Annotated in this window: 93 protein-coding genes, 2 tRNA genes and 1 other RNA gene (2 of these 96 only partly in view); 47 read left to right on the forward strand and 49 right to left on the reverse strand. The window is 41.0% G+C overall.

Annotated features, from left to right (window positions below; translation table 11 throughout):
- Window positions 1-1,203 carry the 3' end of a polymorphic outer membrane protein middle domain-containing protein gene (locus tag KJA58_RS02865; RefSeq protein ID WP_213357954.1) on the forward strand. The gene continues 1,803 nt to the left of window position 1, outside the view, so only the last 1,203 of its 3,006 coding nucleotides appear in the window; its start codon lies beyond the left edge, outside the window; it ends in the stop codon at window positions 1,201-1,203.
- Window positions 1,204-1,706: 503 nt separating this feature from the next.
- Here the strand turns inward: KJA58_RS02865 and gatB are convergent.
- From gatB to KJA58_RS02880, 3 genes are read right to left on the reverse strand one after another with little or no spacing between them, the layout of a single operon-like run.
- Window positions 1,707-3,170: an Asp-tRNA(Asn)/Glu-tRNA(Gln) amidotransferase subunit GatB gene (gene gatB / locus KJA58_RS02870; RefSeq protein WP_213357955.1), complete on the reverse strand. Its 1,464-nt coding sequence runs from the start codon at window positions 3,168-3,170 to the stop codon at window positions 1,707-1,709.
- Between the two features lie 13 nt (window positions 3,171-3,183).
- Window positions 3,184-4,653: an Asp-tRNA(Asn)/Glu-tRNA(Gln) amidotransferase subunit GatA gene (gatA, locus tag KJA58_RS02875; protein WP_213357956.1), complete on the reverse strand. Its 1,470-nt coding sequence runs from the start codon at window positions 4,651-4,653 to the stop codon at window positions 3,184-3,186.
- Window positions 4,654-4,690: 37 nt separating this feature from the next.
- Window positions 4,691-4,990 carry an Asp-tRNA(Asn)/Glu-tRNA(Gln) amidotransferase subunit GatC gene (locus KJA58_RS02880; RefSeq protein ID WP_213357957.1) on the reverse strand — a complete coding sequence of 100 codons (300 nt, stop codon included), beginning with the start codon at window positions 4,988-4,990 and terminating at the stop codon, window positions 4,691-4,693.
- 287 nt (window positions 4,991-5,277) lie between these two features.
- On the opposite strand from KJA58_RS02880, the gene KJA58_RS02885 reads away from it, so the two are divergent.
- From KJA58_RS02885 to KJA58_RS02895, 3 genes are all read left to right on the forward strand, one after another.
- Window positions 5,278-5,529, forward strand: a complete 252-nt coding sequence (locus KJA58_RS02885; RefSeq protein ID WP_213357958.1) for a DUF378 domain-containing protein — start codon at window positions 5,278-5,280, stop codon at window positions 5,527-5,529.
- Between the two features lie 171 nt (window positions 5,530-5,700).
- The gene (locus tag KJA58_RS02890; RefSeq protein WP_213357959.1) at window positions 5,701-9,339 is read left to right on the forward strand and encodes a polymorphic outer membrane protein middle domain-containing protein; all 3,639 of its coding nucleotides are present in this window, start codon (window positions 5,701-5,703) and stop codon (window positions 9,337-9,339) included.
- Window positions 9,340-9,359: 20 nt separating this feature from the next.
- Window positions 9,360-12,686: an autotransporter outer membrane beta-barrel domain-containing protein gene (locus tag KJA58_RS02895; RefSeq protein ID WP_213357960.1), complete on the forward strand. Its 3,327-nt coding sequence runs from the start codon at window positions 9,360-9,362 to the stop codon at window positions 12,684-12,686.
- Window positions 12,687-12,754: 68 nt separating this feature from the next.
- On the opposite strand, the gene KJA58_RS02900 is transcribed toward KJA58_RS02895, so the two are convergent.
- The 11 genes from KJA58_RS02900 to KJA58_RS02950 all read right to left on the reverse strand — a co-directional run bounded on the left by KJA58_RS02900 (window position 12,755) and on the right by KJA58_RS02950 (window position 27,319).
- Window positions 12,755-14,212: a hypothetical protein gene (locus tag KJA58_RS02900; protein WP_213357961.1), complete on the reverse strand. Its 1,458-nt coding sequence runs from the start codon at window positions 14,210-14,212 to the stop codon at window positions 12,755-12,757.
- Window positions 14,213-14,296: 84 nt separating this feature from the next.
- Window positions 14,297-14,737, reverse strand: coding sequence for a hypothetical protein (locus tag KJA58_RS02905; RefSeq protein ID WP_213357962.1), 441 nt, complete (start codon window positions 14,735-14,737; stop codon window positions 14,297-14,299).
- 9 nt (window positions 14,738-14,746) lie between these two features.
- The gene (locus KJA58_RS02910) at window positions 14,747-16,639 is read right to left on the reverse strand and encodes a hypothetical protein (RefSeq protein ID WP_213357963.1); all 1,893 of its coding nucleotides are present in this window, start codon (window positions 16,637-16,639) and stop codon (window positions 14,747-14,749) included.
- A gap of 70 nt (window positions 16,640-16,709) precedes the next feature.
- Window positions 16,710-18,989 (reverse strand): 1,4-alpha-glucan branching protein GlgB, encoded by a 2,280-nt coding sequence (gene glgB / locus KJA58_RS02915; protein ID WP_213357964.1) that lies wholly within the window; start codon window positions 18,987-18,989, stop codon window positions 16,710-16,712.
- A 21-nt stretch (window positions 18,990-19,010) separates the two neighbouring features.
- Window positions 19,011-20,072: a hypothetical protein gene (locus KJA58_RS02920; protein ID WP_213357965.1), complete on the reverse strand. Its 1,062-nt coding sequence runs from the start codon at window positions 20,070-20,072 to the stop codon at window positions 19,011-19,013.
- On the reverse strand, window positions 20,073-21,353 hold the full coding sequence (mtaB, locus tag KJA58_RS02925; protein WP_213357966.1) for a tRNA (N(6)-L-threonylcarbamoyladenosine(37)-C(2))-methylthiotransferase MtaB: 1,281 nt from the start codon (window positions 21,351-21,353) through the stop codon (window positions 20,073-20,075).
- 213 nt (window positions 21,354-21,566) lie between these two features.
- Window positions 21,567-22,907, reverse strand: a complete 1,341-nt coding sequence (gene hflX, locus KJA58_RS02930) for a GTPase HflX (protein ID WP_213357967.1) — start codon at window positions 22,905-22,907, stop codon at window positions 21,567-21,569.
- A complete protein-coding gene (locus KJA58_RS02935) occupies window positions 22,900-23,805 on the reverse strand; it encodes an MBL fold metallo-hydrolase (protein ID WP_246485714.1) in 906 nt (301 codons plus the stop codon). The genes hflX and KJA58_RS02935 overlap by 8 nt, the downstream gene beginning before the upstream one ends.
- Window positions 23,783-24,526, reverse strand: coding sequence for a hypothetical protein (locus KJA58_RS02940; RefSeq protein ID WP_213357968.1), 744 nt, complete (start codon window positions 24,524-24,526; stop codon window positions 23,783-23,785). Before KJA58_RS02940 ends, KJA58_RS02935 begins: the two co-directional genes overlap by 23 nt.
- Before the next feature lie 309 nt (window positions 24,527-24,835).
- A complete protein-coding gene (locus tag KJA58_RS02945) occupies window positions 24,836-26,542 on the reverse strand; it encodes a hypothetical protein (RefSeq protein ID WP_213357969.1) in 1,707 nt (568 codons plus the stop codon).
- A 3-nt stretch (window positions 26,543-26,545) separates the two neighbouring features.
- Window positions 26,546-27,319 (reverse strand): transporter substrate-binding domain-containing protein, encoded by a 774-nt coding sequence (locus KJA58_RS02950; RefSeq protein ID WP_213357970.1) that lies wholly within the window; start codon window positions 27,317-27,319, stop codon window positions 26,546-26,548.
- 406 nt (window positions 27,320-27,725) lie between these two features.
- On the opposite strand from KJA58_RS02950, the gene KJA58_RS02955 reads away from it, so the two are divergent.
- From KJA58_RS02955 to KJA58_RS02970, 4 genes are all read left to right on the forward strand, one after another.
- Window positions 27,726-30,638 (forward strand): OTU domain-containing protein, encoded by a 2,913-nt coding sequence (locus tag KJA58_RS02955; RefSeq protein WP_213357971.1) that lies wholly within the window; start codon window positions 27,726-27,728, stop codon window positions 30,636-30,638.
- A 108-nt stretch (window positions 30,639-30,746) separates the two neighbouring features.
- On the forward strand, window positions 30,747-31,619 hold the full coding sequence (gene aroF / locus KJA58_RS02960; protein WP_213357972.1) for a 3-deoxy-7-phosphoheptulonate synthase: 873 nt from the start codon (window positions 30,747-30,749) through the stop codon (window positions 31,617-31,619).
- Between the two features lie 103 nt (window positions 31,620-31,722).
- Window positions 31,723-31,938, forward strand: a complete 216-nt coding sequence (locus KJA58_RS02965; protein ID WP_213357973.1) for a hypothetical protein — start codon at window positions 31,723-31,725, stop codon at window positions 31,936-31,938.
- Window positions 31,939-32,126: 188 nt separating this feature from the next.
- Entirely contained in the window at window positions 32,127-32,351 is a 225-nt protein-coding gene (locus KJA58_RS02970) for a hypothetical protein (protein ID WP_213357974.1), read from the forward strand.
- A 25-nt stretch (window positions 32,352-32,376) separates the two neighbouring features.
- Here KJA58_RS02970 and KJA58_RS02975 read toward each other — a convergent pair whose 3' ends face one another.
- From KJA58_RS02975 to KJA58_RS02985, 3 genes are all read right to left on the reverse strand, one after another.
- A complete protein-coding gene (locus KJA58_RS02975) occupies window positions 32,377-34,080 on the reverse strand; it encodes a HEAT repeat domain-containing protein (RefSeq protein ID WP_213357975.1) in 1,704 nt (567 codons plus the stop codon).
- 80 nt (window positions 34,081-34,160) lie between these two features.
- Entirely contained in the window at window positions 34,161-34,499 is a 339-nt protein-coding gene (locus KJA58_RS02980; protein WP_213357976.1) for an HIT domain-containing protein, read from the reverse strand.
- Window positions 34,496-35,386, reverse strand: coding sequence for an MYG1 family protein (locus KJA58_RS02985; RefSeq protein ID WP_213357977.1), 891 nt, complete (start codon window positions 35,384-35,386; stop codon window positions 34,496-34,498). The genes KJA58_RS02980 and KJA58_RS02985 overlap by 4 nt, the downstream gene beginning before the upstream one ends.
- A gap of 151 nt (window positions 35,387-35,537) precedes the next feature.
- On the opposite strand from KJA58_RS02985, the gene KJA58_RS02990 reads away from it, so the two are divergent.
- On the forward strand, window positions 35,538-37,649 hold the full coding sequence (locus KJA58_RS02990; RefSeq protein ID WP_213357978.1) for an LOG family protein: 2,112 nt from the start codon (window positions 35,538-35,540) through the stop codon (window positions 37,647-37,649).
- A 78-nt stretch (window positions 37,650-37,727) separates the two neighbouring features.
- Here the strand turns inward: KJA58_RS02990 and KJA58_RS02995 are convergent, their stop codons facing one another.
- Window positions 37,728-39,068, reverse strand: a complete 1,341-nt coding sequence (locus KJA58_RS02995) for a DUF1207 domain-containing protein (protein ID WP_213357979.1) — start codon at window positions 39,066-39,068, stop codon at window positions 37,728-37,730.
- A gap of 447 nt (window positions 39,069-39,515) precedes the next feature.
- Between KJA58_RS02995 and KJA58_RS03000 the strand changes: the two genes are divergently transcribed.
- Together KJA58_RS03000 and KJA58_RS03005 are read left to right on the forward strand one after the other, a co-directional pair.
- Window positions 39,516-40,718 carry an LL-diaminopimelate aminotransferase gene (locus KJA58_RS03000; protein WP_213357980.1) on the forward strand — a complete coding sequence of 401 codons (1,203 nt, stop codon included), beginning with the start codon at window positions 39,516-39,518 and terminating at the stop codon, window positions 40,716-40,718.
- On the forward strand, window positions 40,715-41,761 hold the full coding sequence (locus KJA58_RS03005; RefSeq protein ID WP_213357981.1) for an ABC transporter substrate-binding protein: 1,047 nt from the start codon (window positions 40,715-40,717) through the stop codon (window positions 41,759-41,761). Before KJA58_RS03000 ends, KJA58_RS03005 begins: the two co-directional genes overlap by 4 nt.
- A 38-nt stretch (window positions 41,762-41,799) precedes the next feature.
- Here KJA58_RS03005 and KJA58_RS03010 read toward each other — a convergent pair whose 3' ends face one another.
- The gene (locus KJA58_RS03010; protein WP_246485715.1) at window positions 41,800-42,072 is read right to left on the reverse strand and encodes a DUF167 family protein; all 273 of its coding nucleotides are present in this window, start codon (window positions 42,070-42,072) and stop codon (window positions 41,800-41,802) included.
- A gap of 8 nt (window positions 42,073-42,080) precedes the next feature.
- Window positions 42,081-43,028: a hypothetical protein gene (locus KJA58_RS03015; protein WP_213357983.1), complete on the reverse strand. Its 948-nt coding sequence runs from the start codon at window positions 43,026-43,028 to the stop codon at window positions 42,081-42,083.
- A gap of 339 nt (window positions 43,029-43,367) precedes the next feature.
- On the opposite strand from KJA58_RS03015, the gene KJA58_RS03020 reads away from it, so the two are divergent.
- The 15 genes from KJA58_RS03020 (at window position 43,368) to ubiE (ending at window position 59,595) form a co-directional block, all read left to right on the forward strand.
- Window positions 43,368-45,074 carry a proline--tRNA ligase gene (locus KJA58_RS03020; protein WP_213358374.1) on the forward strand — a complete coding sequence of 569 codons (1,707 nt, stop codon included), beginning with the start codon at window positions 43,368-43,370 and terminating at the stop codon, window positions 45,072-45,074.
- A gap of 106 nt (window positions 45,075-45,180) precedes the next feature.
- Window positions 45,181-46,341, forward strand: coding sequence for a heat-inducible transcriptional repressor HrcA (gene hrcA / locus KJA58_RS03025; RefSeq protein WP_213357984.1), 1,161 nt, complete (start codon window positions 45,181-45,183; stop codon window positions 46,339-46,341).
- On the forward strand, window positions 46,338-46,898 hold the full coding sequence (locus tag KJA58_RS03030) for a nucleotide exchange factor GrpE (protein WP_213357985.1): 561 nt from the start codon (window positions 46,338-46,340) through the stop codon (window positions 46,896-46,898). The genes hrcA and KJA58_RS03030 overlap by 4 nt, the downstream gene beginning before the upstream one ends.
- Before the next feature lie 27 nt (window positions 46,899-46,925).
- Window positions 46,926-48,905 carry a molecular chaperone DnaK gene (dnaK, locus tag KJA58_RS03035; protein ID WP_213357986.1) on the forward strand — a complete coding sequence of 660 codons (1,980 nt, stop codon included), beginning with the start codon at window positions 46,926-46,928 and terminating at the stop codon, window positions 48,903-48,905.
- Window positions 48,906-49,046: 141 nt separating this feature from the next.
- Window positions 49,047-51,173, forward strand: coding sequence for a ribonuclease R family protein (locus KJA58_RS03040; protein ID WP_425513805.1), 2,127 nt, complete (start codon window positions 49,047-49,049; stop codon window positions 51,171-51,173).
- Window positions 51,174-51,356: 183 nt separating this feature from the next.
- On the forward strand, window positions 51,357-52,031 hold the full coding sequence (locus KJA58_RS03045; protein ID WP_213357987.1) for a DUF502 domain-containing protein: 675 nt from the start codon (window positions 51,357-51,359) through the stop codon (window positions 52,029-52,031).
- A gap of 133 nt (window positions 52,032-52,164) precedes the next feature.
- Window positions 52,165-52,329, forward strand: coding sequence for a hypothetical protein (locus KJA58_RS05195; RefSeq protein WP_246485716.1), 165 nt, complete (start codon window positions 52,165-52,167; stop codon window positions 52,327-52,329).
- A gap of 16 nt (window positions 52,330-52,345) precedes the next feature.
- Window positions 52,346-52,504, forward strand: coding sequence for a small basic protein (locus tag KJA58_RS03050; protein WP_213357988.1), 159 nt, complete (start codon window positions 52,346-52,348; stop codon window positions 52,502-52,504).
- A 32-nt stretch (window positions 52,505-52,536) separates the two neighbouring features.
- Window positions 52,537-53,004: an rRNA maturation RNase YbeY gene (ybeY, locus tag KJA58_RS03055; RefSeq protein ID WP_213357989.1), complete on the forward strand. Its 468-nt coding sequence runs from the start codon at window positions 52,537-52,539 to the stop codon at window positions 53,002-53,004.
- Window positions 53,005-53,021: 17 nt separating this feature from the next.
- Entirely contained in the window at window positions 53,022-54,185 is a 1,164-nt protein-coding gene (locus KJA58_RS03060) for a transporter associated domain-containing protein (RefSeq protein WP_213357990.1), read from the forward strand.
- 232 nt (window positions 54,186-54,417) lie between these two features.
- Complete coding sequence (locus tag KJA58_RS03065) at window positions 54,418-54,768, forward strand: anti-sigma factor antagonist (RefSeq protein WP_213357991.1); 351 nt, start codon at window positions 54,418-54,420, stop codon at window positions 54,766-54,768.
- A 58-nt stretch (window positions 54,769-54,826) separates the two neighbouring features.
- Window positions 54,827-56,695 carry a DUF3604 domain-containing protein gene (locus tag KJA58_RS03070; protein WP_213357992.1) on the forward strand — a complete coding sequence of 623 codons (1,869 nt, stop codon included), beginning with the start codon at window positions 54,827-54,829 and terminating at the stop codon, window positions 56,693-56,695.
- Window positions 56,696-56,935: 240 nt separating this feature from the next.
- The gene (locus KJA58_RS03075) at window positions 56,936-58,045 is read left to right on the forward strand and encodes a CofH family radical SAM protein (RefSeq protein WP_425513813.1); all 1,110 of its coding nucleotides are present in this window, start codon (window positions 56,936-56,938) and stop codon (window positions 58,043-58,045) included.
- A complete protein-coding gene (locus KJA58_RS03080; RefSeq protein ID WP_213357994.1) occupies window positions 58,042-58,866 on the forward strand; it encodes an MqnA/MqnD/SBP family protein in 825 nt (274 codons plus the stop codon). Before KJA58_RS03075 ends, KJA58_RS03080 begins: the two co-directional genes overlap by 4 nt.
- A gap of 6 nt (window positions 58,867-58,872) precedes the next feature.
- Window positions 58,873-59,595, forward strand: coding sequence for a bifunctional demethylmenaquinone methyltransferase/2-methoxy-6-polyprenyl-1,4-benzoquinol methylase UbiE (gene ubiE, locus KJA58_RS03085; protein ID WP_213357995.1), 723 nt, complete (start codon window positions 58,873-58,875; stop codon window positions 59,593-59,595).
- Here the strand turns inward: ubiE and KJA58_RS03090 are convergent.
- The 4 genes from KJA58_RS03090 to KJA58_RS03105 form a co-directional block, all read right to left on the reverse strand.
- On the reverse strand, window positions 59,592-60,614 hold the full coding sequence (locus tag KJA58_RS03090) for a UPF0158 family protein (RefSeq protein WP_213357996.1): 1,023 nt from the start codon (window positions 60,612-60,614) through the stop codon (window positions 59,592-59,594). The two genes, ubiE and KJA58_RS03090, sit on opposite strands and share 4 nt — an antisense overlap.
- A 64-nt stretch (window positions 60,615-60,678) precedes the next feature.
- Window positions 60,679-61,461: a diaminopimelate epimerase gene (gene dapF, locus KJA58_RS03095; protein ID WP_213357997.1), complete on the reverse strand. Its 783-nt coding sequence runs from the start codon at window positions 61,459-61,461 to the stop codon at window positions 60,679-60,681.
- 57 nt (window positions 61,462-61,518) lie between these two features.
- Window positions 61,519-62,100: an ATP-dependent Clp protease proteolytic subunit gene (locus KJA58_RS03100; protein ID WP_213357998.1), complete on the reverse strand. Its 582-nt coding sequence runs from the start codon at window positions 62,098-62,100 to the stop codon at window positions 61,519-61,521.
- A gap of 14 nt (window positions 62,101-62,114) precedes the next feature.
- Entirely contained in the window at window positions 62,115-63,608 is a 1,494-nt protein-coding gene (locus KJA58_RS03105; protein ID WP_213357999.1) for a glycine hydroxymethyltransferase, read from the reverse strand.
- A gap of 323 nt (window positions 63,609-63,931) precedes the next feature.
- Between KJA58_RS03105 and KJA58_RS03110 the strand changes: the two genes are divergently transcribed.
- The 3 genes from KJA58_RS03110 (at window position 63,932) to rnpB (ending at window position 65,990) form a co-directional block, all read left to right on the forward strand.
- Window positions 63,932-64,612: a uroporphyrinogen-III synthase gene (locus KJA58_RS03110; RefSeq protein WP_213358000.1), complete on the forward strand. Its 681-nt coding sequence runs from the start codon at window positions 63,932-63,934 to the stop codon at window positions 64,610-64,612.
- A 207-nt stretch (window positions 64,613-64,819) separates the two neighbouring features.
- Window positions 64,820-65,581: a zinc ribbon domain regulatory protein CdsZ gene (cdsZ, locus tag KJA58_RS03115; RefSeq protein ID WP_213358001.1), complete on the forward strand. Its 762-nt coding sequence runs from the start codon at window positions 64,820-64,822 to the stop codon at window positions 65,579-65,581.
- A gap of 7 nt (window positions 65,582-65,588) precedes the next feature.
- Window positions 65,589-65,990: RNase P RNA component class A (gene rnpB / locus KJA58_RS03120), an RNA gene on the forward strand.
- A gap of 1 nt (window position 65,991) precedes the next feature.
- On the opposite strand, the gene KJA58_RS03125 is transcribed toward rnpB, so the two are convergent.
- From KJA58_RS03125 to KJA58_RS03150, 6 genes are all read right to left on the reverse strand, one after another.
- Window positions 65,992-66,993, reverse strand: a complete 1,002-nt coding sequence (locus KJA58_RS03125; RefSeq protein ID WP_213358002.1) for a KpsF/GutQ family sugar-phosphate isomerase — start codon at window positions 66,991-66,993, stop codon at window positions 65,992-65,994.
- A 27-nt stretch (window positions 66,994-67,020) separates the two neighbouring features.
- Entirely contained in the window at window positions 67,021-68,232 is a 1,212-nt protein-coding gene (locus tag KJA58_RS03130; RefSeq protein ID WP_213358003.1) for a dihydrolipoamide acetyltransferase family protein, read from the reverse strand.
- 3 nt (window positions 68,233-68,235) lie between these two features.
- Window positions 68,236-69,483 (reverse strand): dicarboxylate/amino acid:cation symporter, encoded by a 1,248-nt coding sequence (locus KJA58_RS03135; protein ID WP_213358004.1) that lies wholly within the window; start codon window positions 69,481-69,483, stop codon window positions 68,236-68,238.
- Window positions 69,480-70,601: a tetraacyldisaccharide 4'-kinase gene (gene lpxK / locus KJA58_RS03140; protein ID WP_213358005.1), complete on the reverse strand. Its 1,122-nt coding sequence runs from the start codon at window positions 70,599-70,601 to the stop codon at window positions 69,480-69,482. The genes KJA58_RS03135 and lpxK overlap by 4 nt, the downstream gene beginning before the upstream one ends.
- Window positions 70,602-70,794: 193 nt before the next feature.
- Complete coding sequence (locus tag KJA58_RS03145; RefSeq protein WP_213358006.1) at window positions 70,795-71,604, reverse strand: TrmH family RNA methyltransferase; 810 nt, start codon at window positions 71,602-71,604, stop codon at window positions 70,795-70,797.
- Entirely contained in the window at window positions 71,589-72,416 is an 828-nt protein-coding gene (locus KJA58_RS03150; RefSeq protein ID WP_213358007.1) for a class I SAM-dependent methyltransferase, read from the reverse strand. The genes KJA58_RS03145 and KJA58_RS03150 overlap by 16 nt, the downstream gene beginning before the upstream one ends.
- A gap of 266 nt (window positions 72,417-72,682) precedes the next feature.
- On the opposite strand from KJA58_RS03150, the gene nrdR reads away from it, so the two are divergent.
- The 10 genes from nrdR to KJA58_RS03200 all read left to right on the forward strand — a co-directional run bounded on the left by nrdR (window position 72,683) and on the right by KJA58_RS03200 (window position 86,625).
- Complete coding sequence (gene nrdR / locus KJA58_RS03155; protein ID WP_213358008.1) at window positions 72,683-73,147, forward strand: transcriptional regulator NrdR; 465 nt, start codon at window positions 72,683-72,685, stop codon at window positions 73,145-73,147.
- 13 nt (window positions 73,148-73,160) lie between these two features.
- Window positions 73,161-73,535 carry a TraR/DksA family transcriptional regulator gene (locus KJA58_RS03160; protein ID WP_213358009.1) on the forward strand — a complete coding sequence of 125 codons (375 nt, stop codon included), beginning with the start codon at window positions 73,161-73,163 and terminating at the stop codon, window positions 73,533-73,535.
- Between the two features lie 3 nt (window positions 73,536-73,538).
- Window positions 73,539-74,087: a signal peptidase II gene (lspA, locus tag KJA58_RS03165; RefSeq protein WP_213358010.1), complete on the forward strand. Its 549-nt coding sequence runs from the start codon at window positions 73,539-73,541 to the stop codon at window positions 74,085-74,087.
- 60 nt (window positions 74,088-74,147) lie between these two features.
- Window positions 74,148-75,497 (forward strand): amino acid carrier protein, encoded by a 1,350-nt coding sequence (locus tag KJA58_RS03170; RefSeq protein ID WP_213358011.1) that lies wholly within the window; start codon window positions 74,148-74,150, stop codon window positions 75,495-75,497.
- 172 nt (window positions 75,498-75,669) lie between these two features.
- Window positions 75,670-76,029, forward strand: a complete 360-nt coding sequence (locus KJA58_RS03175; protein WP_213358012.1) for a hypothetical protein — start codon at window positions 75,670-75,672, stop codon at window positions 76,027-76,029.
- 24 nt (window positions 76,030-76,053) lie between these two features.
- Window positions 76,054-76,359, forward strand: coding sequence for a YtxH domain-containing protein (locus tag KJA58_RS03180; RefSeq protein ID WP_213358013.1), 306 nt, complete (start codon window positions 76,054-76,056; stop codon window positions 76,357-76,359).
- 278 nt (window positions 76,360-76,637) lie between these two features.
- Complete coding sequence (locus tag KJA58_RS03185) at window positions 76,638-79,463, forward strand: polymorphic outer membrane protein middle domain-containing protein (RefSeq protein ID WP_213358014.1); 2,826 nt, start codon at window positions 76,638-76,640, stop codon at window positions 79,461-79,463.
- 206 nt (window positions 79,464-79,669) lie between these two features.
- Window positions 79,670-80,281: a hypothetical protein gene (locus KJA58_RS03190; protein WP_213358015.1), complete on the forward strand. Its 612-nt coding sequence runs from the start codon at window positions 79,670-79,672 to the stop codon at window positions 80,279-80,281.
- Between the two features lie 85 nt (window positions 80,282-80,366).
- Window positions 80,367-81,665 (forward strand): hypothetical protein, encoded by a 1,299-nt coding sequence (locus tag KJA58_RS03195; protein WP_213358016.1) that lies wholly within the window; start codon window positions 80,367-80,369, stop codon window positions 81,663-81,665.
- A 172-nt stretch (window positions 81,666-81,837) separates the two neighbouring features.
- The gene (locus KJA58_RS03200; protein WP_213358017.1) at window positions 81,838-86,625 is read left to right on the forward strand and encodes an autotransporter domain-containing protein; all 4,788 of its coding nucleotides are present in this window, start codon (window positions 81,838-81,840) and stop codon (window positions 86,623-86,625) included.
- An 11-nt stretch (window positions 86,626-86,636) separates the two neighbouring features.
- On the opposite strand, the gene KJA58_RS03205 is transcribed toward KJA58_RS03200, so the two are convergent.
- Window positions 86,637-86,723, reverse strand: a tRNA-Ser gene (locus KJA58_RS03205).
- Between the two features lie 303 nt (window positions 86,724-87,026).
- Here KJA58_RS03205 and KJA58_RS03210 point away from each other — a divergent pair.
- The 3 genes from KJA58_RS03210 to KJA58_RS03220 are packed head-to-tail and all read left to right on the forward strand — an operon-like array spanning window position 87,027 to window position 89,429.
- Complete coding sequence (locus tag KJA58_RS03210) at window positions 87,027-87,878, forward strand: metal ABC transporter solute-binding protein, Zn/Mn family (RefSeq protein WP_213358018.1); 852 nt, start codon at window positions 87,027-87,029, stop codon at window positions 87,876-87,878.
- The gene (locus tag KJA58_RS03215; protein WP_213358019.1) at window positions 87,875-88,582 is read left to right on the forward strand and encodes a metal ABC transporter ATP-binding protein; all 708 of its coding nucleotides are present in this window, start codon (window positions 87,875-87,877) and stop codon (window positions 88,580-88,582) included. The genes KJA58_RS03210 and KJA58_RS03215 overlap by 4 nt, the downstream gene beginning before the upstream one ends.
- Before the next feature lie 10 nt (window positions 88,583-88,592).
- Window positions 88,593-89,429 (forward strand): metal ABC transporter permease, encoded by an 837-nt coding sequence (locus KJA58_RS03220; RefSeq protein ID WP_213358020.1) that lies wholly within the window; start codon window positions 88,593-88,595, stop codon window positions 89,427-89,429.
- Here the strand turns inward: KJA58_RS03220 and obgE are convergent.
- From obgE to KJA58_RS03240, 4 genes are all read right to left on the reverse strand, one after another.
- On the reverse strand, window positions 89,387-90,391 hold the full coding sequence (gene obgE / locus KJA58_RS03225; protein WP_213358021.1) for a GTPase ObgE: 1,005 nt from the start codon (window positions 90,389-90,391) through the stop codon (window positions 89,387-89,389). The genes KJA58_RS03220 and obgE overlap by 43 nt on opposite strands.
- Window positions 90,392-90,494: 103 nt before the next feature.
- Window positions 90,495-90,752 (reverse strand): 50S ribosomal protein L27, encoded by a 258-nt coding sequence (rpmA, locus tag KJA58_RS03230; RefSeq protein WP_213358022.1) that lies wholly within the window; start codon window positions 90,750-90,752, stop codon window positions 90,495-90,497.
- Between the two features lie 17 nt (window positions 90,753-90,769).
- Window positions 90,770-91,093, reverse strand: a complete 324-nt coding sequence (gene rplU / locus KJA58_RS03235) for a 50S ribosomal protein L21 (RefSeq protein ID WP_213358023.1) — start codon at window positions 91,091-91,093, stop codon at window positions 90,770-90,772.
- A gap of 156 nt (window positions 91,094-91,249) precedes the next feature.
- A tRNA-Phe gene (locus KJA58_RS03240) sits at window positions 91,250-91,322 on the reverse strand.
- 250 nt (window positions 91,323-91,572) lie between these two features.
- On the opposite strand from KJA58_RS03240, the gene ispF reads away from it, so the two are divergent.
- Window positions 91,573-92,085, forward strand: a complete 513-nt coding sequence (ispF, locus tag KJA58_RS03245) for a 2-C-methyl-D-erythritol 2,4-cyclodiphosphate synthase (RefSeq protein WP_213358024.1) — start codon at window positions 91,573-91,575, stop codon at window positions 92,083-92,085.
- Here the strand turns inward: ispF and KJA58_RS03250 are convergent, their stop codons facing one another.
- The 6 genes from KJA58_RS03250 to KJA58_RS03275 form a co-directional block, all read right to left on the reverse strand.
- Window positions 92,086-93,150, reverse strand: a complete 1,065-nt coding sequence (locus tag KJA58_RS03250; RefSeq protein WP_213358025.1) for a ferredoxin reductase domain-containing protein — start codon at window positions 93,148-93,150, stop codon at window positions 92,086-92,088.
- Window positions 93,151-93,165: 15 nt separating this feature from the next.
- Entirely contained in the window at window positions 93,166-93,483 is a 318-nt protein-coding gene (rpsJ, locus tag KJA58_RS03255) for a 30S ribosomal protein S10 (protein WP_213358026.1), read from the reverse strand.
- Between the two features lie 10 nt (window positions 93,484-93,493).
- A complete protein-coding gene (fusA, locus tag KJA58_RS03260) occupies window positions 93,494-95,578 on the reverse strand; it encodes an elongation factor G (RefSeq protein WP_213358027.1) in 2,085 nt (694 codons plus the stop codon).
- Window positions 95,579-95,605: 27 nt separating this feature from the next.
- Window positions 95,606-96,079, reverse strand: a complete 474-nt coding sequence (rpsG, locus tag KJA58_RS03265) for a 30S ribosomal protein S7 (protein WP_213358028.1) — start codon at window positions 96,077-96,079, stop codon at window positions 95,606-95,608.
- A gap of 60 nt (window positions 96,080-96,139) precedes the next feature.
- A complete protein-coding gene (rpsL, locus tag KJA58_RS03270) occupies window positions 96,140-96,511 on the reverse strand; it encodes a 30S ribosomal protein S12 (protein WP_213318675.1) in 372 nt (123 codons plus the stop codon).
- 150 nt (window positions 96,512-96,661) lie between these two features.
- On the reverse strand, window positions 96,662-97,663 hold the full coding sequence (locus KJA58_RS03275) for a hypothetical protein (RefSeq protein ID WP_213358029.1): 1,002 nt from the start codon (window positions 97,661-97,663) through the stop codon (window positions 96,662-96,664).
- A 185-nt stretch (window positions 97,664-97,848) separates the two neighbouring features.
- Between KJA58_RS03275 and KJA58_RS03280 the strand changes: the two genes are divergently transcribed.
- Window positions 97,849-98,133 (forward strand): hypothetical protein, encoded by a 285-nt coding sequence (locus KJA58_RS03280; RefSeq protein ID WP_246485717.1) that lies wholly within the window; start codon window positions 97,849-97,851, stop codon window positions 98,131-98,133.
- Between the two features lie 133 nt (window positions 98,134-98,266).
- Window positions 98,267-100,216, forward strand: a complete 1,950-nt coding sequence (tsp, locus tag KJA58_RS03285) for a tail-specific protease Tsp (protein ID WP_213358377.1) — start codon at window positions 98,267-98,269, stop codon at window positions 100,214-100,216.
- A 330-nt stretch (window positions 100,217-100,546) separates the two neighbouring features.
- Here tsp and KJA58_RS03290 read toward each other — a convergent pair whose 3' ends face one another.
- Together KJA58_RS03290 and KJA58_RS05200 are read right to left on the reverse strand one after the other, a co-directional pair.
- Window positions 100,547-102,193 (reverse strand): OmcB family cysteine-rich outer membrane protein, encoded by a 1,647-nt coding sequence (locus KJA58_RS03290; RefSeq protein ID WP_213358030.1) that lies wholly within the window; start codon window positions 102,191-102,193, stop codon window positions 100,547-100,549.
- Between the two features lie 170 nt (window positions 102,194-102,363).
- Window positions 102,364-102,618 (reverse strand): small cysteine-rich outer membrane protein, encoded by a 255-nt coding sequence (locus KJA58_RS05200; protein ID WP_213358031.1) that lies wholly within the window; start codon window positions 102,616-102,618, stop codon window positions 102,364-102,366.
- Window positions 102,619-102,986: 368 nt separating this feature from the next.
- On the opposite strand from KJA58_RS05200, the gene KJA58_RS03300 reads away from it, so the two are divergent.
- The gene (locus KJA58_RS03300; RefSeq protein ID WP_213358032.1) at window positions 102,987-103,169 is read left to right on the forward strand and encodes a hypothetical protein; all 183 of its coding nucleotides are present in this window, start codon (window positions 102,987-102,989) and stop codon (window positions 103,167-103,169) included.
- Window positions 103,170-103,175: 6 nt separating this feature from the next.
- Here KJA58_RS03300 and gltX read toward each other — a convergent pair whose 3' ends face one another.
- From gltX to KJA58_RS03330, 6 genes are all read right to left on the reverse strand, one after another.
- Window positions 103,176-104,717, reverse strand: coding sequence for a glutamate--tRNA ligase (gltX, locus tag KJA58_RS03305; protein WP_213358033.1), 1,542 nt, complete (start codon window positions 104,715-104,717; stop codon window positions 103,176-103,178).
- Window positions 104,718-104,864: 147 nt separating this feature from the next.
- On the reverse strand, window positions 104,865-105,392 hold the full coding sequence (locus tag KJA58_RS03310) for a helix-turn-helix domain-containing protein (RefSeq protein WP_213358034.1): 528 nt from the start codon (window positions 105,390-105,392) through the stop codon (window positions 104,865-104,867).
- 416 nt (window positions 105,393-105,808) lie between these two features.
- Complete coding sequence (locus tag KJA58_RS03315) at window positions 105,809-107,089, reverse strand: CPn0927/CPn0928 family alpha/beta hydrolase fold protein (RefSeq protein ID WP_213358035.1); 1,281 nt, start codon at window positions 107,087-107,089, stop codon at window positions 105,809-105,811.
- Between the two features lie 7 nt (window positions 107,090-107,096).
- A complete protein-coding gene (recJ, locus tag KJA58_RS03320) occupies window positions 107,097-108,827 on the reverse strand; it encodes a single-stranded-DNA-specific exonuclease RecJ (protein ID WP_213358036.1) in 1,731 nt (576 codons plus the stop codon).
- A 97-nt stretch (window positions 108,828-108,924) separates the two neighbouring features.
- Complete coding sequence (secD, locus tag KJA58_RS03325; RefSeq protein ID WP_213358037.1) at window positions 108,925-113,151, reverse strand: protein translocase subunit SecD; 4,227 nt, start codon at window positions 113,149-113,151, stop codon at window positions 108,925-108,927.
- Between the two features lie 132 nt (window positions 113,152-113,283).
- Window positions 113,284-114,384 (reverse strand): hypothetical protein, encoded by a 1,101-nt coding sequence (locus KJA58_RS03330; RefSeq protein WP_213358038.1) that lies wholly within the window; start codon window positions 114,382-114,384, stop codon window positions 113,284-113,286.
- A 359-nt stretch (window positions 114,385-114,743) separates the two neighbouring features.
- Here KJA58_RS03330 and uppS point away from each other — a divergent pair, with 359 nt between their 5' ends.
- Window positions 114,744-115,343: the 5' portion of a polyprenyl diphosphate synthase gene (uppS, locus tag KJA58_RS03335; protein ID WP_213358039.1), read on the forward strand. The gene runs 198 nt beyond the window's last position; only the first 600 of its 798 coding nucleotides appear in the window; the start codon lies at window positions 114,744-114,746; the stop codon falls past the right edge of the window.

The following is a 115,343-nucleotide window of genomic DNA, read 5'->3' on the forward strand; positions in this document are numbered from 1 at the left end:
GAAGATGGTAAGCAATTTACAAATAATTCTCAACTAGAAACAAAAAAAATATCTATCAACCCCTCCACCGGATACGCAGGAACTCTCGAATTTGAATGGGATGGAGGAACTGACCCATCTAACAAAAAAAATCTCTACGCTACATGGACACCTACAGGATACAACGCCTCCCCAGAATTCAGATCCCCTACATTCCTCAATACTTCTTGGATGGGCGTTGCTGCTACTAAAGCTATCTCCTCCCCTTTACTCCCAGAAAAACAGCCTCACTTTAAACACGGTCTCTTTGGCCTCTCCGCTGAAGCTCTCATCTCCTCTTTAAACATTAGACCCTCTAGAGGAGATGAAAACCTTCACTTCTCTGGAAATGGATACGCTATAGGTTGTTTCTTAGGAAGCCAAACTTCCTCTGTAGAAATACGTTTAGGAAAATTAGACGGACAGGCTTTTAATCAGAAATTTAATGAGGAAGTAAATTCCTCATATTACTTAGGAAATCTTAGCTTCAAAGGATCTACAAATAAGACTCCCTTGGGCGAAATGTATTCTAGCTTCGCTCTCTCCTATGCTTATGCCGACAATAATATCTACGCTTCTTTCCCTGAAGATTTCTTTGGACGCAGGCTCTCCTTCCATTCCACAAACTTTTTAGCAGAATTAATGTTAGCTAAGCCTCTTACAGGACATGGCCTTTCACCACATTTCAGCTCCACAACACCTTTCTTAAAAGCTGCTTTCTGTGTAGCAAAAAATCCTGGATGCACAGAGACGGAGCTTACCAACGATGTCATAACCAGACAAATCCTTGTCCCTGTACATAGTTTCGTTCAGAAACTTATGATCCCTCCTCCTATAAGACTGCGAAAATACTCCCCCTCTACCCTTTATAATCTTTCCATTTCTCCAGGAGTTTCTACAGAATCCACAGCTAAATGGAATATCTTCCCTGTCTCCCTACGACTTGCTGCCGCTCTTTCTGTGGACCCTTATAAGGTAACGCCCAAAACTACTATGATTATCATTCAAAATGCCTTCCCTGTACCCGTCAGAGGAATGAGCCTCGCCCGTTGTTCCGCAGAAGTGGCTTCTTCCTTCCAGATCAAACTACTTCCTTCTCTAACCTCTTACGTCGATTACAAAGGAAACTTCTCTACTAGAAATATCTCTAATTCTTTAAAACTAGGTAGCAGTCTCATCTTTTAACTTTTTTTTCACTGAACCATCACTAATAATCAAAGACTTCGAATTATGAAGAGTTTTTTCTCTTACAAGGCTGCTGCAAAATTGTCTACAATGAATCTTAGAGATCGTAAGGAATAATTTTGTTCAAAGGCAGACTGTTGAATCCTAATTCCAAAGAAAAGAAAAAAGTTAAGAAACCTTTCCTTAAAAAACTAAAAAGAACCGATCGCTTCGTCTGGCTGCTGTTCTTCATTCACTCTACCGCCTTGGCCCTGTTTCTATGGTTGATAAGGAAGTAGATGTTTTCTGAAGCGCCCTCTGCTAGAGAACCCACGGCCCCTTATTGAGTTAGAAAAAGCGGGAGAAGTTCTTTGTAGCAGTACCTCTTAAACACGACAAACAGCTCGGGATTAAAATCTTCTGTTGCTCGTCTCCCTATATAGAGCCTCACCCATTAATCACTAGGTCCATAGAAAAACAAATGTCTCTTTTCTGCGGGGAAGACAGACCATTCCCAGGAAACCCTACTGACCTATCTCGGCTAGAAGTAACTCATTAACCTTAGCTGGAGGCGCCTTCCCTTGAGTTTCCTTCATAATTTTTCCCACAAGAAATCCTAAGGCTTTGGTTTTACCATTCTTATAATCTTGAACAGACTCTGGATTATCTCTAACCACCTTAACTACTATCTCTTTGATAGCAGATTCATCCGTCATAGGGAGAAGAGAAGGATTTTCTTTGACAAGATCTTCGGGACTCTTTTCCGGAGAAGCAACCATCATATCTGCTATTTCTTTGGCAATCTTACCTGTAAGAATACCTTCCTCTATCTTGTTGACAAGGTCCATGACCGATTGAGGGGTTATACCAGATTCTACTAGAGAACTACTCGTATTTTTGTACCTGCCAGCAAATTCTACCGTTATCCAATTGGATAAGGCTCGAGGGTTTTTACAACCGGAAACCGCCTGCTCAAAGAAGGCCGCTACCTTCTTATCATTTACAATAATTCCTGCAGTCTCTTCTGCTAAGCTGTAGTCAGATAAATACCTTAGATATTTATCGTAGGGCAGCTCTGGTAAAGTATTACGAATATTTTCAACAAAAGCTTCCGTTAGCTTTAAAATAGGTAAGTCTGGCTCTGGGAAATACTTGTAATCCGCAGCTGTTTCTTTGGAGCGCATCAAGACTGTCTCTTTTTTTTCCGGATCCCAGCGATACGTTGACTGTAAAACAACTTTTTTTGGATCTTCTCCCGGCTGCGAAAGATAGGCTGAAACTTGCCGACGCTTCTCAGCTTCTAAAGCCTGAGCCATAAAAGCAAAAGAGTTCATGTTTTTAATTTCTACTTTGTTTCGTAGCTCGCTACTTCCCCTCGGCCTAACGGAGATATTCACATCAAAACGTACGGAACCTTCTTCCATGTTACAATCAGAAACTCCCAAGTAATCTATCAGAGATACTAGGGCTGTTGCATAAGCAACAGCCTCCTCTCCTGAGAAAATACAGGGTTTAGAGACTATTTCTATAAGAGGCACTCCTGCCCGGTTATAGTCTACTCCAGCAAAGTTCCCAAAATGTTTGAGAGTCCCAGCATCGTCCTCCAAATGAGTTTCTGCCAACTCAAAAACCTTTTCTTCTCCACCCACTAAAGCACGAACAACACCACCTCTAACGATAGGGTAGTCAAACTGAGTGATTTGAAAATTTCTAGGAGAGTCTGGATAGAAATAGGATTTCCGATCAAACCGACTTTCCATCGATATCTGTCCTTGGACAGCGCAACCAAAAAGTACAGCTTTCTCTACAGCAGCTTTATTTAATACAGGTAGGGTGCCTGGAAGGCCTGTACACACAGGAGAAATATTTGTGTTCGGCTCATCTCCGAAACGGTTTCTTGCTGAACTAAAAAGCTTTGACGCCGTGTTCAACTCTACATGCACTTCCAATCCAATTACAGATTCCCAATTATCGTACTCTTTGTCCATCAATATACCTCTCCTAAGCGACAGCAAAAGGCTCAGGGCAACAGTTTTTTAATTTTGATAGCTCTTGAAAAGTATAAGCAGCCTGGCATAACTCTTTATCCGACCCCACAGCTCCTATTAACTGTAGCCCCAGTGGCAACTTTTCCTGAGAAGAAAAACCAGAAGGAACCGATATTGCTGGTAAATAGGCCAGATTGACGGCCACAGTATAGATATCTTGTAAGTATAAAGATACAGGATCTAAAACTGCTCCACTCTTGAAGGCTGGCCCCGTACATACAGGAGTAGCAATAAAATCACAGACTTCAAAAGCCTTACGAAAAGCTCTGCAAATCCCTTCCCTCAGGGCCTCTGCTTTACCGTAGTACTCTTTTCTCTTAGAGGAAGATAAAACATAATTCCCTAGAAGAATTCTCCGAGTAACTTCTTGACCAAAACCTTCTTCTCTAGAGCGTTCCAGCATATCTTTCAATGTCTTTGCTTCCTTACAACGATGGCCATAACGCACACCGTCAAAACGAGCTAGGTTAGTAGCAGCTTCGGCAGAAGCTACTACGTAATAGACAGAAACAGCATGCCGCAACATATCCAAATCCACTTCTACAACACGAGCGCCTTCTTTAGTAAAGACCTCTAGAGCTGCATAAAAGTTTTCTTTAGAATCTTCAGACAAATCCTTAAGGAAGGATGTTGGCACTCCTATCAAATTAGGAACTTCTATCCGCTTAATCGATTCTGAGAAAGACTTGCCATCAGCAAAAACATCCCTGGAAGTGGCGTCTTTTTCGTCCCTTCCCGCAATAACATCCATAGCCAAAGCAACATCTTCAACAGTGTTCCCCAAAGGCCCTATTCTGTCTAAAGAGGAGGCAAAAGCTACTAGTCCATACCGAGATACCGTTCCGTAAGAAGGATTAAAACCCACGACACCACAAAAAGAGGCCGGCTGTCGGATAGACCCTCCAGTATCTGATCCCAAAGCTATAGGGCAAAGCCTTGCAGAAACAGCAGCTGCGGATCCTCCAGAAGATCCTCCAGGAACTCGATCTAAGTCCCAAGGATTTTTAGTTGGATGAAACGCTGAATAAGCCGTGGAAGACCCCATAGCAAACTCATCCATATTCAATTTACCCAGAATGATAGCATCTTCTTTTTCCAAAGCCCCGATAACTGTAGCAGAGAATGGAGCTTGGTATCCTTCCAACATTTTTGAGGCACAAGTCGTAGGAAGTCCTTTGATATGAATATTATCCTTAACTCCTACCGGAATCCCCGCCATCTTCCCCAAAAGCGCTCCTTGAGCTCTCTTTTCATCAAGCTCTGCGGCTTTTTTCAAAGCCCTATCTTTGCACAAATGTAAAAAAGCCTGTACCTGATCATCAAATCGATAGACCCTATCAAAAAAGTATTCCACAATTTCAACAGCAGAAACTTCTTTTTGCAAAAAACTTTCTTTCAATTCGATAGCAGTCTTTTTGTACATGCTCTACTTCCTTGTTACCTACTTATCCATGGACTAGCTATTTGAGTATTGAAGGCACCTTCACTAAACTGCCCACATTTTCTGGAACATTTTCGAAAAACCCTTCACCAAAGTTCTCGTCTTTAACAATGTCTTCTCTCAAATCTTCGGGACCTACAGAAACGCCTCCAATAAAACCCGCTATATCACTAGTGTCCACTTGTAGAGCGTCCTCCATAAGAGCCACCACTTTATTAAGAGATTCTACAAAATTACCTATATCCTCATCTTTCAGATGTAAAGACGCGCCTTTTGCTATATCTCGAATATCTTGCTCGCTTAAAGTCTTATTGCTCATACCAAGATCCCCTAACTTCAGAGAGTTCAAAAATTCTTCCTTTCCGGCAAAAAAATTCAAAGAAAAGAACGAAAGGTCAAAAAAAATAAAAAAACAACTACCTTAAAGACTCTAACCCTAGAGAACGGAAAACCAAAGAATTAAAGACCGAGGTTAATTCATCACAAACAAAAAGTCAATGTGACAACAAACAAAAAAAGCTAGAAGTTTTTTGAAAAAAATTCTCCAATAAAATACATAAAAAGTAAAAGACAAATGCTTTTGCATAAAATTAAGGAGATACGCCAATGTTAGGCAAGCTATTCCGAGGGCTATCGTCTCTCATTGTGATCCTTTCGGCCTTAAATATGGGTTTGATCGGAATTACCAATAACAAATATGACCTTATGACAACATTGTTCGGAGCCTCAGGATCTTTGCGCCTCGCTTACACCATCGTCGGAGTTGCTGGAGCTATCTCTTTGTTCTACATGGGTCGTTCATGCTGCAAATCCCATCACAAAGGCTCTTGCAGTGCTCATCATGATAAAAAAGACTAATTCCTTTTTTTCGCCTTTTTGGGGAAAGTTCCGCAGGCTTTCCCTTTTTTTTTCTTTTTAAGTAAAGATCGACTTCCCTCTAAATCAAAAAAATTCTTGATACGATTGCTTTATTTTTGAACTTCCTCTATTTATACCCTTAATCAGACACTTAACCTTTCGATCAAGAACATGAGACTGCCTTTCAGTAGGATGTTGTTTTCGGCTACCCTAGCCGCATACTTAAGTGCTTTCGCTAGCGACTCTGTTACAAGCACTGATGAATCGACCGAAGATCCATCATTAAAAACAATATCTCCCGCAGAAAAAACTTCTATGCAAGCCGAAGTTTTAGAGGCTTCTCAAGAAGCAACTTCTCCAACCACTATTCCTCTTTCTCAAAGCAAATTTGGAGGAGAGAACCCCGAAAAATTCCCTTTCGAGACAACCAAAAATTCTGCAGGAACCATTTACTCCCTAACACAAGGCATACGTTTATCCGACTTCAACGGGAACCTTCTAGCAACACCTGTCCCCGTATTCACGAATGAGCAAGGAGATTTAACCTTTGAAGGAAACGGTTTTTCCTTCCTGTTCTCTAATAATATGGGCCCTACACCAGGGTTAGCGGTTAAAAACCCTTATACAAAACCAGCCAGTGAAAACGAAGCTGTTGCTGCAGTGCCAGCGGTTGAAGACGCTGCATCTCCCTCTTCTCCAAAAACTATTTTTTCTGGTTTCTCTTCCTTAGGATTTACCAACAACCAAATCAATCTAACAAGTGAACTGCCTGCAGGAGGAGGAGAAGAAGAAGAAGAAGGGGCAGCAGCGGCGGCAGCAGACTCCACGAAAAAAGAAGAGCCAGCCTCCATCATTTACGTTGATGATCTTTCCCTCCAAGGAAATGGAAACATTCTCTTTAAAGAAAATATTTCTCCAGGAAGCGGCGGAGCAGTCTCCGTTAAAACCAAGCTTAACGTTTCAGCAAATACTGGAACAGTTTCCTTTGAAGGCAATGTTTCTACGGGAATAACTCCAACACCTGCGCCTGCGCCTACATCTGCGCCTGCACCAGCACCGGCATCGGCATCTGCGCCTGCATCGGCATCGGCATCGGAACCCGCAGTCCTAGAGGCTGGTTCATCTCCTAATTCCATGCAAGAAGGGAATGGAGGAGCTTTGGCTTTCGGAATTACTACTCCGTCGACTGAGGAACAACAAAGTCTAGCTGAAGCAAAGAATAGTTCTTCAGCAGTGTTTAGTTCCAATCTCTCTACTATAAACTTTTCTCAGAACACAGCTCATGGCAAAGGTGGGGCCATCTACGTAGGAGCTGGAGCTCTTTCTTTTGAAAACAACTTAGGGCCCATTACATTCATTGGAAATAGAGCATCTAGTGGCGGGGCTATTTATACTCAAGACTCTCTAACATTTTCTGGAAATAAGGATGTTGTCTTTTCTGGAAATATCGCTTCCTCCTCAGAGTCAACAGAAGGAAACGGAGGAGCTATTTGTTTTAAGGAGGCTGATGAAGCCTCTGCCGCTGCTCAACAATTTAGCGAAACAGGAATTGCTGCTGCTAAATCCGTTTCCTTCACGAAAAATGGATCTATTGTTTTCCAAAGGAATATAGCATCTGGAAAGGGTGGTGCTATCTCTGCGAAAAATCTATTCTTTACCGAGAACGGCCCTATCTTCTTCCTTAACAATACTGCCAGCCAAGGTGGCGCTATCTCCATTGATCAAGGAACTCTGACTCTTTCAGCAGATAACGGAAATATTATCTTTTACGGAAACACGGCAAAAAACTCTACTGAAAGCTCTCCTGCTGCACAGCAAAATCTACAAGCGGAGCAGAATCCATCTCCAAAATATTGCAGAAATGCTCTACACCTTGGAAATGGCTCTACCTTTAACCTAAGAGCTTTAGCCGGAAATGCTGTTTATTTTTACGATCCTGTGATTGTCAAATCTACGGTAGCGACCGAACCCCTCATGGAATCAACCGGCAGCTCAATGACGACTTTAGTCATTAACGGGGACGATTTTTCCTCTCAAACATTCTCTTTAGAAACAAAAGCCTCTCCTGACATACAAGCATTTACCCCAAAAAGTTCTCTTAAAAAAACCACTCTCTACTACCAGGCAAACTCTCAAGAAAAAGGATCGGAAGAGCCTGCTGCTCTATCTGCTTCCCCAGAAATAGCGAATCTCTCTGAACAAGCTCCTCTAGCACCAGATTACTCTGGAACTATCATATTTTCTGGTAGAGGGCTATCTGAAGAAGAGAAAAAAAACGAACATAACCTAACCTCTACTATCGAACAAAACGTAATCTTAAAAAAGGGAACGCTAGTTCTGGAATCAGGAGCTATTCTTAAAGTAAACAAATTTACTCAAGAGAATGGCAGCAGTCTTGTTATGGATTTGACCAGCAAATTAATTGCTTCAGGAGAAGCTTCCTCAATAAATATACAACAACTTTCCATAAATCTTGATGGACTAACAGAGACTAGTTCAGGAGCAACAATAAAAATAGAAGCAGACACTCAAAGAACAAAAAATGGTGGCGGTGGCAGTTCTTCCATAACTCTCCCAGAAAAGATCACCATCCTAGACCCCAAGGGAATCCTCTACGAAAATCATGCCCTAAGTCAAAATAAAGACTTCACTATCTTGAACTTAGGAGAAGGCGTAACCCCTCAACCCTCTAATCCTGAAGGGTTTGAAGGAGCCACCTCCTCCCCCTACGGATACCAGGGGACTTGGTCCTTCTCTAATTCAAACAATCAAGCTCTTCTTCTAGATGAATCTCAAACAGGAGCTATTAAAGCCAAATGGACATACACAGGATACAAACCAAGTCCAGAAAGGAGTCCTTACCTAGCCGCATCCAGCTTATGGGATGCTCACCTAGATTCCAGGGCTGTTCGAAGAGCTATAACGGCAAGCTCCAGCGCTGGACGCTTTGACGTAGTAGACGATAGCTTCGGTCATCGCACGTGGGCATCAGGACTAGGAGTCTTCTTCCACCAAGATTCAAGAGGAGATCAAAGAAATTTCCGTCATTTAGCTGGTGGTTATGCTGCAGGATTAAGCGTAAAAGCGATGAACGGATCTATAGTAACCTTGGGGTGGGGGCAACTTTCGGGAAAATCTAAAGATTACTTAGTTTCTGACAATAAGGAACTGGCTTCCGTGGCTGCGATGAACATTCAAAATCGCATATACCTATCCAACCGCTCACAGCCTGTATTATCCATCACAGGAAGTTATGGAAGAACAGACAACCGTCTTTTAACTCAGCTTCCAAACCTAGGAGAGCTTAGAGGAAGCTGGAGAAATATGTCTTTGGGAGCTTCTGCAGAGATTAAAGACTTTGCTGTCCTCTCATCAAAATACCTAATGTTCTCTCCATTTTTGAAGACAGATGCAACCTATGTGAGAGGAGGATCTACAACGGAAAGCGGGACAGAAGGAAGAAAATATGTCCTTGATCCTCTATACAATGTTTCTGTCATTCCTGGAATTACAGCTTTAAGAAGAACCAAATACATGGAAGAGGACGAGGAGGTTTCTGAGTTAGACGTATCTCTAGCTTATGTTGCTGACATATATAGAGAAAATCCCTCCTGTATGACAACTTTATTGATTAACAAAGAGACATGGACAGTAGATGTTTCTAATCTATCGAAACATGCTTTCCTCGTCCAAGCTGATTCAAAAACACGCCTTTCCCCTAGATGGTGGGTTATGGCCAACTACGCCTTTGAACTCCGAAGTTCTTCTCGATCACATAATGTGTATGCAGGCAGTAAAATTAGCTTTTAACTAAGGACTGGTATTAAGTTATGCCCTTCTCCATAAAAAGATTCTCTTCCGTATATGCTTTGGGAATGTTTTGTAGTTTCCAAGCCTTTGGAGATCCTTTACCTCTCTCTGAGCAAAAATTCCCTCTTTATGTAACGGGAGATGGAAATTTCTTTTTATCCGAGAATACTACTATTTTAAATGTTGATGCATCCCTAAGCTCGACGGCTCTTTTAGGAGCCTCAGGGAACCTTTCCATTGACGGACGCGATCGCTCCCTGTTCATAAATGGATGTCAGGGAGCTCAAAGTGGTGTACCTTTAATTCTAGCGGGAAATCCCCCCTCCGCAGCACAACAACGACAACAACAACAACAACCAGCTTCTACATCCCTCTTAATTTCTCTAACAAACTTCCATACCTTCTCCTTTTTAAATAACTCCTCATTTTCGTCCGAAGGGACTATCAGCGCAGGAAGAATTCTTTGGAATAATAATAAGAACATCATCATATCCAAAAATACCTCTATAGCAACTCAATCTCCAGGAGGAGGAGCAGCAGCAGCAACTGCGGAAACCTCTAGCACCTCTCCTTCTGAAGGAACAGTCAAAGCTAAGGAAAGCATTGTAATCACTAATACTTCGGATACGGTATATTTCAGCGAAAACTCCTCAAATTACGGAGGAGCTATCCGTATGGAAGAAAAATCCTCAGAACAAACAGAAGAAAACCTCTCTACTAATGGCGTAACTCTAATTAGTAACAATCCTGGATCAGTTACTTTTGACGGAAATAAGGCATCCTCTTCAGGAGGAGCTATCTTTGGAGGATCTCTTTTCTTCACATCCAACAAGGGATCCATACAATTTCTTAAAAATTCTTGCATTGGATCTCCAAATACAGAAGCTCTTTTAGGATCAGGAGGAGCTGTTTCTCTACCCAAGGGGCTAGCTGCTTTTCAAGGTAATAGTGGAGCTATAGTCTTTAATAAAAATACAGCAACGGGAGATGGCGGAGCTATCTATGCGGAGACATTCCAAGCATCAGGAAACACTGGAACCATGTTGTTTGCAGACAACTCTGCATCAAAAAAAGGCGGCGCTATACGAGCAAAAATAGTTTCTATAGACGCTGATAGTAACGTAATATTTTCCAATAATAAGGCTACAGAAGATGGTGGGGCTATCTTCGTTGACTCTATTCCTTCTAGTGAAGCAGCTGCTCCTGCAACTACAACAACTAACGGAATAACGCTTCCTGATCCTTCTCTTTCTCTATTTGCCAAATCTGGAAATATTGTCTTTATAGGAAATACAGGGAAAAGTGGAACCAGAAATGCCATTGCTCTAGGAAACTCCGCCTCCCTTAAAAAACTTTCTGCCAATGCTGGCTATACCATTGCTTTCTATGATCCTATTACTGAGGCTATACAAGAGCCTCCAGCACCAGTCACTACTAATACAGGAACTACTCCAACTTTAACATTTAATGAAGGAACTTCTGGAAAAATCTTATTCTCAGGGAAATTTGCTCCCAGAACTCCTCCAACGGAATCTTTAACAAGAGAACTCTCTTTAGCAAATGAGAAAGATGTTCAATCCAAAATCAATGCAGCAGTGACGCTAGCTGGAGGAATTTTGGAAATTACAGACGGAGCCTCCCTAGAAGTCTCCTCCTTTACTCAATCTGGCGGACATTTAGTTTTGGGCTCTGGATCTACACTCAAAGCTTCTTCGCCATCCACTTTAACTAAAGTATTTATAGATTTATCCTCTTTCCCTAAAACAGATTCGTCTCCAGCACACATAGATTTCTCAACTCCCCAAAATGCAATAACAACCTTAGAAACCGATGCAAAATTGCTTTTTTCTGAAAAAAATCCAATCTCAACACAAGAGATCGCTCCCTCCCTACCATCAACATTGGAATCTACGGAACACCCTTCGGGTTCAGCAGCGACCCTAGATATGCCCTTAGAAGGCGATAGACCTTCCACTCTAGAATCTATGCATCCTGAACATCCCGAAGGAGGTATAGCAACTCTAGAAGCAACAGATTCTACTCACGAAAGTGCTGTCCTAACACAACCAACACCAAGGACATTCTCTGTCAGTGGAGTCAGCGTTGTCGATACAGAAGGATCTAATTATTACGACAAAGCTTGGGAAACTCCTCACACCGTAGAAGTATTGAAAGTATCCGGCACAACTACTCCAGAAATAAATGGAGAGTTCGGCGAGGCACAGACTCGATCAGGATCTGATTACGGCTACCATGGAACCTGGACCTTTTCTGACGGCTCTGAAACAGCTTTACAAAGAAATGGAAATGAAAAAACCATATCAGCCAAATGGGCCCCTAGCGGCACCTTCTTCCTCCCCTACAACCGAAGAGGAGAGATTGTTGCTAATACTTTATGGAGCACATTATCCACAGTAGATGCGTTTGCTACCACAGCCTACGAAAGCCCCTTCGAAGCTTACGAAGGAAAAAGGCTTGTTGCCGAAGGAATAGGATCCTTCCTTGTAGGTAAAACTGAGAAGGATAGTGAACGTGATGGATTCCGTTTTGAAGGAGGTGGATACGGAGTATGCTTTGGCTCCAGTCGCAATGGATTCTCTTCAGGAATTGCTTTAGGACAAATTTTTGGGAAAACAAGAAGTAAGCTGTATCATGCTAAGAGTACAGAAAATGCTTTCCTGGGTTCTTTTTACGCTGCCGCTCCTATACGCTTCTTGTTTAGAGAACTTGAAACTATTGCTTCTTTCGTTTTGGGTTATGGGTTTGTTGAGAACACATTAAAAACTGAGTACCCAGAGAATTCCGTTTTCACTGCAATGAAAACTTCCACGGGAAAGTGGGATAACCGAGGCGCCATCTTGCGTATCCGATTCACCAACCGTCTACCTGAAAAACATTTTAATTCCATTACTCCTTTTTCTGGTTTGAGACAACTGGCATTCTTCTTTGGACCAGAGCTTTCAGGCGTTCGTCAATCCTCCTTTACGGAGCGAGGAGCTCCTGCTAGAGCTTTTGAAAGAGGTAAAGGATTCATCATCTCCCTACCTGTAGGCTTTGCCTATCAAGCACACTTCCATGTAGGGAACAACGCTACTCACATTCGCACATCCTGCATGTACAAACCGGATATTTATCGAGATAACCCGCACATTCGTTTGGTGCTGATAGAAAACTCTAGGGAATACAGAGTGGATGGCGCTCAGCTTGCTCGCAATGCTTTCCGTCTGGATGCCCAGGGAGCAACAAAACTCAGTAATCATTACGAATTTACTGCAGGATACAGCTTCGAAGGCCGCTCGTCAGTTTTCATGCACCGGGCATCTGTAACGCTAGGTAAAATTTTCTAAAAGAAAAAGCACCAGAAGGATCTATCCTACTGGTGCTTTCTTGCAATATTGATTGGAGAATTTTTTAACTAAGATTTTTTCACATCCCTATCAAACTCTCTCCAGTTTCTTCCTTGGACTCGGTTTCGCATTTCTTGCATTTGCTTTTCAAGCTCACTCGTGGCTTTTTCTTGAGCTCGTACTTCTTTTTTTGCTTGACGATCGGTCCGAGGAGCCCCTCTGTGATCTATAGCCTCAAGAGTGTTTTCTGTTGCTTCTAAGACTCTTTTTTGAGTAGCAACAACTGTTTGTAGAGAGACTGTAGAAGCAAAGCTCCTAACAACGCCCCTAGCTTCTGGAGTGCTTTCCTCAACGGCCCTACGAGCATACAAAGAAGTGGCTACTCGAGCAGCTATTGGTGATCCTGTCAATTTGGAAGCAGCATCCTTATCCCCAAAGATAATTTCAGCATACTGTACTTCTTCTTGGGAATTAATTTTCTCTATAGTAACTTTGTCCGACTTAGCGTCATAACGGACGACATAATCATCTTTAGGCTCAGAAGCCTTTCCTTCCTTGCCTTTCACCAAGATTTTCGCTAAAGCTTTAGTTACTTTTGCCATTTTCTTTTCAAATTTATCGAGAGCCTTTCTAGCATCCTTGGCAGCTTTTTCTAACTTTTCTTTACTACCCTTCCACTCTTTTTCCGTCTTTGCAGATGTTTTGGAAGCTTTCTTGCTAGCATCAATGGCGAGTTGAGCATATACAACTTTCTCTCCTCTGGCGCCTTCAGAAACCTCTAGCCCTCTTCCGCCTCCAAGCTCCATTAACGCTTCGGCCTGCTCCATCAATCTGCTGCTCATATCTTCTGTGGATGAAGACCTAGATGACGCTGAAGAGGAACTGGAAGAGGATGAAGACCTACTAAGCCCTCCGGACTGGAAAAAGGCTCTTAAATCCTCTACAACTTTTTCCGGCAATTTGACAGGATCATATCCCCTGGAAGCCCCTTTAGGAGCTGCTGATCCCGCACCTAGATCTACGTACCACGTTGTTTGTGGACTTGCAGCTTTTTCTTTTTTTCCAGAGAATCCCAGATAAATAGTTTTCCCTGTAGCACTGACTTTTTCTTTTAATCTTTTCAGTTTTTCTGCTACCCGAGCCCTATGACTTTTGTTTTCAGAGGAAACATCCCCTTCGGAAAAAGATCTTGAAACTCCAGCTCCTTTTGAAGCTTCTGAAGAGCTAGGAATATCGCCTTCAGAATAGGATCTACCTAATCCTGATCTTATACGGCTTCCTAAGCCTTTAACACCCTTAGCTAAATTACCGCCTGCTCTTTTTGCTGCGCCGATAGCTTTACGAGCAGCACCGCCTACCGCTTCTTTGATGCGGCTGGATCCAGAACTCGATGAGGAGGTGGTACTTTCGGTATCAGAAATCTCATGCTCCCCAAAGCCACCTTTTCTTTCGCCTTTTTTAGATCCAGGAGATTGAAAAGGGGGGATGCCACCAGTTCCTCCACTACCTGATACTCCGCTAGTCATATTCCACCTACAAAAACTTTTTAAAAACAAAACTAATTTTTATAAAAAAAATTTTATAAGCAAATTAATTTTAAATTAAATAATTTAATCTTCTCCCAACATCTTTTTAACTTGTTTAGCAACTTCCGGGGACACATCCTCTTTATTAACAGTTTCCTGGCCATCAGGAACCAAAGTAACTCTACGCTTCAAAACAGGTTGCTGCTCCAACTCTTTCCTCTGCTTTGCTTGGCGCGAAAAAACTTTGTATATAGCCAACGAAACTCCCGTAACAAGCAACCCATAAGCTCCTAACTCAAAACACCTCTGCCCTATAATTGCTAAAGCAGCAAGCCCAGCAGGAGCTATCGTTAATGTACTCGATAATATCAAACAAACGATCCCTGTAATCAAAAGCGACAGAGCAATAATAACTACCGCTTTTTGCCAAGATTTAGTGTTTTTAACCAGGCTATGACTATTGTCCACAGAAAAAGTATGCTGGCTGGGGACTGGTGATTTAAACGACGCTCTATCTAACTCCATAACTCCCCTCTACCCACTTTTTTCATCCCCACTATCCTTCGTGGACGACAAGAAACCACTAAAACTTCCTATACCAAAGGGAGCAAAACCGAAGGAACCAAACCCTACGGGACCAAAATCAAACATTCTCAATGCGATATCTGGGAACCTACGTCTAGACCCGCCTCTTCGAAAATCTTCTGCCCATAGAGAAGCTTCGACATCTACATACACATCCATAGGCTCTACTCCAAGAGCCGCTGTTGCTATGCGTATTCTTTCTTTACGCTCTTTAGCTCTCTTCCTATACGCATATAGCTGGTGGTTAAGCCAATCGATTAGACGCTTAATAAGCAACAGTCCCCCAGTAATGAGAAAGGGTCCTGCTATAGATATTAAAGCCGCAGAAAAAGGCCCTACGCCGGGGATAAGCCCAAGAAGAGCAATACCCACTCCTAGGAGAAACGTTATTCCTCCAACAAGCATTGTATTAATAACCTTTTCTTTTTTAGTTTGGTTAATGTCACTGGCTACCATTTTGTCGACATCTAAGCTACTGACTTTATAGTACCCCGTCTTTTTCCCCGTGATAGCGTTTATTTTCTCTCTTGCCAGCTCTCTTAGAGAGCGTCCGGACCTATTTCTATTTTTCAACCTACCCGCAACGGTAAATAAGCCCGAGAAAACAGTACCGAAGGCGGTTCCTAGTAGGGAGGATCCCACTACGGACATAATAAGAATCTGACAAGCGGCAAGCCCTCCCACTCCACTCATCAAAAGCAGTGTCAGAGAAGCTATGAGCAACAGAGAACCTAGAGCTAAAGAGACTTTTTCTTTCCTTGATAATAGGGGTTCTGATGTGGGATCCAAACTGGCTGCGAGGGATACTTTGTCAGCTCTTTGATTAGAATGTGCTTCAGATTCGAAAGCTGTGCCCTCTTTTCTTTCTTTGGAACGGCTAGATACTTTATTTTGCTGCGGGATCTCTAAGAATACTTCTGCTTTATTAAAGACTTTCTCTTCTTCAGAATTATTCGCAAGTTCTTCAGCCTCTAATAAATCATAAGAAGACCGTTTTAAATATTCTTTCCATTTAGACAATTCTCCCCGCAGAAGAGCTCTAAGAGAGAGTCCCACACCTATAGAGAGCAAGGGTGGAGCAAATACCAGGGCTACGCTCGCGGGTACTCCTGCCAACGCTACAGAACCCACTACAGCCAAAGATATTCCTAAAACTATACAGCCCACTCCTATAGTAAGAACAGATATTGCCAGAATAGCGAACTTTCTGTTCTCTTGCATACGCTCTTCCTCTGTGAGAGGCTCAGCTTTAAGGACTTTCTCTGAGGCAGCCAACCGCATATAGAGGAGATAACAAAGACTATTGAAAGCAGAATTTGTCCCCATAGTGAACGCTGTCGAACCCATATTACCAACAACGTTTCCGTATCCCGGAACAAACGTCCCGCCAAATTTCATAGCAAAACCGATACTTGTAAGACCTGCTCCAAGAGAAAGTCCGTGGGCAGCAATGCGCCACTTTTCATCTTCCATACATTTCTCTTTCACTTTATTGTGAATCATCTCCAACCCGTTTTGGATGGTAGTAATACTTCCTGCAACTAAAGTAGATAGAGCTATACCTAGAAGAATACTCTGAGGAATTCCTGCTGTTAAAACTGTCAAGGCCACGACAGCAACAGTGATTGCTAAAACCATAACAGCTACGCCTGCTACAAGGGCGATAGAACGGTTGTGAGAACCTAATACCTGATGACTAGATACTTCTTCTTGACTGTCGATAACATTTTGCAGATCAGAAAGATCGACATCTGCAGGATCTACCTCGGTAGAACCTGTAATATCAAAATCTCCATTGTCAGCAAAAGGACCCTGTATTCCAGAAATTGTCATGAAAAACAAATTGTTATTATTACCTTATAAATAATAAAACAATTTGTATTTTTATTTTTCTAAAGCCAAACAAAAGATTTTAATTTTTAATCTTTATAATTAAAGTGGTTAGAGGTGGAACATCTACAAAAATCCCTTCATCGGTAAAATTTTTTGCTCCTAAATATTTGGAACTGTGCACACAATCCCCCCACCCATCACCACCAAAGCGTTCCGCATTCGAATTAAATAACAACTCTACAGAAGAAGAACTACAACAGAAAAAGTACTCCTCAAGTCTCTGACAGCCAAAATGATGAACACACAACAACCTATATTCATCATCTCCTAATCCACTCAAACAGGGATCCCGAGATTCCTTCTCTACAAAACCTTCGTGATACGAGCGCGATCTATACCCCGATCGCTTATATGCTATAACATTGTTAGTAATATCACTAAAATCCACCCATTCAAAACCTTCTGGCTCACAATCTTTTTGCCATAACGGTGGGTGATCAAGATAAAAAGCATTAAGCTCCGCGACAAATTTGTTAAATACTCGATGATCAACATCCTCCAGCAAATGCTCTTGCAACCCCCTGTTGGGACTCCACTCATCAAAAGAAGCCAGTTCTGTACCCATAAAAGATAATTTTTTTCCTATCTGGCACATTTGATAAGACAGCAACAACCTAAGATGAGCAAACTTTTGCTTATTATTTCCAGGCATCTTTCCTATTAAACTACCTTTTTCATGAACAACTTCATCGTGGGAAAAAGGTAGGATAAAGCTTTCATGAAAGGCGTACATTAGACCAAAAGTGAGACAACAATTATGAGCAGACCGTTGATCAGGAAGAGTCTGAAAGTAACGAAACGTGTCATTCATCCACCCCATATTCCATTTGTAATCAAACCCAAGCCCTCCATCCTTCACTGGAAAGGTTACTTTCGGAAAAGAAGTAGATTCTTCGGCAAAAGTAATTACACCAGGAAACCTTTCATGAATAATTGCGTTTACTCTCTGAATAAACTCTTGCGCCTCTAAATGTTCTCTTCCCCCTAATCTATTAGGCGTCCACTCCCCATGTTCTCTTCCATAATCCAAATATAACATAGAGGCTACAGCGTCAAAACGGATCCCATCGACATGCATTTCCTCCAACCAAAACAAGGCACTTCCTAAAAGAAAATTAACTACCTGCGGCTTGCTATAATCAAAAGTGTAGGTACCCCAATGAGGATGGATATTGTCTTTATGCCAAGTACTTTCGTAAAGAGGCGTGCCATCGAAATTGGAGAACAAAAAATCATCGACAGGGAAATGCGCAGGAACCCAGTCTAATATCACCCCTATTCCCTTCTCATGCAAATAGTTAACGAAAAATCGAAAATCATCAGGGTCGCCAAAACGTCGCGTAGGCGCATAATACCCTCCCACTTGATATCCCCACGACTCTACCAAGGGATGCTCAGTAACAGGAAGAAGTTCGACGTGTGTATAGTGAAATTGTTGGCAATGCTTAGCTAAACTCTCTGCTAACTTCCGGTAAGATAGTGGCTTCCCCTCCTCCCATCGCCAAGATCCTAAGTGCACCTCATAAATGTTAATAGGTAGGTGTCGACGATTTCCTGCGCGAGTTCGATTTTCTATCCATGGACCGTCAGACCAAGCAAAATCTTTCTTACTCACAATGATAGAGGAAAACTCCGGGGGGTAGTCAAAGCTCTTTCCATAAGGATCACTTTTGCGTGTACGAATTCCTGAGCAAGAAACTATTTCCCATTTATAGCGCATCCCGGGCTCTATCCCTGGAATAAATAATTCCCATACCCCCGAGGATTTCTCTACTCTTTTCATGGGATTGACTAAACCATTCCACTTATTAAAGTCTCCAACAACGGAAATGCTTGTTGCATTAGGAGCCCACACAGTGAACAGCACCCCTTTGACTCCCAAGACCTCTCTCGATATCGCGCCCATCCTACGATAAATTTCTTCATGCTTGCCTAGAGCAAATAATTCCTCATCAACAAGGCTCCAAAGAATTGGAAATGCGTAAGGATCATGCGCTAGCAATCCATTCTCATGATAGATCTTGTAATCGAAATTTCCTAAAGAAGATGACGCTTTCACAAGCTTCTCTGGAAGCTTGTAAAAGAAAAGACCAGGAACTTCTTGAACTTTTGTAGCTTCAACGACCTCTTCAAGAATTTGAAGAGAAACTTTTTGTGCTCCAGGACGAAAGAGGACTATGACAGCCTCTGCTCCTCCTTTAGTGGATAGTGGCTGCAAACCTAATATGCTGTGAGGGGAATCACTTTCTCCTCTACAAAGCTTCTCTACCTCTTGGGATCGTAAAATTCTTTCTACCATTCCCAACTCTGTTAAAAGTCCTTACTGATGGAAACAATCTAACAGATACGAATTTCCAGATTTTAATGCTAACGTTTCTCCAGCCTTTAGCACCTTCTTATTCCCTAGATTCTTTCTGACTGTCTGTGAAGATATTGGAGAGCCCCCTTGACGAGAAATTTCTCTGAGTCTGTAGTGTCGAATATCAGAAGAAAAAATTAACGTTATCTTTTTGTCTAAGGACTCTTCTTGACACTGGATCTCCATACGACGAACTCTTTTCTTCGTCCATTCCAAATGGCATACCCCTATCCCAGGCAAGGGAATTTCCAAGCAGCGTCCGCAAGGAAAATCTGGAAGCAATGTGGGTAGGATCCTAATAACATCCCCATCCATACGCACAAGCATAGAGGATACTAAAAGAAAAAGATCCCAGTACAAAAGAAAAGGTATTGGAGCAGCAAACTTTCTTGTATCCGAAGGACTGGGAATAATCCCTAGGAAACTATCGTCATATAACCTAGGCAACAATGTTTCTGAAAATCCTGCAAAACAAAAGTTTCTTAAAGATTGGCCCAAAACATCGTGCTTTTTCAGTGCTATCTGCTCATTAATTTCTCCAAGTAGCGCGTACACGCCCTCATTCGAAGAAGCCTCCCTTAAAAGCTTTGACTTCTCCTGTTCTCTACCAAGCAAGACCCCGAGCCGGAAAAGCACAGGAATGATCTCCTTAAGATCGCCACGCCTGCGTACTCTAGACAAATCCAGCTGTTTGTGCATTCCTAAAGATAACAACGTTCCTTGAGAATTCTTCGATTCCTTACAACTCTTCAGAGAATCAACTTTTTCTCCAGAAGGAAGCAAGTAGTATTTATATTGGTCAGTAACTACCTGTAAAACCCCCTTATGCAAGTCTTGGAAAACACCAAAACGCTTTAAAGGCTTATAAATGGAAATAGGTTCTTCAAAAATTTTTTCCCTATCAGCATTGAATATTTGAACGAGCGTTGGAAATACTTTCGCGTATAGCAAGGATCCAGGAATAGCGATAGGATCTCCAGGCACCAGAGAATAGGGACGCAAGCAGCGCTGTATAGAAATCATTTATCCCACCCTTTCTCCAAATAGACCATCGATACTATTTCCTGTAACCTGAACCTCTACCATGTCGTTGACAAAAGAACGACCCTCATGAGGAAACCAGACGCCCTCGAAAAACTCTGAATGTCCAAAAGCCTGATTGCCATGAATACTTTCCACCAAAACGGATACTTTGCTTCCAATCCGTTTCTTTCTTAAAGAGAATGCTACCGAATCAGAAAATTCCGATAACCGTCGTTTGCGTTCTCCGATAATTTCTGGAGATAATGTTCCAGAAAATTCGTATGCCTTAGTCCGTCTGCGTGCACTGAAAGGAAAAACATGTACCTTAACAAAACCCACCGTCTCAACAACTTTTATTGTATCCAGAAAATCACTTTCACTCTCCCCAGGAAAGCCTACAATGATATCCGTAGTAAACGAAAACTCTGGGTTACACGCCCTTAGGGATTCTACACACTCCAAATAATCTTGACGATTGTACTTGCGATTCATTCGTTTTAAAATAGCATTGGAACCCGACTGCAAAACCAGATGAAAGGACGGACACGTGGCTCTCCCTGAAAGGACGGCTTCTCGAAGATCTTCGTTAACATCTTCAGGGTCTATAGAAGAAATACGTATTCTTTCTATACCCTCAATAGCGTCAACAGCTCGAATTAAGTCGGCAAGAGATTTATCTTCATCTTTGTAATCTCCTACGTTGATACCAGCTATGACAACTTCTTTGTACCCTTGTTCAACAACTCCTTTAATTTCCTTTATCACTGCTGACAATGGTCTCGAAGTAGATCGCCCTCTTAGATAAGGGATAATGCAATAGGAACAAAAAGAGTTACAGCCATCTTGCACCTTAATAAACGCTCTCGACCGATCTTCAAAGCGTTTGATAGCAAACTCTGGCAATTCTTCTGCATAGGGTACAATTTTTTCTACGAGAAGGTGTTTCTCTTTGTTGGGAACAAGAACACAAGACTCTCCTAAGTTGCGAAAGAAGTCTTTGTCGGCGTCTGCGAAACATCCTGTAACAAATACTCTCGCTTTTGGATTCCTGCGAATAAGCTGTCTTATTGCACGCCTACTGGAACTTTCTGCAGACCCTGTGACTGCGCAGGTATTAACAATACAAACATCTGCAGACTCTTCGTTATCCTTTACTTCCCTGTAACCCAAAACCGTTAGCTGATCTCTATATGCCTGCACTTCATATTGGTTAACGCGGCATCCCAAATACACCAGTTTAAAAGTTTTATTTTCTGCAATATGTCTGTCTATGATTGTCATGAAAACGTACCTTTGCAAACGAAAATGTTTCCTTAGGGAAAGTCCCTACGACCTCTAAACAAAAAAGAACGCCCTTAGGAAAAATCTGAAGAAAGCTATTCTAAAGTATACGAGCTTTTCAGAGTAAGAAAGTTAAAAGAAAACTGTTTTTCTTTAGATGAAAAATTGTTTTTACAAAAAAAATCTAAAAACTATCACGGAAAACAAAGCCTCTCAAGCCTTTTTAGGAATATACTGTAAAAACTTTTTTTCTAAAAACGGAGGCAAAAATACTCGCAAAAATACTTTATCCTCCTCAAAACGCCTGGAGGTTACTAAACCAGCTTCCAAAAGCTCGGCAACCTTATCATACTCCCTACAAGGAATAATCAAAGCAGTCTCTTTGTAATCAGCAACGACTAAATCCTCCATCGTCTGCTGTAAGGCGGCAATGCCCGCTCCCGTAACACAAGACAACGGAAGAGGTAGAGGACAAAATAAACGAAGCTTGCTAAGCATTTTGTTATCTGTACATAGATCAGTCTTATTCAAAACAGTGATAATCTTCGGATCAGCAATCTTTAATTCCTTCAACAATGCCGTTGTAGTAGCTATATGCTCCTCCGCAGAAGGATGCGAAACGTCCACAACATGAATAAGAAACTTATCTCTGAGGGCAGATTCCAGGGTGCTACGGAAAGCTGCTACTAAAGTATGTGGCAGCTTACGCACAAAACCCACAGTGTCCGTAACAAGCACCGGAAGCTTATTGGGAAGCAAGCACCTCTTTGTTTTGGGATCAAGCGTGGCGAACAACTTATCCTCAGCATAAGTCCCGGCATCCGTTAATACATTGAACAACGAACTTTTGCCCGCATTTGTGTACCCTATCAAAGCAAAGGAAGGGATCCCGCTACGCTCTTTAGCCCTCCTCTGCGTCTCGCGATGCCTTACAGACTCTTTTAGACGTGACGACAATCTATGAATTTTCTCTTTGATCATACGCTTGTCTAACTCTATCTGCTTTTCTCCTTCTCCTTTAACGTATCCACCACCTCCGCCAGATTTTTGCCTGGAAAGGTGCCCCCACATACGCTTTAACCGCGGAAGCAAATACTTTGCCTTAGCAAGCTCTACTTGAATGCCTGCCTCAGCCGTTATCGCGCGCTGTGAGAAAATATCCAAAATGACTTCTGTACGATCCATAACAACCGTACCAAAACGTTTCTCTAAATTCCTTTGCTGAGAAGCGGTAATTTCATCATCAAAAATGATAACCCCAATACTAGGGAATAACTGTAAAACTTCTTCTACTTCTTTAGCCTTACCTTCGCTTAGATACGACGATGATGCCAGCGTGCGCAAATGGAACGTGCGAGACTCTATAGTAGTGATACCACAAGATCGCGCCAATTCTGCTAATTCTAACACATGATCTTTTGCAAGCTTTTCCTCTTTGCGATCTTCATAACAAGATATCAATAACGCTTGCGAAGGATCTTGCTCCGGACGAGGCAACGAGACCCCAGAAAAATCTATTCCCCTCTCAGGGGGTGAAAAAAAGTCCTCACTCATTAATAAAAAACCTTAACTCTTGCCCTTCATCAGCGAATTCCAGCCCAGCTACACCTTTATATTCATCGAGATTTCTTTGCAAGACGTGTCCTATATGACTTATTACCAACCTACTGGCCCCGCTTTTCGCAAAAAAATCCAAAGACTCTTCCACAGTAAGATGAGAACGCCTCTTAGTTCTCATAATATTAGGTAATTCTCGATATATCGCAGAAAGAACCAAAGTATCAACACCTTCCAAAAAAGAAAAAATAGAGTCCTCATAAACTTGCATATCGGTAAGATAAGCTAAATTACCCAAACGAAAGCCTGTTACTTGCATCTCATTTTGGAAATAGGAGCAGAACGAAAACGACAATCCCTCTAACTTACCTTGACCCATAGAGTCTTCCAAAGGAATGAATGAAAAAGATGCCGCTAATGAGGCGCTTTCTTGGAAAAAATGCTTCCGGCTTTCTCTTAAAGCCTTTATCGTCTCCGAAGAAGCCACAACAGGAACACTGTCCCCGAAGACAATCAACTTCGATCGCATTTCATCAATGCCTCCGATATGATCGTAATGCGTATGAGTTAAAAATATTCCATCAACATTTGAAACAGAATAACGCAACAGCTGCTGACGCAAATCTGGACCGGTATCTATTAAAAATTTCTTTCCCCCGTAGAGGATTAGAGCTGAAGAACGAAGGCGGGCAACTCCCGATTTACATGCTGAACAAGAACAGAAAGGAACGGGAACACCCTCTGGGTTTCCCGTTCCAAGAAAAATGAACTTCCCCTCGTTTATACGATCCGAAGATCCCATTCCACAAACCTGCAATCCAATAACAGCACGACTATAACAGACTCTACTAAAAACCCCAACAGCAGAGATTCTACGATAAGGCTTCCGAACCATCCTTCGACGACAGCGAGTCTTGCTCTTCCTCTGCTTGCCCCACAGGAGTTGGGGCAGTAATCTCCGTCTGTGACGGAGTAGAAATCTTCACCCGAGGCGGGGTTGCTACATGCAATGCTCGCTGGATTTCCGGAAGCATGAAAGATGGTATAGGAACAGTGAATCCTAAGGGAAGTCCTCCCGGCTTATCAACAAAAATTCTTCGTGTTCCCTGCGAATCAACAGTGGCTTTAGGAGAACATACCGGCGGATAGTGATTCACCATATGATACTTTGAGTCATCACATACCCTCCTCAAAGAACACAAAGATATGTACTCATCTGCCAACTGTCTCCAAGCTGTCACCTTACGACTCACTAAAGAACCTGTAATAAGACTTATAAGCAACAAGGACACTCCCACTCCACCTATGATTAAACCGACAAACCATGCCGGCAATCCCACGACAAGCGATGTAAACACACAGGACAACAGAAACCCTGCTGCAGCCATGAGGGCTCCTAAGACACTCAAACAAGTCGTAGAGAGGTCCAAAATACGCACCCCATAGTAACGATCTATAAGTTGACGATACAACGACTCTCCCTTGTCAGAATCATGCACTAAGGCATGTAAGGTCGTAATATCATCTCCAAATTGAAAGCCATCCAACTCATGTCTAAGACATCGCAGCACGGAAACTTTATACTTCGGCTCAGCCGAAAGCTGATCGCAAACCATAAGGGTAACTTCTTTGGTCTTAACGATAGTGTCACATTGACTACAGTAGAAGAAGTAGTTCCCACAATCCAGCTTACTCGAACCTGGCTTACAGGGGTTTATCCCATACATACGCAGACTAAATTATCGGTTAAAATAAAAGAATTCAGAACAAGAATAACAGAAAGGGAAACAAATATGAACTAAAGAAAAAGATCCCTTATTATAAAGCAAAATATAGTTTTACTTTTACAAACAAACACCCGCAACCACCCCCCTAATCGAATTTCCAAACCAATCGGGTACAGGATAGGCTAAAAGCTAACTTTTCTAAAGAATTTTTTTCTTAACATATCTTACCACACCCTCGTCCAAGGTCATATTTTCATAATCTTCAAATACTGACCGCCATAAACTCCACGGAAAACCTGAAAGCCTCACCAGTAAATCGATAGCAAATTCCGATGCCTGACAATTAGCAAGATGTTTCGTAACAGCCAAATATTCCTTAACAGAACATACATCAGAACAAAACCGTCTCTCTTTTTCCACCAGAAACTTATGGGACAAAATTGCAGACAAAATATTTAGAGATTTAATCAAAATTATAGAGTCCCCGTCACGCAAAACTACCTCAGACCCCTTCAATGACAGCTCTCCAGGACTACCCTGATCAACTTTTTTATTAGGCTCCTCTGATCGACTTTCAAAAATCCGAACCAAACGACTAATGTTAATAGCCAACATCAGGAACTTATCAAGAGATATCCCTCGAACAAATTTATTGAAAGACGATGGATTCAATATAGGCTCTCCTAGTAGATGAATTAACTGCTCCACTTCCCAGCAAGGGCCTTCGAGAGGAGACTCGTTGTAATGAGAAAATAACAGCCGCTTGCGAAAAACTTCTAATAACAAGCAACTCTCTTCGAGTTTCTTTTGACAAGAAGCGTAAACGCCCTCACCCTCTTTAAAAGAACGCCCCATCAACCTTTGAACAAAATGTACGCAGGGGGACGCGTCTCTATATTTCCTTTCAACCCGACTAACACCTTCTTCCAGGCATAGTCGCCTGGAATGCTTTTCTCGAATCCGAACCTCCCTATCTATATCTTCCGTAGACTCCTCCTTTTCCAAATTATTGAGAACAAACTCCCCATAAAGACGAAGAAATTTGGAAATAAAGGAGGCGTTCCAACAATAAGCAAAAGGATCTTTGCTTGAAAAAATGTAATCTTCTTTTTGTAAAACCTCCAAAAACAAACTCCATTTTTTCCTCACAGGCAAACTTTCTTTTGAATAGTAAAAGCCGTTACCCTTGGGCACCAGAGCTCCAAATTCTACGTAACGAAACAGTAAAGAGTCTAAATGAAAAGGATTACAATTCAACGCCACCTTTAAGAGTGACGGAGTCGTTATCCCTTCATGACAAAGATACTCCAGCAACTTCTCTGCTCCATGAGGATCTTTTTGGTTAAGAGCCAAGATCTCCCCCTCAGCCATACTAGCCCATTGACCAGAGAGCACATGAATGAGATAGGGAAAGGGAATACAGGCCCCCAGCAACTTGTTTAATGTAGACGCTGGCGTCGCAGTATCAACAATGTTTCTCAGGGTAGTCCCCAAACGCAACTCACCCCTAGGAGAAAATACTGCTAGCCGCGAAGAGAGAAATCCCTTAGAAACTGCTATCGCAAGCTCTCTCTTCCATCCTAAATTAAACTCTGCGTAACCAACTTCCACCAAGGAAGAACCTAGCCGAGCAACACTCCACTCTCTGCCGAGGATCAGCCAAAAACTGTACAAATAAGCCAAACCAAAGACAACAAATGCTACAACCCCAGCAACTAAGACTCCTACAGACCAGCTAGCCGCTCCTATAAGCTGTAACGACAGACTAATAAAAGAGAATACCACTCCTACGAAAAAAAGATTCCTCGCCCGCACGTAGTAACTCTCAGACTCCTCAAGAGTTGCCTCTCGACAAAAGTCCGTCTGATCTATACACAACGGGCGGAAAACGCCCCCGCTAATCATAGCTTAGTCTTTGCGAAGATTCCATTTCCTCTCAAGCCGACGAATCGTCCCGTCCGTTTTCATCTCTCGGATATGCGTAACAATCTGCTCATAGAGATCCTCTTTAGCTTTAGAAACTCCTATCCCATAACCAAAAATTTTCTGATCATTGGGAAGCGGGACCAAGTAATGGAAGAACTCAGGAAATTCCTCGATAGTAACCTGTCCAACAGAAGGTTCTAAAACTGCTACAGGAGATTTATCATACCGAACTTCCATAACAAGCTCTGCCACGCTGTCAAAAGAACGCACGTGCACGCCTCTGAGAGAAAGTAAATACTCCTCCTGGAATGTTCCCGACTGCACTGCTACAGACGAGTATTGGGAAAAATTCCCAGGATCCTCTGTTAACGCTTGCTTGCTAATCAAAAATAAATTTTCTATCTCCTCCCCCTGATAGGGAACCATAAAAATTTCCTTCAACCGCGCAGGAGTTACAGACATACCCGAAATAATGAGATCTATACGCCCACGTTTCAAACTTAAAATCAATGCGTCAAAAGCAAGCTCTCGCACCTCCACGGATTTTCCCAGTCTAACTCCGAGCTCCTTGGCTATATCGATGTCAAAACCGACGATACGCCCTTGCTCATCAACAGACTCATAAGGTGGGTACGTAGCATTAGTCCCCACAATAAGAACACGCTCTCTGTCCACGCTACCCCTGCCTCCATAATTAGGGGAACAACCGGACAAAACAAAAAGAGGCAAAAAAGAAAAAAACAAAAACTTTTTCATTCTAAAAACCCTCGACAACAAAGAGCACCCCAATCGGAGGAAACCATAATCTAACGGATAATTTTATTCGAGAAACAACTTTGACAATCAACCTACACAGCGTTCTTCGCTAAGAGCTGTCGTCAAGCCAAGTCATTAAAAAGAAAACTCTATGCAATCCCCTGAATATCAGCTGTCACCTCTCTTCGAAATCCACACTAAAAATGTCTAGAACTATTCTTTAAGATTTCTTACAATTTCTTGGTCGTTCCAACAACTTGATTCTAAAAGTAAGCTCCTCAGAATCGTTTTTGGGAACTTTCTCAGAAAACCAGCTTCAAAAAACTATTTATAGCTTTTTGAAAGGAATCTAGCGTTATTGCATTATACCAAACGGCTGTACCTTGTAACAGAAAAGGACTGTATTATGTACCCTCTGGGACTTCGTTCATCTTCTTCACCCCATCCTCCTTCACAACACGTCCCCCCTCCGCCAACACTGAATAATAGCTCTCCCCAAGAAGCTGGCAGCCAACCCTTATGGAAAAGAGTTCTTCTGTTTGTACTGAAAATTTTATTCCATATACTCACTCTGGGAATCTTCCTCATTATAGATCACTGTTTTAAATATGATGTTCTCTCACCTCCAGAGACACCCTTCTCATTGCCCAAAACCCCTCAATTACCGAAAAAACCTTTAGATCTTCTCAAATTTTTCCCACAAACATTCCCAACACCTGTTCCCATTTCCATACAAAAGACTATGCCCACCTACGGTCCCTTAGTCCTCGCTCATCCACCAGGAATGAGTCGTTCTTATGCCTGGGAACTCTCAGACTCTCTTCTAGACCTATACAAAAAGCAGGCTGCAAATAACGCACCCAGAGCTGCTCTCCCTTTTCTAACTACTCTATTCGGAATCGTGGAAAATCTTCATTTTGTAAGCAGCTACCCGGTCTACCTAATGCAATCTTTTCAGGAAGTGGGCCTTATTGATAGATTTCTCAAAGAACCCTCTAGTCCGGAAGAAGAATGGCTGTTTCCCAAAATAGTCGAACAAGTGTGTTACTTGGATAATAAATACTTTCTGATTAACGTTTCTGGAGACGGAAACTGTTTCTACAGATCTTTTGCCATAGGATGGCTCGTTTCCTTGATAAGCAATCCAGGCAATCCCAAAGCTCTCAGAGAAGAAATTCAAAAATTAGAAGCTCTACCTTTCACCAAAGCATCGGAAAAAAATGCCGAGCTAACACGACGGGTAGTTGCTATACTAAAATTATGCTTCAGAAAACGCAAAATCTCTTTTCTTTTCGACGAAGTTATTCTATCTTCACCCATGACTGATGTGATCATGTTCCTACGAGAGCTCTCCTACTTCTCTGCTTCTCAGGAAAGAAAGTCCTCTATGACGGAAGCAAACGCAAAGCAGTTAATTCTATTGCAACTCAACGACGACCCTTCCTACCTCCAACAGGCGCTCACTACTCTTTCTGAATTCTCCCCCTGCAGCGCAAAAATTCAGGGCGTATTCCTCTCCCCAGACGCTCTCCTAAACTCTTCGCAACTCTCTCCTTGTGATGAACTGCTATTGATGTGCAGATTCTTCAAAAAATTATCCTCATCCAATCACAAAGACGTCGCACCTTTAACTAAAGCCCTAGGAATAACTCTTAACACCATCCTCTCTCCAATAAGCAAAACTATTGCATCCAATTGGCCAACCCTTTTTGCAAATACCCTCTCCTCTTCTGAATACAAACTTTTAGAACAAAACACCCCTTATCTCTCTACAACTTCCAGATTATACGTATTTTTGGAGTCGCTTCCCGCATCCTCCTTTGATTCACGAATAGAAGCCTTCCTGGAAAAAGTTCGAAATCAAATACGAACTTATAGCGCATCAAAACTTTCCCTCCGCGATCTTTTGTCTCTTCGAGACTCCACAGAACATAGCTTCTACCAAATAAAAGAACGACTAATCCGCTCGCTATTCCGCAAAGATTTTTTCTTACGCTCTATGAACGCTCTTCTAACAACAGTAAACTCTTCTTTGCCGCACTCAGAACATACAAAACAAGTAATCAAAGATTTTCTCTCTCTTCTTAACGAAAATTTCTCATCCCTTTACGAAGCCAATAGGGAGATAATTCACATCCAGCAACAAGAATTGCTAACAGAAGAGTACCTCCTAGGTGCAACGCCTGGTGCTGCTACTGCTGAACAAGATTGGAAAAAAGATTTTAACACCCTTACTAGCAATTTAAACATAAAAAATTTGGACCCTCTCGTCTTAGACTTTCTCTTTCTCATAAATTCTCCTACCCGGGCAGAGAAGGTTTTAAAATCACGACGATGTGCCGCCCTACTAAATACATTTTCCTACCTCTACAATGCGACCGCAGCAGAACTTCTCGAAAATACCTCATTCAAAAATTCGCTAAAAAAAGCTTGTCTCCATCTCTGCTTAACCCAGCGATACGCTTCTGATGAAGAAGCTCTATTTACTCAAATAAAATCAGATGGCGACAAAATAACGGTTATTAAAAACACCTTCTCGCATCCTGAGATAACTTACTCGCAAGGTCTAAATAGTCTTTTAGATTCATGCTGGGCCATACTAGCCCAAGCAAACAGCGCTGCCTCTCGATTGATGTCTACTTTTAATAACGAACACAAACAAAAACTAGACCTCTATAAACAATCCCTAAAAGTTCTGTCCTCTCGAGACGGAGCTGTGTGGGGACAAGAAAATATCTTACACAAAATTAATGACGGAGCCTTACTTTATGCTTTCCTTCTAAATCATCCAGGCGTTGTAGACGAAAACAGGGATGCCGCTGCATTCCTTACCCGCTGCAAAGCTCTTTGTAATCAATTTTATCCTCAGTTGGAAGAGTCGTTACCCTCCAAAAACATTCAAAACAAACTCTTGCAAAAACGACTATCTGAAGCTATTTTTTTTCAAAAATTATTTATCCAAAATTCTCTCTATAAAAGTTTGTTGGAAAACTTACTTACAGACATGCCCTTAGATGATCTAGATAAGGCCTTCGTACACTCCGTTTCTCAGGCTGAAACTGAACACGTAGCAGCCCTTTCTAGAGAACTAGCTCCTTTCGCTATTTGTCAATTTCTAGGAACAGACGAAGCCATCAACCCCTATAATTTTTCTCTAGAATTAACTGATCAAGTGTCGCTATTAACAAGAACACAAGGATTTATCTCCTTGTACGCTCCAGAAGAGGAAGCCTCTATCCGACTTCTACGGCTTTCTAATCATTACTGTTGTCTTCTACCCATAGAAAAAGAAGAGACAGAAAAAAGCCAAGAACCTTAAAAAGCCTCTAAACTCCGAGAAGCAAGAAAAAGCGCACAATCTTCCTTTCCTCTATTTTCCAAAATAAAAAATTCTTCTATGATTCCGTCTGTTATTCACTTATGACATATGAAAGACCGATCCTCTGAGCAACTTTTAGAAGCTTTCCCAGAACTAGCCTCTTTACAAAAAGAGTGTATTCACGCAGTCAGTAACCCTTTAGAAGATTGCACCACAGCTACAACACTATCCGCAACCGTCTCTTTTGATAAATTTGACCCTATCGTTATCGCAGGACCTTGCGCTTTAGAAAGTTATGAACAGACCTTGGAAATTGCTTTGGCAGTGAAAGCTGCAGGAGCAAAGATTTTCCGAGGATCCGCATACAAACCCCGAACAAGCCCATATAGCTTCCAAGGACGAGGTAAAGATGCTCTCATATGGCACAAGAGAGCTCAAGCTATACATGGACTGCTCACAGAAACCGAAGTTACAAGCCCTCAACTCGTAGAGTTATGCGCTGAGCACGTCGACATACTGCGCATAGGTATGCGCAACATGCAAAACTTTGCTCTCCTAGAAGAAGTAGGAAAAACAGGGAAGCCTGTCATTTTAAAGCGCAGTGCCTGTGCTACGCTAAAAGAGTGGCTTCTAGCTGCTGAATACATCCTAAAAGAAAATAATAGCGGGCCAGTCATCTTATGCGAAAGAGGCATTCGTACTTTCGAATCTTCTATGCGCTACACTTTAGATTTTGGAACGGCTCTGATAGCTAAAGAAATCTCGAATCTTCCAGTGATTATAGATCCATCCCATGCTGCGGGTCATCGGAAGTGGGTCGTTCCTCTTGCTCAAGCGGCGCTTGCTTTAGGCGTTGATGGTGTCATGGTAGAAGTTCATCCTTACCCAGAAAAAGCTCTTTCGGATTCCAAACAACAAATCTCTTTAGAAGAACTTTCTAAGATTACCCATTCTTTAAAAAAGATGCAATTTTGCAACTAAACTCTATTCAAAAAACACAAATTAAATTATCTGATAATTCTAAAGCCTTAAAAACAAAAAAATTAAAATTATAAAAGATTACTAGTATAATTAAGGAGAACCTATGTTAAAAAAAATATACAAAGTATTTTTTGCACAATACGTCCTACTTTGTTCCCAATATCTCCTCTCCTTCATAGTTAAAACTCTCAAGCACTCCGGCGAATACATGCTAGAATCCCCAAAACACTTCCTTGTCCTTGCTCTTATCGACTCTCTCAAAGAAATTGACCCGTTGCCAGAAACCAACGAACCTTACAAAAAACTATTCAGCCGATAAACTTTTCTTTCCTCCAACACACGTGTCCCTCTGAAAAGAGGGACACCCAACGATTTAATGAAATAAAAACACAAAAAACATCAAAAAAATAAAAAGACAAACCTTAAACAAACCAATTATCTTTTTGATAAAAAAGATTTAATTTATTAAACGTTGAAACAAAATAAAAATATAATTTTTGATCTGTTATGGAAAAAAACAATAATGACATCATACCTTTAGATTCTTTTACTAAAAGAATGCTTTCCTATGGAGTAAAACAATTAATTTCTTACGCCATAGAATTAGTTGAAGAACTTAAAAACAATATAGAAGAATATTTTCAAGAAGAAACTTCAAAAGAAAACAGAAGCAAACTTATCAAATCTATGATCGAAAGCCTATCAAGCCTTTACCAAGAAGACAAAAAATAAACTACAGGGCTTCCCTAAAGAAGCCCTACTTTAGTAAGTAAAAAAGCGCTCCCGCACAAGCAACGCGAAGTGTCGGCAAAGATTCTTGACAACCAACAACAAGAAATGGAATAGCAGAACGATTTTTTGACACCGCAATAGATTCGATAATTTCCAACTTCTCATGCCAAGAACAATCCGCATACACAGCCTCAACACTCTCAAGAAAATGTAATGTTCCATACAGTCTCAACTGCAACAGCATAGCCTCTAATTTTACAGAAAAATTTTTATCCTCCATCATCCTGGAAAGGAAAAGTTTGGTCTCTTCCTCAGCTCCATCTTCAATAAACATTCCAAGAAAATGTCCCCCATAAAAAAATCTCCTTTCTGCAACAAAGGATCGTAAAACCTCTCGGCTTCTAGAGTATCCCGAAAGGATCGCCAATCGAACCAAACGAAGGCCTAACTCTAAATCTCTCATCTCTTGAAATGAGGATGCGCTGCAAGCATCAGAATAAGGCAAGGACTTGTCCATACCTAAGCATAGCAATCTTCTCGTCGAAGAAGATATTTGCTTCTCCGAAGATTGAAGAAATGCTAACACTACATCACCAGCTTCATCAACAGATTCTCTATTTACTAAAAGAATTGTAGCCAAATCGATGGCAGATCGTTGAGAGCAAACCTTTGACAAATAAACTTTGGCTAAATCTTTGCCATAAACCCCAAGACTGGCTAAAGATTCAGAGGCCATCTCACAATCACGAGAGAAAGAAGAACTTAATCCCTGCGATAAAATTTCTTCTCCAAGAGGATCATCAACAAAGAATAAAATGGAAGCTCCGGTATACATTAGCTCCTTGGAAAACTCTTCCTTTACTAATTCTCTAACACGAGCAATGAAATCTTTTTCTTGGGATAAAACCTTCTTCCCTTTTCTAAGAGCTGCAGACAGAACAGCTTTCTTCACGTCTAAACAACTATGATCGAGATACTCTCTGAAAAGAGTAAAAACACCTTCAACATCATGGGTAGCAGAAAACTCACAAACAAAAAGCGCCATCTCAATGTCACCCAACGCTCGCTCAGCAAAAAGACGTTGAAATTCCTTAGGATCTACTAGCTCTGCTATGGCCCTAATGGCTTCCCTACGCTCGCTAGCAACCAAAAGATGATTTGATGCAACAGCAAACAACTTGGGTATGACCTCTTTCATACTAAGATCAGAACAAACATGATAGGATAACGAACGAACAAAAGAGGAGCGATCGCTAAAGGCCGTTCTCTCTATTTCTTTTCGAACAGCATCCGTCGGATAATGCGCAGCAATCTGAACAGCAAGCCCTCGAACATGATAATTATCGTCATCCAAAGCATCTAAAATGGAGGGCACTAAACGGAAATCTCCTGCCATTCCCGATGCCAGCAAAGCCAAACAACGTACAGTATGCGAAGAATCCTTAAGCCCTCTCTTCAAAACTTCAATAGAAAAATGCTCCAGAACATCTCTAGATTCTCGTATTTCTGGATACAATAAACTTAAACGAAAATACTCCTTTCCCCACTCAACAAAATCTCCCCGAGCAGCAAGCGCCCTTAAATACAGCTCCGCCACTTTTAAAGAACTATCGCTAGCCAAAAACTGTTTAGAAAAAACTTCAACGTCAGCAAAGGAATTCGTCAATAGCCTTTTAGAAATAAAATCTTCCGAAGAAGAATACTCCTCCGAAACAAGAGGAGCCTCCATAGAAAAAAGGCCTACAGAAGAAAAAGCCACCGAAAAGGAAAGTGCTATAACAGAACGATAAAAGAGGTTCCTAAGGTTTCTTAGGAAAAAGAATGCCCCAAAGACTTTCCCCCCAAAAGATGAATATGAAGATGAAATACGCACTGACCGCCCTCTTTCCCATTATTTATCACGAGGCGATAGCCATCGGCAATATTGAACTTTTCTGCCATCTGCTGGGCAATAGCTCCAGCCTCCGATAATAGGGAAAGATCTTCCTTGGAAAGATCATGAAAACGCTCAATACATTTCTTAGGAATAATTAGTAAGTGAACAGGAGCCTTAGGAAATTTGTCATGAATAACGATAAAACGTTCATTTTCAAAAACCTTGTCACAGGAAACTTTTCCTTCTATTATTTCTCCAAAAATCGTTGTCATACAATCTCCTTAATCCCTCGATAACGTAGGGTAGCGTTTAAAGCTTTCAAACAACTTTCCCTATCTTTCCAAACAGAAAGAAATAATCCCTTGTGACAAAAAATACCCCCATCAATACCGCTAACTTCGCACAGCTGATCTCCTAAAAGTCCCGCCCATGGATCTGGAAAAGGAACTCTTACTTCCATACGACGATCTAAAGAAGGTGGTACTCCACGTAAAATCCATTGCCCCGAAGAAGGAAAGATAAGGAAAGCAGCTGAGTGACGCTCCCCTCCCAAAGCAAAAAAGTTATCTAACCAAGCTATGGGACCTTTAAATTCCATAAAAATACCCGCACTTTTCTCCATAGCCTCAGCAACTTCCTGCCGACACTTTTGATTGTACGAGAATCTATCCCTCAAGCATAAGATCAAATCTTTAGTAAAAAATAAGGCTTTTTTAAAAGCTTCTTCAAAGAACCCATCATTGCCAGATTCTTCATGAGGAGAATATATTTTAATAATATCAGAAAACGAACAAAAACCTTCCGGAGAAAAGCATCTCCCATTATCTTGCTCGTCAACACCATGGATCAACTGGTTGTTGAGAAAAGCATACTCTTCAACGCCTATCTTCCCTATCGTCTGAAGATAATGCAGGATCATTCCCGCACTACTCCACTCCCCCGAATAGGAAGATTGGTGATGATCAAAACGCTTCTTTTCTGGGGAGTACACTCCCCCAACATCGCAAACATATTCACAGCAAGCTAATTTCTCGGGGTCTCTAGTACGCACAATCTTATCCTCATCAACGAGACCGAAAATGATTAACAGCGCGCAAGCAGCAACCTCATCAGCATGGAAAGAGCCATCATGAACTCCCACGCTCCTTAAAATTTGCATGAAAGACCTCCAAAATAGAATCCTCCGATTTTATAAGAGTCTGATTAATTCTCAACTGGAAAACGATCTCTTTGCTTTTTCAATATCAAATCCATTATAGAACTGGAAGAGACATATCCGCGAAAAAGCACCAAAATACCTAACACTACTTATGACAAAATTTCTTTACTCGGGGAACGATGCTATATCCCCCGATGGGTACTTAGTTTCTCCTCCAAAGTTCCTTCAAGGGAACTCTTACAGCAGCCATGTACGTATAGAAAATATTCCTGAAAATTTTCTCGGGTACTCTTTACCCAAAGAGTCTCTATCTATGAATCTCAAAAGCTGCTTAGCTCAACTCGGAATAGAAGCTTCTGCAGAAAATATCTCCCTAGATAGAAATACAAACTCCGCAGAAATCTCCGTCCTGTTTACAGCTTATGGCCCCATAGCGTCAGCAGCTCTTTCCCTCCTACAGCCCGGGACGTTCGTCGCCAAATTATTTGCTGCCGATGATCGTAGACTAGTCAGAAACGAAGACTATCTACAAAGAATCTTACATGCAGAAGACCGTAACGGTCTTCCCTTATTACGTCTAGGGACAACATTCTCTCATGAAAAACCCGATTGGCAAATTATTGACGGCAGACTTGTTGCCTTCATCCCACTTATTCCAGGAGTCACTACCTACGAAAAAACTATCTACGGTTTTCTTCCCTTCCTAGCCAAAGCTCTCACCAAAGATAACATTCCTACTAGAAAGTTCCTCGCTCTTTATCAAACTCATGTGCTCGCTGATGCTAAGCTCCAACCAGACAACATCCTATTGGTGAAAACTTTACCCCTACATATCCGAACCATGTTTGCTCGAGTTGTCCAAGAATTACTGCCCAAAGGATTTCGACATACGGCAGCAAACATTCTGCAACCAGACACCACAGCATCTGGAGACATATATGAATTCTACGGAGAATCTAATGAGGTCATCAACAAAGTCCCACTGGAATTTTTCACTATAGAACCCGCAAAGGAGCATTCTTTCTTTTATTACAGAGACACTTTACAAAAAAAATTGGAAAATTTTAACAACCTAATCTCTATCTTCGATACCTATCCAGACGCTTATGGTCAAAGAAAGCGCAAAGCAACATTTATCTGTAAGGGCAGTGAATTATATTCTTTGTCTTCATCTGACTGGATCCTAGGCAGACAAGATTCTATGTCTCCGAACTTTTTAAAAGAAATGCCTCTAGATACAGCCGAAGAATACTTAAAAAACCAACCTTGTTATCCCTTCCTTCAGGCCATAGAATCAGGGAAAATCACCAGCCAAGGGGTATTAATTACCGAATACTTCCCTTCGACCCTCTTAAAAGGCATGCTCCTGTCTTACTACGTAAGGACCCAACTCAAACAAATCTACTTCCGAAATCCTTCCCAATCCCAAGGGCAATATTTTTCTGATAGAGATCGTGCTATGCTCCTGGATCTTTATACATTTGGAATCTCAGTCTTCTGGGTGGATGAAACAACGAAAACTATTCTCAAATATGTAAAACGAAAAGGCAAAGAAGCTGGGATGTTCCTCCCCCCCGAGAGAGAGCAAGAGTTTTTAGATGCCACTTTCTTCGGAGTCTATGGCTCCAACATGATTGTAGGCAATTTTGAGTCGGAGATAACCTCTCTTATGAACTCCTTGCTAGAAATAAAAAAAACCATCCTCCACCCGCTCCTTTCCAAGACGCGTCCATTAGCTATGGTCACGGGAGGAGGACCTGGAGCCATGGAATCTGGTAACCGCGTGGCACGAACCCTTAACATCCTTTCTTGCGCCAATATCATGGATTTTGAAACCTCCGGAAATACTGCCGGTGCACAACCAACAAATATGTTTATCGACGCAAAGATGACCTACCGACTAGGAGAGTTAATAGAAAGGCAAGATCATTTTCATTTAGATTTCCCTATTTTCCTTATGGGAGGTGTAGGAACAGATTTTGAAATGGCCCTAGAAGTTGTCAGCCTCAAAACAGGCCGCAAACAACCTTCTCCAGTAATTCTTTTCGGATCTCCAGAATATTGGGAACGCAAGCTGTCATCCATCTACGCTGTCAACCTGGACTCTGGAACTATCAAAGGATCTGAATGGATCAGCAACTGCTTGTTCTGTGTACAAACAGCTCGACAGGCTCTAGATGTTTACGAAAAATTTTTCCAAGGAATTTTGCCTATAGGACCAAACTACCCAGCTTATCCAAAAGGGTTTGTAATCGTAAATTAAGCAAAAAACTCCTAAAAAATTCTTGATTACAACCTTCAAAAAGTTGACAGTCTTGTCCTGGATAAAAATCGATTCTTTCTATAATCCATACATCAAACGGAAACCATAGTATCGCGATTTTTCCCGAATGAACTGCCCTTCTTTAGAAAAACCTTCGTGATACTCCAATAAGGCTCGGATTTTTCGACCGACATCGCGGAATCTAGACCACTCCATACCCACAACATAGGTCTGATCTAGACCAAAATTTTGCTCTTCCCAAAACCGAAAATGCATGGCCATGATGGGCTGGGCGTACAAATTGTTTTCTTTGTCTCTTAAGCCAAAGGGACGAATTTCTGAACCACACTCGAAGTACAAAGGTTTCTCTGGAAAAGTCAGATCCCTATTAACAATATACCCCACACCTCCATACAGGCGCAAAGTATGGTTGTGCGTATAAGAAAGGAAAAAATCTAACCCCTCATCACTTAAATTAAAGCGCGGAAATGTCGGATTCGTCAGCAAAAATTCATCGCCAAGATGAGATGACAGGTGCCATGCGCGTAATCTACAGCTCCACTTATCAAAAGCATAGCCAAAGAGAAGGCTTACGAAAAAGTCTGAGTTAACCATGCACGCGTCAGGATGCTCCAAATCAAAGACAGAAAACACCCCACACTGAATGCCGAGATCAAGGTCTCCTCGAAGACACCCCACATCAAAAAGTCGAAGCAAGATAATATCCCCACCAAAGATTGCTGACCCTACACGACTTCCTATAACTTTGTCATCAAAACGAATACTAGCAGAGGTTGTAACCTGCCTAGGATCCGCAACTAGGGGTTGGAAAAGTACTGTGTTTTGAGGAAGCCATACTCCTTCTTTACCAAAGAGCACAGGAGAGCGCACACTTCTACATGCTGGCAAGGGGTTTTTATTACTATTCTCTAAGAGGGTTATATCAACAATTTTACCTTCAGCAGAAAATTTTTCAGGGCAATTTTTACGAAGAAAGTCTTCATAATGACAAGAGATTGCTTCCACAGAATTTATGCAAGGAATGTCTTGAACAAAACAAATAATATCTGTAGCCAAACAATCATCATTAGGCAAAGAGAATAGATAGGCCTTCCCTGAAAGCACTATAGCCCGAACTCGACAATCAACATAGTGCATATCTAAAAGAGCTTGAACATATCCCGTCACATACCTGTCGTTAGGACATAACTCCAACCTTTCAGGAATTTGATCTGTACGAACAATTTCTATGTTGTCCAACCGACATTCCGGACATTCTCTTCGTTCTGAAGATTCTTCCTCCAAAACCTCGGCAAAAGAATACGTTAACAGAGACTTTTCCTGGCAATATCCAAGAAATCCCCTAGAAAAAAAACATGATCCTAAAGCTAGAACGCAATAAAAAGATAACCATCTCATAGACAAGCGTTAATAAATAGAATAGATTTATTTATCAATTTTTATTAATCACTATTTAGCATCAAAAAGGGTTTCTTCTCAAAAAATATCCTCATCACCCTCCCCTTCTCCACTCCCTAAGCGATAAATGAACGATCTTACAACGATCTTACAATGTTATCCATTAACCCCTTATTTCCATTATCAAAGAACTCATAAAATCAAAGACCTCATCAGGTGACACATGAATTTGTTGCAGCAAAACTTGAGTTAAAATAAAACGAAAATGAAAGATTGGCCCATTAGAAAAAATCCTGTTCGAAACTTTCCTTCACATTTGTTTGAGAATGAAAACCTCTATAGGAAATAAGCAAGCCCCGAAGGGAATTTTTTTAAGAAAAATCCTCACAAAAATTCTTTTGATGCTTAAGATGTACGGTCTCTCAACTAGCTATTCCGGACGGTGCTATGCTCTCTAACCCTTGTTTCAATAAATTAAAGCCCAGTTACCTTTTCAAAGAAATCTCCGAAAAACTTCGTGCCTTTAAGGAAAGTCATCCCGAGACTGTTGTCATAGACCTTTCCATTGGAAATACAACACATCCAATAGAGAAGGAATTGTCTGAGCATCTAGCTTCGGTTGCTCATAAGCAGTCGTGCAAAGGGGGATATTCTGGATATGGCCCTGAGAACGGTTCCAGCACCCTAAGAACTGCTATAGCACAAACATTCTACCAAGGACTAGTCGCTCCTAGTGATATTTTCATATCCGATGGGACAAAATGTGATCTAGGCCGCTTGCAAGCTCTCTTAGGCCCTGGCAGGATCATTGCTTTACAAGACCCTGTCTACCCAGCCTATAGAGATGTCTCTATTATTGGAGGAGCTTCTGAAATAATCTCTATTCCATGTAGAGAAGAAAACAACTTCTTTCCCGACATCCGATCCTTACCCGTCGTTCCTGATGTCCTTTTCATTTGTTCCCCAAACAATCCTACAGGCACGGTCCTAACCAAGAACCAACTCGCATTCATCGTGAACTACGCTCTAGAAAATGAGTCTCTTATCGTTTTCGACACCGCTTATTCCTCCTTCATCTCAGATCCTGCTCTCCCAAAATCAATATTCGAAATTCCGGGAGCTGAACGATGTGCAATCGAGTTCGGCTCCTTCTCTAAAACCTTTGGCTTCACAGGACTGAGGCTAGGATGGAGTGTTGTTCCCTCTCAGCTCCAATATTCTGACGGGTCTTCTGTGCAAGCTCATTGGAACCGGGTAATTTCCACCCTGTTTAACGGAGCATCTTCCGTTATCCAAGAAGCGGGAATAAAAGCTTTAGAAACATATTCTCCTCAGGGAAACGCAGCCTTAAGATACTACAAAACTAACGCCAACTTATTAAGAGAGGCTTTGCTTTCAGCTGGGTTCTCTGTCTTTGGAGGAGATCATTCTCCCTATCTGTGGGTAAAGCTTCCCGAAAATCTCGCCTCCTTAGATCCTTTTGACTTTTTCCTGGAGGAGTATGGTATCGCTGTGACTCCAGGAGTAGGCTTTGGAGCTGAAGGGAAGGGCTTTGTCCGCTTCTCTTCTTTCGGCGATCAGGCCGGTGTGGAACTAGCTTGTCAACGACTGGCTTCCCAAAAGAGTTTTATTCCCTTAGGTGCTTTATGAACTTTCGTCTTCCCTTTGGCAAAGTTTTTTGTGTGCTAGCCTTCATAGTTTCTGGAGCTTTCGTTGTCTTTTCTGGGCAGATAAAGGCTAGTCCCCCTCAGCCGCCTAAAATAGGAATTTTCCTCTCCTTTTCCCATCCCAAAGTCGAAGACTGTCTCAATAGTTTCCAGGACACTCTACGCTCTCTGAAAGAAGCCCTCCCCGTGGTTGTAGAAAACGCCGAAAACAATCTATCGGAGGCTCGAAAGATTGCTAGGAAGTTTCACAGAGATCCCTCCATTAAAGGCATTTTTACTATAGGCTCCCTATCAACAAAAGTCATGTCTCAGATAGAAGACGAAAAACCTATCGTATATGCAGGTGTTCCTGAGAGTGGTTCCTTACGTCTATACAAGAGTTCAAAAGCTTTCCATGTCGAAGAAAACATGGACATAGAGCAATTGTGTTATATCATACAAACAGTATGCTCGTCTGATAAGTCCATCTTCTGTTTTCGCGATGTTACAGACCCTTTCCCGCCAATTTTTCAATCCAAAATAGCAAAGAGACTTCAACAGTTTGGCATCCAAGTCATAGATCAAGGCTTTTCTCCCTCGAACTTAACAACAAAGCTCCAGCAAGTCTTAGAAAAAAAACCTTCTGCTATTTTCCTGCCTTTGAACACACATATTTCCAAGCAGACAGACCGGATCCTCCCAGAAATTCTTAAAGAGAAAATCCCAGTAATCACAGACGACCCATCCTTACTTCCCAGAGGAGCATATGCTGCTCTTGCTGTAGATTACAAGAAGTCTGGTAAGCAAGGAGCTCTCCTTTTAAATAGCATCGTCAATAGCTCTAGCGATCAAACATTTAAAACTATTCTTTCCGATCCCACGCCCAGGAGCACAACCTTTAATGAAGAAATAGTAAAAACCTTGGGAATAAAAATTCAGCGAGCAGAAAGAAAAGCTAGATCCATAATCTTTAAAGATTTCAGGGAGAAAAAATCTATCACTAAAAGCGAGGACAAAAGCAAAGCAGAACCTGCTAGCAACTCATGACCATCGCGTCTCCTCCCTTAAAGTGGAAGAAAATTCTCTCAGGAGCGCTCTTGTTCTAATAAGAGGAGTTTGTCTTTTACAGACGCTGGGAGGAGAATTTTTTTCCTTCTAGATGTTTCTCCAGACAAAATGACAACCTCCCTTTTGGGCAGATCAAAAAACTCTGCAACGAGAGAAATAACAGCGTAGTTGGCTTTTCCCTTTTCCGGCGCTTCTGTCACACGAACCCTCAAAACTCCATCCGCAAGAGGCCCCACACCCTCTTTCTTTGCTCCAGGGGTAACCTTAACCTCTATAACACACCCATCCATATCCACTTTTAATCAAGAACTCTAACCAAAGCCCCGTCACTCTCATCATACCACATAGACAAAACATGTAGACAGAGGCGTGCAGCCCAGCTTTGTTTTAAAACAGACTCACTAAACCCTGGCCCCGCAACAATCCCCGGCTCTCTTGAAGAATATCTCCGAACTCTCGCTGCGTCTAAGGAGATAAATGGCTGGCTGCTTACAAACAAAGTTTTTGAAAATCCTTCGTAAGAGCGGAACAACTTTAAAGTGTCTTCCCTCGTGGCTCTCGTATGATCTCCACTGGGCTTAGCGGATACAAACACTACAGACATTTTCGATATATCTCGCCATATTTTGGGCAACTTCATCTGAGCCCAAACGAACCTGGCAACACCTTCCTCATTTCTAGGCATGTCCCCGTTTCTCTCATCCCAGCTAGACTCTATGGGAAAAGGATTATGCCGAGAATCAAAAAACTGCTCTCTTTCTTCAATATTCCTATAGAGGGGTCTCTCTCCACACAAGAAAACTATTTTCTTAAAGCGAACACCTCTATTCCATTCCCGAACCAAAAAATCTAACCGCTGTCTTATGGAAGGAAGCGTGCCTCCTAGGATCACCGCAGTATCGTAGGTAGCCGAATAAGCAGGGACAACCTGTGTCATGTACAACATCGAAAGGTCATTATAAAAAGCATGAATATCACTTACTCGAATAGGATCTGCTATCTTCCCGTCCCTTCGCTCCTTCTCCTCCAACCTCCAAATACGCAAAGCTTCTCTGATATCTTCTTTGGACTCTAGATCCATAGCACCAATTTGAGCTAAAATATTCCTTAGAGGTTCCTTAAACCAGTTTTTCTGAAAAGACGATGCACGCCTCTCCATAAGACGCGAACAACAGCAACCAAAAGAAGTTACAACCGTTGCAGCCACTAAGAATAGAGCCACTATCTTTACAAAACCCTTTTTCATACAATCAAATCCCATAGCTCCACAATTTGATCACGCTAAACATACAGAAGAATGTGAAAAAAAACAAATAATCGAAGCACTACTATTTTATACCCCCTCCATCCAAAGCAATCTTCATTAAGATTCTCTGAAGATCTTATTATTTTTTCCTTTGCAAATGCAAAAGAATATTCATTAAAATACCCCAGCTCAGAGAGAAAGCTCGTAATGGACGGTCTGCACACATCTTTCAGCCTGTGCCCCCAAGACACGGAGGCGTTGTCGCTGGCGCCCGCCTCCCTATTTTCGACAAGCCTAACTCTCGTGACAGACTTAATCAATTTAGTTGGAAATCATATTATGAGGAGCTCCCTTCTATTTTATAAAACATCAAAAAACGCTAATAAGGATTCTCAAGTCATTTCTAATGAACTTTTAGAAAAAGCCGATTACATCCGTAAGATTTCTAAGGGCATTTTTTCTTATGGCCCCCTTATGCAACGCGTCGTCAAAAAGTTTTGTCAAATCATAAGGGAAGAGCTTGATAAAGTTGGTGGACAGGAAGTGTGCCTCCCTATCCTACAACCAGCAGAATTTTGGGAAAAAACGGAACGCTGGCAAGCTTTTTCTAGCGAGGGCCTTTTGTATACCCTTAAAGACAGAGAACAAAGAGATTTTTGTATAGCCCCCACTCATGAAGAAATTATTTCCTCTCTGGTATCAGAAAAAATCACCTCTAAAAAACAACTGCCTATTCACCTGTACCAAATTGCACCTAAGTTTCGAGATGAAATTCGCCCTAGATTTGGTTTAATGCGGTCCAAAGAACTTCTTATGGAAGACAGTTACACCTTTTCTGCCTCTCCAGAACAAATGGAAGAACAATACCAATTACTAAGGCACGCCTATTGCAATATCTTCGATCGCCTAAATCTTCGGTACGTAATTGTAGAGGCTGATGGAGGAAAGATTGGCAAAGGCAAGTCAGAAGAATTTCAAGTACTATGTAGTCTGGGAGAAGACACTGTCTGCGTAAGCGAACAATATGCCGCTAATATAGAGACCGCTAGAGCCTTACCTCAACCCTTTGCCTACGATAAAGCTTTATTGCCCCTAGAACAGCACCAAACCCCTAACATAGGCTCTATAGAAGCTCTTCAAAAGTTCTTCAATGTTGCGCCTCAAAAAATTTTAAAAACCTTAGTGTTTAAACTGCTTTATTCTGAAGGGAGTAGAATGGTTGCTATAGGAATACGTGGGGATAGACAAGTAAATACGGCCAAAGTTTGCTCAAAATTTCTTGCCAATGAAGTTGTCCCAGCAACGGAGGAAGAGCTATCCTCTTTGGGAACTACGAAAGGATTTATAGGCCCACTGAACTGCCCTATAGAATTTTTTGCCGATTTTTCCACAGAACCCATGACCAATTTTATCTGCGCAGGAAATGAAAAAGACATTCATTACTTGAACGCAAACTGGGAACGGGATTTCCCAAAACCTTCTTTCGCTGATTTCTTGTTAGCTGAGGAAGGAGATATTTGCCCGCAAAACCCTGCTACCCCTTACAAAATGATGAAAGGAATTGAAGTCGCTCACATCTTCAATTTGGGCACAAGATACACTGAAGCTTTTAACGTGTCCTTTCAGGATGAACAAAATACGTCAAGCCTGTGTTGGATGGGGACATACGGTATTGGCGTTGGTAGAACATTAGCGTCTTGTGTTGAACAATTATCTGATGATAAGGGAATTGTTTGGCCTAATTGTTTAGCGCCTTTCTGCGCAACCATTATACCAGCAGGAAAGACCCAGGAAATCCTAGAGGGCGCTGAAACAGTGTACGCTATACTAAAAAATGCGGGGTATGATCCTTTGCTAGACGACAGGGAAGAGCGTTTCGGTTACAAGCTGAACGATAGTGATTTTGTTGGAATCCCCTATAAAATAATTATTGGAAAATCCTTCCTCTCACATAATCTCATTGAACTGGAGTCGAGAAAAGGGGAAAAGCTTTCCATAAAGATCGACGAATTGCTCCCAACCGTTAAAAATCTTTTTTCTAAGTAAAAGGTTTCTCAAAACAAGCACTCTTAATCAAAGAGTGCTAATTTTAGTTGACCTGCAACTGCTCTTCTTTTATAATCCCGGGAGATTATCGGTTTTATGGAAGCAAATGGACGCTGGCACCCCCTCCAAAAAGGATGAAAAATTTTTTTCCGTGCTCTTCGCTACTGTGGAGCTGTTCCTCGCTACAGGTCTCCCCGTTGGATCTAAGACCTTGCAAGAAAAAAGCTTTCCTCACCTAAGCACCGCCACTATCCGAAATTATTTCATGGACCTCGAAAAAAGAGAACTCCTCAGAAAAAATCACGTTTCCGGAGGAAGAATCCCTACAGATGCCGCCCTGCGCGCTTACGTAAACCTTTACACTCACGACGACTCGTACCCAATATCTCCAGGAATACTATCCTTCCTCGAAGACTTCCCCGACGAAAGCCGAAATATCGTCCGAGACCTACAGAACGTCACCGAAAAAATCGGAGAAGCTCTCCAACTCCCCACATTCTTTTCTGCTCCCAGATTTGAAAACGACGTAATCACAAATATTCAGTTAACGACTATAGATGACTCCCGGTTTCTTGTAATCTTAACCTCTGAATTTGGACAAATTTTCACCGATGTATTGTGGTTTTCTTCCCCAGAAGGAAAAAGTTCTCTGGAGAAGATCGAACTATCCTTGAAATCTCGCCTCAGAAAGGAATCGTGCCCAACCGAACTCTCGGCTACTGAAAAAACTCTAGCATACAGAATTTACAATGAAGTTGTTATCCGCTACCTCACTCGCTATTGCAATTTCAGTGAGGAAGATCTATACTTTACGGGCTTTTCTAAACTTTTACGGTACGAAACTTTCTCTGACCCAGAGCTCCTAGCCTCAGGTCTGGCCCTCTTCGAAAACCGTAAAGATATGCATGTTATAGTCAATGCGTGCATGTCTAGAAACGAACCTACTATCCTCATAGGAGAAGAATTAACAGAACTATTGAAAAATTCTTATTCAGGCTGTAGCGTGGTAGCCTTTCCTTACCGCATCAATCGAACACCTTTGGGAGCCCTAGGAGTGCTTGGACCATCTAATATTCCCTATAGGGAGATTCTAGGCGCCTTAAAACTATTTTCAAACAAATTACAAGAAGGGTTAACCAAAAGCTTTTACAAGTTTAAGCTTTCTTTCCGAAAACCCAAAGAATCAAGGACAACTTTGGAAAAAAATAACCATGTCCTTACTCAGAGAACCTCGATAAAACTTTTACCCTCAAAGGAAATATCATGAGTGAGACCATACAAGAATCTGACCTATCTAAAGAAGATGACGAACTTTCTTCCCTGCGCAAAGAAATAGAACAACTAAAAGCAGATGTAGAGGAGAAAAATGCCAAATATTTAATGGCTCTTGCCGAGGCTGAAAATTCTAGAAAACGCATGCAAAAAGAACGTCAAGAGCTTACTCGCTATGCCGTGGAAAATGCTATTATAGAATTTTTAGGTCCCATTGAAAATATGGAAAAAGCGCTCAGTTTTGCCCAACAAGGAGCCTCCGATGAGGTCCGCAATTGGGCAACAGGATTCCAAATGATCTTAGATCAACTAAAAATGGTGTTCACTGACAAAGGCATTACAGAGTACTCCTCTTTAGGCCAAAAATTCGATCCCTTCCTACACGAAGCTGTGGAAACAGAAGAAACCGATGAACATCCCGAAGGGACGATTATAGAAGAGTTTTCAAAAGGATACAAAGTAGGAGATCGACCAGTACGCGTAGCCCGAGTTAAGGTCGCCAAACCCATAGTATCCACAACAACAGAAGAAAATAAAAAAGAAGATAATTAAAAGATTAACCCCAAAGTTAGGTAAACAATGAGCGAAAAAAAACGATCAGGAAAAATCATTGGCATTGATTTGGGAACAACCAACTCTTGCGTATCTGTCATGGAAGGAGGTCAGCCCAAAGTTATCACTTCCGCAGAAGGAACAAGAACTACCCCCTCCATAGTTGCTTTCAAAAACTCTGAGCGATTGGTTGGAATCCCTGCCAAACGTCAAGCCGTCACAAACCCTGAAAATACTTTAGGATCTACAAAAAGATTCATCGGAAGGAAATTTGATGAAGTAGCCTCCGAAATCCAAACGGTTCCTTACAAAGTAACTGCTGGCAACCAGGGTGACGCTGTTTTCGAAGTACAAGGGAAACAATACACTCCAGAAGAAATCGGCGCACAAATCCTTATGAAAATGAAGGAAACAGCTGAAGCCTATCTGGGAGAACCTGTTACAGAAGCTGTTATTACCGTTCCTGCATACTTTAACGACGCTCAAAGAGCTTCCACCAAAGATGCTGGCCGAATTGCAGGCCTTGAAGTAAAACGTATCATCCCAGAGCCTACCGCGGCAGCTTTAGCTTACGGAATCGATAAAGCTGGCGATAAAAAAATTGCTGTTTTTGACTTAGGAGGAGGAACTTTTGATATCTCCATCCTAGAAATCGGTGACGGAGTTTTTGAAGTTTTGTCTACAAACGGTGACACTCATCTCGGAGGAGATGATTTTGATGAAGCCATCATCGTTTGGATGATCCAAGAGTTCAAGCAACAAACAGGAATAGATCTAAGCAAAGATAATATGGCTCTGCAACGGCTAAAAGATGCTGCAGAAAAAGCTAAAATAGAATTGTCTGGCGTTCAATCTACGGAAATTAACCAGCCATTCATCACAATGGATGCTTCTGGTCCCAAACATCTCTCATTAACACTGACGAGATCCGCTTTCGAACAACTAGTCGAGCCTCTTGTTTCTAGAACCAAAGAACCTTGCCTAAAAGCTCTTAAAGATGCAGGGCTTACTCCAGATCAAATAGACGATGTTCTCCTTGTCGGAGGTATGTCTCGCATGCCAGCAGTACAAGAAGTTGTTAGAGATATATTTAAAAAAGAGCCTAACAAAGGTGTTAACCCAGACGAAGTCGTTGCTATCGGTGCTGCCATTCAAGGCGGAGTTCTGGGAGGAGAAGTCAAAGATGTTCTTCTCTTAGATGTTATCCCGCTTTCTTTGGGAATCGAAACTCTAGGCGGAGTCATGACTCACCTCGTAGAGAGAAACACTACTATTCCTACACAAAAGAAACAAATTTTCTCAACAGCAACAGACAACCAGCCAGCTGTAACCATCGTTGTCCTCCAAGGAGAAAGACCTATGGCTAAAGACAACAAAGAAATTGGTCGGTTTGATCTAACGGATATTCCTCCAGCACCTAGAGGTCATCCTCAAATTGAGGTTTGTTTCGATATCGATGCCAACGGTATTCTCCATGTCTCGGCAAAAGACGTCGCTAGCGGTAAAGAACAAAAAATCCGCATCGAAGCAGGATCTGGTTTGAAAGAAGAAGAAATTCAACGCATGATCCAAGAGGCCGAAGCCAATAAAGAAGAAGACAAAAAGCGTCGAGAAGAAAGCGAAATCAAAAACGAGGCTGACAGCAATGCTTTCCGAGCATCCAAGGCCTTAAACGACTACAAGGAGCAAATACCAGAAACTCTAGCAAAAGAGATTCAAGAAAAAATTGATGCTGTACGCACAGCTCTCAAAGACGAAGCTCCTATAGAAACCGTCAAAGCAGCTTCTGACGACCTTAGCAAGCATATGCAGAAAATTGGAGAATCCATGCAGGCACAAAGCGCCTCAGCAGCAGCTGGGCAATCTGCATCTGGAGGCCCCAATATAAATACTGAGGATTTAAAAAAGCATAGCTTCAGTACAACTCCACCTAACAAAGGAAACGGAGCATCTGCAGAAAATGTTGAAGAAGCTGAAGTAGAAATTCTTGATAAAGAAAATTCTTAATCATAGAATTCCTGAGCCCCGCCACTGGCGGGGTTTTCTTTAGAAGGTTCGTTACTCTTTTGAAATAACTAACTTTCCGTTATATGCTATATTAACAAATTTCCTCACCACAGGTGAGAGCATTTATTGGAGATTCTCCTCTTGAAAGCAAGAAAAACAAAACGATCCTCTTCTCCGAAAAAACGCACACAAAAGCAATCTAGGTTTAAAAAATCTTCCTCATTTATCGTCATCGGAACTCTGACCATTAATCCTAGAAAAGGATTTGGCTTTGTCCACCCATTAGATCCCAAAGATCTTTCTTTCGATATCTTTATCCCTCCAGGCAGTCTCAAGGGAGCAATTGAAGGCGACTTAGTCTCTGTTCGAGTTTCTGAATCAAGCAACAATAAAGAAGGTAGATACAAGGGCTCTATACAGGAGGTCTTATCCAGAAAAAAAACAACAATTGTTGGAACAATAATATCACTCCAATCACCACTAAAAGCTACTGTTTACGTCCCCGCCTTTGGTCAAGATACAACTGTAAAAGCTTCTCTTCTTCCTGGAAGGACCTATCAAGAAGGCGATCGTATTTTATTGAAAAATGAAAAATGGTCGTCCAAAGGGTCTTTATCAGCTTCCTCTTTCGAAATGGAAAAATTTCTTGGCAACCTTAATGACGCTACAGCAGATTTTGATGTGGTAAAAGAAGAGTTCTCTTTAACAGAAGAATTCCCATCAGAAGCTATCCAAGAAGCAGAATCCTTTTCTCAAGAGCAAATTTCTCAACTTGCGGAAACGAGAAAAGATCTAAGAGATCTTCTTTGCTTTACCATAGACTCCTCCACAGCAAAAGATTTTGATGACGCAGTCTCGTTGACTTACGATCAAGACAATAATTATATCCTAGGTGTGCACATTGCCGATGTGTCCAACTATGTAAAACCTAATTCAGCCCTAGACAAAGAAGCCTCCAAAAGGTGTAACTCCGTTTACTTCCCCGGGAAAGTTATTCCTATGCTTCCTTTCGCTTTATCCGATGATCTATGTAGCCTAAAACCCAACGTAGACCGTCTTGCCGTTTCTGTTTTCATGACGTTTTCTCCCGAAGGATATCTCACTGACTACAACATCTTTCGCAGCATAATAAGAAGTAAGTATAGGATGACCTATGACGAAGTAGACGACATCATACAAAGAAAAATTACCCATCCTATAGCAAAAACAATCGCAAATATGCATGACTTAAGCAACAAGTTCTCTGCTATTCGAGAGCGACGCGGCTGTATACGATTCGTTGCTCCGTCAATTACAATATCTCTTGATTCTAAGCAACAACCTGTAGCTCTCGTTGAAAACTCTCAAACAGATTCTCACCGCCTAATTGAAGAGTTCATGCTTAAAGCAAATGAAGTCGTTGCCTACCACATTAGCCACCAGGGGGTATCCCTACCTTTCCGCATACACGAAGAACCGAACTCAGAAAGCCTGGAATCATTTGCTAGATTAGCAAAAGAACTAGGCTTTGAAATCACTTTCACAAACCAAGAGGAGCCCGACTTCCAACATCTCCTACAAGTAACAGCTGCAGGCCACTCCTTAGAAAAATTTCTGACCTCTCACTTCATCAGAAGCATGAAAACGGCTGTTTACTCTATAGAAAATAAAGGGCATTACGGCCTACGCCTAGACTATTATACACACTTTACTAGTCCTATACGACGTTACGCAGACCTTATTGTCCATAGATTATTATTCGACTCTATGGCTGTTTCCGAAGCTCATCTAGAAGAAATTGTTAGAAATTGTTCCAATATAGAAAGAGTCTCGGCCAGAGCAGAAAACGATTATGAAAACATAAAAAAATGTCGATTTCTTAAAAAATTCCTAGAAGACGCGCCTTCTACCATCTATGAGGCAATGGTTATTTCTTCCACTAAAGATGGCTTAGCCTTTTCCATTCCCGAATTTTTCCAAGAAAGCTTCGTACCCTCCTCTCTCCTCCCTGAGGAATTTAAAGAAAAAAATGAAGGAGAAATCAAGAAATATCCTCCAGGCAGTAAATTCTTTGTTCGACTCATCTCAGTAAACTTGATGACCAAAGAAATCTTATGGGAACCTGTCATACAGAAAGGATCCGAGAAACAACAGGGAAAAAAAATAAAAGCCCAGAAAGAAAAAAAAGCTAAAAAGAAACCTAAGTTTTGCTTAAGAAAGAAAAGCTCTCCAAAATCTAAAACAAGCGAAAAGAAAAGACCTTCTCGATCAAAGAAATCTGAAAAATAACTTTTGAAACAAGCTAGAAACCTTTTACAACAAACTTTTTATTTTTTCTTCGCTTAATGATATCCTGTGTCTGGAGGAGGCCTCTTGCTAATTCTAAAAATAAATTTATGCACGCAAGCAGCTAATTGAATAAAAGCTACATTAAGACCCTCAACATTCTTATGACTTTTTGGAGAAAACTAAATGCGCAAACATTTTATCACGGGGCTAGTCATCTTGCTTCCCCTAGCAATAACTATCGCCATTGTAGGAGTCATTGTAAACTTTCTGACACAGCCTTTTGTAGGACTGGCATCGAGCTTTTTCGAAAAATTCTCTTTCTATAGTCAACATAGAGCCTTCTTGAGATTTTGCTTACAAATCATACTCCTTTTTGGCCTATTCTTTGTTACCGTTCTTCTAGGCTTTTTAGCTCGTCTGATGGTTTTTAAATCCCTTTTATCCATCTACGACAAAATTCTTCACCGCATCCCCATCATCAAAACTGTCTATAAAGCTGCTCAACAAGTGATGACAACCATCTTTGGATCTCAATCTGGGTCTTTCAAGCAAGTGGTTATGGTACGCTTTCCTTCAGAACATATCCGATGCATCGGATTAGTCTCTGGAGATGCTCCAAATCCTTGTTCCCTCCCAGAAGATAAAGACGATCCCCTGGTTACAGTCTTCATTCCCACTACCCCTAACCCTACTTCCGGTTTTCTTACCGTATTCCCACGATCTACCGTCACTTTCCTAGATATGAAAATTGAAGACGCCTTCAAATATATCATTTCCTGTGGAGTCCTTTGCTCTACTCCAGAATGCTCTTCCCCAGCAACAGAAGAAACCTCAAAAATGAATTTACCTGAAAATTGATCTGAAGAGACCTAGAGCTTGAAAAAATATTACTTAATCTGTTAACCTGCACCTCCGAAGATGGGGATTTTCCCCGAAGGACTGGTGCCTCTTTCCCCGAGGCCTTCATGTTTCAAAATTCAGGTTTGTAGTCATGACAAGAATGAGTAAGCAGGCCAGGCGGAGAGCCGTGTGCCCAAAGAAAAGAAAACCTAAATATGCTATACAACACCCAGCTCCAGCTCCCCGCATTGCGTACAAGGCTCGAGAAAACATTGTAGAAAGCAATGGATTGGTTTTTATCCCAAAAATAGGTTAATTGAAGAGGAATATTTATGTCTCGCCATCCAAGCTATGGAAAGTCCGTAAAAGGAGTAAAGAAGCGTAACGTGTTGAAGCGCTTTGAACGTATAGACATGTTAAAAAAATTAGGAAGATGGAAGAGCGATACAGCTAAGAAAGCTACGGGTCTTCCCAAAACCCCTGTCCTCTAGTATCTTGTTCGAGCAACAACCCGCTTTCTTGCATGAAGGTTTTCGTTTCTAATAGACAAAAGAGTGTTCCCATCTCTTCTCAGTCTGTGAAGCGGGTTGTCGGCTTCGTCATCGAAAACCTCTCCGTTTCTACAGATTTTTTATATGTTCACTTCGTCGGAGAGCGCGCTTTGGCCAAGCTCCATAGTCAATTGTTTAATGACCCCTCCCTTACCGACACCATCACAGTTCCAATAGATGCCCCCGGAGAGCCTTGCTCCCCCCATGTCCTTGGCGAGATTTTTATAGACCCCAAAGCCGCCCAAAGATATCTTTCAAAAAAAGCTAAAGAAATTACCCATGAAGCCTTATATGAAGAAATTACGCGATACCTTGTCCATTCTATCCTCCACCTGGTAGGATATGATGATATCGATCCCAAAGACAGAAAAAGGATGAAAACAAAAGAAAATTTTTACCTGTCCATGCTAAAAGAAGCTGATTTAATCATAAAAGCTTAGCAACAATAGAATCGAACATGCAAACGACTCTAGCTCCAATCCTAGTCCTTTTTCTCCTCTGCTCACTAACAATCTCCAGCAAAGAACCCCCTCTCGCCCTCTTTTCTAACTTTTATAGTAAGTTGTTCCCCACAAAGACAAACACTAACGATTCTTATAACAATATCCTATCAATCTTTTCCGTATCCCTGTACCTCTGCTACCCAATAATTTTGTCGCAAGCTTCCGGAAAAATAAAAAATTTATGGCCCTCTCTTGTTTTAGCCGTATTTTTAGGTTATCTACTCCCCTCCTGGATAGCCCCCTATATCCCCAAAAAAACTAAAAAACTTTTTGTTTTTACAGGGACACTTTGTGCTCTAGTTGCATTGCCCATAAAGAAGTTTCTCTCACTTCTTAATCCTCAACAAATGGAAGAAACTCCTGCGCCTAAGCCTAAAGCTGCTATCACTCAAGAATTTAACCATAAACTCGAAGAAGCTTTAATCTCTTTCGAAGATCTAATCGTTCGCGAAGTTATGGTTCCTAAAATAGATATTTTTGCCCTTCCAGAGGAGACTCCTATTCGGGAAGCTATGGACAAAATCATTAGCGAGGGCTACAGCAGAATCCCTATCTATAAAAAAAGCGTAGACTCCATCACAGGTATAGTTTTAGTTAAGGACCTGTTAACGGTATTGAGAAACTGTCATCCAGAAAAAACCCTTAAGCCACTATCCTCCATAGCTAAACCAGCAATGTTTACTCCAGAAATAAAAAAAGCCACCCTGATGCTTCAAGATTTTCGTCAACAACGCAAACATCTAGCCATCGTCGTTAATGAATACGGGTATACCGAAGGAATTGTCACTATGGAGGATATTATAGAAGAAATCATCGGCGAAATCTCAGATGAACACGACAGCAAAGAAGACCTTCCCTACAGAAAGTCTGGAAATTCTTGGATTGTAGATGGAAGAATGAATATTTCAGACGCTGAAGAACTTTTTCAACTTCATATCGATCATGAAAATAGCTATGACACCCTAGGCGGACATGTTTTTCACAAACTCGGAGCAGTGCCTCAAAAAGGCATGAAATTAAATCATGAGCAGTTTGATATCGAAATTATTAGCTGTTCAGACAGAAGTATCGGGAAATTAAAAATCACTCCCTTAAAAAAATCCTTTCCCGAAGACTAATTACCCCATGCTTTCTGACACAAATTCTTTTCTGAAAGACAAAATCTTTGCTCTATTTTCTTGCTTCAAAAGACTTTTTTTTGAAAATGCCAATAAGAGTATATATTGCTGAACTAAGACATAGCACGCTAACATCCTAAGCGTAGGGACGAAACACACCGTCAACAAGAAGAAACTACCAGAAAGCAAAAATTCGAAAAAATGATCTAGAGGAAAATAAGGAGCCTTGAATATGAGTGACATTCGAAAAGAAACACATGGAAATACAACGGTCTTCTTCCTCGAGGGAAAACTTGATGGAGTTTCCTCCCCCTCCATTCAAAAAGTAATTTCTGAAGAAATCTCCTCAGGAATTAAAAATATTGTACTAGAGTGTAGCAAGCTAGAATACATGTCCAGCGCCGGTATCAGAGTGCTTTTGCAAAGCTATCATCAAGCAGGAAAAAATTCTGGTAAAATAGTGTTAACAACAGTTTCTAAAACTATAGAACAAACGTTGTATGTAACAGGCTTTTTGTCCTATTTTCACATTTACACCTCTCTAGAGGATGCTTTGTCTTCATTAAATAAACAGGAAGATTGAGAAAAACACTTTTCTCCTATATGATCTGCTCCTTGTCTTATCTTAAAATTGTGGTCCTATGCGTAGATCCGTATGTTACGTTGATCCCTCTTCAGCCAGAGCTGGGCAAATATCTACATGGCAGTTTCTTTATAACCCAGCAATGCCTCTACCTAAGGGAACAAGGTTAAGATTTGATCTCCAAAGCTCAGGACGTGTCATTGATTGGGAAGTTCCTACAGCAGATCTGACCTCCCCAAAGAACGTTATCTATGCAAAGGTGCCTTCGGGAAAAATCATTAAAGCCAAACCGGTCAAAATTCCTGGTAAACTCATCCCTCAGTTTGAATTTGTCCTTCCTTCACTAGTCGAGGTTGGCGAAACTGTAACCATCGTTATGGGAGCCAATCCTGAAGGACCAGACGATGACGAACTAGGCAACGGATCTCAGCTCTTTGTCCAAAGAAGAAAGCCTTTTTTATTATACGTGGATACTGGTAACGGAGAGGAAGAAACAGAAGTTTTCTCTATGGATATTCGAGGAAATGTCCTTAAGAAGATCCTCATCTTCACCCCCTCGTATGTCACCAAAAATAAACGTTTCGATATCACTGTTCGATTTGAAGATGAGTTTGGAAATTTAACAAACTTTGCTCCAGAATCTGCGCGCATAGAACTTTCCTACGAACACTTGAGAGAAAATCTCAGTTGGCAACTTTTTATTCCCGAAACAGGCTTTGTAGTTCTTCCCAACCTCTATTTTAATGAAACGGGCATTTACCGAATTAAACTCCGCAATTTGTTAACTGACGAGTGTTTTGTCTCGGCTCCGGTGAAGTGCTTTGCCGATACCAGTCCAAATCTTATGTGGGGATTGCTGCATGGTGAATCAGAAAGATTAGATGCCGAAGAAAATATTGAATCCTGTTTAAGACATTTCAGGGATGAAAAAGCTTTTAACTTCTTTGCATCTTCTTCCTTTGAAGGGACCGAAGGTATTTCTAGTGAGTTGTGGAAGTTAATATCTCAAAATATTTCCGATTTTAACGAAGAAGATCGATTTGTTACCATCCTCGGTTTCCAGTATACAGGAAATACTAAGGAGGAGGGTATTCGTCATATCCTGTCATGCAAAGACAATAAATCTCACACCAAACAACGGGACAACAAACATTTACAGCTCACTAAGTTATATAAAAATTCTTCGCCTAAGGATTTTGTCTCCATTCCATGCTTTACGGCATCAAAAAAATATGGGTACAATTTCGATTCTTTTCACCCAGAGTTTGAGAGAGTTGTAGAAATTTATAACGCTTGGGGAAGTTCAGAGACTACTGCAGCTCAAGGAAATCCTTTCCCCATACGAGGTTATGATACCGAAGAAGAATCTGGGACCATCATTAACGCTTTAAAAAGAAATAAACGTTTTGGTTTCGTTGCTGGAGGGTATGATGACCGAGGTCCCTACTCCGCCTTTTTTGATAATGGCCAGGCACAATATACCCCAGGCTTCACAGGCATTATTTCTGCCAAATATACCCGAGAATCTCTAATGGAAGCTTTGTTTAAGCGCCACTGTTACGCCACCTCAGGACCACGAATCATCCTGGGCTTCCACATAGCTCAAGAACCTATGGGAACTGAACTTTCAACAGCGACAAAACCAGGCCTTATGGTCAATAGACACATTTCTGGATATGTCGCAGGAACAAACAAGTTACAAAAGATCGAAATTATCAGAAATGGTGATGTTTTACATACTTTTTCTCCGCAGGATTCTTTGCAAATGGATTATGAGTATGATGATATGACTGATCTATCTTCCGTAGCCATACTCTCTGATAAAAGTAAACCACCCTTTGTGTTTTACTACCTGCGAGTAACACAAGTGGACGGTGCTATGGCATGGAGCTCTCCAATATGGGTGGATATAGAACATTCTAAGTAAACTTTTTCTCAAAGAGACTTAATCGGAGAAGAAAAGGATGTCCACACTTGTTATGATTCTGTTCTCGTTTATCTTGATCGCCTGCTCCGCCCTTTTCTTATGCGCAGGCATATTATTCTTTGGTAAACCCCTTCCAAAAGGCTGTGACAAAGAGAATTGTTGTCGAAAAAAAAACTGTGAAAATAAACCAGAAAACCTGCATAGTCAACGTCCTGAAAACAAATAATTTTTGGGCAGGCTATTTTGAACAGTGTTACTGGATTGACTCCTCCAGGGATCTTGTGTGAACGGATACTCAATAAAGTAGCCAGCGGAGAGCGTTTGTCTGAGGATGATGTTGTTTCATTATTAACAGTGACCTCCGAAGAAGAAATCTCTTTCATCCAAAATCTTGCAGATAATGTCCGCTATAACAGAGTCGGCGATGTTGTCTTTTTCTCTTCCACGTACTACCTATACCCCACTAATTTTTGCGAGTTCAATTGCTCGTTTTGTGCTTTTTATGCTAAACCAGGGGATGCTAGAGGCTGGTGGCACTCCCCAGAAGAATTACTGGAGTTGATTTCCAAGGTTTCTCAACCTATTTCTGAGGTGCATATCGTTTCTGGATGCCATCCAGAATGTAATTTGTCCTACTTTGAAAAGCTTTTTTCTCTTCTTAGAGAGCACTACCCTAAACTACATCGAAAAGGTCTTACTGCCGTTGAATACGATTATTTAGCTAAACTTCACAATATCGATGTCAAGATAGTCTTAGAAAGACTCCGAGACGCTGGAGTACAAAGCTTACCGGGCGGAGGAGGAGAAATCCTTGTGGATTCTCTCAGACAAACTATCTCTCCAGGAAGGATTTCCTCCGATCGATTTCTAGAAATCCATCAAACGGCACATGAGCTGGGCTTAAGAACCAATGCGACGCTTCTTTTTGATCACATAGAAACACCCCAAAACATCGCCGAACACTTAAAAAAATTAAGGGATCTTCAGGACAAAACACACGGATTCAAAACCTTAGTCCCACTAAAGTTTGCTAATAAAAATAACGCGCTAGGGAAAATCTCTCGTTATAAAAATCGCTCTTCCTTACGGCTCTCTCTGTTGTTTGCTTCTATACGCTTATTTTTAGATAACTTTGATAATATCAAGTCATTATGGAATTACTTAGGTATCGCTGATGCTCTGAAAATGCTAACTTGTGGAGCTAACGATTTTTCTTCCACTCATATCGGAGAACAAGTTTTTCAAATGGCTTCTTCTAAAGATCCTATACGTATGGACATCCCAGGAATGCAGAAATTAATCTCAGAAATAGGTCGCGAACCCTGTCTAGTCAACTCTGAAACAGTATGATTAATATTGGCTTTGTAGATTACATCAATGCTCTACCTCTATACTGCGGCAAAACCCCTTCTTCTCCTACTATCAAATTGCATTTTGGAAAACCTTCGGATCTTTTGAACAATTTTCTTTCGTCGTTCTATCAAAATAAAGATATCTCCTCCCCAGAAGTTATCTTAACAGGTAGTGTTGGAACATTCTTCTCCTCAACATCCTTTTTGCCAAACTATGGTATTGCTGCTTATAAAAATATTCCTAGTGTAAATCTTTACGCTAAATCTTCGCTATTTTCTTTCTCCTCAACGTCCTCCAAAATAGCTGTTACCCATGAAAGTTGTTCCTCTGTAGCTTTATTGCAAGTGCTATGCCATAAACTCTGGAAAATAACTCCTCAAATCATTAGCTCCCAAACAGAAACCCTTTTAAAAAATTATTCTCAATACGATGGAGTTCTTCTAATTGGAGACTCCGCTTTAAAAAACCAAACTCTTGAAGGTTTGACCACTTACGATTTAACTAATTCCTGGTATGAACTTACTAAACTTCCTTTTGTTTTTGCCTGCTTCCTTGTGGCGCCAAATTTCTCTCAAGAAAATCTTTTATCACATTTTCTCGAAACATCTCTCCAATCTTTTGAAAACAATCCGAAACCTATCCTTGAAGAAGCTAAACAGAAATCTCTACTTCCTGAAAACCTTTTGGAGAAATACTACTCTTTCTGCCGATACCGATTGGAAACAGAAGATTTAGTAGGTCTAAAAACTTTTCGAAAGTACTATGAAGAGTTACGTTCTTCCAAAACACTCCGTAAAACATCGCTCATTTTCTCCTAAACTCTCATGACAAAGACCTCTCGGGAAATCCAAACTTTTTTCAAAAGCATAGCTGCTAAGTACGATTTCGTGAATTCATTATTATCTCTAGGAAGACATCATTACTGGAACCATTCCCTTATCCAAGAAATAGATAGCTTTTCTTATAAAGAAAACTATCTAAAAGACCTACATATGCTAGATCTATGTGCGGGCACTGGAGCTATTGCTTTCAAATATTTACTGTCTCACCCAAATGCATCAGCAACATTAATAGATTTTTGCCCAGAAATGTTGGCTATAGCAGAAAATCGAAACCCTCTCCTAGCTTCGAAATGTACAATGATAGAGCAAGATGTTTCTTCTCTTCCCTTTGCAGAAGAATCCATTCCTCTGGTTTCTATGGCTTACGGACTACGCAACTTAAAAAACCCGGAAAAGTGCCTGAAAGAAGTCTTTCGAGTCTTGATCTCCGGGGGATTCTTTTACATGCTGGAATTGACTAAACCAGAAAGCAATCTTATAATAAAAAAAGCTCACAAACTTTTTCTAAAGACCTATGTTCCCCTCGTAGGGAAACTTTTTACTGACAATCCTTCAGCCTACAAACACTTAAGAGAAAGCATAGAAAAACTACCAGAAATACAAGCTATTTCAAAAGCCCTAGAAAAACAAGGCTTTCAGATAAAAAAGATTAGATCTCTTACCATGGGAAGTGCCACAATATGGGTAGCAAAAAAAGCGTCCTAAAGGCTTTTTTTTCTCCCTCTTCGCGATCCAGCGCTCTTCGTAGATTTTTTAGACGGAGAAGATTTCTCTGCTTCATCTTCTTCATCTTCTTCATCATCAAAGAATGATAAACCATCGGAATCAAGATCCCCGCCAGAGTCATACCCCAGCTTAGCAGACAGCTCTTTCAAAGAGGCAAACCTTTCCGATAAATTGGCTAAGTTTAATTGATCTTCTGCTCGAACAGCTCCTCTAAGATGTGCTAAAAACTCTTCTTCTGTATCGAATTTTTCTGAGAAAGTAATCGAAGAAGCCGATGTAATCTCCGGAAGAAACAGAAAACGCCTTGCAGCGGGAGGAACTTGTGTATAGATATCACTAGAAACAGCGGTTTCAGCTTCTACTTTAGCTGTTTGTTTCGGAGGTCTACCCCTTTTCGGGCGAGGATTTAAGGCTTCATTAGAATAATAAACTTTAGCTTTGTTCATCAGAAGTTGACGAGCTTGCGTTATATCTTTTGACACCTTAGCATCAAAAAGATGTACCTTCAACTGCTCTAACGTATCCTTAGAGAAATCCAAGTCTTCTTCAAAGACAAAATGAAACTTATTGTTTCGAAGCCATTCGATAATTCGAATACGAGAACGCTCTAAGTAAAATTGCTGCCACTTCTCTAATTCTGATTCATGATCATATATAAACTCCAAAAACTGCTCCCTAGCATTTTTGGTTTGAAGGATTTCTAGAAACTTTTCTTTAGTATCAATATCATAAATCTTTTCATTAATGAAAGTTTCCATGATTTTCTTAATTTCGTAGAAAGTCAGCTTAGGAATTAAGCAGTACCTGTCTGCATGTGTTTCTATCTCCTCATAGACTTTCTTGAGGTCCTCTTCATCTTTATCTAGGTCGATGTAAAGAATAAATCCCTCTACTCGATCTAAGTAAAAATCCCTCTCATCGTCGGATTTTGAGAAGGCATCCATCAAACGAAGCACTCTTAGCAACAAAGGATTTTGCGGAACAGGATAAGTAGTCATAGGGGTTGGATTATAAAACAAGCATTCTTAGCAATCAAGAAAAGTTCTAGATAAAAAGGGTCTTTTAAACAAGGGCTTTCTCTTCCTCAGGAGCAATTTCTTTAACAGGTCCCGTTAACAAAACTTTTTTTCTATCTTCAGAAAATTCTACGACCAGAACAGCCCCAGATTTTGTTTTAACATAGACTTCATGACCAAGAGGTTGTAAAAACATTGCTGACAAAGCAACCGCTACTGCACCGGTTCCACATGCTAAAGATTCTCTTTCCAGCCCCCTTTCGTACGTAGACACTCGAACTTCCTTATTGCCAATAAACGTTGCAAAGTTAACATTGACCCCTGTAGGAGAAAAAGCATCATGCCAACGAAGTTTTCTTCCGTAATCAAACACTTCTTCATCAGAAAGAACGTTAGGTAAAAATACGACTAAATGAGGAACTCCCGTATTCAAGTAAAACATACGGCTCTCCGGGAAAAAACTCCTACCAAGAGAGACTGGACGAAATCTCCAATCCTCTCTGGTCATGTCGACAGTTACTTTCCCCGAAGAAGACACCAAAGCTTTGTAAATACCAGAAGAAGTCTCTACACTTACCTCGGATAGTCCTCGTTGATTTGCTACATGAAAAACCAGGCAGCGCAAACCATTTCCGCACATCTCCGCCAAAGATCCATCACTATTGAAGATACGGACTCGCACATCTGCAAAAGAGGACTTTGATAAAACTAGAAGACCGTCAGTCCCTACGGTTCTGCTTAAAAGAGAACCTTCTTCATCAGAAAGATCCTCTTCACAAATAGTAAAGGTATTCCCTGCCCCCGAATATTTTCTGTAAGAACCGTTCATAAGCTAGAAAACCTATCCTCCACCCAAAACGGGACAGTATTTTTTCTAAAAAACAACTTACAAATCGTTAAAAGAAAACAACACGCCATCTAAAAGTCCAAAGTCTTTGGCTTCATCAGCCGTCATCCATGTGTCCCGATCGATAGCTTTCTCTATAACATCTCTAGGTTGTTTGGTCGCCTTCTCATAAAGATCTACCAAACGAGCTTTAGTTTTCAAAATCTCTCTCGCGTGAATATCTAAGTCCGTAGCCTGCCCAGTTATAGCTCCACCAATAGATGGCTGATGAATCATAATACGAGCATTGGGAGTTGCAAAACGGCGGCCGGGTTCTGCACACAGACTCAAGACAGAACCCATAGACGCCGCAAGCCCCGTAACTACAGTAGTAACAGGAGAAGTAATCATTTTTATCTGATCCCAAACAGCAAAACCAGCATCTACTGACCCCCCAGGACTATTAATAACAAAAGTAATAGGCTTCCCAGGATCCATCATTTCAAGAAACCAGAGTTTTCTGATTGCTTCCGAAGAGCTTTTTTCCGTTACAGGCTCGCAAAAAAAGATACGTCTCGACTCCAAAATTTTGCGCTCAATAACGTCTCGCAAATTATGAAAAGATTCTTCGTTGGAAGGCATAAATTTTTTTCTCCTTACTGTTCAAGAACGCTAAGATCTATTTCTGGATACAACGGGAACCGGGATAACAAATCGAGAACCCGTGATTTAGCTTCCTGACTGATGTTATCTGGAAGCTCCCCAAATTTCTTCTTACTGTTACCGTCGACATTATGTTTCACAACAATATTTCGCAACACTTTAACGAGAATATCTGCTATTTCGTGCATCTCATGAACTCCCATTCCGAGAGTTGTCAAAGCAGAGGTTCCCAAACGAATACCTGAAGTATCCCATTTACCAGGCTGATCCGTTGGAATAGAGTTCCTGTTAACAGAAATACCTACAGCTCCCAAAATATCCTCAGCAATTCTTCCTGTAAGGCCTATTGCGGAAACATCAATGAGAACCATGTGATTGTCTGTTCCACCCGTTAACAATCGTAACCCTCCAGCCATTAACCTGTCAGCCAAAGCTCTGGCATTTTCCACAACTGCATGAGCATATTTTTTGAAGTCCACAGATAAGGCCTCTTTAAGAGCCACAGCCTTTGCTGCGATTACATGAGGCAAGGGACCTCCCATCATCATGGGGCAAGCTTTATCTAAAGTAGAGGCAAAAGCCGCCTTGGCCAATACTAAACCGCCTCGAGGGCCTCTTAAGGTTTTGTGAGTTGTAGTTGTTAAGATATCTGCATAGGGCACAGGGTTTTCCCCTCCAGAGAACACTCCCCCAGCAACCAATCCTGCAAAGTGTGCTATATCTGCAATGAGAACGGCCCCCACGTCATCTGCTATTTGTCTAAGGATAGAAAAATCTAATCGACGCGGATAAGCTGAATAACCTGCAATAAAAATCTTAGGTTTAACTTCTTTTGCTCTACGAGCTATATCATCGTAATCAAATCGTTCCGTTTCCAGGTTTACGCCGTAACATCTGCATTTTACAAGCTTAGAAATAATATTTAATCTCACATCTCCGTGAGTTAAATGTCCTCCAGAGTTCATAGAGGGGCCTAAACATACGACATCTGTCAATTCTTTGCGCAAACTGTCATACTCTTCTTCAGAAAGATTATTTATCGTCTTATACCCCATTCTGGAAACGATTTCCCCCTGAACCCTATCATTTAAAATAGCCATGACAGCAAGTAGATTCGCATCTGCTCCACAATGTGGTTGCACAGAAGCGTATTCTGCGCCAAACAATTCTTTAGCAGTTTCCGCACAATCCCACTCAATGGCATCAACATTTTCGCAGCAAGAATAGAAACGTCTAAAAGGACTACCTTCTGAATACTTGTCCGTCAACAAATTTCCCATAGCCAACTGCACGGAAATTGAAGAGTAATTTTCAGAAGCTATAAGTTTCAATCGAGATCTCTGAGCCTTTAACTCATCAATAATTTTCTTCCCTATAGAAGGGACGTGCTGCAACAGATGATCTAAGGAGGCTAAATAAGCCACTGCGGCCATTTTATCTTTAGGAATAGATCCTTTATCAAAAAAATTTCTCAAGAGAGTAGACATATTTCAACCTCCAAAGCGAATAAAAACAAAAAAAACACCAACACCCCACAGAGAAAGAATCTAGAAGCAGATCCATCTTTTAAAGGAAACCAAAAACCATACTGAAGAGGAGACCCCCTCAACAGAAAGCTTCTACAACTCAAATCCCTTCGATCTAAACCAAGAACTTAGCACCCAGGCGCCAGATTGGAGCATCTTACTGCATATTCTTTTGGATTTGCAAACAAAAAATAGTGACCTTTAGTTCTAATTTTTATTCCAAAAATTTTAACGCTTAGCTTTAATCCAGAGCCGAAAAAGAAAGGTGTTTACTGCAATCCACTATGAAAAAAATTTCTTCCCCAAACAACCGATCCCGAAAAAAACTATACCTAGGACAAAATCGACACACAGCCTCTTCATTGGGAGCAGATTTTTTCCCCATTCTATCTGTAAAAAAAATGTCCGCATCCTCGCCAAAAATCCGCCATCTCTTCAAAAGCATCCCCTCTTCCACACATGTGCTTATAACAAGTCCTTCTTCAGCAAAAATCTTCGCAAAGACAGCCTTATCCTTTGGATACCGACGACACCTAAAAAAACTTCATTATCTGTCCATAGGACATGTTACTTCTCAAACTTTAAGAACCTACATCTCCCCCTCTCTTTCAATTGAAGAATCTGAAGCTCCTTTAGCAGAAAGTCTAGCCTTACTGATACCTTCTCTTCCTTCTGATTCTATGGTCCTCTACCCTTCTTCTTCACTAGCTAGGAATCTTCTTTTGAACACATTAATTTCCAATAAAACACTACATAAACACTGTTTTCTTTATAGAATGATTCCAAACAAACTCCCTCAACATTATTTGAATCATTATGAAGAATTCTTATTTACAAGCCCATCCGGAGTGAGAGCATACGCCAAACAGCACCCGTTTATGGAAAAAAAATCATATTCTTGCATTGGAGAAATTACTGCCCAAGAGCTTCTAAAATATTGCAGCAAAGTTTCCTTCTTTAATTAAAAAAAAATTTGCACCCCAGTCTCCTTCTTAAAGGCAAAAGAAAAGATTTTTTTACACCCAAAAGTTCGAAAAAGCCTCTTTACTTCTTAGAGGAAAAGCGTTAAATTAATCCTTTCTCTGCTCCACCACAATTGGTGGGCGAGGTTTTCGCGCGACGGCGCAACCTCTAATTTATCGCTAAGCTAGCTTATTTTGAAAGGAAGGAACATGCAAGACGCTTTTCAAGTCATTCTCAACATCCAAGAACTTGATATCAAAATGATCCGTCTCATGCGAGTAAAACAAGAACATCGCAAAGAGCTCTCAAAAGTCCAGTCCTTAAAGACAGATATTCGGAGAAAAGTTTCAGAAAAAGAAGAGGAAGTCTCTATTCTTCGAGAAAAGATTAGAGAAGGCGAGGCTCGTATTCAGGAAGTTTCTGAACAAATTAATAAGTTAGAAAGCCAGCAGGCTGCCGTGAAGAAAATGGATGAGTTCAATGCGCTCACTCAAGAAATGACTAATGCTAGCAAAGAGCGTCGCGCCCTTGAACATCAGGTCAGCGACTTAATGGACAAGCAAGCTGCTGTCGAAGATCTTGTAGTATCTCTAAGAGAGAGCTTACATTCCACAGAATCAAGCAGCGAGGCCATCGAAAAAGAAATAACTGAAAGCATCCGAAAAATTAACGAAGAAGGCCGCTCTCTTCTGGAACAACGGTCTGAGCTAACCCAGCAGAGCAACCCAGAATTGTTTAAAATTTACGAGCGTTTATTAAAGAATAAATTAGACAGGGTCATCGTGCCTATAGAGAATCGTGTGTGCAGCGGGTGTCATATTGTCCTCACCCCTCAGCATGAAAATCTTGTAAGAAAAAAAGATCGCTTAATTTTTTGTGAACATTGCTCTCGAATTCTTTACTGGCAGGAATCTTCGGAAAATCTTCAAGAGGGTACAACAAAACGTCGTCGTCGAAAAGCTACTGTTTAAAAGTTATCGGAAGAGAAAGGCAATCGCTGCTCCTAAAGGAGGCCTCTAGCCTCATTATATGGAGGAGAGGAAAGTCTGGACTTCATAAGAGAGGATACCAGAGAAATTCTGGGGACCGTAAGGTTACGGAAAGTGCAACAGAAAATATTCCGCTTTTGGCGATTCTTTCGCTAATAAGACAGGCTGAAAATTCTGATTTTAAGAGTCAGAGGCACTAAGGCAACTTGGTGTGCGTGTAAACCCTATCCGAAGCAAGGGAGGAGGTTTTTGTTTCTGCAAAGACTTGCCTAGGTGAGCGAACCTCCAAAGATCGCTTGAGGAATTCGGCGACGGATTCCCTAGATGAATGATTGCCCTTAGAAGGCTTTGCCTTCTTTGACAGAATCCAGCTTACTCTCTCTTCCGAATTTTTATAGTAAAAGTCCTTGGCGAGCTAAGGTATGCATATGAAGAAGCCCTACCACTCGACGAGTTTTTAAGGAGTCTACTACAGGCAGCACTGTAACGGGGGATCCAGCCTCCATATCTTCCAAAGCGTCATGTATAGAAGCTTCACCCAATACTAAACGAGGATTGCTAGTCATAACACTTGTTATAGGAAGATCAAGAAAGTCCTTTTCTTTCTCTTTCAAAGTCCTTCGTAAATCCCCATCAGTAAAAATACCTTCTAAAATCCCTTCGGAGCTTAAAATAAGCACACAACCAAATCCTCCCAAAGAAATAATCTCTAAAACATCGCGTACAGAGCAATTTGCAGTACAAGTAGGGACACAAGACAATGGAGACATAATATCCTCTACCTTTACATTAGCACGGAGCCCAATGGTTCCTGCTGGGTGATTGTTTCCATAATCTTCGAAAGACAGTTTCCGAACTCGAGCAATTGTCGCAGCCAAAAAGTCTCCTAACAAAAGTTGATATTGAGTAGAAGTTGTTGGCGCTAAATTAAAAGCATCTATCTCTTTTGCAGATGGAAGAACTATCACAGAGTTCGCAAGAAAAGCCATTCTAGAGTAAGCCCCGGAAGTGACGACAAAAACCTCACAGCCCTTATTTTGAAAATAAGGCACTTGTTTTACTAGCTCCTCCGTCTCACCACTATTGGAAAGTAATACGACAATATCACCCTCACGAATAACACCAAGATCTCCGTGAAGAACATCTCCTGCATTCAAAAAAAAAGCTCTTTCGCCAAAAGACTGAAAAGTAGCTGCAATCTTTCGAGCGATAAATCCGCTTTTGCCGACACCAGAAAAAAATATGTTCCCCGAACTACCTAATATTTTTTCTATTAACGGCAAGGCGAAGTTGAAATCGAAGGAGGAGAAAAAAACATCCATTCCCAACTTTTGCAAGGACAGAACTTCTTTCATAACTAGATAACAACATTCCACTCCTCGGCTTTCAAACATCCATCATCCCTGCATAGCGATTTCTCACTAGCTAATCGTAACAGACTCCATACGATTTTTCAATGCAGTTAGAAATTCGCTTCCATAGATGCCATCAATAACCCTATGATCGAAAGTCAGTGTGATGTACATCATCTTTCTAATAGCCAATGAGTCATCTTCCTTAACAACGACTCGTTTCTGTATGGTTCCAACGCCTAAAATTGCTATTTCTGGATAATGTATTATAGGCATGCCTATAAGAGCCCCTGTCATTCCAAAGTTCGTTAAGGTAACACTACCACCTTGCACTTCAGAAAGGTCCAGCTTGTTCGCTCGAGCTCTTGAAGAAAGATCGGCTAGCGTTTTTGCTATGCTTACAAGATCTCTCTCCTGACAATTCCTAATAACAGGAATAACCACACCTTCTTTATTCAGGTTAACGGCAATCCCCACATTGACAGATTTCTTGACAATGATGGTATCTCCTTCCATGGCTCCATTTAACAGAGGAAACTGCTGCAAAGTTTTTGTCAAACACTGAACTATAAAGCTTGTAACTGTTAACTTAACTCCATGGGTCTCTAAGAAACGATTTTTCTCTTCGGCTATTAAATTAACCATACCAGTGACGTCAACATCCACAACTAAAGAAGCATGAGGAACTTCATCTGAGGCTTTTACTAAAGAAGAAGCTATAGCCCTCCTTAGAGGCGATAGAGGAATACGACTTTCCCCTGAAACAGGCGTACTACAAATATCTGCTCTTTTTTGATCCTTGGAGAGAAGATATTTTTCCAGGTCCTTTCTCGTAATTCTTCCATCTATTCCTGTTCCAATAATGTTTTTGATCTCTTCTAGATCAATTCCGGATCTCTCGGCTAAACTTAGCACTGCTGGAGAAAACCAAGCAGATGTTCCTTTTCTTCGGACAAATCTCGGATGTTTTGGTTCGGGTAACTTGTGATCGTTGCTCTCAACTTCGATAGACTTATCATTAAAATCTTCCTTCGACTCCGAAGGAAGTTCTTCTATGTGAGCAAGAACTTCCGAAACAGAAACTTCTTTGCCTTCCTTAGCAAGAATGGCCACAAGCTTTCCTGAAACAGGAGAAGGAAGTTCTGTAGCGATCTTATCTGTAGAAACTTCTACCAGAGGCTCATCGGCAGAAACACTATCCCCCTCTTGCTTAAACCACCGAACCACAATACCTCCTGCGGAGGTCTCTCCTATTTTGGGAAACTTGAACAAGAAAACCATACGTTACTGTCCTTCAGCCAAGCCTATCATTTCAGATTCTCGAGCTTCTTTCGATTTCAACGTGGCTCTCTCTTGATCTTTTTCTCCTGTATGTACACAAGTCGCAACCACTGCATCTCCTAAAATATTCATTGGGGTACCTACAATGTCCCTTAATCTATCGATCCCGGCTAAAATAGCCACCCCCTGAACAGGAAGGCCTACAGAAGCGAGAACCGAGCTAAGGGTGATCATGCCTCCACCGGGAACCCCTGCACTTCCAACAGCAGAAAACGTTGCTGTAATCACTAACATCACCAGGCTGTAAAAAGATAGGGAAAAGCCATATACCTGAGCAATAAATACTGCTGCCATACCTTGAAAAATAGCGGTTCCATTCATGTTGACTGTGGCTCCTAGAGGCAAAACGAATCCCGTTATTTCTTTAGAGACTCCTATGCGATCAGAAACACATCTCATAGTAACGGGAAGCGTGGCAGAGCTACTTGCTGTGGAAGCAGCGCAAACAATGGCATCCATCATCCCTCGCAAAAAGCCCAAAAAGGAACTCCCGCAGCGGAAGCGTATTAAACTGCCGAAAACTAAAACTGCGTGAACAAAACAAGCTAAATAAAAGACAGCCAGAAATTTCCCTAGCTGTAATAAAATATTGATGCCGTGTATCCCAGATATCCAGGCCATAGACGCTGCTACACCAAAGGGAGCAAATTCCATAACCAAATTTATCATTTGCAACATAACCTCTGAGACACTATTGAAGAACTTCTCTAAAGCAATTCCCTTATCTCCTGCAAGTCGGATAGAGATTCCTAAGAATAAGGAGAAGATAATGATTTGCAAGATATTCCCTTCAACAAAAGACTTAACTGGATTCGAAGGGAAAAGATTGACGATGATGTCAGATACTTTAGCATTTGACTTCGGAGCAACCCAGGAAGTCACTTCGTCTATCAAGCAACCACTTCCAGGCTTGAAAAGAATAGCAAAAAACAAACCTATAGCTATGGCTACAGCTGTTGTTAAAAGATAAAGCCCTAAACTTTTCACTCCTATTCGACCTAATTTTTTAAGATCACTTATAGAAGCAATTCCGACAACCATAGAGGCGAATACTAGTGGATACACCACCATGCTTAAGAGATTTAAAAAAACATCTCCCACAGGTTTTACTAATACGGCTTTATCGCCAAAGACTAGTCCAGAAGCAACTCCAACTAGCAAACCTATTAGTATTTTCATCCATAATTTCATCTTTTTCTCCTTTCGCATAAGCGACAGATTTTATTAAGGAGGTCGTTTAAAACTTCTTGATTCCCGCCAACAACAGCTCGCGAGCAAATCACCCCTATCGGAAGTAAATTTTTTTCTCCAGAAAGGTCTGGCATCTTAACGAAATCCTTTTCAGTACAAAGTAAAATCTCACCCTTACGTAAAGCTGTCTTTGCTGATAAAAATCGCAACTCTTTCATGGTGATAGCAGCGTGATCTGGAAGAATATATCTAGCCAAGACCTTCACTCCGCTCTCTTCTACCGTACGAACAAAGCTTTCCGGAGAACCCAGGCCACAAAAAACTCCCGCACCCACGCCTTCTAACAGACTTGCCCCCTTATCAGGGAAACAGCCGTGCACTATTAAAAGCTTATCAAAAACTTGCCTGAAATAGATCTTAGGGACGGTTTTAAAACTCTCTAGCGAACAAGAAGCCTCTTTCAAATTCTTGCCATTAATGGCTATTAAATCCGCAGACTTCAGAACATTCGGACGATCCCTTAGCAGCCCTTTTGGAAAAAACTTTCCACCTCCCAGAGGATCTTCTCCTCTAACAACAACAATGTTTGCCTGCTTCTTTAAAGGGAGATATTGTAACCCATCATCAAGGATAGCTACATCGCACCCCAATTCTTCTGCCTTTTTGACCGAAAGCAGGCGATTCTTTCCTATGATTACAAAGCCATTTGCAATCTTTTGCGATAACATAAGGGGCTCATCTCCCACCTCTTTAGCCGTGTGTAGTGAGGGATTCACTAACACAGATTTCGACCTAGAAGATAACTTCCCTTTATAACCCCTAGATAAAACAGCGCACTGCAACCCTTTAGAATGAAAAAATTCTAAAAGATAGACCACTATCGGGGTTTTTCCTGTTCCTCCAACAGCAATGTTTCCTACCGAGACAACAGGAATGCCTGCCGTCACTTTTCTTTTGAACGTGAAGACAAGTTTGTGAAGTCTGGAGCAGAAAGCAAATATTGAAGAAAGAACCGTAGTAAATATCGAAGACCTCCTCTTGAGCAACCGCAAACTTAACGCACGGTAAATCATGAATACGGAAGAAGGAAAATCTTTACTTACATTCTTCGGAGTCACTCGTAATTACCTCCCAAATCAGAAAGCCCTTGTTCGGATGACCGAACAAGACCCAGTCGACCAATTTTCCGAAATAGGAAGATTCCGCTTCGTTAAGCATCTCAAAAAAAACATTAAGGATCAAGAGAGAAAAATTTAATTTACAAAACGCAAAAAACAGAACAAATAGAATAAAGTAAAAAATAATTTTTAATTACAAACCTCTTTGACGAACAACTTCGTAACAAATTAATGTAGCAGACATCGCTAAATTTAATGAATCCACCGATCCTACCATGGGAATGACCGCCTTAAAGCAAGGAGCCTCTAACCAAAAAGACGTTACCCCATCCTTTTCTGAGCCAAACACTAAAACCGTCGGCAAAGCATAATCATAAGAAAGATAACTCTGCTCTGCTGCGGGAGTGGTTACTACAATTTGACACCCCATATTTCGAAACACATCGAAAGCCTCTTTCGAAGTCGCTCGCCATATAGGAACAGTAAAACAAGTCCCTAAAGAAGCTCTAATAACATTAGGGTTATATAAATCCAAAGGTGAATCACAAATCACAACACCGTCAACACCTACAGCATCTGCCGAGCGAAGAATAGCTCCAAAATTACCAGGCTTCTCTACCCCCTCTATCAAAAGGTAAAAAGGGATTTTCTGCTTCTTTCTTTGAAAAAATTCTGCCTTTGATAAAAACTTTTCCTTCGCTATAGCTATAACCTTGTCCCCACCATCTTTATAAGCTATAACCTCCATAACATTGGGCGTGCAGTTGACCACCTCAATACCTTGCCCTACTTTATTCAACCAACTGCGATCACTTTCTGTTAAGGCATTCTTATCAACAAATAGAGCCTTAACAACTATTCCAAAAGCTATAGCTTTTTCAACTTCTCGAATTCCCTCTATGAGAAACTCTCCCATCTCCTTCCGTAGACGACTTTTTTTTCGAAGCCCAAGGATTTGTTTAATTTTGACGTTGTTCTTAGAAGTAATTAAAATCTCTTCCATGCAGCAAAACACCCAGAGGGAACTCTATCAAACCCCTCTCCTATAAAACTTTCTCCAGAGAAAAAATGCCCTTCCCTACAGACAGAACTCCGCACCAACCTCTCTATTAGAGCAGGCGTGTGACCTGGAGTGTGCGAAGAGGCTAACAATAAATTTGCTCTCGAAGATAGTAGCCGATTACAGATCCTCAAGAGAGGAAAAAAATGTTCGTCTATCCGAAAAATCTCTTTGTTCGTACCTCTTCCATATGTCGGCGGATCCAAAATTATCACATCGTAAACACTACCTCGACGAATCTCCTTCTTTAAAAAGGAAAAAACATCTTCTATAACCCAGAAGATTTTTTTTTCTGCAAAGCAGTTCTTCGCATAATTTCTCTCTGCCCAACGAACTGCGGCTTTAGAAGCGTCTACGTGTCTAACAGAAGCTCCATGACGAGCAAAAAACAGCGATGCGGCTCCCGTGTACGCGAATAAGTTCAGCACACGACAATCTCCCTTTCCTACGACCGCTTCAGAAAACAACGACCAAAATCCCATATGTTCGGGGAAAAATCCCAAATGACCAAACGGCGTACACTTCAACTCAAAATTAAGACCTCCAACCCGAAAATCCCATTCAGGATCCCCCCTTTGAGAAATGTTCCAAATGCCTTGTTCTCCGCTCCTAATAAACTCAGCAAACACCTGCCCTTTCCACAGAGATGGTTTGGATTTTGGCCAAATTGCAGCAGGGCATGGGCGAACAATCACCTTAGAGCCAAACCTTTCTAACTTTTTACCTTCTCCGCTATCTAAGAGGCAATATCCCACGTTTACTTTGAATCCTCCTCAAAAAACGAATCCTTCACCAAAGGGATGAAATGGTAACAATTTCTCCCAAAACCCGCAATTTATTGAAAAAGATCCGCCATTTGATATTTTTCAGAACTCCAATTTCTTACAAAAACTTGCATCAGTAGAACAAAAGTCAATTTTTCTTTATACACTCAGCGTCCTTTATTTTAGCCTCTGCAAAATTTACTTTGATTACAAAGGCAACTTTTCCATAAACTGCCCTAAACAAGGAGATCTTGGGAATGAAATGTCCCTTCTGTAACCATGGAGAAATGCGAGTTATAGACTCCAGAAACTCTCCAGAATCGAATGCCATCAAAAGACGTCGGGAATGCTTGCATTGTGGGGAAAGGTTTACCACCTTCGAAACCATAGAGCTTGTCATACAAGTACTGAAAAGAGATGGCCGGTATGAAAATTTCCAAGATTCGAAATTAATCAACGGACTTAACGCGGCTTCTTGTCACACCAGTATTAGTCAAGAACAGGTCCATGCCATAGCTTTCAACGTGAAAGCTGAACTAATAAGAAAGCAAAACAGGGAAATTTCTACCAAAGAAATCGGAGAATTAGTAATGAAATATCTTAAAAAGACGGATATGATTGCTTACATCCGATTCGCTTGCGTCTATCGAAGATTCAAAGATGTCGGAGAACTTATGGAGGAACTCTTATCCGCATCACCTGAAGTAGAAAAAAATCTTTGAGGAGCTATAAATAATGCCTTTGTCTGAAGAAGAAATTTTATTTTTTAAAGAACGTCTCTTAGAAATGAAATCAAAGTTGTCACACACCTTGGAAGGAAGTGCCCAAGAAGTTAAAAAACCCAACGAAGCTACTGGATATTCTCAACATCAAGCTGACCAAGGGACAGAAACTTTTGACCGCACAATTAGTTTGGAAGTAACAACCAAAGAGTATGGGCTGCTTCGACAAATCGAACGCGCATTAGAAAAAATTAAAGAAAACACTTATGGAATATGTGATGTCAGCGGAGAAGAGATTCCTTTGCAGAGACTCAAGGCTATCCCGTATGCAAACATGACTGTTCAAGCCCAAGAAAAATATGAGAAGGGCCTTCTTTCTGGAAACTAATCTATGAAAAAAAACTCTAAACTCGAACGAAATCTACTGGTTTTCCTTCTTTTTCCTATGTTTGTTGTCTGCATGTTGATGATTGACTGGGGATCCAAGTTCTGGGTCCTCTACTCTCAACAGCAGTACAAACCTCTTTTTGGCTTTTTCCAGAAACCTCTATATACACTTGCCCTGGGAAATTTCACTCTAGAAATAACCCCCACCTTCAACGAAGGTGCAGCCTTTGGAATCCTTTCCTCTCACACCCACCTGCTACTTGCCTTAAGGATGGCCATTGTAGTAGGAGTTTCTGCATACATAGTGTCTAGGAGACATCTGGCTTCCGGAGCAAACCTTATAGGCCTCATTTGCATCCTTAGCGGCGCCGTGGGAAACATCGTGGATCTAGTCTACTACGGAAAGGTGATCGATTTCATCAGCCTAAACTACGGCCAAACCCTTCGCTTCCCTGTATTCAACTTTGCCGACATGCTTATTTCTTTTGGAACCTTCATTTTAGCTGTCAAGCTCTGTTTCTTCCCAGGGAAACAAAAGAAAATAAACGCTTAATTTCCCATAAAAAACTTACACTGGTATAATTGTTGTCTTTTTCTCGTCTTTGGAGTTGTTGTGAATTGTTTCCTGTCCTTTCTTCAGTCTTTTGATGACTTTTTCTGGTCTTACGTGGCCTTTGCGATCATCATGATGGTGGGGATCTGTTTTTCTTTTAAATCCAGATTCTCCCAGATAGTCCGTTTTCCTGAATTGTGCCGCGAGTTCTTTTCCGCGTTTAAGCAACGCTCCTACAAAAGCGATAAAGGTGTCCACCCCATTAAGGTCTTTTTTGCTTCCACCGGAGGTAATATTGGTATCGGCAATGTCGTTGGGATTGTAACCGCAGCCTGTATCGGTGGGCCTGGAGCTATGTTTTGGGTCTGGATAGCCGGCATTTTAGGTTCCATAGTAAAATACGCCGAAGTTTACCTTGGTATTAAGTTCCGCATCTTGGGCAAGGACGGTATTTTTTATGGAGGCCCTATGTACTTCCTCCAAAAAGCTTACCGCACCCCCTTGGTACCCATAATTGTAGCCGTTCTTCTGTGCATCTATGGGGTGGAGATCTACCAGTTTTCTGTCATCGCGGACAGCGTATCCCACTGTTGGTCTATTCCTAGACTGCTGGCTATAGCTTCTCTGCTTTTTGCCGTAGTCTACGCAGTCCTCGGTGGATTACAAAGGATTGGTAAAATCTGCTCTTTAATATTGCCGTTCTTTATGATCGTGTATTGCTTCATGGGGATTTCTATCCTGGTCTTGGAAGCGTCTAAACTGCCGGAACTCCTGAAAGCTATCTTTCAGTCTGCTTTTACAGGACATGCGGCTGTAGGAGGATTCGCTGGAAGCTCTCTGGCTACGACTATTCATCAAGGTATATCCAGGGCTGCATACTCTGGGGATATCGGGATAGGTTTCGATTCCGTTATCCAGAGTGAAAGTTCTGCAGATCAACCGGAAACTCAAGCAAAACTCTCTATCGTGGGGATGGCTGTAGATAACTTTATCTGCACGGTGAGCCTTCTCATGGTGTTGGCTTCCGGATCCTGGCTCCTAGGCCTGGAGAACGCTTCATTAACAGTGGAGCGAACTCTTTCAACATACTTCCCTTTTGTTAAAGTTTTTCTCCCCCTATTCCTATTCGTTACAGGGTATACTACGATCACCTCATACTTTCTTGTAGGAAGTAAGTGTGCCTCGTTCCTCTACCCTAAGCATGGGAAAAAACTTTACCTAGCGTACGGAACTGTAGCTCTACCACTGTTTTGTTTCTTATCTCAAAACACAGCCTTGCTCGTAATGTCTGTTTCTGGAGCTTTGCTGCTCTGTTTTAACTTATTAGGGGTCTTCCTCCTTAGAAAAGAGGTTCAGTTCCCCAAGCCAACGCAGAGTCAAGCCCCTGCTTTAGAGCCATCTTCAGATTAAGATTCATCGACTCCAAAAAGGCAACCAGAGACACAAGAGGCTGTCTTTCAGCTTCTTGTGCTTTTTCTTTAAAATCAAGCAATTAACAAAGTAAAAACAAAATTAACTTCTATCTTATTATCCAAATAAAATTATAAAATAAATTTATAAAAATAAGCGTTTTATTCTTTTTATGGATAATTGGATACAGATAACTCTGGCAGGATGCGGCATCCTACTCTCTGTCGGAATGCTGACGTGTATGCTCCTAGCTATTAGCGTCTTATTGAAGGTGAATAAGATTTCTAAATTATTTGTCAGAGTAATGGGAATAATTAACTTTGAAGCAAAAATATTAGCCCCCTTGCTAATGGGGAAGCGTATCTTTGACTCCTTCTTCAAAAAGACCACCAAAGAACCGAAAAACAACTGCCTTACAACAGCACCAGAAGAAAAAAGAAGACTCTCCCCATCTCTGCCCTGTTTAGTCAAATGGGCCATTCTCGGGTTAGCTATCTGGAAAGTTGTTCGTAAACGGAAAAACAGACGATAATTAACTGTTTTTGAGAGAGGAAGTATGTTTACTAGAAAACCTATAAAATGCAAAAAAAAGACTACAAAACACTTTAAATGGCTAAGAGGAGCTCTGTTTGGCGGATTTGTCGCTACAATAATTACCCTTCTTTTTGCTCCTAAAAGCGGGAAACAAACCAGGAGACGCTTCAATAGAATCCGTAGTTCCAGTCAAACACAAGGAAAAACCTTAATTAAAAATAGTAAAAACCACGCTCGTATCTTTGCTAATCATGCGAAAACTTTAGCAAAAAACCTTTCCAAAGAAATTAAAGCATTCGCTAAGTCCCTAGCTAACTCTGATCAATAGCTCCTCTCTTTTTCAATCAAAAACAGACTCAACTTCTCCTAGTTAAGAGGGGAAGTTGATTTCTGAAAAACGTCCTACGAAGAAAATTAACGAGGTAAAAACAACTGATAGTCCCTAAAAACACTCCTACACAAAAAGTTATTAAAGAAAACTCTCTCGTAAACAACTTATTTTAAGTTCATCTAGATTTTTCTTTATGCTATGCTACCCAATTAGCGACTCTGAATTAAGATTAGCCCTAAAGATTAAATACGAAAATGAAACTAGGGATATATCAGATGATGAAACCTATCTCTTGGAAATCCTTTTTGCTTCCCGCCTTGTTGTCTTTTTCTAATCTCTACGCGTCAACCATAGTTCACGACGCTATCCCTTTAGAGGGCACCAAAGAAGGCATTGACCCTCAATTCTTTACTCTCTTAACGACATCAGCGGAAGGCACCACTTATTATTTGCCACGCCGGACACTTTTTAAGGATTTTCTGTCTACAGATGATAAAAACAATGGTGGAGCTTTTAGAAATATTGAAGGTCCTCTGAATTTTCAAGGAAACTCCAGATTATCATCTATCGCCTTTCAATCCCTTTGCTTAGAATCTGCTTTAGGGTCCTCTATTTTCTCTCAGGGCCCTATTTCATTTTCAAAAATGCGTTCAATATCCGTAGAGTCTAATTTTTCCAGAGGAGGGGCTATTTTCTCCAGAGGCACTGTCTCCTTCTTGGACTCTAATAAGCTTTTGTTTCTAGGAAATTCTGCAGACGGAAGCGGAGCAGCCATTCTCGTTGATGGTGGAGATCAAACCGGCATAAAAGTTGAAAGAAGTTCCGGACTTGTCCGCTTTAGCAATAACTCATGTAACACCCACTCCCCCAAGGAAGATAAGCCTCAAGAACACAGTGGAGCTAATGGAGGAGCCATAGCGGCTCTGTCCACGAATGCTCTTATTTTGTTCAAAGAGAATGATAAAGGAGTGATTTTTGAAAACAACCGAGCAGAAAAGGGCGGGGCTTTATATAACCAAACCGGTAGAACAGATTTTGAAAATAACTCCGGAGAAGTACTTTTCTACAAAAATATTGCTCAAACAGGCGGTGCCTTAAGTTCAAACTGCTCCTTTTCTAAAAATAAAAATTCTATCACGTTTCTAGAAAATTTTGCCCAAGTAGATGGAGGAGCTATAGCTGGAGGCCTCTGTTCCTTCCAAAATAATTCAGGGAAAGTATCTTTCAAAAGCAACGGCTCTTTGGGCAACGGAGGTGCTATTTGTTCCGGTTCTCTGCTCTTAACAGAAAATAAAGACGTGTTCTTTATTGATAACCGAGCAAAAAAACAGGGAGGCGCTGTTTTTATAGCCTCAACACAACTAACTAAGCCGGACATCATTATATCCGCAGATGATGGAAATGTCGTTTTTGATCAAAATAAGGCTTTGTTCTCAGAAAACAATGCGGACTCTGTGATTAGGAATGCTTTGTATACAGAAAGCATTCCCAATCAATTTCTAATAGGAGCTAAGAAGGATCATAGCGTTTTGTTTTATGACCCCGTTTGTTCTCTAGGGAAAGGCGGATCTGTAATTATCAATCCCTTTGATGCACAGAAGGGCGTTGTTGTCTTTTCTGGAAAAACCTTAACAAAACAGGAACAAGTTAACTCTGCAAATTATTCCTCGATTTTTGAACAAAGCATGGAATTGGTTCAAGGAACCTTGCGTTTAGAAAAGGGCGCTTCTTTATCGGTAAGATCTTTTAATCAGACCGGTGGAACGTTAAGCATGAGCTCCGGGACAACTTTGCAATCGACAGATCCTGAAGGCTACTTACTAGTTCGCAAATTGTGTCTGAACCCCATAGAAAATACTACTCTACCAGCCGTCATAGCTGTTAATGAAGGTGGTAACATCACTCTGTCAGGAACGCCCGATGTAAAGGATCCTTACGGAATTTTTTATGAAGATCATTTCTTAGCTTCGTCCCCAAAAGAAATCAAAGTACTTCTCCTCGGCAAGTCTGTAAATATAGATAGATTTTATATCGATAACATCCGCGTCAACGCCAATCGTTATGGATATCAGGGTCATTGGACCTTTTCTTGGACCGAAAATAAACCCAATTACAGAGTTTTACAGGCCACCTGGCACCCTTCAGGACATTTCTCTGCGAGCCCCCAGAAATGTGGAGATTTTGTCCCCACAACCTTATGGTCTCTTTTTGATGGTTTGCAGACGATAGAGAAAACTTTTGTAAACAACTATCTTAGCAACAACCACCTATTCCCCCTCCGCTGCATATCATTTTCATCTTCGCTTAAAGGCTCTATGATGTTCCAAGGTAATTCTTCCAAAATTGCCGGCTTTTCTCTCGGCCATATTGGAGGTGATGCGGTCATACAAATCCCCTTGTCACCCTCGACGGTCATTTTAGGAAGCATATCCAAACTTCTAGGGGTCATGGAATCCAGCAGGTTCCCAACAAAAACTAAGAATGACTTGCTAGCAGCTACCGTAGCTATTGAAAGCAATGATTGCGCTTTGGGAGTACATACCTCCTTCTCTTATGGAGAAGAAACCCACAACTCAGAGGATTCCTATTGTTTTAGAGGGGTAACTAAGGGAACTTGGAAAAACTCTGGATGGAAGGGTTCTGCCTATCTTTCATATTCCTATCCTAAGTGTTTGCACTGGATGAAGCTAACACCTTTTGCTGGCGTGGAATGGTTTAAAGGATCCCAGGCTCCTTTCGTGGAAACTGGTTATGATCCAAGAAGATTTTCCAAATCTTGCTTGGAAAACCTCGCTATTCCATCAGGAATAGCTATAGAACTGCGTAGACTAGGGAAAAATTGCTCTGCTATGACGAGCTGTAAGCTGTATTACAGCAGGGAATTCTACCGAAAAGATCCTGTTTGCGACGTCCTTCTTTCCTTAAACAACAAAGAATGGAAAACAAAAGTGTGCTCCGTAGGGAAAGAAACGCTTTCCTTTGAATCTAGCACTATCTTAGCATTTGAAAATCTTTCCATATCATTTAAAGGCTCTTCTTCGCAAAGAGACTCCGGTGGAATCAACCTTTTTGGAAGCGGCTCTCTTTCAATCCGATACTAAAGCAACCTCTACTTTCATTTGGTAAAGACCTCCTAACAAAAAAGGCGGTCTTTTTTTCTTTTTAACAAAAAATCTTAACAAACTCCAATTATATTCCTTCGTTTTTCCTAATTAATCTTTATTTTCAGCGAAAAACCAAATCAAAATTGTTTAAAGATGCTAAAATTACTATTTCAAAAGTTTATCTTTTACATTTTGAGGTTTTTATGAGTATGGGAAATATTTCTATTGGCAACAATCCAGGAATCCAAACTCAACAAGGAACTAGTGCAAATTTGAAAAACGCTTCCGCAATGGAAAGAAATAAAAGAGTTGCTAAAATAGCGAAGCAAGTTTTAATCATATTGGCTTCTATTGCCGCAATAGCAGCAGGTATTGCTATTACCATAACTACAGGAGGTGCTGGAGCTGGTGCTTTGGCCTTCTCGGCCCTTGGTCTGGCTGCTTTAGCAAAAACTGTGATAGACATTGTTAAAGACTCTAAACAGACTAGAAATCAAGAAGTTGCAACAGAAGAAGAACAAGCGCCGCTTCTAAGAAGCTCTTCTGTAAGTTCTTCTTCCTCTAGGTCCAGTAACGACAGTCATACAAATGCATCGGCAACATCTAAATCAACAAAAAAAACTCGAGAAGAACAGCGAAAAATTCGAGAAAATCAGAAAGCTCGCTGGGAAAAGCAAAGAGAAGCTCGAGCTCAAGCTAGAGCAAGAAAGACCGCTGAACTAGAAGAAAAAACAGCTTCATTGTCAGACTCTGCTGCAGACTTTTCTAAGTCAGCCCAGAAACTTGCTGATAAATACAAGAATAAGTGGTTTTAACCTTTAAAACTACTAAATGGCGAGTGTAGCTGTTCAGCTACACTCCGCTTTCCAGTATTAAAACCATTACTTTTAAGGTGTGTACATGTCCTCTATACAACACTTAAAAAATCGACCCACTCCAGAAAGCAATCCACAAGATTCTGCGCCCATAGCACAGCAAAGAAGCTCTTTACAAAGAGCTCTAACCGTTGTAACTATTGTATTAGCTATCCTAGTTGGGGCAGCTACAGTCGCTTCAGCTGCTATACTTTGCCCTACAACTCCATTCGTAATCCTCACCCTAGCCATAGTATCTTCTTTAGCTACCATTATCTTAATCTGTTGTGTATTAGATCGCCAGAGACCTACCCGCCCTATTCCTCCTGAAAAACCAGAACCAGTAGAACTAAAAGATATTAAAGAAAAGAAGCCCCCAGCTCCCCCAAAAGCTCCTGAATTAGAACCTTCTAAAGAACCAACCCCAGTAGAACCTATTAAGAAGCCCGAGCCTGAAAAGCCGGTAGCTCCTGTAGAAAAAAGGGTTCCGAAAAAACTCGAGGAACCCCAATTTAATTATAAAACTATTCAAAAATTACTATCCACTAACTGGATTTTAGAATTAACAGAAGAAGGACCTCTGTACCGATCTACTACAAATGAAAATCTATGCCTTGTCTCTAAACTCTCTCCCGTATACGATCCAAGAAATGCTTACCAATCTCCAGAACAAATTCAAGCACTGCAAACCTCTGTCGTTTGGGTACAAGAAACCAGCGGAGCTCCAAATTTAGGAAGGGGTAGCAAAATGAAAGACCCTGAGCTCCCTAAAAATCTGAACGCTATTCGTATCTCTGAACAAATGAGAGAAGCAGTTTCAGATTTGTGTTTATTAACTACAGGAACAGCTTGGCTTACTTCAGGACAAACCATTTTCCTTCCCTACGTAGACCCAACTCTTTATGGCCCCAAAGCCATGGTCTTCACTAGATTCTCTGGAGCGCCAGAGAACTTCTTAGAAATCCCCTCTTCGATGAAAACATATACTACTCAGTATAAAACTGTAATAGACCTGGCGACACACGCTCTCGCTGAAAAACTTTCAGCAAACATCCTATCATTGACAATTCGTCTTCCTGTTATGGGGCTCTCTTCTCTGGCAGATCCTACATACAAGGACGAGGCTACTTTACAGGCCACAAGCTTTATGACTAGGATTGCTCTTCTACAAGCTATCGATGAACTAAATGAAAACCCTGACTCAAAGTTAAGTAGAATCTCTAAAAATCGTTTAGTCACCATAGAGCTATGTGATGAAGACTTCCCTCCTCTAGGGCCCATTAACGAAGGAACGCCTGCTCCAGTTGAAGAAGAATGGACAAAGCTTGAAGCCTCGGGAGAATAAATATTAACAACAAAACGAGCCAGCTTGCGACTTTTATCTGAGTTTTGGGCTGGCTTTTCCTTTTGAACTCTCGTCGATTTCTCAAAAGTTTTTACCCTTGCCTAATTTCTTTTGGTATTTTATGTAGACAGTCTAATAGACAGTTAAAAAATCGATAAAGAGTTCCCTAATTATGAAGTGGCTTTCTGCTACGGCTGTTTTCACAGCGGCGCTTCCTTCTCTGTTGGCACTTGGAGAAACCAGTGTCACCTTAAACCAAAATAAAACAGGACTCTCCGTAACAGACTCTACTAACAATTTCACTCAAGTTACTGACCCGGCAGGAACAATCTATACTATAGATGGGGACGTCACTCTCTCTAATTATAACTCGATTCCTCCTACGCCTCCCTCACCACCAGCAGAAGAAGGCGCTGCAGAGTCTACGGCTTCCAGCGCTTCTTTAAGTGAGATAAACTCCCCTAAAAAACAAACTCAACAAGCTCCTTCGGTAGACTCCTCTTCTACCACAACAAAAACGGCTAATTCAGAAAGTAAAAAGTATACGCAAGGCGGAGCTTTTTACAATCCCTATGATTTCGCCCCTACAAGCATAGTCACTAACCCCGGAACTCCTGGTTCTTTAACTATATCTAAAATTATAGTTCCTGAAGAGGGGGGCGGCATTTATTCTAAAGGTCCACTAACAATTGAAGGATTAGAAAATCTCACTTTTACTGGGAATTCTTCACAAACAGAAGGCGGAGCCATTTTTTGTGAATCGACAACTACTATTGCCGACATTATAGACACTATAACTTTCTCTAATAACTCTGCTATCGTTCCTTCACCACCTGAAGAACAACAGGTTGCCGAGCAAACAGAAGCTGGAACTCCTAGAGGAAACGGAGGAGCTATATCTTCGAAAGGGAAACTATTAATAGAAGATTTCGGCTCTATGAACCTGAATAAAAACTCTGCTTCCGGTTCCGGAGGAGCCTTCTACTCCGACAGTGCTATCGAAATTTCAAGATCTACAGGATCTACCTTTGCTAATGAAAATACAGCAAAAGAAAATGGCGGAGTTCTTTCTTCAATTTCTACCATTACTCTACACGATCTAGACTCAGCTAAGTTTAGCTCCAACAAGGCAGAAAAAAAAGGAGGAGCAATTTATTCTGGAGGAGCCTTTGTTATTTCTGGGGACAAAGGATCTTCTTCCGTCTTTTTTTCTGCTAATAAAGCTAATCAAGAAGGAGGCGGCGTCTACGCAAATACCACAACAGACTTTTTTGACGTAAGCGAGATCAAATTCCTTGCAAATACTGCTGGAGTCGAGCCCCCTCCCTCGGAGGAAGAAGATCAGAAAGAATTAACAAGCGTGGACAAATCAACGCCCTCTTCACACTTGCTTCTAGATGTTCCTACAGAAGAATCCGGGAATGGAGGCGGGCTCTACTCTAAAGAAAATGTAACTATAGATGGAGTACTGTCAACAGTTCTATTTCAAGGAAACTCAGCTGTAACAGGGAATGGCGGTGGAGCTTATGCTGCAAAAAGTTTTAGCTGCCAAAACTCCAGACGATTACAATTCTCCAACAATACTGCCACTAAAAATGGTGGTGGACTCTACTCTAAAGAAGATATCTCTTGGTCAAATTTATCTGGAACCACACTATTTAATGCTAATAAAGCAGGGGAAAAAGGAGGTGGAATCTACGTTGAAAACGATCATTCTGTTTCTCTGACAAACCTTGAAAAACTAGAGCTCACAGGAAATCAAGCATCGTCAGGAGGAGCCATCTATGCTCCTGGAGGATTTTCTATTACTTTTGAAAAAGAATCTGCAACTATTCTTCCAGAAACACCTCCCTATGCTCCGAAACCAGATATTTCTGCTTTCGGAGATGTGATTATCTCTTCTAATAAAGCTACTAAAGTTCAAAATCCTCCCGAAGACCTATTGGTGACAGCCGCTTCCCAGCAAACAGAGGAAAATAATGGAGGGGGTATTTATTCCAAAAAAGTCTCCTTCTCCAACTTAAATTCTGTATCTATTTCTGGGAACTCTGCTGAGAAAGGTGGAGGTATTTTCTCTTCAGCAACTAATGCTAATGGCATCCATGCTCTTTTAGAAAAAGGACAAAAAACAAATAAACTTAAAGCCACTCTCCTTCTATCTAGTTCTGAAGGATTAAAAGAATCCGATGTATTCTTTGACTATATTGGATCCGTCTCTCTTTCCTCTAATTCTGCCACAGAAAGTGGCGGCGGGATTTATGGAAAAAAAATTAGCTTTTGCAGAATCAATGAGCTTTCTTTTCTTGGTAATACTGCCCAAACTTCTGGGGGAGCCATCTATTCCACAGAAAATCTCAATATAGACAATGTTACTAACATTTCTGCGTCGAACAACAAAGGTTTTCAATCCGGGGGCGCTATCTATGCAAAAAACTTTTCTTTAGATTCTTGTAGATCTATTACTTTTTCTAAAAACTCTCTTGTTATTACAAAGCCTGCCGCAGCCATTTTTTCGGTAGAAGAAAATCCTGCTGGAGGAGGTGCTATCTATGGGGAAACAGTCTCCATTACCTCCACATCAGAGGGATCCATTTCCTTCTCTGATAATTCTGCTATTACAAAAACAGCTTCTACTCAAATATCTTCCAACATTAATACGTCGAGCACAATAGCATATGGAGGAGGGGTTAGCGCAAAAACTAGTATAAAATTAAAAGGACGAAGTTCTTTCTCTAGTAATTCTGCAGATGCTGGCGGAGCTCTAGCTAGCCTCGGAACAATTTCTATTGAAGGATCCTCCAATTTTTCTGGAAATAGTGCAACCTCAGAAAGTGGAGGAGCCATTTATGCTGGAGGGACCTTAACTTTAGCTGGAGGTGCCACCTTTTCTGGGAACACTTCAGCCAAAGACGGCAGCGCCATTTATTTAAAAGCCCCTTCTTCCTCTAACGGTGAATCTTCTATTAAAGCAACTTCAACAATTTTATTTTGCGATAACGTTGTAGCTCCCTCTACAATGAAACGGTCTCGCGTATATGCTCGAGATGATTCCCTTTCAGGTGCTGCAATCTTTGGAGAAAATGGAACTTCTTCCACCACTCCAAAGCTCGACCTAACAGCAGAAACTGGAGATATTATTTTTAGAAACAATGCTGTAGGTAGCGTAGAAAAAAACTCTACTTTTTGCAGCATAGGTGGAAAGATTGATTTGAATTTATATGCAGACAAAGGAACTATTTACTTTTATGATGCGGTAAACACCACCGGAAGCAGTGCCTCTACTTGTAAAATCAACAAAAATAATGGAACATCCTATACAGGAAAAGTTGTTTTCTCTGGGAAAGAACACGCAAATAAATCTACTATTGGGCAGAAAGTTACTTTATCCTCTGGTTCTTTAATTCTAGATAATGCTGAGCTCACAGTAAATTCATTCACTCAAGAGGGCGGAACCCTAGTAATGAATGCTGGGAGCGCCCTTATAGCAAAAAAACCTGACACAGTTTTACATACTCTTTCTTCTGAAAAACAAGCCAGTAAAACAACTCCAGTAAATTTAAAAACTCTTCAAGCTGACTCAAAACTAGCACAACCTCGAAGCGCTGGAGAGAATGGCATAACCATCACCAATCTGCTTATAGACATAAGTGGATTAATTGGAGGAGATGGAAAAAAAGCCCCTAAAATAAATTTAGCCGATGGCAATAATGACAGCTCTGTAGATCTATCTCAAGCTTCCATTACCATTATCGATCCAAACGGGGATTTGTATCAAAACCCCGCTTTAGGGAAAGATCTCGATCTCAAACTTATCAATTTACCTGAAGAACAAGATAACATCTCTAATATCAAACTATACGGTGATATCACTCCTCTAAAAGGCTACATGGGAACATGGAAATTGGAGACTAGTGAAAACAACTCTATCACCGCCAAATGGACTTTTGATCGTTATCAACAGTGGGCATATGTTCCAAGGGAAAGCTCCTACTATCTAAACTCCTTGGTTGGAGCTAGAGCTTCCCTTGTAGCGGTCAAACAAGGCATCTTAAATAACTGCCTATCATCTGCACGTTTTGATGATCCTTTATATAATGTCGTCTGGACATCTGGAGTTGGCACCTTCTTACAAATTGAGGAACACGCAGGAGCTGCTGCATTAAACTACAATTCTAAGGGTTATATCGCTGCATTAGATTCTAAGCCAAACCCAGACCTTATCTTAGGTGCTGCGTTTTCTCAAATGTTCGGAAGAACAAAAACTGAGAAAATGCACAAAGACTACGACTACTATAATTCCGAGCATTCTTATCAAACAACATTTTATGCAGGATGTCCCGTTTTCCTGTTATCAAAAAATTACAGGAATAAACGTCCCGTTCTTTGGCAAGGAATTCTCAGTTATGCTTATATGAAACATCGCTCTAGAACCTTTTATCCTTCGATCTGGGAGAAGAATCTTGCTGATTGGCACGATAGGGCCTGGGTTTTAGATAGTCGACTAACTTTTGATTTCCGGGAACCCACAGTCGACTCCTCGGCAAGGCTTTCAGCATTCCTGGGTTGTGAATGTCTTTCTCTCAGACAATCCTCTTTTGAAGAAAGTTACTATAATCCGAGAAAATTCGATTCCACGTCCTATCGCTATGTAGCTCTACCTGTTGGATTCTCTATGGAAGGTACTTTGCTCTTCGAATATGCTCTCTTGTATAACAAGATGATGCTTGCCTACACGCCTTCAATCTTTAGAAATGAGCCTATGGCTCAATACATAGTTCTGTCTGAAGGAACTAAAGGGGTCATTAGAGGAAACGTGCCTCCTAGAAACACTGCTCGTATAGAGTTCCATAATAACACGCAGTTTGCTCCCTGCTGGAGCTTATACGGCTCATACACCATGGAAGCCGGAGAAAACTCCTTTGTGCAGATGCTCAATCTTGGATCTAGGATGGTGTTCTAAGAGACGGGAAACGGAGAGGGCGGGATTCGAACCCGCGGTACGCGTTAACGCACACACGCTTTCCAAGCGTGCTCCTTAAGCCACTCGGACACCTCTCCAAAAAGATCTCCTTGACGAACAGTCTCTAAAGAGACTTCCACGAGTCGACTAAGATATCTTAGCGTTTCATTTTAATCAATACTCCTTAATACCTCTTGGATTAATTCCCTGCTTCCGCCATCGTTTTGACACATTTTAGAAAACAAAAAATTCCTACAAGAATAAGAAAACTTTTTTTGAATCAATAAAGGTCTCCATGAAATTAAAAAATTTTACTAAAGGAAAATATACTTCCTCCTTTATTAAAATTGACCTTCAGTAGGATAATAGCCCCTTCAATCTAAAACTTCGTATTTCTAAGGATGTTAATACGAGCCTTTTATATTTTTCTGACAGCTCTCCTTTTTCCCCTTCCCTCCCAAGGAGGAACCCTAAAGAAACCTCTGGTGTTGGTAAGCGTCTCTCCATATAAATTTTTAGTACGCTCCATAGCTGGAGACCTCGTAGATGTAGAAGCGGTTGTTCCCGGACCTGCAGATCCTCATAGTTACGAACCGACTCTCAAACAGGTTCAAAAGATGCGTTCTGCCTCCCTATGGTTCCTCTCTGGCGAACCCTTCGAAAATGCCTGTGCAAAAGCTATCCTCTGCGAGGCTGTAAATATCAACGACTACGTAAACGTTATTCCTCTTGCTGAAAACTCTTCGTGCAAACATCACAAACAAGCTCTTTACGATACTCATACCTGGCTAAGCCCCAAAAATCTGAAAAAACAGGCTAAACTTGTTGCTGATAAGCTCTCTGAACTTCTGCCTGATAAAACAGCGATAGTAAAAGCCAACTACTTAAAAATTATTGCGGAACTAGATTCACTAGACGAGGAAATTTCCCAAGTAACAGCGAAAGCTACCAACCGCTCTATTCTTGTCACTCATCCAGCATTTACTTACTTCTGTCACGATTATGGGTTCCGGCAAATATCTATAGAACATCCCCATAAAAAAGATATCTCTCCTAAGGACCTTGTAAAATTATTACAACTGATCAAAAGTGACAATCTTTCGACACTAGTTTTCTCTCAAAAGTCTGGGCATAAGAAAAGCGGCCACTTGTTAGCAAGGAAATTAAACATTAGGGAAATTCATCTAGACCCTTATTCTGATGACGTGTTAGAAAATCTGAAGTTCATTGCTGCCGAGTTTTCTCATCTATGAGTACGTGCATTTCTGTAGAAAATCTGTCCTTCAACTACACAGAAGCCCCTGTGCTAGAAAATGTCTCCTGTTCTATTAATTACGGAGATTATGTTGGTGTCTTAGGTCCCAACGGTGGAGGAAAAAGCACGTTTCTTCTTCTTATTTTGGGACTATTAAAACCCTCTTCGGGCTTAATAGCTATTTACGATCAGAAGGGGGAGAAAAGCTCTCGATCCATCATAAGTTGGGTTCCTCAACACTTCTCTTTTGACAAATCCTTCCCTATTTCAGTTGAAGAAGTGGTTTTGACAGGTCGTATAGCCACCTTAAAATGGCACGGCCAATACACAAAAAAAGATTATCGAGCTGTAGATGAAGCCTTGGATTTGGTAGGGCTGCTCTCAAAAAAACACTCCTGTTTTTCGCATCTTTCGGGCGGACAAATGCAAAGAATTCTGCTTGCTAGGGCTCTATGTTCTAATCCCGCCGTTCTTGTTCTGGACGAACCAACCACTAACATTGACTCGAAAACTCAAGAGCAAATTTATTCTATTCTTGTAGAACTAAATCGGACAAAGACAATTGTGATGGTAACTCACGATCTACACCATACTACCAAGTACTTTAATAAAATATTTTATCTGAATAAAACCCTCACACCGCTGTCACATAACGATCCAACAGATCTATACCGTTCTCTACGTTGTTGCAATAATAAGTAGAGGTCCTAGCATGAAGATAGATTTTCTTAAAGAAACGTTCAACCCTCTCCTGTTAAACTCCTTCTTGGCTGCTTTAGGAGCATCAATATCGGGAGGTATTGTCGGTACCTATATTGTCGTCAGGCGTATCGTATCTATCAGTGGGAGTATTTCTCATTCCATGCTTGGTGGAATAGGGCTAACGTTATGGATACAGTATCACCTCAATTTGGATATTTCTCCTATTTACGGGGCTCTAGTCGGCTCTATTTTGCTCTCTATTTTTATCGGCAAGATTCATTTGAAGTATCGAGAAAGAGAAGACGCTCTTATAGCAATGATATGGTCTATAGGCATGGCCATAGGCATTATTTTATTTTCTATGATCCCAGGATTTAATTCAGAACTCATAGACTTCCTTTTAGGAAATATTCTTTGGATAAACGGTAAGGATCTGAAGACTCTTTTTATACTAGATGCCGTAATCGTTTTTACAACAATATTTTGTCATAATCGATTCAAGGCTTTTTGCTTCGATGAAAAGCACATGTCTCTTAAAGGACAATCTCCTCAGAAGTGGTATTTCTTACTTCTCGCTCTCGTGGCTGCGGCTATAGTGCTTCTTATCTACATCATGGGAATCATACTTATGCTAAGTATGCTTGTCTTGCCTGTAGCCATAGCTTGTAGGTTTTCCTATAGGATGACAAAAATTATGATCGTATCCTCTCTTCTTAACATAATTTTTTCTTTCTCAGGAATTATAGCTGCATATTTCCTAGATCTTCCCGTAGGCCCAACCATAGCGCTTCTGATGGGGATTTTTTATGGATTAAGTCTTTGTATTAAAGCTTCCGTTAAAGCTTGAACTCCTTGACCAGTTTTACCTGAAACGCAGAGAAACTTGAATCCAGGAAATTCTTTAGCAAATAGATTCATCATGTTCTCCTTTTCATCTTCCAACAGTTCGTCAACCTTATTCAACGCTACTAAAGCCTCTTTATCTAAAAGTTGCGGATTGTAAAGCTCTAATTCTCTCCTTAGAATCCTCAGATCTTCTATGGGATTTTTCCGCTCAAAACATGATATATCGACAACATAAAGAAGCAGTCCAGTTCGTTCAATATGTCTTAAAAAATCGAGACCAAGCCCCCGGTTATCATGAGCTCCTTCGATAATACCTGGAATATCAGCGACAACTAGGGGTTTTTGATATTGATTAGTACGAGCTAGAAGCCCTAAAGAAGGTCTAAGAGTTGTGAATGGGTAAGCTCCAACTCGTACCTCTGTGTAAGTCATTGCGTTAAGCAACGTGGACTTCCCTGCATTTGGGAACCCTACTAAGCCTATATGAGCTATTAATTTTAGTTCCAATTCTATACGCAAAATTTCCCCGGGTTTACCAGGAGTACACTGGGTAGGCGCTCTATTTGTAGCACTTTTAAAATGAGAATTTCCTTTGCCTCCTCGTCCTCCCCGGCAAATAACAAGCTCCTCTCCCTCATGGACAAAGTCTTTAATAAGTTCTCCCGTTTCCACATTTTTCAGCAAAGTACCTGGAGGCACCGAGAGAACTAAATTTTTACCATTTCTTCCAGACCTATTATTTGAAGCTCCAGGTCTTCCATCCTCTGCTTTTAGAAAACGTAAATTTCTGTAAGCTTCAAAACAATACACGTGATTATCCGTACGTACGATTACGGAGCCTCCGTTACCGCCATTACCTCCGTAAGGGCCTCCTTTAGGAAGATATTTCTCCTTACGCCAAGCCACCACCCCGTTACCGCCTTTACCGGCACGGAGTTCTAAAACAACTTTATCTGTGAACAAAACTCAACCTCAAGGTGCAGAAAAATAAAAAAACTCCGCCCGACCAACATAAACTGGAAGCAGCGGAGTCTTAATCAAAAAAAGAAGTGTAGTTTACAAGCCTTTACTTACTAGTAGCTGGTAATACAGAAACATATGTACGATCTGTTTTCTTCATGGAAACAAACCCATCAATCAAAGCAAATAGGGTATCATCTTTACCCCTTCCAACATTTTTGGAAGGTCTCCACTTCGTTCCACGTTGTCTAACCAAAATACTTCCAGTAGTGACGTACTGGCCACAACCAACTTTCATTCCTAAGCGTTTCGACTCAGAATCTCTTCCGTTACGGCTGGCTCCCTGTCCTTTCTTATGTGCCATCTTCCACTACTCCGATTTTACAACGACAACTCACGAATTTTCATTCTGACATAGTTCTGTCTATGTCCTAGTTTCCTGTGATAATTCTTTCTTTTTTTATACTTATAAGCAGTCACTTTTGGACCCTTCACACAACCCAAAATATCTGCTATAACGCTAGCTTTGCTTAAGAGAGGTGTTCCTAGTTTGACTTCTTTGCCATCGAAGGAAAATAAAACCTCTGAGAACACATGCGTTCCTGAATCTACTGCAATGTCACTAGTTATCTCTACATCGACAACATCCCCAGCAGAAACTTTGTATTGCTTACCGCCAGCCTGAATTATAGCATAAGCTTCCATTCCTAAATCCCTATTACTGAATCAACCGCAAACCCGCCGCCACCGAGAACATTTAAGGCCGAAAAACCCTAATGGACTTAAAACTACTAAAAAAGCCTTCTCATTGCGGGCTTGAAAGACGAGCTTTACTTCAAATTTGAGATTTTACTCCCAAAATGGCCAGAGCCGGGATCGAACCGACGACACAAGGATCTTCAGTCCTCTGCTCTACCAGCTGAGCTATCTAGCCAAGAACTCGGAAGCACAATAATAAGAAAACTTTCCGATTATTGGCAATCAATTTCCCAATAATTATTGACAAACTCGTTATCTAAGATAATATCTCTTTCCTAGAGTTTTTTTTATTCTACTAGCTCTTTTTCCTCTCTCCTTAAATCATTAGAAGTAAAATTCTTTTAAAAAAGAAACCGATGGATTACTATCGCAGCCGCTAAATAAAAGTAGCAACTGGGTTTTCATTCAAAGTCGAGGCATTAAATATGCAAAGCACCCCTAAATGGATAGTCAAGACTGGGATAGGGCAGGATAGCCACCGCTTTCTTCCCGAGGGTTCGAGTAAACCATGCATTCTTGGTGGAGTTATTTTCGAAAATGTCCCTGGGTTTCACGCTAATTCTGATGGAGATGTGATCTTTCACGCTCTGTGCAATGCGCTTACTTCTATCACTCAGAACATTATTTTAGGAAAGGTTGCTGATGATTTACTAAATTCCAGGGGCATTACGGACAGTGGGGTTTACTTAAAAGAGGCTGTTAAAGGTTTAAAATCCAACCAACAGATCTCCCATGTAGCTATAACTCTGGAGGGAAGCAGACCTCGGTTTCTTCCCAAGATAGAGCTTATCAGGGAGAGCGTCTCTTCTTTCCTCGGAGTGTCTTTGGAGTCTATAGGAATTACGGCAACTTCTGGTGAAGGATTGAGCGATTATGGATGTGGAGATGGGGTTCAATGTTTCTGTATCATTACAGTTATAGAGCATTTAGAAGAGTAGCTAATAGACGTCCGCTACAAAACGTTTGGTTTTTATAAAGTTTTTAAACAATTCTTTACCAAGAATAGTTTCTATAGCCTTTCGGATTTCTGCCCCCATAGCCTTGCTTCCACAGACGAAGATGTAAGCTCCCGACATGCAAGCGCTTCGAATCTCTTCGCTTTTCTCCAAGACTCTGTCCTGGACATATATTTTTTGATCGCTTTCTCTAGAAAAAGCTAGATAGACCTCTAGAAGCCCTTGATCACAACACTCCTTCCAAAAATCTTCGTAATAAAAGTCTGTATTACGTTTCCGTTCCCCAAAGAAAAGATAGTTCTTAGCAGACTCTTTAAGGTACAGTCTCTCTTGCATAAAAGCCCTATAGGGGGCGATCCCCGTGCCGGCCCCAATCATAATTAGGGGCTTGCCTCGATTATTTTCGTTTAAGGTAAAATGCTGGGTAGGGCTGATGTATCCGTGTATTCTTTCATTCTTTTGAAGTCTCTTACAGATATAGGAAGAGCAAACTCCAGGCCAAGAAGAATAGGCGCCTTGAACTAATATAGAACGCACAGTGAGTTCTAAAGAATTTTTATCATATAGCGGTGATGAAGCTATAGAATAAAATCTAGGAAGCAATGGAGCAAAGATCGAAGGAACTTCTTCTAATTTCACCTTTGGTCGGTATTTCAGAAGAAGCTCCCTTAAGGAAACTTTTTTTCCGTTCTCTTGAGTACACGCATCGTTAGGGAAGAGTCTTTTAGAAAATTCTGGGAGCTTATCCAAATCAGCTTTCCTTGTAAGAAAGCTTTTCAAATCAAGAAATTGACCAGAACGGGGATCTAGAAGATGCTCCTTTTCTCTTAGAGAAAGAGCGTTTAGAATATCGTCTACTATTTTAGGATCGTTTTCAGGAAGTACAGCTAAAGAGTCTCCTACCCTATACTTAAGCTCTCCTGGATTCTTCGCGGAAAACTTCAGGGAATAGACCAGTTCCCCTCCATTATCCGCTAACTCCCCCTTAGTTAACAAAGAACGCTCCTGCAGAACAAAATCAAGAAGAGATGCGTCTTTGCTACCCATAAACGTCGATAAAGGCTAGGAGGCTTTAATTTTAATATCGACTCCTGCGGGCAAGGAAAGAGTTTTCAAAGCATCTATAGTTTTTCCTGTAGGAGCCAAAATATCAATAAGTCTCTTATGAGTGCGAATTTCAAACTGTTCTCTGGACTTCTTATCAACGTGCGGAGAACGCAAGACAGTGTAGACCTCTCTTTTCGTAGGTAAAGGTATAGGTCCAACAATTACAGCACCAGTCCTTTTTGCCGTCTCAACAATATCGGCGGTGGAACGATCCAACTGACATTGATCAAAACCCTTCAACCGGATTCGAATTTTTTGCTTTTGCTGTTTCATGAATACCCTTCTATTTCTTTGTAATCTCGTCTTGGAGCTTTTGAGGAACTTTTGCGAAGAAGGCGGGTTCCATCGTAGAGGTTGCCCGACCAGAGGTTAAAGAGCGCAGAGAAGTCGTATAGCCAAACATTTCACTAAGAGGAACCTCTGACCCCACCTGAGCCATGCCCTTGGAACTCTCCTGGCCCAAAATCTTCCCTCGGCGACGATTCAAGTCCCCAATGACATCCCCAAGATTATCCTCTGGAGTTACAACAGTCACCTTCATAATCGGCTCTAAAATGACAGGTTTAGCTTTACGACAAGCTTCCTTAACAGCCATAGAACCACATATTTTAAACGCCATCTCGCTGGAATCTACCTCATGGTAAGATCCAAACACGATACTAACTTTGACATCCACCAATCCATACCCAGCAAGGACTCCACTAGATAAACCTTCCTCTATCCCTTTAATTACTGCTGGAATATATTCCTTGGGAATAACCCCCCCAACAATTTTACTAACTATCTCGTTGCCTTTTCCTGGCTCGTTTGGCTCTATTTCCAAACAAACGTGAGCATACTGCCCCCGTCCTCCGGACTGCTTAACGTACTTGGTCTCACTGCTACCCGAAGTAGTAATCGTCTCTTTATAAGAAACCTGGGGTCTACCAACATTAGCGTCTACTTTGAACTCTCGAATCATCCGATCTCGAAGAATATCTAAATGCAATTCCCCCATTCCGGAAATAATAGTCTGCCCAGTCTCTTCGTTTGTAGAAACTCGGAAAGTGGGATCTTCTTCTGAGAGAGCACTCAAAGCTTGAGCCAATTTTTCCCTATCTCCCTTGGATTTCGGTTCAATAGCCATATCAATAACTGGCTCTGGAAACTCGATTTTTTCTAAAACAATCTCATCTCCCTCACTGCAAAGAGTGTCTCCTGTGACCGAAAACTTCAACCCCACACAGGCTCCAATATCCCCAACGGTGAACTCATCTTTATCCGTCCTTTCGTTGGCATGCATCTCTAGCAGTCTCGATATCCTTTCTTTCTTATCTTTTGTAGAGTTAAGGACCGTGGATCCCTTTTTAAGAGTTCCAGAATATATTCTTAAGAAAGTAATCCTGCCCACGTAAGGATCACTCATAATTTTGAATGCCAGAGCAGCCAAAGGACCATCAGCTCTCGGCTCCAACAAAATCTCTTCTCCGGTCTCTAGGTTGATTCCTCTCAACTTACCTCTATCCAGAGGAGAGGGCAACCATTTAACGATAACATCTAGCAGCTGCTGGACGCCTTTGTTTTTAAATGCGCTTCCGCACAGAACTGGGTTAATTTTATTAGCGATTACACCCTTTCGCATTACCGCATGAATCTCTTCCTCGGTAATAGAATCTGGAGCCTCCAAAACTTTTTCCATGAAGGCTTCGTCTGTTTCATCAACGGTAGCCAACTCCTCCAAAAGCTTATCTCGAAGCTCTTCCACGCGGTCTTTTAATTCCTCGGGAATCTCTTTTTCTTCCCACTTAGCTCCCAAAGTTTCATCTAAGAAATATAACGCTTTCCTTGAAATGATATCCACCATCCCAACAAACTGACTCTCGGAGCCAATAGGACAATGAACTGGAACTGCATTAGCACCCAACTTCTCCCTCATAGACTCCACAGCAGCAAAATAGTCTGCCCCCATGCGGTCCATCTTGTTTACGAAAGCTATCCTGGGAACTCCATATTTGTCCGCTTGACGCCAAACAGTCTCCGACTGAGGCTCAACTCCAGAAACCGCATCAAAAACGGCCACCGCCCCATCTAAAACACGAAGAGATCTTTCAACTTCGATAGTAAAATCGACGTGACCAGGAGTATCGATGATATTGATTTTAGCTCCCAACCAAAAAACCGTGGTGGCCGCAGAGGTAATAGTAATACCTCTTTCTTGCTCTTGCTCCATCCAGTCCATGGTAGCACCGCCCTCATGAACCTCACCAATCTTATGAGTCCTTCCAGCGTAGTATAATATCCTCTCGGTTGTCGTCGTCTTTCCAGCATCAATGTGAGCCATGATGCCGATATTTCTTACATCTGCTAAATCGAAATTCCCTTTACTCATCTACCTATCAACCCAACCAATTACCGACTACCATTTATAGTGCGCAAAAGCCTTGTTAGCCTCAGCCATCCTATGCGTGTCCTCTCGCTTCTTAATCGTCGCACCCTGCTTATTAAAACAGTCCACCAACTCGGAAGCTAATCCAACCTCCATGCTTTTCCCAGCCTTAGCTCTGGCATGCTTGATAATCCACTGCATAGCAAGACAATCCCTTCTCCCAGGAGCCACCTCAACAGGAACTTGATAAGTCGCCCCACCAACTCGACGAGATCTTACCTCAAGAATAGGACGAGCATTCTCCAACGCTTCTTCAAAAGCATCCATAACACTTTCAGCGCCAACTTTTTTCGCGAAACGATCCAAAGCACTATAAACAATCTTTCTCGCCTTAGACTTCTTCCCATGCAACATCAGCTTGTTAATAAAGCGCTCAAGGACGACGCTCCCATAAACAGGGTCTCCTGGAATTACACGCTTCTCGGCAGAATGCCTTCTTGACATACGGTTAACCTCTAAAAATTCTTCTTGTTAGAACAAACAACGCAAACCACGCAAAGATCACTACTTAGGACGCTTCGCCCCATAGCGAGAACGACTCTGCTTCCTATTCTTTACAGCAGCACAATCAAGCGTTCCCCTCACAATATGATAACGCACACCAGGAAGATCTTTCACCCTACCCCCCTGAACAAGCACGATGCTGTGCTCCTGAAGATTGTGCCCCTCGCCTCCAATGTAAGCAATAACTTCTTGACCATTAGACAATCGAACCCAAGCAACTTTACGCAAAGCAGAGTTCGGCTTTTTCGGAGTCTTCGTCTTAACTTGCAAACAAACACCCCTTCTCTGAGGGCATCGCTGCAAAGCAGGAGACTTTTTCCTGCCCACTGTAGATTTTCGTCCTTTACGAATTAACTGATTTATGGTCGGCATGATCCTTATCTCGATTCAACCTTTCTATAAGCGGAGAACTATAGAGTAAGGAACGTTTGTTTGCAAGGAGTTATTTCAGGAACAATCTCTTTCTGCTTCGCAGGAAAGATTGTTATAAAAAAGTAAAAGCTTTTTATAAAAAATCCTAATTTAAGCTAAATCTTCCTCGCTAGAAAGTGATTCTGCACAACTAATACAATATTCTGAGCGTTCTCCACTTAAATACCCAAACAAAAACCCGGATTGAAACAATTCAGCTTCTTCCTTGCTTGAAAAATCTCTTTGATACACCCCACGATCCTTCGAATCCGAAAGAAAAAATATCCTTAAATCGTCATCTCGAACCACTACCAGTTTTTGAAACTTGGATAAAAACTTACATGCCGCCGACAACGAACTCATCCCGGTGAAAACTCTTGCAGATTCTGCAGAAAAAAATATCATATCGACCTGAGGAAGTAAAAACCAAAACCTGGAGCACAACTCCCTCACTGCCAGTTGGTCAGACATATCAAGAATAACGCGATTATCCCGATCTTTGGATACCTTTAAAATCTTTTCTACATAGTCGTCGTAAAAAAGAAGATGTCCGTCTATTAAAGTATGCTCGTTATAACCAAACTTAGAAGCGTCCACCCCCCTTTTGACCAGATCGCTAATTCCTGTTACAGAACAACAAGAAATTTTCCTCCCTCCAGGGGAGCATAACGTAAGCCGTACTTTTGCCGCCTCATTTTCATTTGTCCCGCACTTTTCACAATAATCAACACATAAAATCCCTAGCCGGGACAATTGCTTCTTTAAATTCCCAACAGGCTCTTTCCTTTTAGCAAAAATAGGCCTTGCATACTCCAACTCGTAGTCCATTAAAATCTTACGCACAACCGAGATGTCTATGACTCCCGATTCATTCCCTTTAAGTCCAGATCTTGCGATAAAATCTTCGCTAACATCTAAAACAATATCCACAAAAGAACTATCAAAAACCATAATTCTCAGAGGCAACGGATCAACCCCCGCCTGGACGGCCATATCCCTCCTTAGAATAGATCCATAGCCATCCTCTCGAAAAATTAAAAAAACTATCCCAAAACAAAGCAAAAATATCGGAGTAAAAAACCTCTTGAACCCTTTATCGCGTAGCCCCGACATTCTTGAATCAACCTCCAATCTTCCCTTCGTTTAAAAATATTCTTTAACAACAAAAATAAAAAAACTTCTAAGCAGAATAAAGAGACTTTTATAAAAATGTCTAATCTAAAAATGATTCTTAACAACCCATTGAGTAAATTAACCCAAATAGGTTAGCATGTTCCAAGTTAATTTTAGTTAAGCCTATGAGTTTCAACATCCTCCCTACCAACCACACTTCTTTATCAAAATTAGAAGTGTGGAACTGCGACAAACATGCTGTGCGTCGAATAGGGTTAGTTTCTGTAGCCATCATCTTCCTGTTCATGGCCGCGGTCCTCACCTCTTTAAGCTTCCTACCTCCCACAGCCTTGTTCTTCAGCGGAGCCTACTTCATCCTTGGGGGATTCCTAACATTTATTGCCCTAGGGGTTTTGACTATCAATCTATTTTTGGATAGCTGTTTGTTCTCTTCTCTCGTTCTCAGATGACTTCTTTCGAATTCACCACGCTCTCCCCTGTACTCAAATAGAAAAATTCCTCCTTTTTTAAGAAAACATCTAAAGAGTTTTCGTTTTCGACCGAATATACCGTTACACAGTGTGCAATGGCTTCTGATTTATGATGACTCGATTCGTTCGCTTTTTCTTTACTTTTCTTTGGATTGTCCCAAATTTCTGTCTATCTCTTTCAACTTTCCTCACAGAAGAATCTGTAAAAAAAACAGCTGATCAATTAGCTCAATACCACGTTGATAATAAGGAAATCTCCTCATCCGTCCTGATTAGATCACTATCTTGCTATATGAGAACATTCGACATGAATAAAGTTTATCTAACAGAAAAGGAGTGGAAGTCTAATACGCAGTCTACAGACATAAAAAGGAATCTTGCTCTCAACTATAAAAACCATAATTTCTCAGCTTATTTGAAAATCAATGACACCATTAAAGAGTCTATATTTAGGGCTCGTAGTTGGCGGTATGAGTGGCAAAAAAATCCTGTCGATTTAGTCAACAGGGCAAAAGAAATTTCTTCCTTTGAAAAACATAATGAATTCTCCCCATCTATACAGACTCTAAAAGAAAGACATTTAAACTTCTTCCTCTCATATCTGTCAGCATATTTAGAAGAAAGCAAAGAAGATCGTTATGCGGGGAAAGAAGATCTGTTGGTCCTCTTATGTGAAAAACAATTATCCAATTACGAAAATGACTATCTCGGCATCAATGAATACGGGAACCCCATGCCCCTAGAGGAAGAAAAACATTACATACTAGTTCGAGCATTAAAGGCCATAGCCAACAGTTTAGATGCTCACACAGCTTATTTCAGTAAAGAAGAAGCTTTAGCCATGCGCATACAGTTGGAAAAAGGAATGTGCGGGATAGGAGTTGTTTTAAGAGAAGATATATTTGGAATTACGATAAGAGAAATAATTCCAGGAGGCCCAGCAGAAAATTCAAAAAAACTGTCCCCAGGAGACGTTATCCAAAGTGTAAATGGTCAATCCATCGAAGGGATCTCTTTTAAAGGCGTCCTTGAAATATTAAGAGGTAGCGAAGGATCTTCTGTAACACTGGGAATCATGAAGGAAGACGGAACACTAGAATCTGTTCATCTAACTCGCTCAAAGATAAAACTTTCAGATAAACGTGTGGATATTTCTGAAGAACCCTTCGGCAACGGTGTTATCGGGAAAGTCACTCTGCACTCATTCTATGAAGGCGAAGGGCTTATATCCAGCGAAAACGATTTAAAAAAAGCTATAAGCGAGTTGAAAAAACACAACTTACAAGGGCTGATTCTAGATATCAGAGAGAATAATGGCGGGTTTTTATCTCAGGCTGTGAAGGTTGCCGGATTATTTATGAAAAATGGTGTCGCTGTAGTTTCTAAGTACTCAGATGGCAGTATTAAGCGATACAGGACCTTCTCAAAAACAAAATTTTATGACGGCCCATTAGTTGTCTTGGTATCCAAAGGCTCTGCTTCTGCTTCAGAAATTGTCGCCCAAACTTTAAAAGATTACGGGCTAGCAGTTATCGTCGGCGACCACCAAACTTATGGGAAGGGCACAATCCAACATCAAACCGTCACTGGAAATAGAGATGAAGAATCCTTTTTTAAAGTAACCATAGGAAAATATTATTCTCCTTCAGGCGCTTCTACACAACTAGAGGGCGTCAAATCTGATATTGTAGTCCCTGGTCGTTATGGAGAAGAAAAAATCGGAGAAAAATTTCTAGAAAATCCCTTACCAGCCGATCAATGTATTAACGTATTGGAAGATGATTTATCAGATTTAGACACTGCCACTAAAAAATGGTTTCGCTCCTACTATCTCCCTGACCTACAGGAATGCGAAGAGACTTGGAGAGCTATGATTCCTGTTTTAAAGGCAAACAGCTCGAGTAGATTAGATTCTAATAAAAACTTCCAAGCATTTCTTAAAAGCATCCGAAAAGAAGGAGCCAAAGACTCTTACGGACTTAACGACATTCAAATGGAAGAATCCGTAAATATTCTAAAAGACATGATTCTGATCAGACAAAATCAAAAAGTTATCCATTAATCCCAAAAACAAGCCTCAGAAAAGCTTAGGAGGCTTGATTTTTTTCTAATTGAAAAGTTCTACTAATAAATCCAATCCATCTAATAGAAAAATCCCTGGTTTAGCTATATCTTCATCTTAAAGTTAGTAAACGAATCTTCAAAAAAACAAATCTCTGCCCTTTAATAAGAGTTTATTGTTTCTGGGACAACGGGCTTCCTATGAAATCCCTTAAAGTTCACCAACAAAATTACAAAAGAATGAAGAAAGGGAAACTATCATTCTGTCTTAAAATAAAAAAAGGCGCTCAAAACTGAGCGCCCTCTCTTTCGTTAGTCCAATTACTGATGATTAATAGACATGAGTGTTTTCTATATCAGAGACTGGTGTAGACAACGAGTCTGAAGAAAGAATTGCCTCTCCCCTAGCATCTCCTGCGGAAACACCCTTCAATGTCACACAATATTCCACAGATTCTTTAGAACAAAGAACCGGAATAGCGTCGAAAACCACAGTATTTCCAGATATAGTACCTTTTGTAGGACCATTAACAGAAACCGGCTGCAGCTCCCTAGAAAACTTCATAATTAAAGAAACATTGGTATCATCTGCAGAACCTCTGTTGGTAATGCAAACACGGTATACAGTGGTCTCCCCTATGCAAATGGGATCATTGGTATCAAGCACACACATATGTGTCGCTGCCAAACCTTTCCAAACCGTAGAAATTTCCGCACAAGAAGTACATTTTCCACAATCAGAATCAGATTTCACTCTAATCCCGCTAGTAAACTTACCGATGCCTTGAGCTTTTACAGTTAACTTAAACTGCAAAGTTTCCCCTGGACAAAGTTCTGAAACACTCCACACCGCCTTATTCCCACACACTTCTGCCCCAGGAGCTGAAATGATCGTGGAAGACTGAGCCACAGCATCCTCTACTACAACATTATAAAGAACCAAATTTCCTGGATTAGAAACTGTTATCGTATATTCCACAGGCTTGCAAATATATGCCCATTCAGGACCACTTACATTAACTTGAACACAGGGTTCATTAACAGTTGTGGTGATATTTGCTGTGCATTTCTGACCACCACAAAAAGTTGCGGTAGCAACATTGGTATATTTTCCGCCCTGCTTAGCACATAATTCTACGTTAACAGTTTTGCTTTCCCCCGGTTTCATATCTCCAAGGTTAAATGTAAGAACATTTTTTCCTGAAGAGTGAGTGAGTCCTTCTGGTATAATATCCTCAACGATCACTCCCTTCGCCACAGCAGAACCTGTATTTGTTACCTGTATTTTATACACTATAGGACAACGTACACAGGCAGACTCTGGGCCTTCTTGACGGACGCAAACAACAGGCTGACCACAACGAGTATAGGAACGCAACTCGGGACAAGCACATACTGTTGCCGCAGTAACACAACAACCTTCTTTTAAAGGCTTTACCCAAACAACTATTTTTCGCTTTTCTCCTTGAGAGAGCTTATCTATATTCCAAACTAACTTCTTATCGGAACTGAGTTTTGTTGCAGGTTCCGAACTTATAAACTCTGAATCACAAGGCAGTTGCTGCGTGATAACCACATCCACACAATCTCTCTTACCTACAGCAACAATTTCGATAGGATATGGAGAACCTACTGTAGCAAACTCTGGCACAGACTGACATATCTCTACATTGCTATTATCGTTAATCTTTACGGAACACATTTTTCCGTAACAATTCTCACCTTTAGCCCCATTACGCTTCCCATTTTGGCTAGAAGCGCAAGCACTATCTTGAGATAAGATCTGTTTCTTGCCTTTACGTTCGAAGCGAGATTTTTTCGAAGAAACAAGCAAAACTTTCTCTTGAGCGCTCTCCGCTCTAACTTGAGTTACTAAATTTTTAACACTGGGTAAAGGTTCGGATCCACTAGCAAAGCAACTACCATACAGACTTGTTATTGCTAGAACTGTTGTCACCCGTTTTATGAGTTTGGACATGGGGGTCTCCTAAAGCAGTTTTAGATTTTATTCATCAGCCATTGGGTAGAAATAATTGGAATCTTTCAACCCTAAATAATGTATTCAATAACTTTTTTAACTTTTTTTATAAAGTCTCAAGACAAAAGAAAGGCGAACCTAACAATGTTCGCCTTAACTCACACTACTTGTTATTGAGCGTGACATTTGTTGCTGTTGTTGCAACCTTTAGGAGAAGGCTTCTCTTTGCTTTCACATCCCTTAGAGCAAGAAGGCTTACTGCAAGATGGCAAAAGATTGCATGGTCCGCCATTTCGCTCTTTCTTCTCTTCGCAAGGATTGCAAGACATGCAAGGATCTTCAAAACAACAATCGATAATTCTGCAGCAGCTGCTCAGGCCAAAAACACTAGCTACGAGCGCTGAAAATAAAATAACTTTTTTCATAATACTTACGACTCCTTAAAGGTCTAATTAAATACAAAACTATTGTTTTGTTAAAAACCAACGATACTTTTATTAAAAGCTCGCCCCACATCATTATTACAAACAAAAAACATTAAATTATCAAATAAAATTTTTAACCAACAATTAAAGGGGCGCAACTAACTAACAGTCAGCTTTGTATGGAAATAAGAAAAAAGAAAGAAAATCTGAGAAATCACTAAAATTGATAATAAAGATCTTTTTTAATTACACTGATATTTATGAAACGCTTTTTTATTAAAAAAGAAAAAACTCGGTTTATAATACAGTTAATTGTTTTATCAATAACGATTAGCAGTTGCTCTCCCTACCCTCCGCGAAGAGCTTATGTGCTAGCAGACACTAACTCCAGTAAGCCTTTAAAAGGTAAGGCTAAAGTGCTTAATAAAAGACTCGCAGAAGCCGTCTTCATTAAATCCAATAAAAAAACAACGACAGAGAAAACAGCAAACCGCTCTCCTACAAAAAGCTCGCAAGGCAAGCAGAAAGAACAACAAAACTTTCCTGACTAAATAAAACTAGTTGTGCAAACACCCTGTTTGTAACGCTTTTTCTAAAGCCTGCATCTTTTTGTTCGTTAACCCACCAAGTAGTGCTATAGCTCGTAATAATCGAACTCGTATTCTCGATTTTCCAATAAGCTCTGAAAGATCGAACAAGGGCAAGCCTTGTTTCTTTCCCGTTATAGCTATAAAAAGTAAGGGCATCACAACTTTTTTATGGTGTACTTCAAAGAGGGTCGCTACGCATTTCGAGCCTTCATAAAAATCATTTTTTTTCCATAAGTCTTCTTTTTCTAAAACCTTAAGATAACAAAACAGAATCGAGGCGACGATCTCTTCTGAAACCCCTACTGATAACAAGTCTTCTTTGGAATATTCTGGGACAACTTCAAAAGCAGACTTAGCTAAGTCTACAAAATCACTGAATGTGGACATACGTGACTTACAAAGCGTCATTAGACGCAAAAAAACTTTTTTGTTAAAAGCCCACTCTTCCATCCGAGAAACGATCTCTTCTTCTGAAAATTCGTGATTGATATAGTGCTTATTCAACCAATTTAGCTTATTGATATCAAATACAGCCCCAGAAGTACCTATCCTCTTAGGATCAAAACTTTCCACCATTTTAGACAAAGGATAAATTTCTAGATCATCCTCCATACTATATCCCATGAGCGACAGAAAATTTATGAACGCCTCCTTTAAATACCCAGCATCTCGGTAATAGAAAATAGATGTCGGATTTTTTCTTTTGGAAAGTTTGCTTCCATCGGGATTGAGTAACAACGGCATGTGTCGAAAAGCTGGAGGCTCCCAACCAAAAGCTTCGTAAAGAAGCAGATGTTTGGGCGTAGAGCTTAACCATTCCTCTCCGCGAAAGACGTGAGTGATACCCATTAGATGATCATCAACAACATTAGCCAAATGGTATGTCGGGAATCCATCAGATTTTAATAGCACTTGGTCATCAACATCTGCCCAAGGGAAAACTACTCGCCCTCTTCCTAAATCATTTATGACACACTCTCCCGTTAATGGCACCTTAAGACGAATGGTATAAGGCTGCCCTGCAGCTTCTCTCTTTTGAACCTCTTCGGCGCTCAAAGATCGGTACCTACGATCATAACCTCCTTTATAGCCAAGCTTACTAGCAACAGCCCGCATTTCATCCAATTCTTCGGGAGTAGCAAAACACTTATAGGCATACCCCCTCTGCAACAAAATTTCTGCGTGCTCTCTGTATATTTCTGTTCTTTCCGACTGACGATAAGGACCGTAAGGGCCTCCTACATCGGGTCCCTCATCCCAGGTAATCCCACACCAATTTAAAGCTTCAAAAATATTCTTTTCGTAATCTTCTCGGCTACGCGACCTATCAGTATCCTCAATTCTGAGAATCATTTTGCCACCAAATTTTTTAGCAAAAATCATATTGAAAAGAGCCATGTAGGCTGTTCCTACATGTGGATCTCCTGTGGGAGATGGCGCTATGCGAACACGAACATTCTGAAACACGTTTTTCTCTCTGAGGCTTTTAAAAAGAACAAAAAGGCGCATTAATACCCATAAACAAGTATTAATTCAAGGGTTTTATCACTTAATAAAACACTCCGTCACAAAATTGAATCTTTTTGAAAAAAAAAAGAGGGCCCTCAGGCCCTCTTTGAAATAAATCTAAGGAGAGATTCTAGAAAAAATGATTAGTTAATTAGAAGACTCCTCTACTACCGAAGCACTGACATTTTCAGTTCTCTTTGGCGCAATAGACTTCTTGTTAAGGTATTCCTCTTTGTAGCGAGCTATCTCAGATTCATGGATAACCCAAGCAGCGCCCTTCCTAGATCCCGTAATAGCTCCAGTCCTCGTTGCATAATAAATCTTTTGAACGGGAACTCCCAGCATCTCAGCTACCTGATTGACGGAGAAATACCCCTTCTCGTTATCGAAAACTAGCTCTCCGTTGTACACAGACTTCTTTCTGGAGTATCGATTTCTTTTGTAATCCTCTAGATCTTTAAGATCTATTTCCCATCTTGTGGTTTTGACAGCTCTCAACTTCTTTTGTTTGATGGCTACATAAATAGCCTGTCTGGTTACACTATTCAACTTGGCCGCTTGCGTGATGGAAACTAGCCCGGAAGCGGGTGCTTCACCAGTATGATCTAAGCTTCCTGCCTCGTCCAAATGAACCGCCCCTATAATTCCAAATTGATTATCTTGTTCGCATGCCATATACCAGAAACCTCCCCCCATCAGCATGTAATTTACTTTGACAACTAACTAAAAGTTAATTAAATCCTAGTTTTAAGAAAAAACAGAGGCATTCATTTTTCCAAGAAAAGTATTATTAATCAAGTTTTTACAGCTAACTATCTTTAAGAGATTTAAGGGCTTACAACTATAAAACAGCAAAAAAAACACCTCACAACCCCAACTCGAGGCATTTTACCCTTTCTTTTGCCGGTCGATTATTTTTTTTAAAACAAACAAAATTTCTTAACAAAAGAACTAGAAACCGCCCCTGATTGACGCAAAAATGTACCGCCCTTACATAAAACCAAACAGGAGGCAGGGTTCTTCCTACAGCCAAATTTAATGATTAACCAAGAAATCTCCCAGAAAGCCCCCACTAGCAAAGCCTCTCGCGATTAGGAAGCCTCTCCTAACTGCGAAGCCTCTCCTAACTGCGAAGCCTCTCCTAACTGCGAAGCCTCTCCTAACTGCGAAGCCTCTCCTAACTGCGAAGCCTCTCCTAACTGCGAAGCCTCTCCTGAAGAGCCTAGAAAGGCTTGTATAGTCTCATAAATTTCGTCTACACAAATATACGACAAAGGCCAAGTATGCGAAATATACGGTTCTTTTATTACCCGAATATTTTCTGCTTTTTCATATCCCTCTGCCAAACACTTTGCTCCTAAAGAAACCTTGGCTTCAAACAAATCATCAGAGATAGCCTCCCCCCGTCCATTCACAGGACAAATAATAATCTCTGGGATTTTGGATTTCTTAACCAAGTCAGCTAAATTGACCTCCCAGTTAAAGAAGGTCATAATTCTTCTAGCAAGAGGGATTACTCTACATATGCTATCAGCGGCCTCCCCGAGAGATGAGGGCCCCCTGTCTTTGATGGCTATATATTTTGTCCCCTCCTTGAGGGCATGCTCTGACAAGGATTTACCTTGCACTGCCGTTCCTAAAGAAAAGCCATAGCAAAATATATGTGACGGATCAAAGGTTTCTAAAAATTTCAAACAAGACGAGTGCGCTCCCGCTAACTGTTCCATGGTAGGCTTCCCTGTACTTTGCCCTACCCCTGGATAGTTAAACATCATTACGTTCGCGTTTAACTTCTTAGCTAAATAGAGAATTTCCTCCCGGCATCCACCTTCAATAGCTTCACAATTTCCTAAAGAAACTAACAACCATCGCTTATGGGCTTCTCTACAGCCTTCAAAACCCTCTTCAGAAAAAGACATTATAACGGAGTCTACTACGTACCCTGGAGCAGAAACAACAGCAACCCTCCGACACTGTTTGATCCCACTTTCCCATAAGATCTGAACATTTTTCACAAGGATTTGTGATCTTTTCGGTCCTAGTGACCCCATAACTTGATTAAAGAAAAATTTGCTAGAAATCGGCACAACGGCATACTGACAACACTTCCCTAACAACCACAGAATACCCAAAGGAAAGAGCAGTACATATAACAGAACTTTCAAGATTATCTTCGCTACGCGAGCAATGTATCCCAGAACCCCACACAGCCCTTCGCAACAGCCTTCTTCCCACCTCAACCTTGTTTGACAAAGTGGCTCGTAAAGGATCTTAGCGTACGTTGAGGTCAAGCCCAAAAGCCCTTGGATTGTTCTTCGATCCTGAGCATTTTCCTGAGTGAAGGCCCCTTGATTAACAGAACCAATGGACATTGTGAACCTAAAAAGTAAAATCTCTGACCAGTAATTGTACTACCTCACCCAAAAAAGGAGAACTGATAATTCTTGGCGTATAAGCTACTTTCAACTCTTTATTTGATGCACTTTGTAGCTCTTTTAATCGACTCTCCATAGAGAACAGCACACCTTCAAAATGCCGGCCTTTATTTTCCAAAAAAACTTTTATATGTGAGCCTGCTACTAATTTTGGCAAACGATACTGTCTAGCTGTCGTGAAAAACACTGGGGAGGGATTTCCCCTTCCAAAAGGTTCTAACAATTCCACGGAAGATAAAAGCTCATAGGTTAAAGAAGAAAAATCCACTTCTGCATCCAGGAATAAACTTTCTTTTCGATGTTTTTTCTGAGAAGAAGATTGCACCAAATGTATGAATTTTTTTTTGAAAGAAGCAAAATCCTTCCTTCGAATTGATAACCCCACAGCCAAGTTATGTCCACCAAAAGAAAGAAAGCTTTCAGAACACTTCTTAAGAACTTTTAACAAAGGAAAATTTGAATGGGTTCTCGCTGACCCTTTACCAATCTCTCCAGAAAAGGATACTATCACTACAGGCCTGTTATATAGCTTAGAAAATTTTGCAGAAATAATAGGAACGATTCTGGGGTGCCATGTATCCGAAGCTAAAACTAATGCAGCTTTTCTCCCCTCTTCGGGGTTATCCTTAAGAACTCTCTCTACATCCTGAGAAATTTTTCTTTCTAACTCCCTTCTATCTCTGTCGATCTCACAAATCTGCTTAACTAGTTGAACCGCTTTTATGCTGTCTATAGACAACAATAATTCCGCCCCTTTTTCAGGGTTGGATAACCGCCCCAAGCTATTAAGTTTTGGAGCTACTTTTAGCGCTAGATCAGCCGCCGTCACGCTATCAATGTTTATCTTCAAAACCTCCAAAAGCCGCCTTAGTCCTAATCTACGCCCCTTACGAATCAAGGTTATACCATGGCTGACGAAAATCCGATTTTCACCAACCAATTCTCCCACGTCGGCAATAGTCCCCAAAGCCACTAGATCCAAAAATTTGTAAACATCAATATGATTTTTTGGCAGATCACCAGAAGCTACTAGAGACTGTAACGTTGCTACAGCCAGTTGAAAAGCTACTCCTACACCTGTTAATTCTTGATTAGGATAATCCTGCGATATTTTAGGATTAACAATCAGAACTTCTTTAGGAACCTTTCCTATGATTTCGTGATGATCTGTAACGACAACATCAACGTCTAAATTTTTTACTGCTGAAATTTCTTTTGCTGCCGTAGTTCCCCAATCTACAGTCACTATTAGATTTGCTTTTTTTTCTTGAACTTTAGCAACTAAAGCTAAAGAAGCTTGGAGAGGATTCAAAGACAAGCCACTAAAAGCGTACTCCACATCCATATGAAGAAGCTGAAAAAATTCCACAAGCAGAGCTACTGATGTCATTCCATCAACATCATTATCCCCGTATACGAGTATTTTTTCCTGGTTACGCCTTGCCCTCAAGATTCTTCCAACAGCCTCTGCGATATTAGGGAGGCCAAAAGGGCTTGAACACTCTGATAGATTAGGATACAAGAATCTGCGCACAGACGAAACATCCTTCATTCCACGCGCGATAAAAACCTTGGATAAAACTGGATGAAGGTTAAAAGCTTTAGTCAAAGTCCGAGAACAAGAGACATCTTCTTTTGGAGGAACCCAACATATCTCCCAGTCCTTAGCCTTCATAACAAGTTCTACACTCCATTGAACGGTAAACAGAAGATATTCTAAATCTACTTCCTACCCATATGCAGTCTCTCCAAATAAAATACAACTCTCTTCATTAGAAAGAGCTTACTCTATCTCGCTCTTGCATCATAAACAAAAGAAGCGGAGGAGCTATATATAAAGACGACAACGTGCCTAATATAATTCCTACAGTCATTATGAACGCAAAATTAAAGATCGCTCCTCCTCCTATAAATAAAAGAACTAATAACACCGAGAGCGTTGTAGAAGTAGTCATAACTGTTCTGCTAAAGGTCCCTCGCAAAGCATTTTCCACTATATCTTTCAATGAATCAGCTGAACGCGTCTTACAATCTTCTCTAATTCGATCAAAAACTATTAAAGTATTGTTTAACGAATAGCCCAGAACCGTCATCAAAGCGCCAACAGCTTGTAAATCCAACTGTACTTTTTTCAAAAAGAAGTGAGCTATAGCCAACACTGAGCATGTAGCAAAGAGATCATGGACCAAAGCGAACACTGCACTAACAGCGTATTTCCACTCAAAACGTATTGTTATATAGAGGAGGATAACTACCAAAGCCAACAGAAGCCCTACAACAGCTTGCTCACACATGTGAGCCGAAAACTGACCACTAACTTGAGTCCATTCCTTCTTTATAACATTAAGTCCTTTCTCCGCGATTTCTGCTTTTTCCAGAAGTGCTCCAGCAGCATCCATGGGACTCTGGTTTTGAACTTTTTTAATTTTCTCTAAAGAACGAGAACTCAAGTACACCCTAACTTTTTTCGACTCACCAAAAGTTTTAATGCGAAAATCAGCCGGAGAAACCCCTACATCAACCAGTCGTCTACCCACTTCTTGTCCGAAAGACTTCGTCTGAGCAACCTTAATATTTGATTCAGAAGGATCTAAGGTAAAGCTATACCCCCCTTTGAAGTCAATTCCTGGAAGAGACTGCGTGACTCCGAAGAATAATGTTGCACCACCCCCAAATAGTATAAGAACAGACGTTAGCCAAGCTTTACGACTGCTAAGCAAGAAGTTATGCTTAATCTGAGAAAATCTCGACATCATATTTAATTCTTTACTTCCAGTCTTTTCTATCCAGATGGAGAAGAAAAATTTGGTCATAAACAAAGAAGTAAACATGGAGGACAAGATCCCAAGGATCAAAGTCAAAGCAAAACCTCTGATAGGGCCAGTGTCCATAAAGATGAGAAGAACCGCAGCAAGAACCGTTGTCAAGTTGGAATCAAAAATAGCTCCAAAAGCTTTTTTATATCCCATTTCCAAGGAGCCTAATAAGTTACTACTTTTAGCATATTCTTCCTTTACTCTCTCAAAAACTAGTACGTTAGCATCAACGGCCATTCCCATAGCTAAAACAATTCCAGCAAGTCCGGAGAGAGTTATCGAAGCATCCATATATTGAAGAGCAGCCCATATTAAAATAAGGTTTAGCAAAACTGCTGCGGAAGCAATAATCCCCCCAAATCGATAATAGACGCACATCAAAGCCATTAAGACTGCCACACCTACAACAGCCGAAATAAGCCCCTGAACCCTCTGCGATTTACCTAGCTCAGGAGCGACTGTTTCTTCTGATAAAATTTCAGGGAAACAAGATAGTGTTCCAGCTTTTAAATCGTTAGCCAGACGATTAATTTCTCCATAAGAAAAGTTTCCTGTTACTCTGGCAGAATCCTTTAAAGGAGCATTTAAAGCTGGGAAACTTATACCTTCTCCATTGATGACCACAGCCATACGCCATCCACGCCCATGACTATCTGCGGCCTTCTGTGTCCCTTGAATAGCCTCTCTACAAAAAGTTGACGTCCATTTATGAAATAGATCGGAAGGATTACAAACTGATCCATTCGCTCTAGACAAACTTTTCTTAACAAAGAAATTCAGAGAATATCCATCACTAGAGGAAAAGTCGGTAGAGATATTAGAAAGCGCAGAACCTTCCAAGGCAGGTGTTTTGAAAACTATGATTAGAGGATTGACGCCTTCATCTACATCCTTTGCCACAACGATCGCAGAAAGCTGTTCATCTACATTTCCAGACTCCTGCCCAAGCCCATTGGAAAAATTTAATCCCGAAGCCTTCAATTCCTCTATAACTGGCTCCAAAGCCTTAGGGACCGCTATCTCTCCAGAGAAGATTTTTTCTGCAAGCTCCGTTATCTCCTTAGAAGATCGTTTTCCTTCGGAGAGAGAGCGATATCTTAAGTAATCTAAAAAGGTGTTGGCTTTAACTCCACAACTCCCAGAGGATGCAAACTTTTCGTTCACAACATGAAAAGTCATAGAAGAGAATCCCAAAAGTTCTTTCGCAGAAAGCGTTGAGCAGCCAGGAACACTTACATGAATGTTACTTCCCTCTCTTCGCATTTCAATTTCCGACACACCCAATTTGTTCAACCGAGCATATAACTCATCATAAATGCGAGTAATTTCGTCCTTATCGGAAATTATATTTCCTTGGCGATCTTTGAACGCCAGCGTAACGTGTTTACCGCCAGCAAGATCCACCCCCCAACGCAAAGCTTTTTCCCCCCGCCAATACTTTCTAACATTTAACTTACAGTTTTCATAAAAAACGTTACGGTGGGGAGCTGTCGTACAGAAGATTTCTTGCAGATCACCAGAGTTTTTGGCTCTCTGATAACGTTCTTTCCACAAAAGTAATTCTTTCTGTCTGGACGTTTCTCTTCTATTTTTACCTGCAAGATAATCCTGGACATTGGTCAAATCCAAACATCCTTTTTCCTCGTGAGTAGAGAAAGATTCTTCGGAAGAGTCAAAAATAAGAGCAAAAGGCTCTCTAATCTCAAAAATCCGATCTTCCCCAATACTTTTGACAAAGACGCCCTGATGATAAAAACATTTTAACAAAGACCTGATATCATTATCAAAATTCTGTTTTTCTTGCTCGTTCTCTACCTGTCGGTACTTTTCAATAAAGGCATTAATGCCCTTCAAGACAACGTATACCCTTCCCTTACGAAAGTGCTTACAACTTTCCTTAGGGAAGAACACGTAACAACCGAATTGGTCTCTTTCAGAAGGCTCTTTATCACTGACGGGGAAAACTGAACGAGAAAAATCGGAGGACTTTGGCCTCCAATTTACGGAAATCAACCCAAGTACTTGTTGCTTGCTCATCTCCAAAACAGAAGAACCGTCAAAAATGATATGCCCTTTCACTTTTGGGCTAGAAAATAATGAAACAATGAACCCTTTGTCTCCTTCAGAAACAGATAACCCTGTGATGTCGGCCACACGTTCCTTTTCTTTTTGCAAAAGGCGGTTAATGAAAGTTTTTTTGTTTAGATCATCATTATTGCTGGATTGACTGTTGAGTATTTCCAATACTTCTTTATCAACATTCAATAAAATTTTACCTTCAGAGTATAGAACTTCGACAGAACTGAATAGAGGGTGTTTATGTCGACAATCATAGTAGCGAGAAGTTATGTTTGTTGGTTTTTTGTGGAAGAAAATTTGATCCCTACGAATCCTTTGCAGAACCTCGGAACAGACGTCCCGATCTTCCTTGGAAGCCGTCGCATCTTTGACGATTTTATCTAGTTGACGAACAAAACTCTCCAACTCTTTATTTTCTTTCAGAGTAAAAGTTATCAGCCTAGGGGCTAACGCTTCAGGCAAATAATTTAGCTGTTCCAATAAAGTTCTCGCTAGAACCAAAGAGTACTCTTTTGCCGAAGAAGATGCTAAAGGAGATAAGTAACCGCAACAAGAGGCAAATTCATTCTCCTGAAACACTTTAGCCGCAATATCATTTGCTGTATTTAAAAATCCTCGACGATATTCTGATGAATCGGGATTACGGGTTACAAAACGAAAATCTTGAGAAGAGACTTGCCCTACAACAGAGGAAGCGACTTGAACTAAAAAGCTCCCAGACTCCTCCTGAATTCCCACCACGTGAAGCCGTTGAGACACGAAAGGGACAGATTTTTCAGACAAAGAAATCTTATCTACAAATAAATCTGCATCCTTCTTTGATTCGAAGGTTACATTCACCACTCCGGGAATTTGATCATCTCTCCGTATTTCTTTCGGATGAACCTGGATATCTTTAGTTATGCCTCGAATACGGACGAAGGAATCCTTATAAGTTTTGTCTACCTTGCGGACAATTTCTCTGACTAACCGTCTAGATTCTTTCGAGCCAAACTCTTGGCCAACTGGGCGCGCGTGATAAAAACAAGTCGGCAAAACGTTGTAGAGAGCAAAACTAAAAACAAAAATGATGAAATACCAATGATTTCTTTTATATCCTGTCATTTGAGCACTCTTTTCAAAAATCTAGACTCTCCAAGGACGGGAAAATACCAAGTAATAAGAAAATCTGTCAAATCTAAGAACATCTTGATTCGTCAGATCAAAAAAAATATACACTCTTAAAAAAATTAGTAGTTAGGAAGAGCTTAACTCTACTTCACTGGTGAGCGGGGTTTCCAGAGGTAACACTACAACGACTTCTTTCAACCCATGCCGAACATTTCTTCCCTCAGAAGCACAAAATTCGTTATTTAAAGCTTCTACAGCATGAAGCACGGATAGCATTATCAACCATTGTTTCGAAGAAAATTCTCCCTCCTTGCATAGCTCTGGGATAGTGACTTTTAAAATTAATTCTTTTGTTTCCCAGGAAAACCTTTTTCCCTGGGAAACACCTTCTTTCAACATATCTAAAAACATTTTCGACAGGGAAGGAAAGATAACTTGTAGTTCTTCGTTAGAAGAAGTCTCTCCTATTAAAAATTTTCCAACAACAATTCCTGAGGATGTGAAAGAAGCTAAATCTTCTCCAACTTCGCCCAAACCTGTCTGTCCAGAAAACTCAGAAACCACTCTGACAGTATTTACCTGATCTAAAGAATCGACTTGCGATAAAAACCATTCGGGAGCTTTTCTTTCTTTTCTAAAAATAGCTTTTCTTATTTCTTCCGCTGTGGATATCAAAGACGCCCCACAAATCTCTATCGTAGGGGCTCCTAAAAACTGTTCTTCCAATTCTGCTCTCTTGCCCATAAAAAAAGTCACGCTCGAAGGCTTCTTAACAGGCTTCCACTTACCCAAGTTTTTAGTTTTGATCTCTGCTACAAATCTATTCCGAAGTTCTTTGCAAAAAGATTCTCTATTAAAAGGTCCAAAAAAGTGCGTTTTGCTTCTAAGGAATGAAAACAAAGAACCAGGAAGTCGGATAATATCGAAAGCTTCTTGCTGAAAAAATGAAGATAAACGAAGTATGATGCAAGCCGTCACCAAAGTGATAGAGCCGGCAAGAGATAGGACAAGATACGCAGGGTTAACCAGGACCATGGAACAGACCACTCCAGACAAAAAGCCCGAAAAACCTAACACACACATAGCAAAAAAAATCTTTGTTCTTAGGCTTCCCCAACTAGTTTTTTTATTTGAAGGCATGGGGGTCTCTCGAATATCGGGAGAGAGTGTCGTAGGTTGAGTAAAACCCACGCCTTTCTGTCTTGAAAAGAACGAATGAACACTCATACAAATCTCCGGATATATTAATAACGAGAAAGCAAAATAACTATAAGCTGAATAAATAAACTCCAAATAGATACATTAAAACACTCTTTAAAAGAAATTAAAAAAGCCGCCCTGAAGAGCCTTTGAAGACGAAACGTAGTTCTTAGCCTTTCTAATAGACTCGAAAAAATTAAGCCAAATTAGTCTTATTCAAAAACAAATCTAGACCTCCAATACAATCGAAAGTTGGTATCTCTTGTAAAGATATCATAGCATCCTATACGATTTCCCCCCGAATAACTCTCTCAAGTTTAAGCAACTGGGTTAGAAGACTGAAAGCAACCTCTTGAAACCTCTAAATCTTTTGTAGTAAGCAAGTCATGTCCAACGCTGCCCCCCCCACCCCACAAGCAGAAAACGTTAAAAATTCTCGAACTATAGATTCCATTATCTCTCGCTTGCGCAAGAAAAGCATCCCCAGACATGTTGCTATTATTATGGATGGCAATAGACGCTGGAGTTGGCTGAATAGTCCAGATTTAGCAAAAGAAGGTATCTTTAAGGGCCATCAGAAAGGAGCTGAAGTACTCATGGACCTAATCCCTACTACTAAGGCCTTGGGGATAGAAACCTTAACACTTTTTGCGTTCTCTACAGAAAATCGCAACAGAGCACCCAAAGAAGTTGCTCAAATTTTTTCTCTGATTTGTCACTGTATCGATGAAAAAAAATCGTGGTTAAAGGAACAAGGAATTAAATTTGAGTGTATAGGCAATTTAGAAGGCCTTCCAGAAGAAGTAAGAGAAAAAGTCTTAGATATTTCAGAAGAAACTAAAGATCAAAACCAGCTTCGATTAGCTCTAGCTCTTAACTATGGCGCTAAAGACGAGATAGTCCGAGCGTTTAAAAAAATACACCAAGATTTACTAACAAATAAAATCGCTTTAAACAACCTTACTGAAGATCTTGTGAGCTCCTAT

Source organism: Chlamydiifrater phoenicopteri (assembly GCF_902807005.1).
In the GTDB taxonomy this organism is placed as follows: domain Bacteria; phylum Chlamydiota; class Chlamydiia; order Chlamydiales; family Chlamydiaceae; genus Chlamydiifrater; species Chlamydiifrater phoenicopteri.

Bases quoted from the DNA above. Each gene is read 5' to 3' on its own strand.
- hflX (WP_213357967.1), bottom strand. From the start codon at position 22,907: ATGAGTGAGGACTTTTTTTCACCCCCTGAGAGGGGAATAGATTTTTCT.
- hrcA (WP_213357984.1), top strand. From the start codon at position 45,181: ATGGACGCTGGCACCCCCTCCAAAAAGGATGAAAAATTTTTTTCCGTG.
- recJ (WP_213358036.1), bottom strand. From the start codon at position 108,827: ATGAAGGCTAAGGACTGGGAGATATGTTGGGTTCCTCCAAAAGAAGAT.
- rpmA (WP_213358022.1), bottom strand. From the start codon at position 90,752: ATGGCACATAAGAAAGGACAGGGAGCCAGCCGTAACGGAAGAGATTCT.
- KJA58_RS03210 (WP_213358018.1), top strand. From the start codon at position 87,027: ATGTTAATACGAGCCTTTTATATTTTTCTGACAGCTCTCCTTTTTCCC.
- KJA58_RS03000 (WP_213357980.1), top strand. From the start codon at position 39,516: ATGCTCTCTAACCCTTGTTTCAATAAATTAAAGCCCAGTTACCTTTTC.
- KJA58_RS03185 (WP_213358014.1), top strand. From the start codon at position 76,638: ATGATGAAACCTATCTCTTGGAAATCCTTTTTGCTTCCCGCCTTGTTG.
- KJA58_RS02975 (WP_213357975.1), bottom strand. From the start codon at position 34,080: ATGGAGGCTCCTCTTGTTTCGGAGGAGTATTCTTCTTCGGAAGATTTT.
- KJA58_RS02970 (WP_213357974.1), top strand. From the start codon at position 32,127: ATGGAAAAAAACAATAATGACATCATACCTTTAGATTCTTTTACTAAA.
- KJA58_RS02900 (WP_213357961.1), bottom strand. From the start codon at position 14,212: ATGACTAGCGGAGTATCAGGTAGTGGAGGAACTGGTGGCATCCCCCCT.
- KJA58_RS02935 (WP_246485714.1), bottom strand. From the start codon at position 23,805: ATGGTTCGGAAGCCTTATCGTAGAATCTCTGCTGTTGGGGTTTTTAGT.
- KJA58_RS03135 (WP_213358004.1), bottom strand. From the start codon at position 69,483: ATGAAATTATGGATGAAAATACTAATAGGTTTGCTAGTTGGAGTTGCT.
- gltX (WP_213358033.1), bottom strand. From the start codon at position 104,717: ATGCGCCTTTTTGTTCTTTTTAAAAGCCTCAGAGAGAAAAACGTGTTT.
- KJA58_RS03250 (WP_213358025.1), bottom strand. From the start codon at position 93,150: ATGGGTAGCAAAGACGCATCTCTTCTTGATTTTGTTCTGCAGGAGCGT.
- KJA58_RS03070 (WP_213357992.1), top strand. From the start codon at position 54,827: ATGCGTAGATCCGTATGTTACGTTGATCCCTCTTCAGCCAGAGCTGGG.
- fusA (WP_213358027.1), bottom strand. From the start codon at position 95,578: ATGAGTAAAGGGAATTTCGATTTAGCAGATGTAAGAAATATCGGCATC.
- KJA58_RS02895 (WP_213357960.1), top strand. From the start codon at position 9,360: ATGCCCTTCTCCATAAAAAGATTCTCTTCCGTATATGCTTTGGGAATG.
- KJA58_RS03190 (WP_213358015.1), top strand. From the start codon at position 79,670: ATGAGTATGGGAAATATTTCTATTGGCAACAATCCAGGAATCCAAACT.
- KJA58_RS02995 (WP_213357979.1), bottom strand. From the start codon at position 39,068: ATGAGATGGTTATCTTTTTATTGCGTTCTAGCTTTAGGATCATGTTTT.
- KJA58_RS03220 (WP_213358020.1), top strand. From the start codon at position 88,593: ATGAAGATAGATTTTCTTAAAGAAACGTTCAACCCTCTCCTGTTAAAC.
- KJA58_RS02880 (WP_213357957.1), bottom strand. From the start codon at position 4,990: ATGAGCAATAAGACTTTAAGCGAGCAAGATATTCGAGATATAGCAAAA.
- KJA58_RS03005 (WP_213357981.1), top strand. From the start codon at position 40,715: ATGAACTTTCGTCTTCCCTTTGGCAAAGTTTTTTGTGTGCTAGCCTTC.
- KJA58_RS03090 (WP_213357996.1), bottom strand. From the start codon at position 60,614: ATGACTACTTATCCTGTTCCGCAAAATCCTTTGTTGCTAAGAGTGCTT.
- KJA58_RS03110 (WP_213358000.1), top strand. From the start codon at position 63,932: ATGAAAAAAATTTCTTCCCCAAACAACCGATCCCGAAAAAAACTATAC.
- rpsL (WP_213318675.1), bottom strand. From the start codon at position 96,511: ATGCCGACCATAAATCAGTTAATTCGTAAAGGACGAAAATCTACAGTG.
- glgB (WP_213357964.1), bottom strand. From the start codon at position 18,989: ATGGTAGAAAGAATTTTACGATCCCAAGAGGTAGAGAAGCTTTGTAGA.
- KJA58_RS03180 (WP_213358013.1), top strand. From the start codon at position 76,054: ATGTTTACTAGAAAACCTATAAAATGCAAAAAAAAGACTACAAAACAC.
- mtaB (WP_213357966.1), bottom strand. From the start codon at position 21,353: ATGACAATCATAGACAGACATATTGCAGAAAATAAAACTTTTAAACTG.
- KJA58_RS02905 (WP_213357962.1), bottom strand. From the start codon at position 14,737: ATGGAGTTAGATAGAGCGTCGTTTAAATCACCAGTCCCCAGCCAGCAT.
- KJA58_RS03015 (WP_213357983.1), bottom strand. From the start codon at position 43,028: ATGAAAAAGGGTTTTGTAAAGATAGTGGCTCTATTCTTAGTGGCTGCA.
- KJA58_RS03030 (WP_213357985.1), top strand. From the start codon at position 46,338: ATGAGTGAGACCATACAAGAATCTGACCTATCTAAAGAAGATGACGAA.
- KJA58_RS03315 (WP_213358035.1), bottom strand. From the start codon at position 107,089: ATGTCCATTGGTTCTGTTAATCAAGGGGCCTTCACTCAGGAAAATGCT.
- KJA58_RS03160 (WP_213358009.1), top strand. From the start codon at position 73,161: ATGCCTTTGTCTGAAGAAGAAATTTTATTTTTTAAAGAACGTCTCTTA.
- gatA (WP_213357956.1), bottom strand. From the start codon at position 4,653: ATGTACAAAAAGACTGCTATCGAATTGAAAGAAAGTTTTTTGCAAAAA.
- KJA58_RS03020 (WP_213358374.1), top strand. From the start codon at position 43,368: ATGAGGAGCTCCCTTCTATTTTATAAAACATCAAAAAACGCTAATAAG.
- KJA58_RS02885 (WP_213357958.1), top strand. From the start codon at position 5,278: ATGTTAGGCAAGCTATTCCGAGGGCTATCGTCTCTCATTGTGATCCTT.
- secD (WP_213358037.1), bottom strand. From the start codon at position 113,151: ATGACAGGATATAAAAGAAATCATTGGTATTTCATCATTTTTGTTTTT.
- rpsJ (WP_213358026.1), bottom strand. From the start codon at position 93,483: ATGAAACAGCAAAAGCAAAAAATTCGAATCCGGTTGAAGGGTTTTGAT.
- KJA58_RS03290 (WP_213358030.1), bottom strand. From the start codon at position 102,193: ATGTCCAAACTCATAAAACGGGTGACAACAGTTCTAGCAATAACAAGT.
- KJA58_RS02965 (WP_213357973.1), top strand. From the start codon at position 31,723: ATGTTAAAAAAAATATACAAAGTATTTTTTGCACAATACGTCCTACTT.
- KJA58_RS03060 (WP_213357990.1), top strand. From the start codon at position 53,022: ATGCAAACGACTCTAGCTCCAATCCTAGTCCTTTTTCTCCTCTGCTCA.
- KJA58_RS03065 (WP_213357991.1), top strand. From the start codon at position 54,418: ATGAGTGACATTCGAAAAGAAACACATGGAAATACAACGGTCTTCTTC.
- KJA58_RS03145 (WP_213358006.1), bottom strand. From the start codon at position 71,604: ATGGAAGAGATTTTAATTACTTCTAAGAACAACGTCAAAATTAAACAA.
- KJA58_RS03200 (WP_213358017.1), top strand. From the start codon at position 81,838: ATGAAGTGGCTTTCTGCTACGGCTGTTTTCACAGCGGCGCTTCCTTCT.
- KJA58_RS03130 (WP_213358003.1), bottom strand. From the start codon at position 68,232: ATGGTTTTCTTGTTCAAGTTTCCCAAAATAGGAGAGACCTCCGCAGGA.
- KJA58_RS05200 (WP_213358031.1), bottom strand. From the start codon at position 102,618: ATGAAAAAAGTTATTTTATTTTCAGCGCTCGTAGCTAGTGTTTTTGGC.
- lspA (WP_213358010.1), top strand. From the start codon at position 73,539: ATGAAAAAAAACTCTAAACTCGAACGAAATCTACTGGTTTTCCTTCTT.
- KJA58_RS03310 (WP_213358034.1), bottom strand. From the start codon at position 105,392: ATGGCATGCGAACAAGATAATCAATTTGGAATTATAGGGGCGGTTCAT.
- KJA58_RS02955 (WP_213357971.1), top strand. From the start codon at position 27,726: ATGTACCCTCTGGGACTTCGTTCATCTTCTTCACCCCATCCTCCTTCA.
- dapF (WP_213357997.1), bottom strand. From the start codon at position 61,461: ATGAACGGTTCTTACAGAAAATATTCGGGGGCAGGGAATACCTTTACT.
- KJA58_RS02950 (WP_213357970.1), bottom strand. From the start codon at position 27,319: ATGAAAAAGTTTTTGTTTTTTTCTTTTTTGCCTCTTTTTGTTTTGTCC.
- ispF (WP_213358024.1), top strand. From the start codon at position 91,573: ATGCAAAGCACCCCTAAATGGATAGTCAAGACTGGGATAGGGCAGGAT.
- KJA58_RS02985 (WP_213357977.1), bottom strand. From the start codon at position 35,386: ATGCAAATTTTAAGGAGCGTGGGAGTTCATGATGGCTCTTTCCATGCT.
- KJA58_RS05195 (WP_246485716.1), top strand. From the start codon at position 52,165: ATGACAAGAATGAGTAAGCAGGCCAGGCGGAGAGCCGTGTGCCCAAAG.
- KJA58_RS03125 (WP_213358002.1), bottom strand. From the start codon at position 66,993: ATGTTTGAAAGCCGAGGAGTGGAATGTTGTTATCTAGTTATGAAAGAA.
- gatB (WP_213357955.1), bottom strand. From the start codon at position 3,170: ATGGACAAAGAGTACGATAATTGGGAATCTGTAATTGGATTGGAAGTG.
- KJA58_RS03215 (WP_213358019.1), top strand. From the start codon at position 87,875: ATGAGTACGTGCATTTCTGTAGAAAATCTGTCCTTCAACTACACAGAA.
- KJA58_RS03330 (WP_213358038.1), bottom strand. From the start codon at position 114,384: ATGAGTGTTCATTCGTTCTTTTCAAGACAGAAAGGCGTGGGTTTTACT.
- dnaK (WP_213357986.1), top strand. From the start codon at position 46,926: ATGAGCGAAAAAAAACGATCAGGAAAAATCATTGGCATTGATTTGGGA.
- KJA58_RS03080 (WP_213357994.1), top strand. From the start codon at position 58,042: ATGATTAATATTGGCTTTGTAGATTACATCAATGCTCTACCTCTATAC.
- KJA58_RS02980 (WP_213357976.1), bottom strand. From the start codon at position 34,499: ATGACAACGATTTTTGGAGAAATAATAGAAGGAAAAGTTTCCTGTGAC.
- KJA58_RS02990 (WP_213357978.1), top strand. From the start codon at position 35,538: ATGACAAAATTTCTTTACTCGGGGAACGATGCTATATCCCCCGATGGG.
- KJA58_RS02940 (WP_213357968.1), bottom strand. From the start codon at position 24,526: ATGGTTTGCGATCAGCTTTCGGCTGAGCCGAAGTATAAAGTTTCCGTG.
- KJA58_RS03105 (WP_213357999.1), bottom strand. From the start codon at position 63,608: ATGTCTACTCTCTTGAGAAATTTTTTTGATAAAGGATCTATTCCTAAA.
- KJA58_RS02890 (WP_213357959.1), top strand. From the start codon at position 5,701: ATGAGACTGCCTTTCAGTAGGATGTTGTTTTCGGCTACCCTAGCCGCA.
- KJA58_RS03100 (WP_213357998.1), bottom strand. From the start codon at position 62,100: ATGCCTTCCAACGAAGAATCTTTTCATAATTTGCGAGACGTTATTGAG.
- tsp (WP_213358377.1), top strand. From the start codon at position 98,267: ATGACTCGATTCGTTCGCTTTTTCTTTACTTTTCTTTGGATTGTCCCA.
- KJA58_RS03195 (WP_213358016.1), top strand. From the start codon at position 80,367: ATGTCCTCTATACAACACTTAAAAAATCGACCCACTCCAGAAAGCAAT.
- cdsZ (WP_213358001.1), top strand. From the start codon at position 64,820: ATGCAAGACGCTTTTCAAGTCATTCTCAACATCCAAGAACTTGATATC.
- KJA58_RS03010 (WP_246485715.1), bottom strand. From the start codon at position 42,072: ATGGATGGGTGTGTTATAGAGGTTAAGGTTACCCCTGGAGCAAAGAAA.
- rpsG (WP_213358028.1), bottom strand. From the start codon at position 96,079: ATGTCAAGAAGGCATTCTGCCGAGAAGCGTGTAATTCCAGGAGACCCT.
- rplU (WP_213358023.1), bottom strand. From the start codon at position 91,093: ATGGAAGCTTATGCTATAATTCAGGCTGGCGGTAAGCAATACAAAGTT.
- KJA58_RS03050 (WP_213357988.1), top strand. From the start codon at position 52,346: ATGTCTCGCCATCCAAGCTATGGAAAGTCCGTAAAAGGAGTAAAGAAG.
- nrdR (WP_213358008.1), top strand. From the start codon at position 72,683: ATGAAATGTCCCTTCTGTAACCATGGAGAAATGCGAGTTATAGACTCC.
- ubiE (WP_213357995.1), top strand. From the start codon at position 58,873: ATGACAAAGACCTCTCGGGAAATCCAAACTTTTTTCAAAAGCATAGCT.
- KJA58_RS02945 (WP_213357969.1), bottom strand. From the start codon at position 26,542: ATGATTAGCGGGGGCGTTTTCCGCCCGTTGTGTATAGATCAGACGGAC.
- KJA58_RS03280 (WP_246485717.1), top strand. From the start codon at position 97,849: ATGAGTTTCAACATCCTCCCTACCAACCACACTTCTTTATCAAAATTA.
- KJA58_RS03045 (WP_213357987.1), top strand. From the start codon at position 51,357: ATGCGCAAACATTTTATCACGGGGCTAGTCATCTTGCTTCCCCTAGCA.
- aroF (WP_213357972.1), top strand. From the start codon at position 30,747: ATGAAAGACCGATCCTCTGAGCAACTTTTAGAAGCTTTCCCAGAACTA.
- KJA58_RS03275 (WP_213358029.1), bottom strand. From the start codon at position 97,663: ATGTCGGGGCTACGCGATAAAGGGTTCAAGAGGTTTTTTACTCCGATA.
- KJA58_RS02920 (WP_213357965.1), bottom strand. From the start codon at position 20,072: ATGATTTCTATACAGCGCTGCTTGCGTCCCTATTCTCTGGTGCCTGGA.
- KJA58_RS03175 (WP_213358012.1), top strand. From the start codon at position 75,670: ATGGATAATTGGATACAGATAACTCTGGCAGGATGCGGCATCCTACTC.
- ybeY (WP_213357989.1), top strand. From the start codon at position 52,537: ATGAAGGTTTTCGTTTCTAATAGACAAAAGAGTGTTCCCATCTCTTCT.